The 109,522-nt window shown below is 70.7% G+C and carries 132 protein-coding genes and 2 tRNA genes (1 of these 134 only partly in view); 96 read left to right on the forward strand and 38 right to left on the reverse strand.

What is annotated here, in order from left to right; all coding sequences use genetic code 11:
* The 4 genes from ypfJ (MF672_RS10265) to MF672_RS10280 all read left to right on the forward strand — a co-directional run.
* On the forward strand, positions 1–964 hold the 3' portion of the coding sequence (gene ypfJ / locus MF672_RS10265; RefSeq protein WP_242374541.1) for a KPN_02809 family neutral zinc metallopeptidase. Its footprint begins 26 nt before the window's first position; the window shows 964 of its 990 coding nt (coding positions 27–990); its start codon lies beyond the left edge, outside the window; it ends in the stop codon at positions 962–964.
* Positions 965–1,018: 54 nt separating this feature from the next.
* Positions 1,019–1,873, forward strand: coding sequence for a KPN_02809 family neutral zinc metallopeptidase (ypfJ, locus tag MF672_RS10270; RefSeq protein WP_242374542.1), 855 nt, complete (start codon positions 1,019–1,021; stop codon positions 1,871–1,873).
* 48 nt (positions 1,874–1,921) lie between these two features.
* A complete protein-coding gene (locus MF672_RS10275) occupies positions 1,922–2,218 on the forward strand; it encodes a type II toxin-antitoxin system VapB family antitoxin (protein WP_242374543.1) in 297 nt (98 codons plus the stop codon).
* Between the two features lie 105 nt (positions 2,219–2,323).
* The gene (locus MF672_RS10280) at positions 2,324–3,115 is read left to right on the forward strand and encodes a DUF4352 domain-containing protein (RefSeq protein ID WP_242374544.1); all 792 of its coding nucleotides are present in this window, start codon (positions 2,324–2,326) and stop codon (positions 3,113–3,115) included.
* A gap of 49 nt (positions 3,116–3,164) precedes the next feature.
* Here the strand turns inward: MF672_RS10280 and MF672_RS10285 are convergent.
* The 4 genes from MF672_RS10285 to MF672_RS10300 form a co-directional block, all read right to left on the reverse strand.
* Positions 3,165–3,251 (reverse strand) — tRNA-Ser (locus MF672_RS10285).
* 10 nt (positions 3,252–3,261) lie between these two features.
* Positions 3,262–3,717 (reverse strand): tRNA adenosine(34) deaminase TadA, encoded by a 456-nt coding sequence (gene tadA, locus MF672_RS10290; protein WP_302893185.1) that lies wholly within the window; start codon positions 3,715–3,717, stop codon positions 3,262–3,264.
* Between the two features lie 16 nt (positions 3,718–3,733).
* Positions 3,734–4,180 carry a tRNA adenosine deaminase-associated protein gene (locus tag MF672_RS10295; RefSeq protein ID WP_242374545.1) on the reverse strand — a complete coding sequence of 149 codons (447 nt, stop codon included), beginning with the start codon at positions 4,178–4,180 and terminating at the stop codon, positions 3,734–3,736.
* 48 nt (positions 4,181–4,228) lie between these two features.
* Positions 4,229–4,744, reverse strand: coding sequence for a tRNA adenosine deaminase-associated protein (locus tag MF672_RS10300; protein ID WP_407654717.1), 516 nt, complete (start codon positions 4,742–4,744; stop codon positions 4,229–4,231).
* Between the two features lie 147 nt (positions 4,745–4,891).
* Between MF672_RS10300 and upp the strand changes: the two genes are divergently transcribed.
* The 6 genes from upp (at position 4,892) to MF672_RS10330 (ending at position 8,947) form a co-directional block, all read left to right on the forward strand.
* The gene (gene upp / locus MF672_RS10305) at positions 4,892–5,530 is read left to right on the forward strand and encodes a uracil phosphoribosyltransferase (protein WP_242374547.1); all 639 of its coding nucleotides are present in this window, start codon (positions 4,892–4,894) and stop codon (positions 5,528–5,530) included.
* 181 nt (positions 5,531–5,711) lie between these two features.
* Positions 5,712–5,936 (forward strand): hypothetical protein, encoded by a 225-nt coding sequence (locus MF672_RS10310; protein ID WP_242374548.1) that lies wholly within the window; start codon positions 5,712–5,714, stop codon positions 5,934–5,936.
* Positions 5,937–6,034: 98 nt separating this feature from the next.
* Entirely contained in the window at positions 6,035–6,193 is a 159-nt protein-coding gene (locus tag MF672_RS10315) for a hypothetical protein (protein WP_242374549.1), read from the forward strand.
* On the forward strand, positions 6,190–6,723 hold the full coding sequence (locus MF672_RS10320; RefSeq protein ID WP_242374550.1) for a PH domain-containing protein: 534 nt from the start codon (positions 6,190–6,192) through the stop codon (positions 6,721–6,723). The genes MF672_RS10315 and MF672_RS10320 overlap by 4 nt, the downstream gene beginning before the upstream one ends.
* Positions 6,724–6,819: 96 nt before the next feature.
* Positions 6,820–8,166, forward strand: coding sequence for a helix-turn-helix domain-containing protein (locus tag MF672_RS10325; RefSeq protein WP_302893187.1), 1,347 nt, complete (start codon positions 6,820–6,822; stop codon positions 8,164–8,166).
* Between the two features lie 100 nt (positions 8,167–8,266).
* A complete protein-coding gene (locus MF672_RS10330; protein WP_242374552.1) occupies positions 8,267–8,947 on the forward strand; it encodes a FadR/GntR family transcriptional regulator in 681 nt (226 codons plus the stop codon).
* 31 nt (positions 8,948–8,978) lie between these two features.
* Here the strand turns inward: MF672_RS10330 and MF672_RS10335 are convergent, their stop codons facing one another.
* The gene (locus MF672_RS10335) at positions 8,979–9,263 is read right to left on the reverse strand and encodes an antibiotic biosynthesis monooxygenase (RefSeq protein ID WP_242374553.1); all 285 of its coding nucleotides are present in this window, start codon (positions 9,261–9,263) and stop codon (positions 8,979–8,981) included.
* A gap of 63 nt (positions 9,264–9,326) precedes the next feature.
* Here MF672_RS10335 and MF672_RS10340 point away from each other — a divergent pair, with 63 nt between their 5' ends.
* Positions 9,327–9,773, forward strand: a complete 447-nt coding sequence (locus MF672_RS10340; RefSeq protein WP_242374555.1) for a MarR family winged helix-turn-helix transcriptional regulator — start codon at positions 9,327–9,329, stop codon at positions 9,771–9,773.
* Between the two features lie 10 nt (positions 9,774–9,783).
* Here MF672_RS10340 and dnaN (MF672_RS10345) read toward each other — a convergent pair whose 3' ends face one another.
* The 3 genes from dnaN (MF672_RS10345) to MF672_RS10355 form a co-directional block, all read right to left on the reverse strand.
* On the reverse strand, positions 9,784–10,881 hold the full coding sequence (dnaN, locus tag MF672_RS10345) for a DNA polymerase III subunit beta (protein ID WP_242374556.1): 1,098 nt from the start codon (positions 10,879–10,881) through the stop codon (positions 9,784–9,786).
* Positions 10,882–10,963: 82 nt separating this feature from the next.
* Positions 10,964–11,614 carry a LuxR C-terminal-related transcriptional regulator gene (locus MF672_RS10350; protein WP_242374557.1) on the reverse strand — a complete coding sequence of 217 codons (651 nt, stop codon included), beginning with the start codon at positions 11,612–11,614 and terminating at the stop codon, positions 10,964–10,966.
* Positions 11,611–13,041 (reverse strand): sensor histidine kinase, encoded by a 1,431-nt coding sequence (locus MF672_RS10355; RefSeq protein WP_242374558.1) that lies wholly within the window; start codon positions 13,039–13,041, stop codon positions 11,611–11,613. The genes MF672_RS10350 and MF672_RS10355 overlap by 4 nt, the downstream gene beginning before the upstream one ends.
* A gap of 110 nt (positions 13,042–13,151) precedes the next feature.
* On the opposite strand from MF672_RS10355, the gene MF672_RS10360 reads away from it, so the two are divergent.
* Positions 13,152–14,057, forward strand: coding sequence for an ABC transporter ATP-binding protein (locus tag MF672_RS10360; protein WP_242374559.1), 906 nt, complete (start codon positions 13,152–13,154; stop codon positions 14,055–14,057).
* Complete coding sequence (locus tag MF672_RS10365; RefSeq protein WP_242374561.1) at positions 14,054–14,785, forward strand: ABC transporter permease; 732 nt, start codon at positions 14,054–14,056, stop codon at positions 14,783–14,785. Before MF672_RS10360 ends, MF672_RS10365 begins: the two co-directional genes overlap by 4 nt.
* Before the next feature lie 17 nt (positions 14,786–14,802).
* Here MF672_RS10365 and MF672_RS10370 read toward each other — a convergent pair whose 3' ends face one another.
* The gene (locus MF672_RS10370) at positions 14,803–15,717 is read right to left on the reverse strand and encodes an SMP-30/gluconolactonase/LRE family protein (protein WP_242374562.1); all 915 of its coding nucleotides are present in this window, start codon (positions 15,715–15,717) and stop codon (positions 14,803–14,805) included.
* A 73-nt stretch (positions 15,718–15,790) separates the two neighbouring features.
* On the opposite strand from MF672_RS10370, the gene soxR reads away from it, so the two are divergent.
* Positions 15,791–16,303, forward strand: coding sequence for a redox-sensitive transcriptional activator SoxR (soxR, locus tag MF672_RS10375; RefSeq protein WP_242374563.1), 513 nt, complete (start codon positions 15,791–15,793; stop codon positions 16,301–16,303).
* Positions 16,304–16,336: 33 nt separating this feature from the next.
* Here soxR and MF672_RS10380 read toward each other — a convergent pair whose 3' ends face one another.
* Together MF672_RS10380 and MF672_RS10385 are read right to left on the reverse strand one after the other, a co-directional pair.
* Complete coding sequence (locus MF672_RS10380) at positions 16,337–16,795, reverse strand: universal stress protein (RefSeq protein ID WP_242374564.1); 459 nt, start codon at positions 16,793–16,795, stop codon at positions 16,337–16,339.
* Between the two features lie 102 nt (positions 16,796–16,897).
* On the reverse strand, positions 16,898–19,267 hold the full coding sequence (locus MF672_RS10385) for a replicative DNA helicase (RefSeq protein ID WP_242374566.1): 2,370 nt from the start codon (positions 19,265–19,267) through the stop codon (positions 16,898–16,900).
* Positions 19,268–19,553: 286 nt separating this feature from the next.
* On the opposite strand from MF672_RS10385, the gene MF672_RS10390 reads away from it, so the two are divergent.
* Both MF672_RS10390 and MF672_RS10395 read left to right on the forward strand, forming a co-directional pair.
* Positions 19,554–20,855, forward strand: coding sequence for an MATE family efflux transporter (locus tag MF672_RS10390; protein WP_242374567.1), 1,302 nt, complete (start codon positions 19,554–19,556; stop codon positions 20,853–20,855).
* 67 nt (positions 20,856–20,922) lie between these two features.
* A complete protein-coding gene (locus MF672_RS10395) occupies positions 20,923–22,401 on the forward strand; it encodes an APC family permease (protein ID WP_242374568.1) in 1,479 nt (492 codons plus the stop codon).
* Between the two features lie 36 nt (positions 22,402–22,437).
* Here the strand turns inward: MF672_RS10395 and MF672_RS10400 are convergent, their stop codons facing one another.
* The 7 genes from MF672_RS10400 to rpsF form a co-directional block, all read right to left on the reverse strand.
* Positions 22,438–23,181 carry an amino acid ABC transporter ATP-binding protein gene (locus tag MF672_RS10400; RefSeq protein ID WP_302893188.1) on the reverse strand — a complete coding sequence of 248 codons (744 nt, stop codon included), beginning with the start codon at positions 23,179–23,181 and terminating at the stop codon, positions 22,438–22,440.
* Positions 23,178–24,032: an amino acid ABC transporter permease gene (locus tag MF672_RS10405; protein WP_242374569.1), complete on the reverse strand. Its 855-nt coding sequence runs from the start codon at positions 24,030–24,032 to the stop codon at positions 23,178–23,180. The genes MF672_RS10400 and MF672_RS10405 overlap by 4 nt, the downstream gene beginning before the upstream one ends.
* Complete coding sequence (locus MF672_RS10410; protein WP_242374570.1) at positions 24,029–24,886, reverse strand: ABC transporter substrate-binding protein; 858 nt, start codon at positions 24,884–24,886, stop codon at positions 24,029–24,031. The genes MF672_RS10405 and MF672_RS10410 overlap by 4 nt, the downstream gene beginning before the upstream one ends.
* A 170-nt stretch (positions 24,887–25,056) precedes the next feature.
* Positions 25,057–25,503 carry a 50S ribosomal protein L9 gene (gene rplI / locus MF672_RS10415; protein WP_242374571.1) on the reverse strand — a complete coding sequence of 149 codons (447 nt, stop codon included), beginning with the start codon at positions 25,501–25,503 and terminating at the stop codon, positions 25,057–25,059.
* Positions 25,504–25,518: 15 nt separating this feature from the next.
* Positions 25,519–25,755 (reverse strand): 30S ribosomal protein S18, encoded by a 237-nt coding sequence (gene rpsR / locus MF672_RS10420; RefSeq protein ID WP_020543048.1) that lies wholly within the window; start codon positions 25,753–25,755, stop codon positions 25,519–25,521.
* Between the two features lie 63 nt (positions 25,756–25,818).
* Positions 25,819–26,376 (reverse strand): single-stranded DNA-binding protein, encoded by a 558-nt coding sequence (locus tag MF672_RS10425; RefSeq protein WP_242374573.1) that lies wholly within the window; start codon positions 26,374–26,376, stop codon positions 25,819–25,821.
* A 79-nt stretch (positions 26,377–26,455) separates the two neighbouring features.
* The gene (rpsF, locus tag MF672_RS10430; RefSeq protein WP_055504125.1) at positions 26,456–26,746 is read right to left on the reverse strand and encodes a 30S ribosomal protein S6; all 291 of its coding nucleotides are present in this window, start codon (positions 26,744–26,746) and stop codon (positions 26,456–26,458) included.
* Positions 26,747–26,937: 191 nt separating this feature from the next.
* Here rpsF and MF672_RS10435 point away from each other — a divergent pair, with 191 nt between their 5' ends.
* Positions 26,938–27,252: a hypothetical protein gene (locus MF672_RS10435; RefSeq protein WP_242374574.1), complete on the forward strand. Its 315-nt coding sequence runs from the start codon at positions 26,938–26,940 to the stop codon at positions 27,250–27,252.
* Between the two features lie 54 nt (positions 27,253–27,306).
* On the opposite strand, the gene MF672_RS10440 is transcribed toward MF672_RS10435, so the two are convergent.
* Entirely contained in the window at positions 27,307–27,483 is a 177-nt protein-coding gene (locus MF672_RS10440) for a hypothetical protein (protein WP_242374575.1), read from the reverse strand.
* Positions 27,484–27,556: 73 nt separating this feature from the next.
* Here MF672_RS10440 and MF672_RS10445 point away from each other — a divergent pair, with 73 nt between their 5' ends.
* Positions 27,557–28,300 carry a deoxyribonuclease IV gene (locus MF672_RS10445; RefSeq protein ID WP_242374576.1) on the forward strand — a complete coding sequence of 248 codons (744 nt, stop codon included), beginning with the start codon at positions 27,557–27,559 and terminating at the stop codon, positions 28,298–28,300.
* A 63-nt stretch (positions 28,301–28,363) separates the two neighbouring features.
* Here the strand turns inward: MF672_RS10445 and MF672_RS10450 are convergent, their stop codons facing one another.
* The 4 genes from MF672_RS10450 to MF672_RS10465 form a co-directional block, all read right to left on the reverse strand.
* Positions 28,364–29,428 (reverse strand): mannosyltransferase family protein, encoded by a 1,065-nt coding sequence (locus MF672_RS10450; RefSeq protein WP_242374577.1) that lies wholly within the window; start codon positions 29,426–29,428, stop codon positions 28,364–28,366.
* A complete protein-coding gene (locus MF672_RS10455) occupies positions 29,425–30,747 on the reverse strand; it encodes a glycosyltransferase family 87 protein (protein WP_242374579.1) in 1,323 nt (440 codons plus the stop codon). Before MF672_RS10455 ends, MF672_RS10450 begins: the two co-directional genes overlap by 4 nt.
* The gene (locus MF672_RS10460) at positions 30,744–33,308 is read right to left on the reverse strand and encodes a transglycosylase domain-containing protein (RefSeq protein ID WP_242374580.1); all 2,565 of its coding nucleotides are present in this window, start codon (positions 33,306–33,308) and stop codon (positions 30,744–30,746) included. The genes MF672_RS10455 and MF672_RS10460 overlap by 4 nt, the downstream gene beginning before the upstream one ends.
* Positions 33,309–33,546: 238 nt before the next feature.
* Entirely contained in the window at positions 33,547–33,933 is a 387-nt protein-coding gene (locus MF672_RS10465; protein WP_242374581.1) for a DUF5318 family protein, read from the reverse strand.
* 134 nt (positions 33,934–34,067) lie between these two features.
* Here MF672_RS10465 and MF672_RS10470 point away from each other — a divergent pair, with 134 nt between their 5' ends.
* The gene (locus MF672_RS10470) at positions 34,068–34,652 is read left to right on the forward strand and encodes a PadR family transcriptional regulator (RefSeq protein WP_242374582.1); all 585 of its coding nucleotides are present in this window, start codon (positions 34,068–34,070) and stop codon (positions 34,650–34,652) included.
* A 13-nt stretch (positions 34,653–34,665) separates the two neighbouring features.
* Positions 34,666–35,745 (forward strand): inositol-3-phosphate synthase, encoded by a 1,080-nt coding sequence (locus MF672_RS10475; protein WP_242374584.1) that lies wholly within the window; start codon positions 34,666–34,668, stop codon positions 35,743–35,745.
* Between the two features lie 36 nt (positions 35,746–35,781).
* On the opposite strand, the gene idi is transcribed toward MF672_RS10475, so the two are convergent.
* Positions 35,782–36,366, reverse strand: a complete 585-nt coding sequence (gene idi, locus MF672_RS10480; RefSeq protein WP_242374585.1) for an isopentenyl-diphosphate Delta-isomerase — start codon at positions 36,364–36,366, stop codon at positions 35,782–35,784.
* Positions 36,367–36,473: 107 nt separating this feature from the next.
* Here idi and MF672_RS10485 point away from each other — a divergent pair, with 107 nt between their 5' ends.
* Positions 36,474–37,760 carry an MFS transporter gene (locus tag MF672_RS10485; protein ID WP_242374586.1) on the forward strand — a complete coding sequence of 429 codons (1,287 nt, stop codon included), beginning with the start codon at positions 36,474–36,476 and terminating at the stop codon, positions 37,758–37,760.
* On the opposite strand, the gene MF672_RS10490 is transcribed toward MF672_RS10485, so the two are convergent.
* Positions 37,740–39,140, reverse strand: a complete 1,401-nt coding sequence (locus MF672_RS10490) for a CCA tRNA nucleotidyltransferase (RefSeq protein ID WP_242374629.1) — start codon at positions 39,138–39,140, stop codon at positions 37,740–37,742. The genes MF672_RS10485 and MF672_RS10490 overlap by 21 nt on opposite strands.
* Positions 39,141–39,291: 151 nt before the next feature.
* On the opposite strand from MF672_RS10490, the gene MF672_RS10495 reads away from it, so the two are divergent.
* From MF672_RS10495 to trxA, 8 genes are all read left to right on the forward strand, one after another.
* A complete protein-coding gene (locus tag MF672_RS10495) occupies positions 39,292–39,816 on the forward strand; it encodes a YbaK/EbsC family protein (RefSeq protein WP_242374587.1) in 525 nt (174 codons plus the stop codon).
* Between the two features lie 50 nt (positions 39,817–39,866).
* Positions 39,867–41,984, forward strand: a complete 2,118-nt coding sequence (locus MF672_RS10500; protein WP_242374588.1) for a DUF6049 family protein — start codon at positions 39,867–39,869, stop codon at positions 41,982–41,984.
* Positions 41,981–43,588, forward strand: a complete 1,608-nt coding sequence (gene murJ, locus MF672_RS10505; protein ID WP_242374589.1) for a murein biosynthesis integral membrane protein MurJ — start codon at positions 41,981–41,983, stop codon at positions 43,586–43,588. Before MF672_RS10500 ends, murJ begins: the two co-directional genes overlap by 4 nt.
* A 146-nt stretch (positions 43,589–43,734) precedes the next feature.
* On the forward strand, positions 43,735–45,243 hold the full coding sequence (locus tag MF672_RS10510) for a protein kinase family protein (protein ID WP_242374591.1): 1,509 nt from the start codon (positions 43,735–43,737) through the stop codon (positions 45,241–45,243).
* Positions 45,244–45,258: 15 nt separating this feature from the next.
* A complete protein-coding gene (gene sigM, locus MF672_RS10515) occupies positions 45,259–45,894 on the forward strand; it encodes an RNA polymerase sigma factor SigM (protein WP_242374592.1) in 636 nt (211 codons plus the stop codon).
* Positions 45,884–46,789: an anti-sigma factor family protein gene (locus tag MF672_RS10520; RefSeq protein ID WP_242374593.1), complete on the forward strand. Its 906-nt coding sequence runs from the start codon at positions 45,884–45,886 to the stop codon at positions 46,787–46,789. The genes sigM and MF672_RS10520 overlap by 11 nt, the downstream gene beginning before the upstream one ends.
* A 213-nt stretch (positions 46,790–47,002) precedes the next feature.
* Complete coding sequence (trxB, locus tag MF672_RS10525) at positions 47,003–47,935, forward strand: thioredoxin-disulfide reductase (protein WP_242374594.1); 933 nt, start codon at positions 47,003–47,005, stop codon at positions 47,933–47,935.
* A gap of 10 nt (positions 47,936–47,945) precedes the next feature.
* A complete protein-coding gene (gene trxA / locus MF672_RS10530; RefSeq protein ID WP_242374595.1) occupies positions 47,946–48,260 on the forward strand; it encodes a thioredoxin in 315 nt (104 codons plus the stop codon).
* 145 nt (positions 48,261–48,405) lie between these two features.
* Here the strand turns inward: trxA and MF672_RS10535 are convergent, their stop codons facing one another.
* Positions 48,406–49,023, reverse strand: a complete 618-nt coding sequence (locus MF672_RS10535) for a GNAT family N-acetyltransferase (RefSeq protein WP_242374596.1) — start codon at positions 49,021–49,023, stop codon at positions 48,406–48,408.
* A gap of 155 nt (positions 49,024–49,178) precedes the next feature.
* Here MF672_RS10535 and MF672_RS10540 point away from each other — a divergent pair, with 155 nt between their 5' ends.
* From MF672_RS10540 to MF672_RS10550, 3 genes are all read left to right on the forward strand, one after another.
* On the forward strand, positions 49,179–50,528 hold the full coding sequence (locus MF672_RS10540; RefSeq protein WP_407654718.1) for an aminotransferase-like domain-containing protein: 1,350 nt from the start codon (positions 49,179–49,181) through the stop codon (positions 50,526–50,528).
* Between the two features lie 156 nt (positions 50,529–50,684).
* The gene (locus MF672_RS10545; RefSeq protein WP_242374598.1) at positions 50,685–51,641 is read left to right on the forward strand and encodes a D-alanine--D-alanine ligase family protein; all 957 of its coding nucleotides are present in this window, start codon (positions 50,685–50,687) and stop codon (positions 51,639–51,641) included.
* A gap of 936 nt (positions 51,642–52,577) precedes the next feature.
* On the forward strand, positions 52,578–53,627 hold the full coding sequence (locus tag MF672_RS10550; protein WP_242374600.1) for a threonine aldolase family protein: 1,050 nt from the start codon (positions 52,578–52,580) through the stop codon (positions 53,625–53,627).
* A gap of 424 nt (positions 53,628–54,051) precedes the next feature.
* On the opposite strand, the gene MF672_RS10555 is transcribed toward MF672_RS10550, so the two are convergent.
* From MF672_RS10555 to rpmH, 8 genes are all read right to left on the reverse strand, one after another.
* Complete coding sequence (locus MF672_RS10555; protein WP_242374602.1) at positions 54,052–55,026, reverse strand: ParB/RepB/Spo0J family partition protein; 975 nt, start codon at positions 55,024–55,026, stop codon at positions 54,052–54,054.
* Between the two features lie 649 nt (positions 55,027–55,675).
* Positions 55,676–56,611, reverse strand: coding sequence for a ParA family protein (locus tag MF672_RS10560; protein WP_242374604.1), 936 nt, complete (start codon positions 56,609–56,611; stop codon positions 55,676–55,678).
* Between the two features lie 137 nt (positions 56,612–56,748).
* Positions 56,749–57,420, reverse strand: a complete 672-nt coding sequence (gene rsmG / locus MF672_RS10565) for a 16S rRNA (guanine(527)-N(7))-methyltransferase RsmG (protein ID WP_242374605.1) — start codon at positions 57,418–57,420, stop codon at positions 56,749–56,751.
* Between the two features lie 1,128 nt (positions 57,421–58,548).
* Positions 58,549–59,037 carry a Jag family protein gene (locus tag MF672_RS10570; RefSeq protein WP_242374606.1) on the reverse strand — a complete coding sequence of 163 codons (489 nt, stop codon included), beginning with the start codon at positions 59,035–59,037 and terminating at the stop codon, positions 58,549–58,551.
* A gap of 20 nt (positions 59,038–59,057) precedes the next feature.
* Positions 59,058–59,981, reverse strand: coding sequence for a membrane protein insertase YidC (yidC, locus tag MF672_RS10575; RefSeq protein ID WP_242374607.1), 924 nt, complete (start codon positions 59,979–59,981; stop codon positions 59,058–59,060).
* 4 nt (positions 59,982–59,985) lie between these two features.
* A complete protein-coding gene (gene yidD, locus MF672_RS10580; protein ID WP_407654719.1) occupies positions 59,986–60,264 on the reverse strand; it encodes a membrane protein insertion efficiency factor YidD in 279 nt (92 codons plus the stop codon).
* Positions 60,261–60,602, reverse strand: a complete 342-nt coding sequence (gene rnpA, locus MF672_RS10585) for a ribonuclease P protein component (RefSeq protein ID WP_407654765.1) — start codon at positions 60,600–60,602, stop codon at positions 60,261–60,263. The genes yidD and rnpA overlap by 4 nt, the downstream gene beginning before the upstream one ends.
* A gap of 83 nt (positions 60,603–60,685) precedes the next feature.
* Positions 60,686–60,823 (reverse strand): 50S ribosomal protein L34, encoded by a 138-nt coding sequence (gene rpmH, locus MF672_RS10590; protein WP_020547366.1) that lies wholly within the window; start codon positions 60,821–60,823, stop codon positions 60,686–60,688.
* A gap of 455 nt (positions 60,824–61,278) precedes the next feature.
* Here rpmH and dnaA point away from each other — a divergent pair, with 455 nt between their 5' ends.
* From dnaA to MF672_RS10635, 9 genes are all read left to right on the forward strand, one after another.
* Positions 61,279–62,871 (forward strand): chromosomal replication initiator protein DnaA, encoded by a 1,593-nt coding sequence (dnaA, locus tag MF672_RS10595; RefSeq protein WP_242374609.1) that lies wholly within the window; start codon positions 61,279–61,281, stop codon positions 62,869–62,871.
* A 536-nt stretch (positions 62,872–63,407) separates the two neighbouring features.
* Positions 63,408–64,547 carry a DNA polymerase III subunit beta gene (dnaN, locus tag MF672_RS10600; protein WP_242374610.1) on the forward strand — a complete coding sequence of 380 codons (1,140 nt, stop codon included), beginning with the start codon at positions 63,408–63,410 and terminating at the stop codon, positions 64,545–64,547.
* 49 nt (positions 64,548–64,596) lie between these two features.
* Positions 64,597–65,541 (forward strand): phosphogluconate dehydrogenase (NAD(+)-dependent, decarboxylating), encoded by a 945-nt coding sequence (gnd, locus tag MF672_RS10605; RefSeq protein ID WP_242374611.1) that lies wholly within the window; start codon positions 64,597–64,599, stop codon positions 65,539–65,541.
* A gap of 84 nt (positions 65,542–65,625) precedes the next feature.
* On the forward strand, positions 65,626–66,870 hold the full coding sequence (gene recF / locus MF672_RS10610) for a DNA replication/repair protein RecF (RefSeq protein ID WP_242374612.1): 1,245 nt from the start codon (positions 65,626–65,628) through the stop codon (positions 66,868–66,870).
* A complete protein-coding gene (locus MF672_RS10615; protein WP_308210476.1) occupies positions 66,860–67,369 on the forward strand; it encodes a DciA family protein in 510 nt (169 codons plus the stop codon). The genes recF and MF672_RS10615 overlap by 11 nt, the downstream gene beginning before the upstream one ends.
* 303 nt (positions 67,370–67,672) lie before the next feature.
* Positions 67,673–69,616 (forward strand): DNA topoisomerase (ATP-hydrolyzing) subunit B, encoded by a 1,944-nt coding sequence (gyrB, locus tag MF672_RS10620; protein WP_242374613.1) that lies wholly within the window; start codon positions 67,673–67,675, stop codon positions 69,614–69,616.
* A 12-nt stretch (positions 69,617–69,628) separates the two neighbouring features.
* On the forward strand, positions 69,629–72,127 hold the full coding sequence (gene gyrA, locus MF672_RS10625; protein WP_302893189.1) for a DNA gyrase subunit A: 2,499 nt from the start codon (positions 69,629–69,631) through the stop codon (positions 72,125–72,127).
* 3 nt (positions 72,128–72,130) lie between these two features.
* On the forward strand, positions 72,131–72,838 hold the full coding sequence (locus tag MF672_RS10630; protein WP_242374614.1) for a DUF3566 domain-containing protein: 708 nt from the start codon (positions 72,131–72,133) through the stop codon (positions 72,836–72,838).
* Between the two features lie 147 nt (positions 72,839–72,985).
* Positions 72,986–73,059 (forward strand) — tRNA-Ile (locus tag MF672_RS10635).
* Positions 73,060–73,093: 34 nt separating this feature from the next.
* Here the strand turns inward: MF672_RS10635 and MF672_RS10640 are convergent.
* The 3 genes from MF672_RS10640 to MF672_RS10650 all read right to left on the reverse strand — a co-directional run bounded on the left by MF672_RS10640 (position 73,094) and on the right by MF672_RS10650 (position 75,860).
* Complete coding sequence (locus tag MF672_RS10640) at positions 73,094–74,689, reverse strand: site-specific integrase (protein ID WP_242374615.1); 1,596 nt, start codon at positions 74,687–74,689, stop codon at positions 73,094–73,096.
* Positions 74,689–75,129, reverse strand: coding sequence for a hypothetical protein (locus tag MF672_RS10645; RefSeq protein ID WP_242374616.1), 441 nt, complete (start codon positions 75,127–75,129; stop codon positions 74,689–74,691). The genes MF672_RS10640 and MF672_RS10645 overlap by 1 nt, the downstream gene beginning before the upstream one ends.
* Before the next feature lie 164 nt (positions 75,130–75,293).
* Positions 75,294–75,860, reverse strand: coding sequence for a helix-turn-helix domain-containing protein (locus MF672_RS10650; protein ID WP_242374617.1), 567 nt, complete (start codon positions 75,858–75,860; stop codon positions 75,294–75,296).
* Between the two features lie 84 nt (positions 75,861–75,944).
* Between MF672_RS10650 and MF672_RS10655 the strand changes: the two genes are divergently transcribed.
* From MF672_RS10655 to MF672_RS10800, 30 genes are all read left to right on the forward strand, one after another.
* Positions 75,945–76,232, forward strand: a complete 288-nt coding sequence (locus MF672_RS10655) for a helix-turn-helix domain-containing protein (RefSeq protein WP_242374618.1) — start codon at positions 75,945–75,947, stop codon at positions 76,230–76,232.
* Positions 76,229–76,600 carry a hypothetical protein gene (locus MF672_RS10660; RefSeq protein ID WP_242374619.1) on the forward strand — a complete coding sequence of 124 codons (372 nt, stop codon included), beginning with the start codon at positions 76,229–76,231 and terminating at the stop codon, positions 76,598–76,600. Before MF672_RS10655 ends, MF672_RS10660 begins: the two co-directional genes overlap by 4 nt.
* Positions 76,601–76,617: 17 nt before the next feature.
* Positions 76,618–76,962, forward strand: coding sequence for a hypothetical protein (locus tag MF672_RS10665; RefSeq protein ID WP_242374620.1), 345 nt, complete (start codon positions 76,618–76,620; stop codon positions 76,960–76,962).
* A 7-nt stretch (positions 76,963–76,969) separates the two neighbouring features.
* The gene (locus MF672_RS10670; RefSeq protein ID WP_242374621.1) at positions 76,970–77,209 is read left to right on the forward strand and encodes a hypothetical protein; all 240 of its coding nucleotides are present in this window, start codon (positions 76,970–76,972) and stop codon (positions 77,207–77,209) included.
* Between the two features lie 12 nt (positions 77,210–77,221).
* A complete protein-coding gene (locus tag MF672_RS10675) occupies positions 77,222–77,410 on the forward strand; it encodes a hypothetical protein (RefSeq protein WP_242374622.1) in 189 nt (62 codons plus the stop codon).
* A complete protein-coding gene (locus MF672_RS10680) occupies positions 77,407–78,048 on the forward strand; it encodes a hypothetical protein (RefSeq protein ID WP_242374623.1) in 642 nt (213 codons plus the stop codon). The genes MF672_RS10675 and MF672_RS10680 overlap by 4 nt, the downstream gene beginning before the upstream one ends.
* Complete coding sequence (locus tag MF672_RS10685) at positions 78,045–78,704, forward strand: hypothetical protein (RefSeq protein WP_242374624.1); 660 nt, start codon at positions 78,045–78,047, stop codon at positions 78,702–78,704. The genes MF672_RS10680 and MF672_RS10685 overlap by 4 nt, the downstream gene beginning before the upstream one ends.
* Positions 78,701–79,021: a hypothetical protein gene (locus MF672_RS10690; RefSeq protein WP_242374625.1), complete on the forward strand. Its 321-nt coding sequence runs from the start codon at positions 78,701–78,703 to the stop codon at positions 79,019–79,021. The genes MF672_RS10685 and MF672_RS10690 overlap by 4 nt, the downstream gene beginning before the upstream one ends.
* On the forward strand, positions 79,018–79,446 hold the full coding sequence (locus tag MF672_RS10695) for a hypothetical protein (RefSeq protein ID WP_247815217.1): 429 nt from the start codon (positions 79,018–79,020) through the stop codon (positions 79,444–79,446). The genes MF672_RS10690 and MF672_RS10695 overlap by 4 nt, the downstream gene beginning before the upstream one ends.
* Entirely contained in the window at positions 79,443–79,583 is a 141-nt protein-coding gene (locus tag MF672_RS10700; RefSeq protein WP_247815218.1) for a hypothetical protein, read from the forward strand. Before MF672_RS10695 ends, MF672_RS10700 begins: the two co-directional genes overlap by 4 nt.
* Positions 79,584–79,747: 164 nt before the next feature.
* Positions 79,748–80,242 (forward strand): hypothetical protein, encoded by a 495-nt coding sequence (locus tag MF672_RS10705; RefSeq protein ID WP_242380701.1) that lies wholly within the window; start codon positions 79,748–79,750, stop codon positions 80,240–80,242.
* 1 nt (position 80,243) lies between these two features.
* A complete protein-coding gene (locus MF672_RS10710; RefSeq protein WP_242380702.1) occupies positions 80,244–80,414 on the forward strand; it encodes a hypothetical protein in 171 nt (56 codons plus the stop codon).
* On the forward strand, positions 80,411–80,644 hold the full coding sequence (locus MF672_RS10715) for a hypothetical protein (protein ID WP_242380703.1): 234 nt from the start codon (positions 80,411–80,413) through the stop codon (positions 80,642–80,644). The genes MF672_RS10710 and MF672_RS10715 overlap by 4 nt, the downstream gene beginning before the upstream one ends.
* A 79-nt stretch (positions 80,645–80,723) precedes the next feature.
* Complete coding sequence (locus MF672_RS10720; protein ID WP_242380704.1) at positions 80,724–81,731, forward strand: hypothetical protein; 1,008 nt, start codon at positions 80,724–80,726, stop codon at positions 81,729–81,731.
* Positions 81,728–82,120, forward strand: coding sequence for a hypothetical protein (locus tag MF672_RS10725; RefSeq protein ID WP_242380705.1), 393 nt, complete (start codon positions 81,728–81,730; stop codon positions 82,118–82,120). Before MF672_RS10720 ends, MF672_RS10725 begins: the two co-directional genes overlap by 4 nt.
* Before the next feature lie 18 nt (positions 82,121–82,138).
* Positions 82,139–82,480: a hypothetical protein gene (locus MF672_RS10730; protein WP_242380706.1), complete on the forward strand. Its 342-nt coding sequence runs from the start codon at positions 82,139–82,141 to the stop codon at positions 82,478–82,480.
* A gap of 24 nt (positions 82,481–82,504) precedes the next feature.
* Positions 82,505–82,846: a hypothetical protein gene (locus tag MF672_RS10735; RefSeq protein WP_242380707.1), complete on the forward strand. Its 342-nt coding sequence runs from the start codon at positions 82,505–82,507 to the stop codon at positions 82,844–82,846.
* Positions 82,847–82,920: 74 nt separating this feature from the next.
* Positions 82,921–83,613, forward strand: coding sequence for a hypothetical protein (locus MF672_RS10740; RefSeq protein ID WP_242380708.1), 693 nt, complete (start codon positions 82,921–82,923; stop codon positions 83,611–83,613).
* Positions 83,606–83,815, forward strand: coding sequence for a hypothetical protein (locus tag MF672_RS10745; RefSeq protein ID WP_242380709.1), 210 nt, complete (start codon positions 83,606–83,608; stop codon positions 83,813–83,815). Before MF672_RS10740 ends, MF672_RS10745 begins: the two co-directional genes overlap by 8 nt.
* The gene (locus MF672_RS10750; RefSeq protein WP_242380710.1) at positions 83,812–84,285 is read left to right on the forward strand and encodes a hypothetical protein; all 474 of its coding nucleotides are present in this window, start codon (positions 83,812–83,814) and stop codon (positions 84,283–84,285) included. The genes MF672_RS10745 and MF672_RS10750 overlap by 4 nt, the downstream gene beginning before the upstream one ends.
* A complete protein-coding gene (locus tag MF672_RS10755) occupies positions 84,278–84,715 on the forward strand; it encodes a hypothetical protein (RefSeq protein ID WP_242380711.1) in 438 nt (145 codons plus the stop codon). The genes MF672_RS10750 and MF672_RS10755 overlap by 8 nt, the downstream gene beginning before the upstream one ends.
* Positions 84,708–85,130: a hypothetical protein gene (locus tag MF672_RS10760; RefSeq protein WP_242380712.1), complete on the forward strand. Its 423-nt coding sequence runs from the start codon at positions 84,708–84,710 to the stop codon at positions 85,128–85,130. Before MF672_RS10755 ends, MF672_RS10760 begins: the two co-directional genes overlap by 8 nt.
* Positions 85,127–85,393 (forward strand): hypothetical protein, encoded by a 267-nt coding sequence (locus tag MF672_RS10765; RefSeq protein ID WP_242380713.1) that lies wholly within the window; start codon positions 85,127–85,129, stop codon positions 85,391–85,393. The genes MF672_RS10760 and MF672_RS10765 overlap by 4 nt, the downstream gene beginning before the upstream one ends.
* A gap of 152 nt (positions 85,394–85,545) precedes the next feature.
* Positions 85,546–86,172 (forward strand): hypothetical protein, encoded by a 627-nt coding sequence (locus MF672_RS10770; protein ID WP_242380714.1) that lies wholly within the window; start codon positions 85,546–85,548, stop codon positions 86,170–86,172.
* Positions 86,169–86,408, forward strand: a complete 240-nt coding sequence (locus MF672_RS10775) for a hypothetical protein (RefSeq protein WP_242380715.1) — start codon at positions 86,169–86,171, stop codon at positions 86,406–86,408. The genes MF672_RS10770 and MF672_RS10775 overlap by 4 nt, the downstream gene beginning before the upstream one ends.
* A 212-nt stretch (positions 86,409–86,620) precedes the next feature.
* Complete coding sequence (locus tag MF672_RS10780; RefSeq protein ID WP_242380716.1) at positions 86,621–86,977, forward strand: hypothetical protein; 357 nt, start codon at positions 86,621–86,623, stop codon at positions 86,975–86,977.
* Positions 86,978–86,990: 13 nt separating this feature from the next.
* Complete coding sequence (locus MF672_RS10785) at positions 86,991–87,257, forward strand: hypothetical protein (protein WP_242380717.1); 267 nt, start codon at positions 86,991–86,993, stop codon at positions 87,255–87,257.
* A complete protein-coding gene (locus MF672_RS10790; RefSeq protein ID WP_242380718.1) occupies positions 87,257–87,634 on the forward strand; it encodes a WDGH domain-containing protein in 378 nt (125 codons plus the stop codon). The genes MF672_RS10785 and MF672_RS10790 overlap by 1 nt, the downstream gene beginning before the upstream one ends.
* Positions 87,631–87,819, forward strand: a complete 189-nt coding sequence (locus tag MF672_RS10795) for a hypothetical protein (protein ID WP_242380719.1) — start codon at positions 87,631–87,633, stop codon at positions 87,817–87,819. The genes MF672_RS10790 and MF672_RS10795 overlap by 4 nt, the downstream gene beginning before the upstream one ends.
* Positions 87,820–87,849: 30 nt before the next feature.
* The gene (locus MF672_RS10800) at positions 87,850–88,173 is read left to right on the forward strand and encodes an HNH endonuclease (RefSeq protein ID WP_242380720.1); all 324 of its coding nucleotides are present in this window, start codon (positions 87,850–87,852) and stop codon (positions 88,171–88,173) included.
* A 7-nt stretch (positions 88,174–88,180) separates the two neighbouring features.
* Here the strand turns inward: MF672_RS10800 and MF672_RS10805 are convergent, their stop codons facing one another.
* Positions 88,181–88,441, reverse strand: coding sequence for a hypothetical protein (locus tag MF672_RS10805; RefSeq protein ID WP_242380721.1), 261 nt, complete (start codon positions 88,439–88,441; stop codon positions 88,181–88,183).
* A gap of 34 nt (positions 88,442–88,475) precedes the next feature.
* Here MF672_RS10805 and MF672_RS10810 point away from each other — a divergent pair, with 34 nt between their 5' ends.
* The 25 genes from MF672_RS10810 (at position 88,476) to MF672_RS10930 (ending at position 109,522) form a co-directional block, all read left to right on the forward strand.
* Positions 88,476–88,799: a hypothetical protein gene (locus MF672_RS10810; protein WP_242380722.1), complete on the forward strand. Its 324-nt coding sequence runs from the start codon at positions 88,476–88,478 to the stop codon at positions 88,797–88,799.
* Between the two features lie 182 nt (positions 88,800–88,981).
* The gene (locus tag MF672_RS10815; protein WP_242380723.1) at positions 88,982–89,458 is read left to right on the forward strand and encodes a phage terminase small subunit P27 family; all 477 of its coding nucleotides are present in this window, start codon (positions 88,982–88,984) and stop codon (positions 89,456–89,458) included.
* Between the two features lie 4 nt (positions 89,459–89,462).
* A complete protein-coding gene (locus tag MF672_RS10820; protein WP_242380724.1) occupies positions 89,463–91,247 on the forward strand; it encodes a terminase large subunit in 1,785 nt (594 codons plus the stop codon).
* 10 nt (positions 91,248–91,257) lie between these two features.
* Positions 91,258–91,521: a hypothetical protein gene (locus tag MF672_RS10825; protein ID WP_242380725.1), complete on the forward strand. Its 264-nt coding sequence runs from the start codon at positions 91,258–91,260 to the stop codon at positions 91,519–91,521.
* The gene (locus MF672_RS10830; RefSeq protein WP_242380726.1) at positions 91,521–92,984 is read left to right on the forward strand and encodes a hypothetical protein; all 1,464 of its coding nucleotides are present in this window, start codon (positions 91,521–91,523) and stop codon (positions 92,982–92,984) included. The genes MF672_RS10825 and MF672_RS10830 overlap by 1 nt, the downstream gene beginning before the upstream one ends.
* A complete protein-coding gene (locus MF672_RS10835; protein ID WP_242380727.1) occupies positions 92,981–93,265 on the forward strand; it encodes a hypothetical protein in 285 nt (94 codons plus the stop codon). The genes MF672_RS10830 and MF672_RS10835 overlap by 4 nt, the downstream gene beginning before the upstream one ends.
* 13 nt (positions 93,266–93,278) lie before the next feature.
* Positions 93,279–96,386: a peptidoglycan-binding domain-containing protein gene (locus tag MF672_RS10840; RefSeq protein ID WP_242380728.1), complete on the forward strand. Its 3,108-nt coding sequence runs from the start codon at positions 93,279–93,281 to the stop codon at positions 96,384–96,386.
* Between the two features lie 79 nt (positions 96,387–96,465).
* Positions 96,466–96,873, forward strand: a complete 408-nt coding sequence (locus MF672_RS10845; RefSeq protein ID WP_242380729.1) for a hypothetical protein — start codon at positions 96,466–96,468, stop codon at positions 96,871–96,873.
* Positions 96,873–97,175, forward strand: a complete 303-nt coding sequence (locus MF672_RS10850; RefSeq protein WP_242380730.1) for a hypothetical protein — start codon at positions 96,873–96,875, stop codon at positions 97,173–97,175. Before MF672_RS10845 ends, MF672_RS10850 begins: the two co-directional genes overlap by 1 nt.
* 3 nt (positions 97,176–97,178) lie before the next feature.
* Complete coding sequence (locus MF672_RS10855) at positions 97,179–98,168, forward strand: hypothetical protein (RefSeq protein WP_242380731.1); 990 nt, start codon at positions 97,179–97,181, stop codon at positions 98,166–98,168.
* Positions 98,168–98,614, forward strand: a complete 447-nt coding sequence (locus MF672_RS10860) for a hypothetical protein (RefSeq protein WP_242380732.1) — start codon at positions 98,168–98,170, stop codon at positions 98,612–98,614. Before MF672_RS10855 ends, MF672_RS10860 begins: the two co-directional genes overlap by 1 nt.
* Before the next feature lie 14 nt (positions 98,615–98,628).
* Positions 98,629–99,054: an HK97 gp10 family phage protein gene (locus tag MF672_RS10865; RefSeq protein ID WP_242380733.1), complete on the forward strand. Its 426-nt coding sequence runs from the start codon at positions 98,629–98,631 to the stop codon at positions 99,052–99,054.
* 77 nt (positions 99,055–99,131) lie between these two features.
* The gene (locus MF672_RS10870; protein WP_242380734.1) at positions 99,132–99,644 is read left to right on the forward strand and encodes a hypothetical protein; all 513 of its coding nucleotides are present in this window, start codon (positions 99,132–99,134) and stop codon (positions 99,642–99,644) included.
* A gap of 9 nt (positions 99,645–99,653) precedes the next feature.
* Positions 99,654–99,863, forward strand: coding sequence for a hypothetical protein (locus MF672_RS10875; protein ID WP_242380735.1), 210 nt, complete (start codon positions 99,654–99,656; stop codon positions 99,861–99,863).
* 2 nt (positions 99,864–99,865) lie between these two features.
* Positions 99,866–100,351, forward strand: a complete 486-nt coding sequence (locus MF672_RS10880) for a phage tail tube protein (protein WP_242380736.1) — start codon at positions 99,866–99,868, stop codon at positions 100,349–100,351.
* Positions 100,348–100,830, forward strand: coding sequence for a hypothetical protein (locus MF672_RS10885; protein WP_242380737.1), 483 nt, complete (start codon positions 100,348–100,350; stop codon positions 100,828–100,830). Before MF672_RS10880 ends, MF672_RS10885 begins: the two co-directional genes overlap by 4 nt.
* Before the next feature lie 26 nt (positions 100,831–100,856).
* The gene (locus MF672_RS10890) at positions 100,857–101,180 is read left to right on the forward strand and encodes a hypothetical protein (RefSeq protein WP_242380738.1); all 324 of its coding nucleotides are present in this window, start codon (positions 100,857–100,859) and stop codon (positions 101,178–101,180) included.
* Positions 101,158–104,073, forward strand: coding sequence for a coiled-coil domain-containing protein (locus tag MF672_RS10895; protein ID WP_242380739.1), 2,916 nt, complete (start codon positions 101,158–101,160; stop codon positions 104,071–104,073). The genes MF672_RS10890 and MF672_RS10895 overlap by 23 nt, the downstream gene beginning before the upstream one ends.
* 80 nt (positions 104,074–104,153) lie before the next feature.
* The gene (locus MF672_RS10900) at positions 104,154–104,414 is read left to right on the forward strand and encodes a hypothetical protein (RefSeq protein WP_242380740.1); all 261 of its coding nucleotides are present in this window, start codon (positions 104,154–104,156) and stop codon (positions 104,412–104,414) included.
* A gap of 3 nt (positions 104,415–104,417) precedes the next feature.
* Positions 104,418–104,888 carry a hypothetical protein gene (locus MF672_RS10905; protein ID WP_242380741.1) on the forward strand — a complete coding sequence of 157 codons (471 nt, stop codon included), beginning with the start codon at positions 104,418–104,420 and terminating at the stop codon, positions 104,886–104,888.
* An 81-nt stretch (positions 104,889–104,969) separates the two neighbouring features.
* Positions 104,970–105,464: a hypothetical protein gene (locus MF672_RS10910; protein ID WP_242380742.1), complete on the forward strand. Its 495-nt coding sequence runs from the start codon at positions 104,970–104,972 to the stop codon at positions 105,462–105,464.
* Positions 105,465–105,467: 3 nt separating this feature from the next.
* A complete protein-coding gene (locus tag MF672_RS10915) occupies positions 105,468–106,166 on the forward strand; it encodes a hypothetical protein (RefSeq protein ID WP_242380743.1) in 699 nt (232 codons plus the stop codon).
* A gap of 12 nt (positions 106,167–106,178) precedes the next feature.
* Positions 106,179–107,261 carry a phage tail family protein gene (locus tag MF672_RS10920; RefSeq protein ID WP_242380744.1) on the forward strand — a complete coding sequence of 361 codons (1,083 nt, stop codon included), beginning with the start codon at positions 106,179–106,181 and terminating at the stop codon, positions 107,259–107,261.
* A 19-nt stretch (positions 107,262–107,280) separates the two neighbouring features.
* Positions 107,281–109,110 (forward strand): hypothetical protein, encoded by a 1,830-nt coding sequence (locus MF672_RS10925; protein WP_242380745.1) that lies wholly within the window; start codon positions 107,281–107,283, stop codon positions 109,108–109,110.
* Position 109,111: 1 nt separating this feature from the next.
* Positions 109,112–109,522 carry a hypothetical protein gene (locus MF672_RS10930; RefSeq protein ID WP_242380746.1) on the forward strand — a complete coding sequence of 137 codons (411 nt, stop codon included), beginning with the start codon at positions 109,112–109,114 and terminating at the stop codon, positions 109,520–109,522.

The following is a 109,522-nucleotide window of genomic DNA, read 5'->3' on the forward strand; positions in this document are numbered from 1 at the left end:
CGACCCGTCCCAGGTCGAGGACGTACGGGCGGGCGGCCCGCGACGGGGCGGCGGCATGCTGCCCGGCGGCGGGCTGCCCGGCGGGTGCATGCTGCCCATCGGCGGCCGGGCCGGTGGCTGCGGCGGCTGCCTGCTGCTCGCGGTGGCGGCGATCGGGGCGCTGGTGTTCGGGATCGTGCCGTCCCCCTTCAGCGGGGACGAAAGCGGCCAGCAGGGCGGGCAACAGGGCGGCCAACAGGGCGGGCAGGCGCCGAGCGCCCCCGCGCAGCTCAGCCCGTCGGGCAACCTGGGCGAGCGGTGCCGCACCGGCGCCGACGCCGACCAGTCCGAGGACTGCCGGATCGTCGGCACGGTCAACAGCATCCAGGCGTACTGGCGCCAGCAGTTCGAGCGGAGCGGGCGGCGGGCGTACACGCCGGCCAGGACCGTGCTGTTCTCCCAGGCCGTGAACACCGGCTGCGGCACCGCCGACTCCTCCGTCGGCCCCTTCTACTGTCCCGCCGACCGCAAGGTCTACCTCGACCTCAGCTTCTTCGGCACCCTCCAGCGCGACTTCGGGGCCGAGGGCGGCCCGTTCGCGCAGGCGTACGTCGTCGCCCACGAGTACGGCCACCACGTCCAGAACCTCCTCGGCACCATGAACCGGGTCGGCAGGAACAACCGCCCCGGCGCGCAGAGCCCGTCCGTCCGCCTGGAGCTGCAGGCCGACTGCTACGCCGGCGTCTGGGCGCAGAACGCCGTCAAGACCGGCTTCTACCGCGAGCCGTTCTCGCAGAGCGACATCGACCAGGCGCTCGACGCCGCCGCCGCGGTCGGCGACGACAGCATCCAGCGCCGCGCCCAGGGCCGGGTGACGCCCGACGCGTTCACCCACGGCACCTCGGCCCAGCGCAGGAAATGGTTCAGCACGGGCTACGACAGCGGCGACCCCCGGCGCTGCGACACTTTTTCCGGTGGCATCTAAAGCGTCGTTCTGGGAAGTGTGTCCAGCGGGCACCCCCCGGAAGGAACGTCAGCGATGGACTTCAAAGACCAGGTGGACCTCGACGCCTCACAGGTGGAGGACGCGGGCAGGGGCGGAGGCGGCGGCTTCTCAGGAGGCGGCTTCCCCGGCGGCATGGTCATCGGCGGCGGCGGCATCGTCAGCCTGATCGTGCTCGTGTTGGTGTTCGTGCTGAACAACGTGGGCGGAGGCGGCGGCGACGAGCAGCCCGCCCAGCGCCAGCCCGCCGCGAACCTCGCCGAGCAGTGCAAGACGGGCAAGGACGCCGACCAGAACGAACGCTGCCGCGTCGTGGGCGTCGTGAACAGCATCCAGAACTACTGGAAGGGCGAGCTGTCCGGCGAGTACACGCCGTCCAAGACCGTGCTGTTCACCGACCGCGTCAACACCGGCTGCGGCGCCGCCGAGTCGGCCGTCGGGCCCTTCTACTGCCCGAACGACAAGCGCGTCTATCTCGATCTGGCCTTCTTCGACCAGCTCCACAGCCAGTTCGGGGCCAAGGGCGGGCCGTTCGCGCAGGCGTACGTGATCGCCCACGAGTACGGCCACCACGTCCAGGACCTCACCGGCCAGCTCGACAACGGCGGCAGCTCGGTCCCGGTGGAGCTGCAGGCCGACTGTTACGCCGGCGTCTGGGCGCGCAACGCGGTCAACACCGGTTTCTACGAAAAGCCGTTCACGGACACGGACATCGCGGAAGCGCTCGACGCGGCGGCCGCGGTGGGCGACGACCGAATTCAGCAGCGGACGCAGGGCAGGGTGGATCCGGAATCGTTCACGCACGGCTCGGCGCAGCAGCGGGTCGCGGCCTTCCAGCGCGGCTACAAGAACGGCTCGCGCGGCGACTGCGCCCAGTCCGACCTGGGCTGACGCCGTCCGGCAGCACGAGGATCCCGATTTCCGCCTAAAATCGACAGGGTGATCTTCAAGCTTGTCGGCGACGGACGCCCATATCCCGACCACGGTCTCACACACCGGGAGTGGGCGCAGATCCCTCCGCGGCAGGTCCGGCTCGACTCTCTGATCACCACGAAAGCCATGCTGGACCTGCACTCGCTGCTCGCCGCCGACTCCACCTTCTACGGGGACCTTTTCCCGCACGTGGTCCAGTGGCAGGGCGAGCTCTATCTGGAGGACGGTCTGCACCGCGCGTTGCGTGCGGCCCTGCAGCAACGGTCGATCCTGCACGCCAGAGTCCTGGAACTGCCCAACTGAGGAAGGAAAAAGAGAGTCGCGAATCGCGGCTCTCTTTTGTTATGCCAACCATGAGGGAGTGCCGGACGTCGAAGCAGAGCGTTTCGCCATCATCGGGAGAATGCCGTGACCTATCCGCCGCCACCGCCGCCGTACGGGCCCGGGTACGGCCCGGCGTACGGGTACGGCCCTGGTCCTGGCCACCCTCCTGAGCCGCCCGCCGACCGGGGGAACCTCGGGCTGATCCTGCTGCTCGCGATCGGGCTGCCGCTGCTGCTGCTCAGCGGCGTCGGGTCCGTCTACTTCGTGCTCACCGCGGGCGAGGCGAGCGTGGCCGCCCGGCAGGCGACGGCGGCGGAGGGCGACGACGGCGCGCCGGACGTGCTGTTCGACCAGAGCCACCAGCCGGACCCCCAGGACAGCGCTCCGGCGGAGCCCGGCGCCTCAGGACCAGCCGCTTCCCAGCAGGCCACGCCGGAGCAGCCCGCCCAGGGGCAGCAGACCGCCGCGCTCGGGCAGGCGCTCACGCTCACCGGCGCCGACCCCGCGCTCAGGGTCGCCGTGACCGTCGAACGGCTCATCTCCCCTGCCACCCCGGCCGACGACGTCATGAAGCCCCAGCCGGGCAGCCGGTTCGTCGGGGTCCAGATGACGCTCGCCAACCAGGGACAGGCCGCCTACAACGACTCCCCGTCCAACGGCGCGGAGCTCGTCGACGCCGAGGGCCGGCAGTACCGCTCCTCGCCCGCGCAGGTGCGCGAGGGCCAGGCGTTCGCCGGCACGGCCAGCGTCAGCACGGGCGGCACGAGGACGGGCGTGCTCGTGTTCGAGCTGCCGGAGGCGGCCCGGCCGGTCACGTTCCAGTTCGCGCTGAACAGCGGCTTCGCCCAGCAGAAGGGCGAGTGGCGGCTCGGCTGAGGGGGGAACGCGAAAGGGCCCCCGGGATGCGGAGGCCCTTTCGGCGAGGCGGTGGTGGTGGGATTTGAACCCACGGATGAGTTGCCCCATCACACGCTTTCGAGGCGTGCGCCCTCGGCCACTAGGCGACACCACCGCGAACGAGCTTACCGGATCCGGCGAGTGGCAAAGAACCGCTTTAGGACCTCGGCGCACTCGTCGGCCAGCACACCCATGATCACTTCGGGCCGGTGGTTGAGCCTGCGGTCGCGGACCACGTCCCAGAGCGAGCCCACGGCCCCGCCCTTCTCGTCCACGGCCCCGTACACGACGCGCCCGACCCTGGCCAGCACGGCGGCTCCCGCGCACATCGTGCACGGCTCCAGCGTCACCACGAGCGTGCACCCGCTCAGCCGCCACTGCCCGCGCGCCGCGGCGGCCCGGCGCAGCGCGAGGACCTCGGCGTGGGCGGTGGGGTCGGCGGTGGACTCGCGGTCGTTGCCGGCGGCGGCGAGCGGCTCGCCGCGCTCGTCGAGCACCACCGCGCCCACGGGGATCTCGCCCCTGGCGGCGGCCGCGGCGGCCTCGGCCAGGGCCAGGCGCATGGCCTCCTCGTGCGTCACGAGCGCGAGGCGCGGGTCAGCGCAGCCGGTCGAGCTCGTCGGCGAACGACAGCCGCTCGGCGATCACCGACAGGATGTCGGCCGGCAGCAGGCCCTCCTCCATGGAGAGCTCCAGCAGCTCCTCCGAGCTCACGCCGAGGTCGCTGAGCAGCTCGAGGTCGCCCGCCGGGCGCACGCCGAGCCCGTTGTTCTCCTTGTCGGGCGCCACCCCGGCGAACTCCGCGAACAGCTCGCCGAGCTGGTCGGAGACGATGGCGTGCACGTCGGACAGGAAGACGCGGGGCTCGTCCTCGCCGCGGTAGCGCACCAGGGCGAACCACTCGTCCTCGACCTCGACGCACAGCAGGGCGAGCTCGTCGCCGCTCAGCCCCAGGGCCTCCGTCACGGCGTCGCCGAAGTCGTCGACGATCTCGGCGCCGCTCAGATCGACCTCGGCGCCGCTCCAGCCGTCAGAGGTCCGCACGAAAGCCGCAGAGAAGGTGTTGGCCGCCATGTCCGCGCTCCAGGGGGGTCAGCCGAAGACCGATTCAATGGCACGCTCGAACGGCTCGGAGAAGCCGAGCCGCGCGGCGATGCTGGACAGCACGTCTTCGGGCAACAGGTCGATGTCGCCGGAGAGGATGCCCAGCTCCATCTCGTCCAACCCGAGATCGGCGAAGATCGACAGATCTCCGGCGGGGAGCACGGTCTCCTCGTCCTGGAGGATCTCGTCGAGCTCCTCCTCGTCGGGGATCGGCACGTCGAGGTATTCGAGGACCTGGCGGGCCAGCGGGAAGTCCCAGGAGGCGGCGATGTCGGACAGGAAGACGTCCACCCGGTCGCCGAGGACCCGCAGCGCGACGAAGAACTCGTCGCCCACGGCCACGAGCCCGATCGTGCCGCTCTCGCTCGGCTGCTGCCTGAGCGCCTGGATCAGCCCCTGCAGGTCGGACGTGAGCGCCACGGGCAGCATCTCCGCGTGCCACACGTCGTCCTCGCGATAGATCACGATGGCGAAGTCGAGGGCATCGTCGTCCGTCATCGCCATCCCCACCCGATCTCTGACACGACAGGTCTCACCAGCACCCAATCGTTCCAGAACCGGGCACCCGCCGTGTGCCTCTCCGACCAAATTGTGATCAAAACCAAAACCGCGAGGTGCTGGCAGGTCTCCCAGGAGATACCGTTGTCCCTCATGGAAACCCTCGTCGTCGACCATCCGCTCGTGGCCCACAAGCTCACCGCGCTGCGTGATGCCGGCACCGACTCGCCGACCTTCCGCAGGCTCGCCGACGAGCTCGTGACCCTGCTCGCCTACGAGGCCACGCGCGACGTGCGGGTCACCGACGTCACGGTCCGCACGCCCGTGTCCGAGGCGCACGGGGTGCGCCTGGCCAAGCCGTACCCGCTGGTCGTGCCCATCCTGCGGGCCGGGCTCGGCATGCTCGACGGCATGACGCGGCTGCTGCCCACGGCCGAGGTCGGCTTCCTCGGGATGATCCGCAACGAGTCCACGCTCCAGGCGGAGACGTACGCCACGCGCCTGCCCGACGACCTGTCCGGGCGGCAGTGCTTCGTGGTCGACCCGATGCTCGCCACCGGCGGCACGCTGGCGGCGGCCGTGCAGTTCCTCTTCGACCGGGGAGCCGTCGACGTCACGGCCCTCTGCCTGCTGGCCGCCCCCGAGGGCCTGGCCTACATGGACAAGGTGTTCGCCAACTCCGGCAAGCCCATCCGGGTCGTCACCGCCGCCCTCGACGAGCGGCTCAACGAGAACGGCTACATCGTCCCCGGCCTCGGCGACGCAGGCGACCGCCTCTACGGCGTGGTCTGACCCCTCGCCCCGCGGGTCCTTGGACCGGTCCTGACCGCACGGGAAGATCCGTTTACCGTCACGCCCAGTCGTCGCTTCGTTACATACTGTGGTTGAGTGGGTACGAAGAGAACGGAAGGCAAACTTCCGCATGCGCGTGGGGGAGCACGATGAGCGACATGCCGGCAGCCGAGGTGTCCTCGTGAACGAGCACACCGAGGCCGATCCGACTCCGTACGCGGAGGTCGAGGCGGTGCTGCGCGACGAGTTCGCGGGCGTCCACTCGGCGGCGACGGTGACGCGCTGCGTCGAGGCGGCGCACTACGGCGCGCTGGAGGTCACCGGCTACGCGCATCCCAGCCTCGTCGAGCGCATCGCGCGCAAGCATCTTCACGTGCTGGCTCTCGTGGCCAGCGAGCGGGGCTAAAGCAAGATCGGAACTAACCTGCCAACTCATCTTTACCCGGGCACCCGGGTGGGTAATGTATACGGCGGGTGGAGTGGGTAAGTGGCACGGAGGCGACGGTGCAGGTCAAAAAAGTCCTGACATACGGTGGTATCGCATTTGTCGCGTACTACCTCTTGGCCCGACCAGCAGACGCCGCTGACGCGGTGAAGGGGGCGTTCGACACGGTGTTCAACGCGGCCGACTCGCTGGCCCAATTCGTGAACAGCCTCTCATGAGACTGGTGACCCACGGGGACTCCGCCCCGGCGTCGGTCAACCGCTACCTCCTCCCCCACGAACAACAAGTCCTCATGGTGCGGCGCCATCCTGCCATCCTGCTCCGGCCGGTCGCCGAGGTCTTCGGCGGCCTGATCGTCGCCGGGCTGCTCAGCAAATTCTTCGGCGGCACGGAGGCGGGCGGCACGGCGCTCGTCGTCGTGTGGTGGCTGTGGCTCCTGCTGCTGATCCGGTTCGTCTGGAAAGTCGCGGAGTGGTCGGTCGACTACTTTGTGGTGACGTCAAAGCGAATGTTGCTCACCACAGGTCTGATCACGCGCAAGGTCGCGATGATGCCCTTGGGCAAGGTCACCGACATGAGCTTCCAGAGATCACTGCTCGGGCGCATGCTCGGTTACGGTGAGTTCATCCTGGAGTCCGCAGGTCAGGACCAGGCTCTGTCAACGGTCGAGTACATTCCGTATCCGGAGACGCTCTACCTCGAGGTCTGTCAGATGCTTTTCCCCAGCAAGGACGACAGCGACGATTAATCTCCGCGCGGCAAATTCTTCACACGGGGATACCAGATTCGGCTACTTCATGCAATCATTGCGTGTTGTTGACCCTTCCCCGCCCTGAGAGATGAGATGCCGAGTCAGGGAACCATCGGTGACCGCGTCCGTGGATTGCGGCTGAACAGGCGGATGTCGCAGGCCCAGCTGGCCGGACCCGACCTGTCTGACAGTTATGTCTCGCTCATCGAGTCGGGTAAGCGCACGCCGACTCCCGTCGTCGCCCGGCTGCTGGCCGAGCGGCTCGGATGCACCACCGAGTTCCTCCTTCACGGGATCGAGCCTCGGCAGCGCATCGACACCGAGCTCGGGCTGCGGCACGCCGAGCTAGAGCTCCAGCACGGCGACCCGGTCGTCGCCGCCGACCGCTTCACGGAGATCGTGAAGGCGGCCGACGAGGAGAACGCCATGCTCACGGCGCAGGCCCGCTTCGGCCGGGCCCGGGCGCTGGAGGCGCAGGGCCGTCTCGGCCAGGCGGTGGAGGCGTTCGAGCGGCTGCGCCGGGAGGCCGCGGCGCACCCGGAGCGGCTGGCCGACCTGCCGCTCACCATCGCGCTGAGCCGCTGCTACCAGCGGGCCGGCGACCGGCTGCGCGCCTGCGACCTGGCCGCGTACGCCCTGCGGCAGGCCGAGCGGCTCAACGTCGCCGAGGGCGAGATCGCGATCGACCTGGCCACGGCGCTCGTCGAGGCGCGCGGCGAGAACGACGGCGACTCCCCCGAGCTGGCCTACGTCAAGAAGGTCCTCGACACCGTCGGCGTATCCCCGGTTGTGGACCGTTCCGGAGAGATCCGGTCGCTGTGGGAGGCGAGCACGGCCGCCGCGGCGGGCGAGGACTCCGCGCTGGCGGTCCGGCTGGCCGACGACGCGATCATGGCGGGCCGGGAGTCCCGGCTGGCGCTGCAGCTCGCCCGGGCGGCCACGCACTGGGCGCGCATGGCGACGGCGCCGGTCGAGGAGGCCGAGCGGCTGGTCGCGGCGGCGTCCGCGGTCTTCGCCGCCTTCCCCGCGGCGACCGCCGAGTACGCCGAGAGCCTGGTCGTGCACGCCCGCGTGCGGATGCGCTCGGGCGACTCGGTGCGCGCGGCCGAGCTGGCGAGCCAGGCCCTGGGGCTGGCGGTCGAGGGCTCGGCCGGCACCGCGGCCGCCGAGGCGCGCCTGGTGCTCGCCACGGTGGCGCTGGAGCTGGGCGGCAGCGCCGAGTCCGATCTCGCGGCGGCGCAGCGGCTGCTGTCCTCGCTGGAGCGGCCGGTGTACGGCACCGACCGGCCGGCCGCGCGGTGCTGGCGCGAGCTGGGCGACCTCCATGGCCGGGTGGGGGCCGTGGCACAGCAGACGGCCGCGTATCGTAAAGCCCTCGAAGCCGCGGGGGTCCGCTCGGCGATGGCGGGGGTGACGGCCGACGCCACCGTGTCCCGCTGAACCTCCGGGAGCTCCAGATTTGGCTTTTTCAGTCTGGAATAATTAGGGTCTACCAGTCATTGACTCATAGGATGACTGGTTTCCCCGGAGGAGGCGGACTGTGAGTCTGCGTACGGCGCAGCGGGCTTCGCTCGTCGACCAGGTGATCGATCAGCTCAAGGAGCAGATCACTTCAGGGTCGTGGCCGATGAACGGCAAGATCCCGACCGAGACCGTGCTGGCCGAGCAGCTCGGGGTCGGACGCAACACCGTTCGCGAGGCCGTGCGCGCGCTCACCCACGCCGGGCTGCTGGAGTGCCGCCAGGGCGACGGCACCTACGTCCGGGCCACGAGCGAGCTGTCCGGCGCAATGCTGCGCCGGCTCCGCCAGGCCGAGCAGCTGGAGATCCTGGAGGTGCGGCGCGCGCTAGAGGTCGAGTCCGCGCGCCTGGCCGCCACCCGGCGCACCGACGAGGACATCACCCGCATCGAGGCCGCGCTGGCCGAGCGGGAGCGCGCCTGGGACCTCGACGACCCCGACTACTTCGTCGAGGCCGACCTCGCCTTCCACATGGCGGTCGCGCACGCCACCCACAACCTCGTGCTGATCGACCTGTACGAGGACTTCTCGGCGGCGTTGCGGGCCAGCATCACGGCGGCCGGCACCTCGCTGAACAAGAGCTACATCCCGCACGACGCGATCGCCCGGGCCATCGCGGCCGGCGACGCGACGGCGGCCGAGCGGGCCGGCCACGCCTGCATGGAGCACATCCTCATCGCCCTCACCGACAGCGGCTCCTGACCCGCGCCAGCCCTCAGCGCCGGGCCCGGGATCACATCGTGCCTTCCTCGGCCGACACCAGGCTGTCGATGAGGTCGAAGAAGGCCCGGATGCCGGGCAGGTTGGCGCCCTTGGCGCGGGAGGCCGCGTAGTCCTCCGGCGTGCGCCACTCCACGATGTCGAGCCATTCGTCCTCGGCCATCCGGACCAGCCGGGCGTCCAGGAAGCCGGACCGGTCGGCCCGGAAGTCCGCCAGCATGCCCGGCCGGGCCGCGAGCAGGTCGGCGGCGCGCTCCGGCGCCACCCGGAATCTGGTGAGTTCCACTGTCGTCGTCATGCCTCCGACGATATAGTCAAGATCAGTGACGGTCAAGATTCGTGACTAAATGGAGGGCGTGAGATGCGCAGGAGCGAGCGCAAGCGGGAGCGGCCCGACCTCGGCATCCTGTCCAGCCGCACGCTGTTCGGCCTGCAGCGCGAGCTGTTCGCCAGGCTGAGCGAGCAGGGGCATCCGCGGGTCCGGCCGCGGCACGGGGCGGTGCTGGCGTACCTGGACGAGGAGGGCAGCCGGGCCACCGACCTGGCCGCGCAGTCGGGGCAGCACAAGCAGGTGATCGGCACGCTCGTGGACGAGCTGGTGGAGCTCGGCTACGTGGAGCGGCGCCCGGACCCGGCCGACCGCCGCGCCAAGCTCATCGTGCCGACCGAGAAGGGGCGCGACCACATGGCCCGCTCGGACGCCGTGCTGGCCGAGATGGAGGCCGAGCACGCCCGGGCGGTCGGCGAGCAGGCGTACGCGGAGTTCAAGCGCGTCTTCACGCTGGTCGCCGACCGCCAGGCCGGCTGAGCGCCGGCCCTCAGGTCTGCCGCAGGGACATGACCAGGTAGCGGAAGGACGGCTGCGCGTCGCCCGGGACATCCTGGATCAGGGCGGGGCGGGTGGGCGACTCCATGTTGATGCGGGCCAGCTCGCCCTCCATGCCCACCAGCCCGTCGAGCAGGAACTGGGACTGGAACGCGATCTGGATGTCGTCGCCGCGCAGCTCGCACGGCACCACCTCGGTGCCGCGCCCGATGTCGCCCCCGCCGGCCTGGATGAGCACCTGCCCCTGCGTGAACGACAGCCGCACCGCCGTGTTGCGCTCGGCGACCAGGGCCACGCGCTTGATCGCGTTGACGAACGGGCTCACCGCCACGTCGGCCCGGATCGACCAGTCGCTGGTGAGCCGGGCGCGATAGTCGATGAACTGCTCGTCGAGCAGGCGGACGGTGGTGCTGCGCCCGACGCTCTCGAAGCCCGCCACCCCGTCGCCCATCGCGACCGACACCTCGCCGCCGCGCAGCGACTTGGCCACCTCGACCAGCACCCGCGCCGGCACCATCGCCGAGACGGCGGCGTCGGGGGCGACCGGACGCCAGGTGAACTCGCGGGCCGCGATGCGGTAGCGGTCGGTGGCCGCCATCGCCACGGATTCGCCGTCGATGTCGACCCTGATGCCGGTGAGCATCGGCAGCGTGTCGTCGCGGCTGGCGGCCGGGGCGACCTGCCCGACGGCCGAGGCGAACACTCCCCCGCCGATCGCGCCGATGGCCGGCGGCATCGCCGGCAGCGCCGGGAAGTCCTCGACCGGCATGGTGATCAGCCCGAACTCGGCGCTGCCGCAGGTGAGCACCGCCTCGCCGCCCTCGGTGACGATCTCGACGTCGTCGGCGGGCAGGCTGCGGCTGATCTCGGCCAGCAGCCGGCCGGGGATGAGCACGCTGCCCTCCTCGGCCACGTCGGCGTCGATCGCGGCCCTGGCCGAGACGTCGTAGTCGAAGGCGGACAGGGTCAGGCCCTCGCGCGCCTCCAGCAACAGCCCGGACAGGACGGGCACCACAGGGCGGCTGGGCAGGACTCGGGCAGCCCACGCCACCGCTTCCGCCAGAACATCGCGGTTAACCCGGATTTTCACCTTTTCGCACCCCTTCGTCGCCGTGCCTCTACGAAAATAGCCGAGGCCACCGACAACCACGGGCCCCGCCGGGACGCGGGAGTCAGGTGCGGCTGTTGAGGTAGGCGAGAACGGCCAGCACCCGCCGGTTGTCGTCGTCCGACGGGGCTAGGCCGAGCTTGGCGAAGATGTTCGCGGTGTGCTTGGCGACGGCGCTCTCGCTCAGGTAGAGCCGCTGCGAGATGGCCGCGTTCGAGCGGCCCTCCGCCATGGCCTCCAGCACCTCGCGCTCGCGCGGCGTGAGCGCGGCCAGCGGCTCGTGCCGGGCGTTGCTGGCCAGCAGCTTGGCGATGACCTCCGGATCCATCGCGGTGCCGCCGGCGGCGACCCGGCGCACGGCGTCCACGAACTGCTCGGCGTTGAAGACGCGGTCCTTCAGCAGGTAGCCGATGCCGCCCGAGCCGTCGGCCAGCAGCTCGCGCGCGTAGAGCTGCTCGACGTGCTGCGACAGCACCAGGATCGGCAGGCCGGGCACGGACGTGCGGGCCGCCAGCGCGGCCTGCAGGCCCTCGTCGGTGAACGTGGGCGGCAGCCGCACGTCCACGATCGACACGTCGGGCCGCAGCTCCAGCAGCCCCTTCAGCAGCTCGGGCCCGCTCTCCACCGCCCCCACGACGGTGAAGCCGTGCGCCTGCAGCAGGTGCACCAGGCCGTCCCTGAGCAGGTAGAGGTCCTCGGCGATGAGCACGTTCATGAGCACCAGGGCTTGGTCGGGGTGGCCTCGACCATCCAGCGGTCCCGGTTGTGCACCGCCGGGATGCGGATGGCCATGATGTGCATGGTGAGCCCGAGCGCGATCATCGCGATGATCATCGGCCACTGCCAGGGGCCGGGCAGGTGGAGGGCCAGGAACCAGGTCTTCTCCTGCACCCCGAAGATCTTGAAGATGGCCGCCACGAACCCCTGCGGGAACGTCGGGCACCAGGCGGTCGCCCACAGCGCGCCGACCAGGATCAGCTTGCCGCGCGGCAGCTTCGGCAGGCCGCTCGCCCAGTGCTCGGGCAGCACTCTCGGCAGGTGCATGGTGACCGTGGTGGGGCCGCCGGGCGGGCTGTTCAGCGCGAGCACGCCGTCGAAGGCGGCCAGCCGCCGCTCGATGCCGGCCAGGCCGCTGCCCTTGGCCGGGTCGGCGCCGCCGAGGCCGTCGTCGGTGACCGTGATGCGGAGGTCGGAGTCCCGGGTGCTGATGTCGACGGTGGCGGAGCCGGCGTCGCCGTGCCGCGCCGCGTTGGACAGCAGCTCGCTGACGGCGAAGTAGGCCGCGGCCTCCACCGGCGGCTCGGGGCGGTCCGGCAGGTCCACGGTCACGCTCACCTGCAGGGGGCTGTCCATGGCGAGGGCGCGCACGGCGTCGCCGAGCCCGCGCTCGGCCAGCACCGGCGGGTGGATGCCGCGGATCACCCGGCGCAGCTCGGTCAGCGTCTCCGAGGACGCCTCCCTGGCCTTGGCCAGCAGCGCCTTGGCCGCCGCCGGGTCGTCCTCCACGAGCTGCTCGACCGCGCCGAGCGTCATGCCGATGGCCACCAGCCGCGCCTGCGTGCCGTCGTGCAGGTCGCGCTCGATGCGGCGCATCTCGGCCGCCTGGGAGTCGGTCGCCAGGTTACGGGTGCGCTTGAGGTGGGTGACCTGGTTGGCCAGGCGGCTGTTGGCGGTCGCGCCGAGCAGCAGGTCGCTCCACAGCGCGTACAGGCGCAGGCCCTGGCTCGGGAGCAGCAGGAACACCGGCACCAGGGTCAGCTTCACCATCGGGTCCAGCAGCAGCCACAGGTCGTCGCGCCAGGTGGCGGGGTCGGTGATCAGCCACTTCCAGCGGTCGTTCCAGGCGGGGACGCGCGGGGTCTTGTAGAGGGTGCGGTCGTAGCGGTAGAGGCCGTCCGCCTGGGGCACCGGGGGCGGCGGCTTCGGCAGGTACGGGGCCTCGATGGCGAGCCCCGTCCAGCGCCGCATGAGCTCCCGGTTGAGCTCGGCGAGCCGCCGTACCAGGCGGACCTGCGGCGGGAAGAGGAACACCATCCCGAGCGCCACCGACAACACCAGCATCACCACGGACACGACGACCAGCGGCGTCTCGACGACGACCAGCCCGAGCAACGCCGCGATCCGGCCGAACCTCCTGAGCATGTCCTCCAGTCTGCGCCAACAGCGACCTTCGGGTCACTGCACCTAGATACACCCTTGCCGGGCATCCAGCCGGATTCTCCGGCGAAGGCGGCGTTCCTACCGTCGGAGTCATGAAAATCATCGAGGTCAGGAACCTGCGCAAGCGGTATCCGAACCACGTGGCGGTGGACGACGTGTCGTTCGACGTCGCCGAGGGCGAGATCTTCGGCATCCTCGGCCCCAACGGCGCCGGCAAGACCACCACGGTGGAATGCGTCGCGGGCCTCCGCGCCCCCGACGGCGGCTCGATCCGGGTGACCGGGCTCGACCCCGCCAAGGACCGCGACGAGCTGCGTGAGGTGCTCGGCATGCAGCTCCAGAGCGCCAACCTGCCGGAGAAGATCAAGGTGTGGGAGGCCCTGGACCTCTACGCCTCCTTCTACTCGCAGCCGGCCGACTGGAACGAGCTGCTGGAGCGGGTCGGACTCGGCCACAAGCGGCACACGACGTTCAAGAAGCTCTCCGGCGGCCAGCGCCAGCGGCTGTCGGTGGCGCTGGCGCTGGTCGGCCGGCCCCGGGTGGCCGTGCTCGACGAGCTGACCACCGGCCTCGACCCGCAGGCCCGGCGCGACACCTGGGAGCTGATCGAGCAGGTCCGCGGCTCGGGGGTGACGATCGTGCTGGTCACCCACTTCATGGAGGAGGCCGAGCGGCTCTGCGACCGGCTCGCGCTCATCGACGCCGGCAAGGTCGTCGCCACCGACACGCCCGCCGGGCTGATCGCGCAGGTGAGCGGCGAGCAGCGGGTACGGTTCCGCCCCTCCGCGCCGGTCGCGGACGAGGTGCTGCTGGCCCTGCCCGAGGTGCGCGACGTCACGCGGAGCGGCGGCCAGGTCGTGGTCAGCGGCACCGGCAACCTCGCGCCCGCCGTCACCCTCGCCCTCGCGGGGCACCAGATCGTCCCCGGGGACCTGCGCATCGAGCAGGCCACGCTGGACGACGCGTTCCTCGCGCTCACCGGAAGGAAGCTGTCATGAGGAAGATGCTGCTCGTGGAGTCCAAGCTCTACCTGCGCGACTGGACGTCGCTGGCCTTCTCCGTCGCGCTGCCGGTCGCGCTGCTGATCGTGCTGGGGATGAGCATCCCGTCCATGACCGAGGCCGACGCCACCGGCGAGCGGTACGTGGACGCCCAGTGGCCGAGCCTCATGACCCTGCTCGCGCTGCTCACGCTGGTGTGCAACATCCTTCCCGCGGTGCTGACCACGTACCGCGAGCAGGGGGTGCTGCGGCGGATGTCCACCACGCCGGTGAGCCCGGCGCGGCTGCTGACCGTGCAGCTGCTCATCAACCTGGTCGTCGCGACGGTGGCCACGGCCGTCCTCGTCGTCGGCGCCATGCTGGTCTTCGGCGCCTCGGCGCCGAAGCAGTGGCCGGGCTTCGTGCTGGTGTTCCTGCTGGGGACGGCGGCGCTGATGTCGATCGGGCTGGTCATCGCCGCGCTCGCGCCCAACGGCAAGGCGGCGCCCGGGATCGGGTCGCTGGTCATGTTCCCGCTGATGTTCGTGGCGGGCATGTGGATCCCGCGCCAGGCCATGCCGGACGCCCTCCGCACGGTGAGCGACTACTCCGTGGCCGGGCCGTTCGCCCAGGCGCTCAGGGACACCTGGGCGGGCCACGCGCCGCAGCCGCTGCACCTGATCGTGATGGCCGCCGGGCTGGTGATCTTCGGCGGGCTCGCGGTGCGGTTGTTCCGGTGGGAGTGAACCCGGTGGAGCCGAGGTCACCGGCGCGCCCAGACGGGGGCCGCGCCGGTGACGTTGCACATGAGGGAGTACAGCGAGGAGGCCGCGGCGATGAACATGCGGTTGCGCTTCAGGCCGCCGAAGACCAGGTTGGCGGCGTGCTCGGGCAGCTTGAGCCGGCCGATCAGGGTGCCGTCGGGGTCGTAGCAGTGCACCGCCTTGTCCGCCACGGCCCACACGCGGCCCGTGTCGTCGAGGCGCAGGCCGTCGAAGCCGTCCTTCTCGCCGCCCTCGGCGAACACCTTCCCGCCCGCCAGCGTCCCGTCCTCGCCCACCTCGAACACCCTGAGGTGCCGGCGGCGGGTGTCGGCGACGTAGAGCAGGCTCTCGTCCAGCGAGAACGCCAGGCCGTTGGGCCGCTCGAAGTCGTCGGCCACGATCCGCACCTCGCCGGTCACCGGGTCGGCGCGGTAGACGTGGCAGCCGTCGATCTCCTGCTCGGCGGCCACGCCCTCGTAGTTGCTGGTGATCCCGTACGGGGGGTCGGTGAACCAGACGGAGCCGTCGGAGTGGACCACCGCGTCGTTCGGGCTGTTGAGGCGCCTGCCCTGCCAGCGGTCGGCGATGACGGTGATCGAGCCGTCGGGCTCGGTGCGGGTTACGCGGCGGCCGCCCTGCTCGCAGGAGATCAGCCGGCCCTGGCGGTCGAGGGTGTTGCCGTTGACGTAGCCGGCCGGCTGCCGGAAGGGCCCGACCGCGCCGGTCATCTCGTCCCAGCGCAGCATGCGGTCGTTCGGGATGTCGCTCCACACGAGGAAGCGGCCGGCGGGGAAGTACACGGGGCCCTCGCCCCAGCGGGTGCCGGTGTGAAGGACCTCGGTGCGGTAGTCGCCGCCGATGCCGGCGGCCCGGTCGTCGAGCACCTCGAACTGCGTGGGGATCGTGTCCGTCATGGCGACCACCCTACGAAGGCGGCGGGCCGGGATGAAGACGTCCGGGGCCAGGAACCTCAAGTAAACTTCCGGTATGACCAAGGTCGCCTGGAACACCAAGGAGCTCACGGTCGGGCAGCTCGCCGAGCGCAGCGGCGTCGCCGTCTCGGCCCTGCACTTCTACGAGGCCAAGGGCCTGATCAGGAGCCGGCGCACGGCCGGCAATCAGCGCCGCTACAGCCGTGACAGCCTGCGCAGGGTCGCCTTCATCCGGCTGGCGCAGCGCCTCGGCATCCCGCTCAAGACCATCAAGGACGCCCTGGCCGAGCTGCCGGACGAGCGCACCCCCACCCGCGCCGACTGGGCCCGGCTGTCGGCCGCCTGGCGCGCCGAGCTGGACGACCGCATCCTGCAGCTCCAGCGGCTGCGCGACGACCTGACCGACTGCATCGGCTGCGGCTGCCTGTCGCTGGACCTGTGTCCCGTGGCCAACCCGCACGACCGGCTGGGCGACGAGGGGCCGGGCGCGCGGCGCATCGACACCCGGCTGTGCCCGCCGCCGCAGGACTGCTGCGGGCCCGTCGCGGGCCAGGAGCTCAGCGCGTAACGGCCTGGGGCTCAGCGCGTAGCGGCCGGGAGCTCAGCGCGTAGCTGCCTGGGGCGGTGGCGGCACGATGAGCGTGGGCCGGTGCGCGTGGTGCAGCACGTGGTTGGAGACGCTGCCCAGCAGCACCGACCGCACCCCGGCCAGGCCCCGCGAGCCCGTCACGATCAGCGAGGCGTCCAGCTCGTCGGCGACGTCCACGATCGTCTTCCAGACCGACTCGTTGTCGGCCACGGCCCGGTAGGTGACGTCCGCGAGCCCGGACGCGGCGGCCAGCTCCGCGCCCTCCTTGGCGCTGGCCTCGGCCTGCGCCTGGGCCTCGTTCTCGACGTCGGCCGAGAGCACGCCCGCCGCCAGCGGATACTTGCGGAGCTGCACGAGCAGCGGCTCCCACACGGTGAGGACGACGGTGGGCTCGGCGGCGAGGTGCTTGGCGGCGAACTCGATGGCGGTGCGCGAGTCGGCCGAGCCGTCGTAGGCGACCAGGATGGTCATGGCGTGCTTCCCTTCGCTTCGGTCATTCGCTAGAGCACCGGGATGATCACGTCCATTCCGCCGTCCTTTGTCTCCTTTGTCACACTCGCCTGCGGGCCGGGGTCAGTGCTGGGCCATGTCCACGAACCGGCTGTAGTGACCCTGGAAGGCCACGGTCACCGTCGCCGTGGGGCCGTTACGGTGCTTGGCCACGATCAGGTCGGCCTCGCCCGCCCGCGGCGACTCCCGCTCGTAGGCGTCCTCGCGGTGCAGCAGGATGACCATGTCGGCGTCCTGCTCGATGGAGTTGTGGACGCTGATCCCGTTGGCCACGAAGTTGTGGGTGCCGAGGACGGTGGCGTCGTAGACCGGCTGTTCGCCGAGGCTCTCGACGGAGGCGACCTCGTCCCAGAACACGTCGTTCGTGGCCAGCATCTCCATCTGGGCGTGGTCCAGGATGGCCGCCACCCGCCCCAGCCGTGCCCGGCCGGGCTCGCGCGTCCGGATCGTGCTCCCGCGGAACCGGGTGCCCTGCTCCGTCAACACGCTGCGGACGTCGTCCCAGACCTCACCCGGGACCGTGGCGAGACTGGCGCCGGCCTTGGCGGCCCGGAGCGCCGGCAGGCAGCGCGCGGCCTGCTCGGCCCGTTCGCCGTGCACCCCCACCTCGCTCAGGAACCGGAGCTGATTCTCCGACCCGTGGATGTGGAGGCGGTAGTGACCCTTCCGCGCCACCTCGACGCGCGTCATCACGTTGAACCGAAGCAGCAGCCGCGCCACGTCGTCGACCAGCCGGCGGCTCGTGGCGGAGTAGGAGATCTGCGACCGCTCGGTCTTCTCGTCCCACCACACGCTTCCGCCGGTCGCCCACAGGTGCCGGAGGAACAGGGCCAGCTGCGCCTTCGGCAGGGCGAACACCCCGTCCGGGACGAACCGCTCGTGGCCGCGGACGTCTCCGATCAGGCGCGCCAGCAGGATCACCTCCGCCTCCGGCCACTCCTCGAGATTGCGCGGAGCGGGGACGTGACGGGGGACGGCGAGGCGCGCGCCGGGGGCGAGCTCCCCCAGGGGACGCCAGCCCTCGTAGGTCAGGAAGGGGTGGTTGGCCGTCGCCTTGATCTCCCTGCCGGACCTGAGCCGCAGCAGGAAGACCTCCTTCGTGCCGCTGGGGAACACGTGCGTCATCGTGCGCGGGACGAGCCGCAGCCGCTCGTCCAGCGACCACACCGGGATGTCGCGCGCGCCGGACTGCAGCAGCTCGCCCAGCGACACCTCCGCCCCCGTGTCGGCCCGCAGCACGCGGGTGTCGGCGGTGAGGCAGCCCGACTCGCGCAGGTCGCTGACCTGGGGGCGCTTGTCGGTGCGCTGCTCGGGGCCTCGGTTGAGCTGGGAGATCGCGATGACCGGCACCTCCAGCTCCTTGGCGAGCAGCTTGATGGCACGGGAGATCTCCGACACCTCGTTCTGGCGGCTCTCGGTCTTCTTCGGCGAGCTCATCAGCTGGAGGTAGTCGATGACCACGAACCTGAGGTCGTTGCGCTGCTTCAGGCGGCGGCACTTGGCGCGGATCTCCATCATCGACATGTTGGGCGAGTCGTCGATGAACAGCGGGGCCTCGGCGACCTCGCTCATGCGCCGGGCGAGGCGGGTCCAGTCGTCGTCGCTCATCATGCCGGAGCGCATGGCGTGCAGCGCGACCCGCGCCTCGGCGGACAGCAGACGCATGGTGATCTCGTTGCGCGACATCTCCAGGGAGAAGATGACGGTGGTCATGCCGTTCTTGATCGCCGCGGAACGGGCGAAGTCGAGGCCGAGGGTGCTCTTGCCGATCGCGGGGCGGGCCGCGACGACGATCATCTGGCCCGGGTGCAGGCCGTTGGTGAGCTGGTCGAGGTCGGCGAAGCCGGTGGGGACGCCGACCATCTGGCCGCCGCGGCTGCCGATCGCCTCCAGCTCGTCGAGGGCGCCGGGCATGATGTCGGCCAGCGGCGCGTAGTCCTCGGACGTGCGGCGCTCGGTGACCTTGTAGATCTCGGCCTGGGCGCGGTCGACGAGGTCGTCGACCTCCTCGTTCTGGCCGCCGTAGCCGTAGGAGACGATGCGGGTGCCGGCCTCGATGAGGCGGCGCAGGATGGCCTGCTCGCGGACGATCTTGGCGTAGTAGCCGGCGTTGGCGGCGGTGGGGACGACGGCGGTCAGCGTGTGGAGGTAGGCGGCGCCGCCGACCCGCGCCATCTCGCCGCGTTTCTGCAGCTCGTCGAAGACGGTGACGGCGTCGGCGGGCTCGCCGCGGCCGTAGAGGTCGGTGATGACCTCGTAGACCATCTGGTGGGCCGGGCGGTAGAAGTCGTCGGCGCGGATGATCTCGACGACGTCGGCGATGGCGTCCTTCGACAGCAGCATGCCGCCGAGGACGGACTGCTCCGCCTCGATGTTGTGCGGCGGCGTGCGCTCGAAACCTGGGCCCGCCGGGACCTCTTCGTCAATGCTCACCGCGCCCCCTCGAACAGCCGTGCAGGCGGTCGCACCACCCCCACTTGTAGTCGACCGGTCTGACAGTTTCGCGGACGCGGCGGCCGGACGCCAACGTGGCCTGTGGACAACCCTGTGGTCAACCTGTGCATGACGGCCCCGAACATGTGAAAGGCCTGTGGACGACGCCTGGGGATAACTTCTGGGACGTCCGACAATCATGAAGCTGACCTGCGGAAAGACTGTCCACCGGCTGTGGAGGAAAGAAAGTTGGCGCCGCATGTCGCGTAATGGGCATAATACTGGAATGCCCATTACGTCCAGAGATAGGGAGATCCTGCGGCTCGCGGTCCCCGCGTTCGGCGCGCTGGTGGCCGAGCCGCTCTTCCTGCTCGCCGACTACGCCATCGTCGGCCACGGCCTCGGCACCACGGCGGTCGGCGCGCTGGGCGTGGCGGGCACGGTCCTCGCGACCCTGGTGAACCTGTGCGTCTTCCTCGCGTACGGCACCACGGCGGCGGTGGCCAGGCAGACCGGGGCGGGCCGGCCCGGCCAGGCCATGCGCAGCGGCGTGGACGGCGTCTGGCTCGCCCTCGGCATCGGCGCGGCGCTGATCGCGCTGTTCTGGCCGCTCGCCCCGGCGCTGGTGGAGCTGTTCGGGGCGGAGCCTGGCCAGGCCGCGCAGGCGGTGACGTACCTGCGGATCAGCCTGCTGGGCGCGCCCGGGATGCTGGTCGTGCTGGCCGGCACCGGCGTGCTGCGGGGGCTCCAGGACACCGTGACGCCGCTGGCCGTGGCCGTCGGCTCGTTCGCGCTCAACGCCGCGCTGAACGCCTGGTTCGTGCTGGGCCTCGGCTGGGGCATCGCCGGGTCGGCGTGGGGCACGGTGCTCGCCCAGACGCTCGGCGCGGCCGTCTACCTGGCCGTGGTGGCGCGGGGCGCGCTGCGGCTCGGCACGTCGCTCGTCCCCCGTCCGAAGGGCGTCAGGCAGGCCGGCACGGCCGGGCTCGCGCTGCTCGTCCGCACGGTGTGCCTGCGGATCGTGCTGGTCGTGGCCACGATGATCGCCACCAGGATGGGCCAGGCCGAGCTGGCCGCGTACGCCATCGCCACCCAGGTGTGGACGCTGCTCGCCTTCGCCCTGGACGCCATCGCCATCGCCGGCCAGGCCATCACCGGCCGCTCGCTCGGCGCCGGCGACGTCGCGGCCACCAGGGACGCGACCAGGCGCATGATGCGGTGGGGCCTCTGGTCGGGCGTGGTGCTCGGCCTGCTGGTGCTGGCCGCCCGGCCGGTGCTGCCCGGGCTGTTCGACGCCGACCCGCGGGTCACCGCGCTGCTGCTGGCCCTGCTGTGGCCGGTGGCGCTGTTCCAGCCGGTGTGCGGGGTGGTGTTCGTGCTGGACGGCGTGCTCATCGGCGCGGGCGACCAGCGCTACCTGGCGTGGGCCGGGGTGTGGACGACGCTGGCGTACCTGCCGGCCGCCTTCCTCGCCTCCGGGCTGGGCGTCGTCGCCCTGTGGTGCGCGCTGGGCGTGTGGATGATCGCCCGGCTGGTCACCCTCACCCGCCGCGCGGCCGGAACTGCCTGGCTGGTAACCGGGGCGTAATCGTCCCGTGCTTGCTGTTGTCCAAGTGGTGAGACAGAGTGGGCGAGTTCCCTGAGCGGGGTGTTCCTTGTCCACGATTCTGCGACGATTACCGCCGTCCGCGGCCACCGGCCTGCGCACCGGCGCCCGGCACAGCCTGGCCGAGCTCTACCGCCCGGCCGACCTCGTCGTGCTCGGGCTCGGCGTGATGATCGGCGCCGGCGTCTTCTCCGTCGCCGGCCGCCAGGCCGCGACCGCGGCCGGGCCCGGCGTGATCCTCTCCTTCATGATCGCCGGCATCGCCTGCCTGCTGGCCTGCCTGTGCTACGCCGAGCTGTCGTCCACGATCCCGGCCTCCGGCAGCGCCTACACCTTCACCTACGTCATCTTCGGCGAGGTCTGGGCCTGGGTCATCGGCTGGGCCCTGATCCTGGAGCTGCAGCTCGCCGCGGCCGTCGTGGCCCGGGCGTGGGGCGAGATCGCGGTCGGCGCGCTGGCCCACGCCGGCGTGCGCCTGCCGGCGCCCGGCCTGGCCGCCGACCTGCTCGTGCTGGCGATCCTGGTGCTCCTGACCGGCGTGGTGGCGTTGAGCGCGCGGGTCGGGCTGCGGGCGTTGTGGGTCATGGTGGCGGCCAAGCTGCTGGCGATCGGCGCGGTCATCGTCGTCGGCCTGCCGCACGTCGACGCGCGCAACTTCGGCGAGTTCCACGTGCCGCCGAAGACGTTGTCCAGCGCCCCCGCGACCCTGCTGGAGGTCGTGGTGGGCGAGAGCCACGCGTTCGGCTGGTTCGGGATCTTCTCGGCGGCCTCGGCGATCGCCTTCGCCTACATCGGGTTCGACATCGTGGCGACGGCGGCCGAGGAGACCGTCAACGCGCCGCGCGCGGTGCCGAAGGGCATGATCCGCAGCCTGGTCGTGGCCACCGTGCTCTACGTCGCGGTGGCGCTGGTCATGGTGGGCATGGTGCCGTACACGAAGATCTCGGTGGACGCGCCGCTGGCCAGCGCGTTCCGGGCGGCGGGCGTGGGGTGGATGGCGCACGTCATCGACGTGGGCGCGCTGCTCGGGCTGACGACGGTCATCCTGGTGCTGATCGTGGGGCAGACGCGGGTGTTGTTCTCGATGGCCCGCGACGGGCTCATCCCGCGCGGGCTGGCCTCGGTCAGCCGCCGCTACCACACGCCGTCGCGGGTGACGCTGGTGATCGGCGGGATCGCGATCGTGCTGGCGGAGTTCGTGCCGGTGCTCACGTTGCAGGAGCTCGTGGTGCTGGGGACGTTGTTCGCGTTCGCGTTCGTGGCGGCCGGGGTGATCGTGGGACGGCGGCGCATGCCGCACCTGGAGCGCGGGTTCCGGGTGCCGCTGTCGCCGTTGCTGCCGGCGTTGTCGCTGGTGGCCACGCTCTGGCTCATGGTCAACCTGCGGGTGCTGACCTGGTTGTGGTTCGTCCTGTGGATGGTGTTCGGGCTCGCGGTCTACCTCGCCTACGGCCGCCGGCACAGCCTCCTGGCGCGCCCGGCCGAGCCGGTGGCCGCCGCGCGGAGCGGCGGCCGGCACCGCCGCTGACCGGCGGCCCTCAGGAGCGGCCCCCAAGAAGAGCCCTCAGAAGCGGCCCGAGTGCAGCACGCTCCGCAGGAACTCCTTGGTCCTGGCGTGCTCGGGCGCGCCGAAGAGCTGCTCCGGCGGCCCCTTCTCCAGCAGCACGCCGTCGTCCAGGAAGCACACGGTGTCGGAGATGTCCCGGCAGAAGCTCATCTCGTGGGTGGTCAGGATCATCGTCATGCCGGCGTCCTTCAGCTCCCTGATGATCGCCAGCACCTCCACCACGAGCTGCGGGTCGAGCGCCGAGGTCACCTCGTCCAGCAGCATCAGCCGGGGCTGCATGGCCAGCGCGCGGACGATCGCCACCCGCTGCTGCTGGCCGCCCGAGAGCCGGTCGGGGTAGTCGCGGGCCTTGTTCTCCAGCCCGAAGCGGCGCAGCAGCTCGTGCGCCTGCTCCTCGGCCCGCTCCTTGCCCACCTTGAGGACGCGGCGGGGGGCGAGCGTGATGTTGTCCAGCACGGTCATGTGCGGGAACAGGTTGAACGACTGGAAGACGATGCCGAGGCGCTTGCGCACGTCGTCCACGTTCACGCGGGGGTCGGTGATGTCCTCGCCGTCGAGCAGGATCGCGCCGTCGTCCACCGTCTCCAGCAGGTTGACGCAGCGCAGCAGCGTGGACTTGCCGGAGCCCGAGGCGCCGATGAGGCTCACCACCTCGTGCGGGCGCACCTCCAGGTCGATGCCCTTCAGCACGTCGTGGCCCTGGAAGGTCTTCCACACCCCGTCGATGGTCAGCAGGCTCATGCGCCGCGCCTCCTCCTGGCCCGCGCGGCCAGATGGTCGGTGAACCGCGCCAGCGGCACGGTGAGCAGCAGGAACAGCAGCGCGGCGGCCAGGTAGGGCGTGTAGTTGAACGTGCTCGCCACGTGGATCTGAGCCTGCCTGAGCGCCTCCAGCGGGCCGATCGTGGCCACCAGCGCGCTGTCCTTCTGCAACGAGACGAAGTCGTTGAGCAGCGGCGGCACCACCCGGCGGGTGGCCTGGGGCAGCACCACGTAGCGCATCGTCTTGGCGTGGCTCAGCCCCAGCGAACGCGCCGCCGCGACCTGGCTCGGGTGGATGGAGTCGATGCCCGCGCGGAACACCTCGGCCACGTACGCGCCGTACGACAGCGTCAGCGCGATGATCCCCAGCGTCACGAGGTTCGTGGGGATGCCCTGCAGCCGCAGCGCCGGCAGCCCGAACCCGATCAGGTAGATGACCAGGATCGTCGGCACGCCGCGGAACAGGTCGGTGTAGAGCGTGGCGAGCGCCCTGATCGGGAAGAACGCCGGCGTCCTGATGCCCCGGGCGAGCGCCGTCAGCAGGCCGATGACGAGCACCAGAGCCTCGGCGACGACGAAGATCTGGATGTTGAGCAGGAAGCCGCTCGCCACGTCGGGCAGCGCCGCGACGAAGTGGTCCCAGCTGAAGAACAGCTCCCGCACCCGCGGCCAGCCCGGCGAGCTCGCCACCGCCCACAACACGAGGACGAGGAACACGATCGTCGAGACCGTCGCGATCGAGGCCGAGCGGCGGCCGTGCGCGCGGCGGGCCCGCTCGCGCTCGCGCTGCCGCTCGGAGGGAACCCGTCCGGACGTGACCCGCTCGCTCATGAGAGCTCAGGCGCGCCCACCGCGGAGCCCAGCCACTGCTCCTCGATCTTGGCCAGCTCGCCCTTGGACCTGAGCGCGTCCACGGCCTTGTCCACGCACGGCTTGAGCGGGCTGCCCTTCTCCATGACCAGCCCGAACTCCTCCGGCGCGCCGCCGGTCGAGCTGAACTGGCCCACGATCTTGGCGTCCTCGATCTGCGCGGCCGTCACGTAGAACGCCGTCGGCAGGTCCACCACGAGGGCGTCCACCTGCTTGTTCTTCAGGGCGTTCACGGCGTCGATCTGCTCGTTGTAGACGTTGGGGTCGGCGGACGGCTTGATCACGCTCTTGACCGCCTCGAAGGACGTGGTGCCGACCTGCACGCCGATCTTGGCGTCCTTGAGCTCGGCCAGGCTCCTGGCCGCGGCGTACTTGCCGTCCTTGATCGCCACCACGGCCTGCTTCACCGTGTAGTAGCCCTTGCTGAAGTCGACGGCCTGGGCGCGCTTCTCGGTGATCGAGACCTGGTTGACGTCGAAGTCGAAGGTCTTCTTCCCCGGCGCGAACGCCGAGTCGAACTTGACCGTGGCCCACTGCACCTCGCTGCGGTCGAAGCCCAGCTCGCCGGCCACGGCGAAGGCGACCGCGCTCTCGAAGCCCTGGCCGTTGCTCGGGTCGTCGTCCTTGAACCACGGCTCGTAGGCGGGCTTGTCGGTGCCGATGGTCAGCTTCCCGGCGTTGACCAGGGTGAGCTGCTCCTTGGTGCAGGCCGTGGCGGACGAGGGAGCGGCCGAGGCGGTGCTCGCCGGTTCGTCCACGGGCGCGCAGCCGACGAGCGCCACGGCCAGCGCGAGCAGCATGAGGGGACGGGCCATGGCCAAGCCTCCAGGGGGAACGTGCCGAAAGACGAGCAGCATTCTACGAGGTCACCCGTCGGCCACGGCGGTCGGCCCAGGTCACGCCCTGACGGCGGCCCGCCGGGCGTTACCCGACGAAAAGGCCCCTCTCCGGGAGCGGAGAGGGGCCTTTCGCGAGAAGCGGCGGGTCAGCCCGCCACGACCTCCACGTCGAGGGAGGCCGACACCTCGGGGTGCAGCTTCACGGTGACGCGGTGGGAGCCGACGCTCTTGATCGGGTTGACGATCTCGATGCGGCGGCGGTCGAGCTGCGGGCCGCCGGCGGCCTTGACGGCGTCGGCGACGTCGCCCGTGGTGACCGAGCCGAACAGGCGACCGGAGTCGCCGGCGCGGGTGCTCAGGCGCACGCGCAGGGCGCCGAGCTGGCCGGCGACCTCCTTCGCGGTGCCGAGGTCGCGGATCTCGCGGGCGTCGCGGGCCTTGCGGATCGTGGCGATCTGCTTCTCGGCGCCGCGCGTCCACAGCATGGCGTAGCCGCGGGGGATGAGGTAGTTACGGCCGTAGCCGTCCTTGACCTCGACAACGTCGCCGGGGGCGCCGAGGCCGGAGACCTCGTTGGTGAGGATGAGCTTCATGTCGACAGAACCTCCTTAGCGCGCGGTGCTCGTGTAGGGCAGCAGAGCCACCTCACGGGCGTTCTTGATCGCGGTCGCGACGTCGCGCTGGTGCTGGGTGCAGTTGCCCGTCACCCGGCGCGCACGGATCTTGCCACGGTCGGAGATGAACTTCCGCAGCAGGGCCGTGTCCTTGTAGTCGACATAGGAGATCTTGTCGTGGCAGAACAGGCAAACCTTCTTCTTGGGCTTGCGCAGTGCCGGCTTGGCCATCGTGGTGCTCCTTTCAGAGCCCCGCCTTCCGGGCGGGAATGGTCTCGGACTGATGGACAGGGATTAGAAGGGAGGCTCGTCGCTGAAGTCGTTGCCGCCGCCGAAGCCGCCGCCGCCCTGCTGGCCGCCGCCGAAGCCGCCGCCACCGCCGCCACCGCCGAAGCCGCCACCGCCCTGGGGCGGGGCGGGCGTCGCGGAGGCCCACGGGTCGTCGGCCGGACCGCCGCCGAAGCCGCCACCGCCGCCGCCCTGACGGGAGGTGCGGTTGACCTTGGCGGTGGCGTTACGCAGGGACGGGCCGACCTCGTCGACCTCGACCTCGTAGACCGTGCGCTTCTCGCCTTCCTTGGTCTCGTAGGACCGCTGCTTGAGCCGCCCCTGAACGATGACCCGCATGCCGCGCTGCAGGCTCTCGGCGGCGTTCTCGGCCGCCTGCCGCCACACGTTGCAGGTCAGGAAGAGGCTCTCGCCGTCCTTCCACTCGTTGGTCTGGCGGTCCATGAACCGCGGAGTGGACGCGACGCGGAATCGAGCCACCGCTTGCCCCGTCGGGGTGAAGCGCAGCTCGGGGTCGTCGACGAGGTTGCCGACGATGGTGATAACGGTGTCGCCTGCTGCCATGGCTTGCGCTCGCCTTCCTGCACGCCTCTGCTTGGGTTACGGCTCAGACTACGACTGCCTCCCGACAAAAAGCCGGGAGTCAGTGCACGTCGGGGCGGAGGACCTTGGTGCGCAGAATGCCCTCGTTGAGGTTCATCTGCCGGTCGAGCTCCTTGACCGTCGCGGGCTCCGCGGACAGGTCGATGACGGCGTAGATGCCTTCCGACTTCTTGTTGATGTCGTAGGCGAGGCGGCGACGGCCCCAGACGTCGACCTTCTCCACGGTGCCGCCGTCGTTGCGGACCACGGTGAGGAACTGGTCAAGGGACGGCGCGACAGTGCGCTCGTCGAGTGAAGGGTCCAGGATGACCATTACTTCGTAACGACGCATGCGGACTCCAACCTCCTCTGGACTCTTGCGGTCACGACACTCTGCCGTGACAGGAGGACGCTGACGTATGGACCGGGGCGCCCACTTCGGCGCCGCCGGGGCGATGGATCACCCATCACAACGCAGCGTGCCCCAGGTTACCAGCCGCGAGTACGTGGGAAGGCCCCTAAGCAGAGAAGGGGGTGGTGGCAGTGCCACACGTGCTTCAGCCCTCCCAGAGGGAGAAGTTCAGGCTCACGCTCAACACCGACGGGCGTTCACACCCCGTCGAGAACATCATGTCCGTCGCCACGCTGGTGCTCGGGATCGTGGCCTTCGTCTCGACGTTCTGGCCGGCCGCGCACGCGATCTCGGCCTGGGTCGGCGCGCTCGGCTTCGGCGTCGGCCTGTTCTCCCAGTACATCTCGGCTACCACGCCGCAGCGCTCGCTCAACGTCATCGGGCTGGTGGGCTCGTTCGTGGGGGCCGCTCTCGGCATCGCCCACGGTGGGTTCCTGCCCATGTGACCCCTTCGCGCACAACTACGGCCCCGGAGTTCCGGGGCCGTCGTGCTATGTCGTTCAGCCGATGTGCAGGTTGATCCCGAGCAGGACGAGGAACCACAGGAACACCGCCAGCAACGCCTCGGCGACGTCCTTCAGCAGACCGGGCGTGATGTAGTCGTAGACCCAGGCCACGTATAACCCGATGATCACGTAGACCAGGACGATCAGCGCACGCACGCGCCATCTCGACATATCGCTCTCCTCGCATAGGGGGTCCCTGGCGACTGCCCGGTGGGGCCCGTACCAAACGGATAAGCTCGGTGACATGGTGCGCATCGGAGCTCATGTCGATCAGGACGATCCGGCCGCGCGGGCCGGCGAGATCGGGGCCGAGGTGGTCCAGTTCTTCCTCGGCGACCCGCAGGGCTACGCCAAGCCGGTGCTGCCCGCCAAGCCGGTCGAGGGCGTCGACGTCTACGTCCACGCGCCCTACCTGATCAACGTGGCGACCACCAACAACCGCATCAGGATCCCCAGCCGCAAGCTGCTGGAGCAGCACCTCAAGGCGGCCGCCGGGCTGGGCGCGAAGGGCCTGGTGGTGCACGGCGGCCACGTCAACAAGAGCGACGACCCGCAGACCGGCTTCGACAACTGGCGCAAGGTGTTCGAGCGCATGGAGTGCCCGATCCCCGTGCTGATCGAGAACACCGCGGGCGGCGGCAACGCGATGGCCCGCACGCTGGAGCGCATCGGCCGGCTCTGGGACGCCCTCGACGGCTTCGACGTGGGCTTCTGCCTCGACACCTGCCACGCGCACGCGGGCGGCGAGGAGCTGGTCGACCTGGTGGAGCGGGTCAAGGCCATCACCGGCCGCATCGACCTCGTCCACTGCAACGACTCCCGCGACGCCTTCGGCTCGGGCGCCGACCGCCACGCCAACCTCGGCCAGGGCACCATCGACCCCGAGCTGATCCTCGCCGTGTGCCGCGCGGCCGGCGCGCCGATCGTGGTGGAGACGCCGGGCGACGGCCAGGCCGACGACATCGCGTTCCTGAGGAAGAACCTGTAGCGGTTGCACACAGGCTGTGGATAACTTCCCTGGATTACCGAGACCAGAAAACGGGTAAAGACTTCAGCCCGCCCAGGCGCCACTGAGGAACCGGGTGGTGTTCAGCAACATCAGCGGCCCGCAGATCAGCACATACAGCGCGATCACCCACCGCCGCCCGGTCGCCACCTTCGCCACCAGCACCCACAGCGGGAACCACAGCAGCAGCGAACGCGGGATCGACAGGTAGTACGCCGAGGTCATCAGCGCCGCCGCCTGCGCCCCCGTGTAGACCACCTCGCTCCAGCGGCGCAGCACGAGCAGCCACACCAGCACCGCGATCGCGACCACCGCCCCGGCGATCTCCATGCGGAAGGCCACCGCGAAGTCGTCGCCGCCCATCGCCGAGCGCCAGGTCGTCCGCCAGGCGTCCCACGGCCAGACGAACTCCCGGCCCCAGCCGGCCTCCTGCGCGTGCTTCCACGCCAGCCAGTCGCCCGACCTGGAGTAGTGGTAGAAGGAGTAGGCCACCAGCGGCGCGAAGGGCACCAGCAGCCAGCCCGCCCGGCGCGGCGGCTCCCGCCGCACCCCGAACTCCACGATCAGCGCCACCGCCAGGAACAACCCGGTGATCCGCACGCACGACGCCCCCGCCGCCAGCAGCGCCGCCTGCGCCCAGCGCCCCTGCCGGGCGGCCAGCCACGCGGGGATCGCGAAGGCCAGGAACAACGCCTCGCTGTAGCCCGCCATCAGGAACACCGCCATCGGGAAGGCCAGCAGCGCCGCCACCGCCATCCACCCGTCGGCGCCCTCGTGCTCGGCCAGCCGGGCCAGCGCCACCATCGCCACCGCGCCCGCCACCAGCGAGATCAGCAGCCCGGCGGTCTCCCAGTCGGGCACCGCCAGGTGCACCACCCGCAGCGCGGCGGGCAGGCCCGGGAAGAACGCGGGCAGCCCCTCGTCCGGGGGCTTGCCCGGCTCGCCGTCGTAGCCGTACTGGGCGATGGTGATGAACAGCCCGGCGTCCCACTTGCGCCACTTGCCGGCGTACTCGGCGAAGCTCACGCCGAGCAACGTCGACATCAGCAGCCCGGCCCGGGAGCCGAACCAGAGCAGCAGCGCGTCCCTGCCGACCGCGCGAGTGATCATCTCAGGACGGTGGCCAGGGTGACGCGGTCGGGGGCGCCGTCGAACACGCCGCCGGCCTGGTCGTCGAGCTCCGCCTGGCGGACCACGTCCTTGTCGGGCCGCAGGACGTCCCGTACCACGAAGGCCATCATGATCCCGATGGTAATGATCCGTCCCCACACGGCGGTGAAGTACGTGTCATCACCGATGCCCAGGTCGTCCCGGCTGAGCGGCGGCTGGGAGAGCAGGTAGAGCCAGATCGCGGCGAAGTACCAGACCTCGGCGAGCTGCCACAGCACCAGCGGCTTCCAGTTGGGCCGGGCCAGCACCGCGAAGGGCACCAGCCACAGCACGAACTGCGGCGACCACACCTTGTTCGTCATCATGAACGCGGCCAGCGCGAGGAAGCAGAGCTGCGCGAGACGCGGCCGGCGCGGCGCGGCCAGCGCGAGCACCGCGATGCCGACGCACAGCAGCGCCAGCGAGACCGTGCCGAGCATGCTGACGTCCTTCTCGCCGAGGATCGGCCAGCCCTTGTTCTGGAAGAACAGCCACGGCGAGCCCCAGTCGATCCCGCGCTCGGCGGAGAAGACGTAGAACCTGCGCCAGCCCTCGAAAGCGAAGATCATGAACGGCGCGTTGACCGCGATCCACGCGCCCGCCGCCGAGCCGATCGTCACCAGGAACGGCCGCCACTTGGCGGTGCGCAAGGTGAGCAGGAACAACGCCCCGGCGAACATCAGCGGATAGAACTTCGTGGCGATCGCCAGCCCCAGCAGCACCCCGGCCAGCACCTGCCGCTTGCGCGCCCAGGCCAGCAGCATGCCCATCGACAGCGCGCCCGCCACCAGGTCCCAGTTGATGTACGCCGCCAGCACCACGGCCGGCGAGATCGCGTACCAGAGCGCGTCCCAGCGCCGGGTCGGCCCGGCCACCGCCGCCATCAGCAGCACGCCGGCCACCAGGCAGAGCCCGAGCAGGATGACGGTCAGGTCGTAGAACTTGACCGCCTGCCCCACCACGTCGCGCTCCGCCCAGCGCACGACCCAGCTGATGACCTGCATGACCTCGCCCAGCACCACCGGGTACTCGACCTGCTTGTCGAAGGGCACCTGGGCGAAGTAGGGGTTCTCGGTGGACAGGCTCCGGTCGAAGAACAGCGGGTAGATGTCGGTGTAGCAGAAGTTCGTGTACGTCGAGACCTGGTCGTTCCAGCCGCCGGTGCGGCAGGGCAGGCGCACCACGTACGCGAGGCTCGCCCCCAGGGCCGCGATCAGCCCCAGGGGCAGGAAAGGGACGGCACGCGCCGCCAGGGGGACGCGTGCCACGACGCTGGTCACCAGCCCTCTCGTCCCGAGGGCCGCGGCGCGGGAGCCAGGCCCCCGCCGCCGCCGAACCCGCCGCCGAACCCGCCGTTGTCCCCACCGTTGCCCTGGTCGGCGGCGCCGTCGTCGTTGATGCCGAAGTTGTCGCTGTTGGTGGCGTCGCCGTTGTCACAGGGCTGGACGAGGCAGTCCTGGTTGGCGTTGCCGTTGTCGCCGAACGGGTCCTGGTCGCCGAACGGGTCGTCGGTCTTCGTCGGCGTCGGGGTGGGCGTCGGGCTCGGCACGATGTTCTCGGGCAGGCCGACGTCGGACTTCTGCGGGAACTGCTCGATCGGCTTGCCCTCGTGCGCGGCCAGCATGAACTTCTGCCAGGCGATGGTGGGCGGGCCGGCGCCCTCGAAGCCGAGCGACACCTCGCGCGGCTGCGTGTAGGGGTTGTTGACGCCGTACTTCTTGCTCACCTTGCCGCCGGGCGTGATCGGGCAGTTGGAGTGCAGCGGCGGGACGACCTTGCCGTCCTTCCTGACGCACTGCTCGCGGTAGAACCCGACGGCGGTGGAGAGCTGCGGCGTGTAGCCGACGAACCAGGCGCCGTTCTCGTCGTTGTTGGTGCCGGTCTTGCCGGCCGCCGGGCGGCTGCCGAGGCCCTTGCCGGCCGCGGTGCCGCTGCGCAGCACCTCCTGCATGGCCACGGTGGCGTCGGCGGCCACGCCGGCGTCGATGACCTGCTTGGAGACCCGCTGCTCGCCGTAGACCAGCTTGTTGTTCTGCTTGACCTCGCGCACCACGTGCCAGCGGGTGTACTTGCCGCCGTTGGCGAAGATCGAGTAGCCGGCGGCCTGCTCGACCGGGGTCACCGGGGCGCTGCCGATGGCGAACTGGTAGTGGTGCCTCTTGACGTCGTCCTCCATGTCCTTGCTGTCGAACCCAGCCGCCTCGACGAGGTTCTTCACGTCGTCGAGCTGGTTGGGCAGCTTGTACGCCATGGACACGAACGCGGTGTTCACCGACTGGGCGGTGGCCTTGACGACGTCGACCGCCTGGCCGACGTTGTGGCTGTTCTTGATGCCGCCGGGCTGCTGGCCGGGCAGGACCTTCGGCACGGTCTCGTTGCCCGGCACGTAGCTCTTCAGCGAGTAGCCGGCCTGCAGCCAGGCGGCCAGCACGTACGGCTTGAACGCCGAGGCGGCCTGCTTCTTCGACTGGAAGGGCTCGTTCCACGGGTCGGTGATGTAGTTGGTGCCGCCGTAGAAGGCGATGACGCGGCCGTTCCTCGGGTCGACGGCGGCGAGCCCGGCGTGGAACTCCTTGCTCATGCCGGACATCGTGCTGGTGACGGCCTCCTTGGCGGCCTGCATCAGCTTGCGGTCGAAGGTGGTGTAGATGTGGAAGCCGCCGCTCCTGACCGCGTCCTCGGTGAGGCCGCGCGACTCCAGCTCGTTGAGCACCACCCGGACCATGTAGCCCTTCATGCCGCCCATCTCGTTGCCGGCGTTCTCCTTGACCGTCTTGGGGAACTTCGCCGTCTGCGGCAGGGTGCCGTACTTGTCCGGCCACTGCCTGGCCATGTAGTCGACGACGGTCTTGAAGCGGGCCTGCAGCGCGGCCGCGTCGGAGGACCAGGCGGGCTGCTGGATGCGGGCGGCGAGGTAGGCGCTCTGCTCGGGGGTGAGCTTGGCGGCGGTGACCTTGTTGCCGAAGTACGCCTTGGCGGCGGCCTCGACCCCGTAGGCGCGGCCGAAGGGCACGGTGTTGAGGTAGCGCTGGAGGATCTCGTCCTTGGGCAGCGACTCGCTGAGCTTGACCGCGACGAAGATCTCGCTGACCTTGCGCTTGATCGACACTTCCCGGCTGAGGCCGTCGTAGTAGTTGCGGGCCATCTGCTGGGTGATGGTCGAGGCGCCCTGGAGCTGCTGGCCGGTGGCGGTCATGTAGACCGAGCGGAAGATGCCGGAGATCGAGATGCCGGAGTCCTCGTAGAACGAGGGGTTCTCGATGGCGATCACGGCGTCGCGCATGGAGGGGGCCATCTGCGACAGCTTGACGATCTCGCGCTTCATGCCGAGGCTCGTGATCGGCTTGCCGTCGGAGAAGTAGATCGTGCTCTGCTGGGCGACCGCGTCGGCCTGGGTGCCCGTGGGCACCTCGGTGTTGGCGTAGGCCACCATGACCATGCCGAACAGGCCGGCCGCGATCACCACGAAGCCGGCCACGACGATCTTCCAGCTCGGCACGAACCTGCGCCAGCCGCCCCGGTCCTTCTTGGTGGGCGGCGCGGGCGGGCCGGGGGGCTCGGGCGGGCCGCCGGCGGCGGCTCGCCGGCGCGAGCGGCGCGGGCCCTCGCTGATCACGGTCTCCTGGTTGCTCGCCACGCGGGTGTCCGCCCGCTCCTGGCGGGCCCGCGAGCGGCCGCCGCGCCCGGGAGGAGCGCCCTGCCCAGGGGGAGCGCCCTGCCCAGGAGGAGCGCCCTGGCCCGGCGGGGGCACGGGCTCGCGGCGCGGGGGCGTCGGCTCGCGGCGCGGCGGCATGGGCTCGCGGCGCGGCGGGGGCTGCGCGTCGTACGGCTGCGCGGCCATCGCGCCCGTCTGCTCGTAGGCGGCTTCCGGACGACGCGGCGGCTGTGCCTGACTCCAGGGAGATTCACCGGTTTGAGGTGGAGAACCTTGGGGCACAGAACGGGATGAGCTGGAGCGACGGCGCCTCCCCGGGCGAGCCGTCCCCTCATTCATGCTGTTACTCACACGTCCTCGCACTGTCGTCGGAAACAAAAACGGCGGTTGGGCGTGAGGTTCCTCGGCGCCCTCGGTGGTCCGGTCACGCTTGGCCGGCGGGGTCAGGCGGCCCGTTCCCGAGGACGTACGAAACCGTCAGGTGGTTCCAGGAACAACCTTGACAGACCTCGACGACGTACACCCGGAACTCATCGTAATCATGAGCCATCGCGACGAGTTCCGATGCGGCCTTCGCCTGTCCGGCCTGCCTGCCGAGGGAATCCCCGTAGACATAGGTCACGTGAGTGACGTTCTCCCTCTCGCAGACCGGGCAGAGGCGTTCGGTCGGCTCGCCGAAGTGGCGCGCCGCGCGAAGGAGGTACGGCTGTGCGTCACAGACTTCGCCGCGCGACGTGCGCCCGGAACGCAGGGAGCGGACCACCGCCCTTTTCGCGAGGCCGTAATCCACCACCCTTCGCTGTGACCACATGAGCGCCAGACTACGGCGTTTCAGCGGATCATCCCAACGCCTTGGAAAATCCACAGATTGCAGCGATATAGCGGCTCGACGTATCCTGGGGATGTATCGGCTCGATACATCGACGCGAGAGGAGGGCGGTTCCCATGGCCGGCGGGCAGGGCAGGGTCTTGGAACTGGCCGTGCTCGGGTCGCTGCACGAGACGCCGCTACACGGCTATGAGCTGCGCAAACGCCTCAATGCCCTGCTGGGCATGTTCCGCGCGTTCTCCTACGGCTCCCTGTATCCCTGTCTGCGATCGCTGCTCGCGCGCGGCCTGATCACGGAGGAGCAGCCCGCTCCTGCCACGATCGTCGGCGGCCGTTCGAAGATCGTTTACAAGCTGACCGCCGAGGGCAAAGAACGGCTGCAAGAACTGCTGACACAGGCCGGGCCCTCTGCTTGGGAGGACGAGAGCTTCGGTGTGCATTTCGCATTCTTCCGGCACACCGAGGCCGAGGTGCGCCTGCGCATTCTCGAAGGCCGCCGTAGCCGGCTCGAGGAGCGGCTCGACGCCGTGCGGACGGCGTTGGCCCGCACCAGGGAGCGTCTCGACAGTTACACGCTCGAGTTGCAGCGCCATGGGCTCGAGTCGGTCGAGCGCGAGGTGCGCTGGCTCAACGAGCTGATCGCAACGGAGCGTCGGGCCTCGGAAGGGCCCGAAAGAGATACCACGTCAACTGATGAGTAAGGGAGCGAGTGCGATGGGTTCGGTTCGCGTGGCCATTGTCGGTGTCGGCAACTGCGCGTCGTCGCTGGTCCAGGGCGTTCACTATTACAAGGACGCTGATCCGAACACCCGGGTCCCGGGCCTGATGCACGTGAAGTTCGGCGACTACCACGTCGGTGACGTCGAGTTCGTCGCGGCCTTCGACGTGGACGCCAAGAAGGTCGGCCGCGACCTCTCGGAGGCGATCGTCGCCAGCGAGAACAACACGATCAAGATCTGTGACGTGCCGCCCCTGGGGGTGACGGTCCAGCGCGGGCACACCTTCGACGGTCTCGGCGAGTACTACAGCGAGATCATCGAGGAGTCCGACGAAGCCCCCGTGGACGTGGTCCAGGTGCTTCGCGACAACCAGGTCGACGTCCTGGTGTCCTACCTGCCGGTGGGCTCGGAGGAGGCCGACCGCTTCTACGCGCAGTGCGCGCTCGACGCCAAGGTCGCCTTCGTCAACGCGCTGCCGGTGTTCATCGCCTCCGACCCCGAGTGGGCCGCGAAGTTCACCGAGGCGGGCGTGCCGATCGTCGGCGACGACATCAAGTCGCAGGTCGGCGCCACGATCACGCACCGCGTGCTGGCCAAGCTGTTCGAGGACCGCGGGGTGGAGCTGCTGCGCACGTACCAGCTCAACTTCGGCGGCAACATGGACTTCATGAACATGCTGGAGCGCAAGCGCCTCCAGTCGAAGAAGATCTCCAAGACGCAGTCGGTCACCTCGCAGATCCCGCACGAGATGGGCAAGGCCGACGTGCACATCGGGCCGTCGGACCACGTGCCGTGGCTGGACGACCGCAAGTGGGCGTACGTGCGGCTGGAGGGGCGCTCGTTCGGCGACACCCCGCTCAACCTGGAGTACAAGCTGGAGGTCTGGGACTCGCCGAACTCGGCCGGCATCATCATCGACGCCGTCCGGGCCGCGAAGATCGCCCTCGACCGGGGCATCGGCGGGCCGATCCTGTCGGCGTCCTCGTACTTCATGAAGTCGCCGCCGGAGCAGTTCTCCGACGACGAGGCCCGCGAGTACGTCGAGAAGTTCATCAGGGGCGAGGTCGAGCGCTGACCCGTTCCCCCCGGCCGCCCGCCGGCCGCCCGCCGGTCAGAGGCGGGCGGCCGGGGGCAGCTCGGCGGTCGAGGCCGGCTCCCACGTGAGCGGGTCGGCGCCCAGCTCGGCCAGCAGCGGCACCTGCTGCCGGCACCACGGCGACAGCGCCAGCAGCCCGTTCTGCGCGCCCTCGGCGAACTCCTTCCACGGCATCCACACCGTCTCCCCCACCTCCTCGGGGTTGGCCGCCACCGGCCCGGCGACGACGACCCGGTAGACCGGGCACAGCTCGTGCTCGACGATGCCGTTGGCCATCACGGCCCGGTAGGAGAAGGCGGGCAGCATCAGGTCGGCGGCCTCGGCGCCGAGCCCCAGCTCGTACGACAGCCGCCGCAGCACGGCCCGGTCGACGGGCTCGCCCGGCAGCGGGTGGCCGCAGCAGCTGTTGGTCCACACCCCCGGCCAGGTGACCTTGTGGTCGGCCCGCCTGGTGAGCAGCACGCGGCCCTCACGGTCGAAGACGTAGCTGGAGAACGCCAGGTGAAGGGGGGTCTCCGGGCCGTGCACCGAGGTCTTGGGTGCGGTGCCGAGCGCGCGGCCGTCACGGTCGACCAGCACGACGTGTTCCTCTGTCGTCACGCTTTGAAGCGTACGCAATCGGAGTCACCGCGAGGAACATCGGCAGCGGCCTGCTGCACCAACCTCTCGGGCATCCTAGACGACGGCCGCCCGGCTAGGCTGACGGCGTGTCCTTCGTCGCCGATCTCCGCGTGGTCCTGCAGGGCAGGGACTTCCGGCGTCTGTTCGGCACCCGGCTGGTCTCCCAGTTCTCCGACGGGATCTTCCAGTTCGCGGTGGCCGGGTTCGCCTTCTTCAGCCCCGAGAGCCAGACCACCGCGCTCCAGGTGGCCGCCGGGCTGGCGGTGCTGCTGCTGCCGTACAGCGTCCTGGGGCCGTTCGTCGGCGTCTTCATCGACCGCTGGCCGCGCCGCCAGATCCTGGTGCTCGCGCCGCTGGTGCGCGGCGCGCTGCTGCTGGTGGCCGCCGGGCTGGTCGCCGCCGACGTGCCCGACCCGGCGTTCTACGCGGCGGCGCTCGGCGTGCTCGCGGTCAACCGGTTCTTCCTGGCCGCGCTCGGCGCCTCGCTCCCCCACGTCGTGCCGGCCGAGCGGCTGCTCGCCGCCAACGCGGTCGTGCCGACGGCGGGCACGGTGGTCACGTTCGTGGGCGCGGGGGCGGGCTTCCTGCTGCGCGCGCTCGCCGGCGGCGACGACCTCGGCGTGGCGGTGCTGCTGGTCGTCTCCGGCGTGGTGTTCGGGCTGAGCGCGCTGATCGCCAGGCTGATGGACCGGATGTTGCTGGGCCCCTGGCCCGACCCCGACCGGCCGCAGGCCCGCGAGGCGCTCCGCAACGTCGTCACGGGCCTGGCCGACGGCGCGAGACACCTGGCCGGCCACCGGTTCGCGGCGGCCACGGTCGGCGCGATGGCCGTCCACCGCTTCTTCTACGGCATGGCCACCGCGCTCGGCATCATCCTCTACCGCTACTACTTCACCGACGGCGACGCCGACGCCGCGCTCGCGGGCATCGGCCTGGTCGTGGCCACCTCCGGCGCGGGCTTCTTCGTCGCGGTGCTCATCACGCCGTGGGCGACCGGCCGCTTCACGATCGAGCGCTGGGTGCCGATCGCGCTGACGGCGGCCGGGGTGCTCAGCGCCGCGCTGGTGCTGCCGTTCCAGGAGTGGGGCCTCGCGGCCGCCGGGTTCGTGCTGGGGGTGGCCGGGCAGAGCGTGAAGATCTGCGCCGACACCGCCGTCCAGCGCGACGTCGAGGACATCTACCGGGGCCGCGCGTTCTCCCTCTACGACATGCTCTTCAACGGCATGTACGTGCTGGCCGCCGGCCTGTCGGCGGCCATCCTGCCGGCGAACGGCAAGTCGTACCTCGCCGTGGCGATCATCTCGGTCGGCTACCCGCTCGCCGCGTTCGCCTACCGGACGGTCACCGCGCGCTCACGCGCCCGGCTCGGCTGACCTCGCCCACTCCAGCAGCGCCTCGGTGGCGGCCTCCTTGCCGATCACGCCCTTGTCGAGCCTGAGGTCGAGCAGGAACTTGTAGGCCTTGCCCACCACCGGCCCCGGCCCGACGCCCAGCACCCGCTGGATCTCGTTGCCGTCGAGCTCGGGCCGGATCTTGGCCAGCTCCTCCTCCTCGGCCAGCCGGGCGATGCGCTCCTCGAGGTGGTCGTAGGTGCGCGAGAGGGCGGCGGCCTTGCGCTTGTTGCGCGTGGTGCAGTCGGCCCTGGTCAGCTTGTGCAGCCGGTCGAGCAGGTGGCCGGCGTCGCGGACGTAGCGGCGCACCGCGCTGTCGGTCCACTCGCCGGTGCCGTAGCCGTGGAAGCGCAGGTGCAGCTCGACCAGCCGGGAGACGTCGGCCACGACGTCCTTGGGGAACTTCAGCTCGGTCATGCGCTTCTTGGTGAGCTGGGCGCCGACCACCTCGTGGTGGTGGAAGGACACTCGGCCGCCCGCCTCGTGGCGGCGCGTCTTGGGCTTGCCGACGTCGTGCATGAGCGCCGCCCAGCGCAGGACGCGGTCGGGCTTGCCGTCCTCCTCCTGCGCGATGGCCTGGTCGAGCACGGTGAGCGTGTGGTCGTAGACGTCCTTGTGGCGGTGGTGCTCGTCGATCTCCAGGCGGAGTTTGGGCAGCTCGGGCAGGACGTGGGCGGCCAGGCCGGTCTCGACCAGGAGTCGCAGGCCCTCCCTGGGGTAGGTCCCGCAGATGAGCTTGTCCAGTTCGTCCCGTATGCGCTCCGCGGAGACGATCTCGATGCGGCCGGCCATCTCCGTCATCGCGGCCAGCGCGGCCGGGTCGACGGTGAAGCCGAGCTGCGAGGCGAACCGGGCGGCCCGGAGCATGCGCAGCGGGTCGTCGTCGAAGGAGCGCTCGGGCGGGCCGGGGGTGCGCATCACCTTGGCGGCCAGGTCGTCGAGCCCGCCGTACGGGTCGACGAACTCGTGGCCGGGCAGGCGCACGGCCATCGCGTTGACCGCGAAGTCACGCCGCTCCAGGTCGGCCTCCAGCGTCTCGCCGTACATGACCTCGGGCTTGCGCGACTTCGGGTCGTACGACTCGCTGCGGTACGTGGTGACCTCGATCAGCCAGTTGTCCTTGCGCAGGCCGACCGTGCCGAAGTCGATGCCGATCGTCCACACCGAGTCGGCCCAGCCCCTGACCAGTTCCAGCACCCGCTCCGGGCGGGCGTCGGTGGTGAGGTCGAGGTCCTTGCCGACCCGGCCGAGCAGGAGGTCGCGCACGGGGCCGCCCACCAGGGCCAGCTCGTGCCCGTGCGCGGCGAACAGGCGGCCGAGCTCGTCGGCCACCGGGGCGATCTTGCGGAACAGGTCCGTCATGGCCCGCCGCTGGCTGTCGGTCAAAGTTGAGTCCAGCACTGCCGGGTTGGTCCTTCGTCATCCGGAACATATCCCCCGGGCCACATGAGGTCCGGGTTACCTTCGGTCAAGGGACCGTCGGGGGCCATGGCAACGAGGCTAGGAGGTCTATATGAAGGACGCCCTCGCGATCCACCGCTGGCTCCTCGCTCACCAGGTCCATCATGAGATCGTACGCCTTCCGCGCCCCATGACTTGCGCGGACGAGCTTCCCGAGACGCTCTCCGCGGCGCCGGAGCGGTGCCTGATGGTCACGGTGTTCGAGGTAGCCACCAGGGTCGGCCGCGAGGCCGTCGTCGCGGTCGCCTCCCCGGTGTCCGCTCCTCCGCGTCCCGGGGGCGTGGGCGGCCTGCTCGGCGTGCGCCAGGTGCGCCCCGCCGCGGCCCATGTCGTCAACGCCGCCACCGACTACGCCCACGGGCTGGTCTGCCCGCTGCTGCTGCCGGAGTCGCTGCCGCTGCTCATCGACGACCGGTTACGCGCCGGCACCGAGCCGATCTTCACCGCCACCGGAGAGCGCCACACCGCCCTCAGCATCCGCGCTCTCGACCTGCTGACTCTCCTGCCAGGCAAGATGGTCGACCTGCGCGGCCCGCGGCCGAGAGGATCACGTGAGGCGGTCGCACGGCGGCACTGAGCCCGTACCATTGCGGGCGTGCGTCGTCGTACTCCAGCCCGGGCTGCCGCGTGATCCGTAAGACCGCGCTGCTCGCCGTGCTGTCCGCCGCGTTGCTCGCCCCCACCCTGGCGGCGGCGCCGAGCACGGCTGCCACGAGCGCCCAGACCCGCAGGCAGACGCTCTCCGTCGCCATCACCTCGATCACGCCCGCCGTGCCGCGCGCCCTCACCGACGTGATCAAGATCACCGGCACCGTGCGCAACGACAGCGGCGCCGACATGAGCGGCCTCAAGGTGCGCCTCCGCTACGACCCGCAGCGCGTCACCGACCGCGCCGCCATGACCGCCTACGCGAGCGACCAGACCACCGCGACACTCCCGGTCAACGTCTCCACCCGCAACTCCTTCATGGACCTGGAGCCCCTGGCCGCCGGGGGCACCGCCCGCTGGGAGTTCACCGCCACGCCGGTGCAGCTCGGCCTGCGCGAGTTCGGCGTCTACAAGATCGCCGTGGACGTCGCCCAGTGGGGCGTGCCGATCCAGGCGGAGCGCACCTTCCTCACCTACGCGCCGCCGACCACACAGAAGCTCCCGCAGACCAGGCTCGCGGTCGCGCTGCCCATCATCGACCAGCCCCACCGGGCCACCGACGACCCCGTCCTCGTCGACGACAAGCTGAGCCAGTCCATCACCGGCAAGGGCCGCCTGGCCGACCTGCTGCGCATCGCCCAGTCCGCGCCGAGCAGCGTCACCTGGTTCGTCGACCCCTCGCTGCTCGACGACCTCACCACCATGACCAAGGCGTACAAGGTCAAGACCAAGGACGGCGACCAGGACCGGCCGGCCAGCGCGGAGGCCGGGACGTGGCTCCAGGGGCTGCGCACGGCGCTCGCCGCCGCCCCCGTCGTCGCGGTCCCGTACGCCGACCCCGACGTGACCGCCCTCGCCCACCAGGGCCTGGACGACCAGCCCGACCGGGCGATCACGCTCGGCGGCCAGAAGGCCAAGGCCCTGCTCGGCCGCGACGTCAAGACCACCGTCAACTGGCCGCCCGCGGGCCTGCTCGACGCCGACGCGCTCGACCTGCTGTCGGTCAGCGACGCCAAGGTCGACACGGTCCTGCTCAACTCGACCAACCTGCCGCCGCAGCAGCAGCCGCTCACCTACACGCCCGACGCCGCCGCGACCCTCGACGCCGTCGACGGGCCGGTCACGGCGCTGGTCGCCGACCCCGAGCTGAGCCGCCTGTTCGAGCCGCAGGCCGGCACCTCGCTGCTGCTCAGCACGCAGCGGTTCGTCGCCGAGACCGCGATGATCGCCCTGGAGCCCGGCCAGACCCAGGCGAGGTCGCTGGTCGTCGCCCCCTCCCGGCGCTGGGACCCCAACCCGGCGCTCGTCAGCGGCCTGCTCAAGACCGCGCGCCAGCTCCCCTGGCTGCAGCTCACCCCGCTGGAGTCGATCAAGCCCGGCAAGGCGTCCGTCCCGCGCGCCGGGCTGACCTACACCGACCAGGACCGCCGCGAGGAGCTGAGCGCCAAATACCTGGCGCCGGTCAAGGAGATCACCGCGGAGGCGCAGCTCACCGCGTCCATCACGGCCACGCGCACGCAGTCGTCCTTCGACGCGGCGGTGCTGCGCGCCACCTCCTCGGCCTGGCGCAACAGCACGCGCATGGGCCGCTCGGTCACCAACGCGGTCAGCGGCGCCGTCACCGAACGCCTCCAGCGGGTCCAGATCACCGGCGTCGGCCCCGACCGGCCGCGGACGCTGGCCGGCAGCAACGGCTTCGTGCCCATCAGCGTCAAGAACTCGATGGGCGCCGAGGTCCGGCTCTTCATCGACGCCAGACCCGACGACCAGAAGCTGCTGCAGGTCAGCGTCAAGCAGGACGAGCCGCTGTCGATCGGCCCCGGCCAGAGCGGCACGGTCCAGGTCTGGATGAACGCCACCCCGGGCACCAGCGGCGACGCCACGGTGACCGTCCAGCTCAAGACCGCCGACGGCAAGCCGTACGGCAAGCCGCAGCGCCTGACCATCCGCACGACCGGCTACACCGGCATCGCCTCGGTGATCGTGGGCGCGGCGCTCACCGTCATGCTGGCGGCCGTGGTCACGCGGGTGCTGCGGCGCAGGGCCGAGCGCAGGCGCGCGGCGTCGGCCAAGAACCGGGAGAGTGAGACCGTATGAGCCGCATGTTGCGGGCCAGCGCCGTCATGGCGGCCGGGACGATGGTGTCCCGGGTCACCGGGTTCGTGCGGACCATGGTGCTCGCCTACGCCATCGGCACGGCGGCCCTGGGCGACGCCTACAACGCGGCGTACGCGATCCCGTACAGCATCCTCGACCTGCTGCTGCTGGGCGTGCTGAGCAGCGTCGTGGTGCCGATGATCGTGCGGGCGCAGCAGCACGACCCCGACGGCGGCCGGGGCTACGAGCAGCGCCTGCTGACCGTGGCGACGCTGGCGCTGACCGCCGTGGCGGTGCTCGCGGTGCTCGCCGCGCCGCTGCTCATCGACCTCTACACCGGCTGGGCGCCGGGCAGCAGGAAGTACGAGGTCGGCGTCATGCTGGCCCGGTTCATCCTGCCCCAGCTGGCCTTCTTCGGCATCGGCGCGGTGGCGGGCGCGATCCTCAACACCCGCGACAGGTTCGGCGCGCCGATGTGGGCGCCGGTGATCAACAACCTGGTCGTGATCTGCGTGTTCGTCATGTACGCGCTGGCCAGCCAGGCGCGCGACGACATCGGCGCGGTCACCACCGGCGACCTGGCGCTGCTCGGCCTCGGCACCACGGCCGGCATCGTGGCCCAGGCCGCGGTGCTCATCGTGGCGCTGCGCCGCATCGGCTTCTCCTTCCGGCCGCGCTTCGACCTGCGCAACGCGCGGCTGGGCGAGATGGGCAAGGCCGGCGTCTGGACGATCGGCTACGTCATCGTCACCCAGCTCGGCTTCCTGCTGACCACCAACCTGTCGTCCTCGGCGGGCGACGCGGTGCCCGGCCACGGCATCAGCCCCTACACGCTGGCCTTCCAGCTCTTCCAGCTCCCGTACGGCGTCATCGGCGTCTCGGTGATCACCGCCATGCTGCCCCGGATGAGCAGGGCGGTGAGCGAGGGCCGGCTCGGCGAGGTGCGCGAGGAGTTCGGCTCCAGCGTGCGGCTCATCTGCGCGCTGATGGTGCCGGTGTCGCTGCTGCTCATGGTGCTCGGGCCGGCGATCACCGTGCCGATCTACGGGCACGGGGCCAACTCCGTGGCCGACGCGGTCTACATCGGCAACGTGCTGCAGGTGTACGGGCTCGCCCTGGTGCCGTTCTCGGTGTTCCAGCTCCTGCTGCGGGTGTTCTACAGCTTCGGCGACACGCGGACGCCGGTCTACGTCGGGGCCGGCACGACCGCGGTCAACGCGGGGCTGATGGTGCTGTTCTACGTGCTGCTGCCGGCCCGGTACGCGGTGATGGGGCTGGCGCTGGCGTACGCGATCGCGTACGGGATCGGCGCGGTGCTCGCCTGGTGGCTGGCCGCCCGCCGGGTGCACGGCCTGGACGGCTGGTCGATCGGCATGTCGATGACCCGGATGTACCTCGCCTCGCTGCCCACCGCCGTGCTGGCGCTGGCCGCCGTGTGGGCGGTCACGCAGGCGTTCGGCGGTCTCGGTTTCGTCACCTCGCTCATCGTGCTGGCGGTCGGCGGCGGCCTCGGACTGCTGCTCTACCTCGGTGTGGCGCACAGAATGCGCATACCTGAGGTCAACTCGATCGTTGGGATGGTCGCCCGACGGGTAGGTCGGTAAAGAAACTCGGCACTACGATGGAGTCCGACACGCGCGAATGGAAGCAGGAGGGGCGTGGGCGGATCCACCCGGCATAGCGTGCCTTCGTGGGACACCACCACGCGGGAGTGTCGAGTCATGCCCGATCGGCCAAGCGGAGTGAGCCTGTGAGCACGTCGGCCGTCGAACCCGGCACCCGCCTCGCCGAGCGCTTCCGGCTCGAGGACCGCGTCAGCGAGTCCGACGGCGCGACGCTCTGGAAGGCCATCGACGAGATCCTCGCCCGTCCGGTGGCCGTGCACACCTTCGCCCCCGACTTCCCGCGCGTCCACGAGGTCGTCACGGCCGCCCGCGCGGCCAGCCGCCTCACCGACCCGCGCCTTACCCAGGTGTTCGACGCCGCCGAGGACGACAAGCACGCCTACGTCGTCAGCGAGTGGGTCACCGGCGAGACGCTGGCCGACCTGCTGTCCGGCGGTCCGCTGGAGCCCGAGCGCGCGGCCGGCCTGGTGGCCGAGGCCGCCGAGGCCCTGGCGCACGCCCACGAGTCGCGCCTCTACCACCTGTGCCTGCGCCCGGCCCACCTGGTGTGGACCACCGGCAATACCGTCAAGGTGCTCGGCGTGGCGGTCGACGCCGCCATGTACGGCCTGACCACCGACCAGCCGGCGCTCGACGACGCCGAGGGCCTCGGCCGGCTGCTGTACGCGGGCCTGACCGGCCACTGGCCGGGCGACGAGGAGGAGGGCGGCCTGCCCGCCGCCCCCATGATCGACGGCCACTTCTGCACGCCGCGCCAGGTCACCGCCGGCGTGCCCGGCTACTTCGACGCGGTGACGGTGCGGGCCTGCCTGCCCGAGTCGCGCAAGGGCCAGGGCGCGCTGTCCAGCCCGGCGGAGATCGCCGAGGCGCTGGCCGACGTGGCCCGCCCGATGCCGATCCCCATCGCCTACCCCGCCACCCCGACGGTGCCCGCCGCGTCCCGCTCGGAGGGCCTCGACACCGCCCACCGCCCCACGAGCACGCCTCCCCCGCTGCCGCCGGGCCCGCGGCGCCCGCAGGGCGGCGGCGGCACGCTCAACCGGGTGCTGATGACGATCGTGGTGCTGCTCGTCATCGCCGCGGTGGGCGTGGGCGCCTGGACGATCGGCCGCAGCCTGGGCAGCGGCACCGAGCCCGAGGCCAAGCAGGGCACGCCGAGCGCCACCACCTCCTCCTCCGCGCCGGTCCAGGCGATCGAGCCGGACAAGGCCAAGGGCTTCGACCCGCTCGGCGACGGCGACGAGAAGTCGGAGAAGGCCGGGCTGGCCCTGGACGGCAAGCCGAGCACGTTCTGGGAGACCGAGGGCTACACCAGCGCCGAGCTGGGCAATCTCAAGAAGGGCGTCGGCCTGCTGCTCGACATGGGCAAGTCCGTGCAGATCAGCGACGTGGTCGCTACGCTGTCCGACACCCCGGGCGCGAACGTCGAGCTCAAGGTGGGCGACTCCGCCGACCTCGGCTCGCTGAAGACGGTCGCCTCGGCGAAGGACGCGTCGGGCAAGACGACCTTGAAGCCCGACCAGGCCGCCACCGGACAGTACGTTTTGATCTGGTTTACACGTGTTCCGGCGGATGCAGGCAAGTTTCATGGCACCATCTATGAAGTAGTGGTGCATTCTCCCGGATCGGCATAATCAGGAAACTCTCTTGTGAACTCCCCACCCGAGACACCTTCAGCAGCGGATCGGCCCGCGGTCACGGACGCCGAGCTGCTGACCGCGCACATCAACGGGGATCCTCACGCCTTCAGCGAGATCGTCAAACGGCACCGCGACCGCATGTGGGCGGTCGCCCTGCGCACGCTCGGTGACCCTGACGAGGCCGCCGACGCCGTGCAGGACGCCTTCGTCTCCGCCTACCGCAAGGCCGGCACGTTCCGCGGCGAGGCGGCCGTCACCACCTGGCTGCACCGCATCGTGGTCAACGCCTGTCTCGACCGCATGCGGCGCAAGTCCGTCCGGCCGGTCGCCGACGACGAGCTCATCGAGGCGGCCGAGCGCGAGACGCCGCTGCCCGACCACACCGTGGAGCGAGAGGTCTCCCTGGAGGTTTCGGCCGCGCTGAAACTGCTGCCCGCCGACCAGCGCGCGGCCCTGGTGCTCGTCGACATGATGGGCTATTCGGTCGAAGACGCAGCTCAGGTGCTGGACGTGCCGAGCGGCACCGTGAAGAGCCGGTGCGCCCGCGGGCGCGCGAAACTTGCCCCAATTCTTTCGCATCTGCGGAACCGATCGGACCTCAATCGCGTCTCATCCGCGAAGGGAGCAGAACTTCGTGACGGGTGATACGCACTACGATCTGGAAACCCTCGCCGAGTTGGCCGAGGGTCTCCTGAACGCTGCCGAGGCATGCCAGGTCCGCGAGCATCTCGCGGTCTGCGACCCCTGCGGGGAGCTGCTGGCCGACCTGGCGGCGGTTCGCGAGGTGCTCGCGGCGACCCCCACACCGGCCATGCCGATGGGTGTCGCACTGCGCATCGACAAGGCCCTGGCGGCCGAGGCGGAGACTCGGCGCGCCGGCGTCGGCCTCATGGAGACACCGGACTGGGACGACCTCATGCGGGACGCCCCCTGGGAGCGGCCGGCCGAGCCGGTGGGCCGCCCGGGCGCCCCAGAGGACGCGCCCGAGCCGGTGCGCCTCGGGGTGGTCTCCGACGACGGCACCATCGTCCCCGCGCGCACGCGCTCGGCCCGGCGGCGCCGGTGGGCCCTGCCGGCGGTGGCCGCGGCAGCGGCGGCGGCCGTGGTCGGCACGGCGGTGGTCTCGACCAACCTGCTCGCCTCCGGCGGCTCAGGGCCCTCGTCCGCGCCGATCGCGCTGCCGTCCAGCGGTCCGTCCAAGAGCATGCAGATCGCGCCGGCGTACAAGCTGACCGACAGCGGCTACAACTACAGCGACAACGAGCTGCGCAAGCCCATGGAGCAGTTCTTCGGCTTCGCTCAGGCGCAGCAGCCGATCGGCGGCGACAGCTCGGGCGGCGACCCGGTGGCCAAGTGTGTGGCCAAGGTGGGCGACCGCAGCGGGCTGGAGGCCTTCGCGGTCGACCAGGGGCAGTACAACGGGCAGGAGGCGCTCATCGTCACCTCCTGGAAGAACCGGGCCGCCAAGCGGATCCGCATCGACATCGTCGACCCGTTCAACTGCAAGAACCTGCGCAAGCCGGCTCTCGGCCGCTGGTAGACCGTTCACGTCCGCGACGGCAGGGCCCGCTCCGGCGGGCCCTTTCGTTTTCCTGGGGATTACCCTGTGGAAAAGTACGCACAACGGCCTTGTCCGCAGGTCGGCGAGGCACGGAATCGGCTCGCGGCGGCGTCGCGGGTAGGGCGGGGAATCAGTGCGCCCTAGGATCTGTTGACGCCCGTGCAACAGCCAGACGAGGAAGGCGTGGGAGCGTTGAGCGACGTTCGTAACGTGATCATTATCGGATCCGGGCCTGCCGGCTACACCGCGGCCGTCTACTCCGCGCGCGCCGAGCTCAAGCCCCTGGTCTTCGAGGGCTCCGTCACCGCCGGCGGCGCGCTCATGAACACCACCGACGTGGAGAACTTCCCCGGGTTCCCGGACGGGATCATGGGGCCCGACCTGATGGACAACCTGCGCAAGCAGGCCGAGCGGTTCGGCGCCGAGCTGGTCGCCGACGACGTCGTCGAGGTGGACCTCAAGGCCACCCCCAAGGTCGTCAAGACGCACACCGAGACCTACTACGCCAAGTCCGTCATCCTGGCCATGGGCTCCGGCTACCGCGAGCTCGGCCTGGAGAACGAGAAGCGGCTGTCCGGCCACGGCGTGTCCTGGTGCGCCACCTGTGACGGCTTCTTCTTCCGCAACAAGGACATCGTGGTCGTCGGCGGCGGCGACACGGCGATGGAGGAGGCCACGTTCCTGACCCGGTTCGGGCGCATGGTCACCGTGGTCCACCGGCGTGACGAGCTGCGGGCCAGCAAGATCATGCAGGAGCGGGCGTTCGGCAACGACAAGATCCGCTTCATCTGGGACTCCGAGGTCACGGACGTGCTCGGCGACACCAAGGTCGAGGCCGTCAAGCTGCGCAACGTCAAGACCGGCGAGGAGTGCGAGCTGGCCACCGACGCGCTGTTCCTCGCGATCGGCCACGACCCGCGCACCGATCTGGTCAAGGGCCAGATCGAGCTCGACGAGAACGGGTACGTCAAGGTCGCCTCGCCCAGCACGGCGACCAACATCCCCGGCGTGTTCGCCGCGGGCGACGTCGTCGACCACACCTATCGTCAGGCCATCACCGCGGCCGGCACCGGCTGTGCGGCCTCGCTCGACTCCGAGCGCTGGCTCGCAGACAACGACAAGTAAGGAGCGCACCGTGAAGGCAGTCACCGACAAGACCTTCGACGCAGAGGTTCTCAAGAGCGACAAGCCCGTGCTCGTCGACTTCTGGGCGGAATGGTGCGGCCCGTGCCGTCAGGTCTCGCCCATCCTCGAGGAGATCGCCAAGGAGCACGGCGACAAGCTGGAGATCGTCAAGCTGAACATCGACGAGAACCCCGAGGTTCCGCGTCAGTACGGTGTGCTCCAGATCCCGACGATGAACGTCTACAAGGGTGGCGAGGTCGTCAAGCAGATCATCGGCGCCAAGCCGAAGGCCATGCTGCTGCGCGAGCTCGACGGCATCATCTAGGCCGCGTCCTGCGGCGGTCGTGATGATCGCCTCTCGTGGCTGATCGCCTCTCGCGGCTGATCGCCTCTTGTGGCGCGCTTCGCCTGGCACCGAGCCCCTCGCGGTCCTCCGCGGGGGGCTCGCCCATGAGGGGCCTCAGCACCTCTCAGACGGGACGCAGGGCCCGCTCCGGGCTCATGGAGCCGAGGAGGCGCTCCAGGGCCACCTCGACGTCCTCACGCCACGACACGGCGCTCTTGAGTTCGAGCCGCAGCCGCGGAAATCGCAAATGCGGACGAACAGTCTTAAATCCCACAGAAAGCAAGTATTCGGCCGGAACGACGCAACTAGGCTCTTCCCACTTGAGGTCGCCGAAGGCCTCGATGGCTTTCACCCCGCGCCGCGTCAGGTCCTTGGCGACGCCCTGGATGAGCATGCGCCCGAGGCCGCCGCCCGAGAACTCGGGGATGATGTGCGCCGTCATCAGCAGCACCGCGTCCGCGCTGACGGGCGAGGTGGGGAAGGCCACCGAGCGCGGGCTGTAGAGCGGCGGGCTGTAGAGCACGAACCCGGCCGGCACGCCGTCCACGTACACGATCTTGCCGCAGCTCCCCCACTCCAGCAGCGTCGCGGAGATCCAGGCTTCCTTCTCCAACCCCGGATCGCCCGAGTCCACCGCGCGCTCCCCGCTCATGGGGTCGAGCTCCCAGAACACGCACCGCCGGCAACGCCGCGGCAAATCTTCAAGATTGTCCAGGGTTATGTTGACCAGCCGGCGCGACAACTACGGCCCCTATCGTTGACCCGGAAAAGCGCGCGAAAACCGCGTCCACAGGTGGCATCGTAGCCCAGTGAAGAAGACGCCAGCGGACACCACGTCGGTCGAGCCCGGTCACGTACGACCCGTCCGTCTGGCGTAATCTGGTATTTCGACCCGATATGACACCTAGGAGGTGGGCCGTGACGGAAGAGCAGGATCACGGTCAGACACCCGCGCCGACCCAAGGGTCGCGCATCGACGCCTACGTCGATCGGTACGCCGCGCGAGCTACCGGGATGGTCGCCTCCGAGATCCGAGCTCTTTTCGCCGTCGCGTCGAGGCCCGAGGTGGTCTCGCTCGCGGGCGGCATGCCGTACGTCACGGCCCTTCCCCTCGACATGGTCGGCGAGCTGGTCTCCGAGCTCGTCACCCGGCGCGGCCCGGTCGCGCTGCAGTACGGCTCCGGCCAGGGCGACCCGCATCTGCGCGAGCAGATCTGCGACGTGATGCGCCTTGAGGGGATCCAGGCCACGGCGGACGACGTGGTCGTCACCGTGGGTTCGCAGCAGGCGCTCGACCTGATCACCCGCATCTTCATCGACCCGGGCGACGTGGTGCTCGCCGAGGGTCCCTCGTACGTGGGGGCGCTGGGTACGTTCGCCGCCTACCAGGCCAAAGTGGTGCACATCGCCATGGACGATCAGGGCATCGTGCCCGAGTCCCTGGCGCAGACCATCTACGCTCTGGAGACCGCCGGCGCGCCCATCAAGTTCCTCTACACGATCCCCAACTTCCAGAACCCGGCCGGCGTCACGCTCAACATCGCCCGCCGCCAGCAGGTGATCGACATCTGCCAGCGGGCCGGGGTGCTGGTCATCGAGGACAACCCGTACGGGCTGCTCGGCTTCGACGGCGAGCCCATGCCCGCCCTGCGCGCCGACAACCCCGACGGGGTCGTCTACCTCGGCTCGTTCTCCAAGACCCTCGCCCCCGGCTTCAGGGTCGGCTGGGCGCTCGCCCCGCACGCGATCCGCGACAAGCTCGTGCTCGCCATGGAGTCGGCCGTGTTGTCGCACTCGTCGTTCACGCAGCTCGCCGTGGGGCAGTACCTCGCGACGCAGCCGTGGCGGGAGCAGATCAAGACCTTCCGCGAGCTCTACCGCGAGCGACGTGACGCCCTCCTGGACGCCCTCGACTCCCTGATGCCGCCGGAGGTCACCTGGACCCGGCCCGGCGGCGGCTTCTTCGTCTGGGCCACCCTGCCGGAAGGGCTCGACTCCAAAGCCATCCTGCCGCGCGCGGTGGCCGAGCGGGTCGCGTTCGTCCCCGGCACCGGGTTCTTCTCGGACGGCAGCGGGGCGCGGCACATGCGCCTGTCGTACTGCTACCCGGAGCCCGACCGCATCCGGGAAGGCGTGCGGCGGCTCGCGGGGGTGATCGAGCAGGAGATGCAGCTCCGCGACACGTTCGGCACCGGCTCGGTCCGCGACCACAACGGCGTCGACACCCCGGGCCCCGACCTGGCCTGACCGCTCACCACCGGCCCGGGGCGGGCCACACCGCCCGCCCTGGCCGCTCTCCTCTTGCCGGACCCGGCGCGGAACCGCGGGATGACCACCTCACGTACACCATTCGCCCCCGACGCCGGTACGCTCGGACAGCGTTCTGTCAGCAGAGGAGAAGTGATGAGCGATCTGGGCCACGTGCTGGTGCTGGCCGGCGGCCTCTCCTACGAGCGAGAGGTGTCCCTGCGCTCGGGCCGCCGGGTCAGCGAGGTGCTGCGCGCCGCCGGCGTCGACGTCGAGACCCGCGACACCGACGCCTCCCTCGTGCCCTCGATCCTCGCCGACCCCCCGGACGCGGTGTTCGTGACCCTGCACGGCGGCGCCGGCGAGGACGGCGCCATCCGGTCCGTCCTGGAGCTCCTCGACGTGCCGTACGTGGGCGCCGACCCCGACGCCTGCCGCGTCGCCTTCGACAAGCCCACCGCCAAGGCGGTCGTCCGCTCCGTCGGCCTGAGTACGCCGGAGTCGGTCACGCTGCCCAAGGAGACCTTCCACGACCTGGGCGCCACGGTCGTGCTCGGACGCATCATCGAACGCCTCGGCCTCCCCCTCTTCGTCAAGCCGGCCCGGGGCGGCTCCGCGCTCGGCGCGTCGATCGTCCGCACCGCCGAAGAGCTGCCCGCCGCGATGGTCGGCTGCTTCGCCTACGGCGACACCGCGCTGATCGAACGCTACGTGGACGGCGTCGAGGTCGCCGTCTCCGTCGTCGACCTCGGCCACGGCCCCGTCGCGCTGCCCGCCGTGGAGATCGTCCCGGACGAGGGCGTCTACGACTACGCGGCCCGCTACACCGCCGGGCACACCGAGTTCTTCGCTCCCGCCCGCCTCTCCCCCGCGGCCGCCGCCGCCTGCGCCGAGACCGCCGTCACCGCCCACACCGCCCTCGGCCTCCGCGACATCTCCCGCACCGACCTCATCGTGGACGCCGACGACGTCCCGCACTTCCTGGAGGTCAACGTGGCCCCAGGAATGACGGAGACCTCCCTGCTCCCGATGGCGGCGGAAGCCGCGGGCCAGGACCTCGGCGACCTCTGCCGCACCCTCCTCCAGAACGCCGCCACCCGCTCCCACCCCTAACCCCTCCCCACCCCTACCACCAGCCCCCTTCTCCCCCCACCAACCCTCCCCCACCACCATCCCAGCCCAGTCCTTCCGCACGCCCAGCTCTCCCCACCGTCAGCGCTCCCGCAACTGCCCTCCCACCACTGTCCCTCCCGGGCCCAGCCCTCCCACCTCTGGCCTCTCACGCGCAGCCCTCCCACAGCCGCCTTCCTGGCTGCGCTCCCCCGCTCGACTCTCCTGCCGCCTCCCCTGATCGGCCTCCTGGCGCCTCCCCCTGCCCAGCTCTCCTGGCGCCTCCATGCTCGGCCCTTCTGGCGCCTCCATGCTCGGCCCTTCTGGCGCCTCCATGCTCGGCCCTGCCCACGGCGCTCTGCTCGGCCTTCCCGACGGCGCTCTGCTCGGCCTTCCCGACGGCGCTCTGCTCGGCCTTCCCGACGGCGCTCTGCTCGGCCTTCCCGACGGCGCTCTGCTGCTCGGCCCTGCCGACGGCTCCTCATGCCCGGGCCTCCTTGGCGCCTCCCCAGGAGGGTGGCCACCCGCGCCCAGCCCCCGCAACCCCCTCTCCAGGCGTGGGACTCCCCCCTGCACCGCACCCCTCGGGCCGGAGCCTCCCCGCCCTCCCTGCCATGTCCTCGGATGAGCGTCCCCGCCCTGCCCCTCCTTCCGCCCCCTCAGGCCCGGCGTCCCCGCCCCGCCACTCGGCCACCTCTCCACGGCCGCACAAGAACGCCGACCATCCCACCCTCGGCGCAGCCGACCTACCTCACCACCCGAGCAACACTCACTCCCCACCACACATCGCCCGCCGCGCACGCCAAGGACCAGCCCTTCCCCACCCACCGGGCCGAATAGCGCCCACGCCGCTCCGCATCCCCAACCCAGCCCTGAGCCCGGCACCTCGCCCCACCACCGCCAGGACGGCAACCACACCACGAGTCGTAGCCTTACCGTGTGCTGATCGATCCGCTGTACCCCAAGAGCTTCGCCAGCGACAACCACGCAGGCGTCCACCCGGACATCCTCGAAGCAATAGCCACGGCGAACCATGGCGACGCCCCCGCCTACGGCGACGATACCTGGACCTCCGCCTTCGAGGAGAAGGCCAAGGCGGTGTTCGGCCCGCATGCCCAGGCCTTCCCCGTTCTCAACGGCGCCGGCGCCAACATGGTGGGCCTCGCCCTCACCCTCCCCCGCCGGTACGACGCCATCATCTGCGCCGACAGCGCCCACATCGCCACCCACGAGGCGGGCGCCACGGAACGCCTCCTGGGCGTGAAGCTGGTGACGGCCCCCACCGAGCACGGCAAGCTCCGCCCGTCCGACATCGAGTCACGACTGGGCGGCATCGGCAGTCCCCACGAATCACAGCCGACAGTCGTCTCCGTCTCCCAGGTAACGGAGCTCGGCACCTGCTACTCCCCCGACGAGATCGCCGCCCTCGCCGACACCGCCCACGCCGCCGGCCTCCGCCTCCACGTGGACGGCGCCCGCCTCGCCAACGCCGCCGCCCACCTCGGCTGCGACCTCAGATCCATCACGACGGACGTCGGCGTCGACGTCTTCAGCTTCGGCGGCACCAAGAACGGCGCCCTGGCCGCCGAAGCGGTGATCGTCCTGGACCCTTCCCTCGCCGAAGCCGTCCCGTTCCTACGGCGCCAGTCCCTCCAGCTCGCCTCCAAGATGCGCTTCATCTCCGCGCAACTCACGGCCCTCCTGTCGAACGACCTCTGGCACCGCAACGCCCACCACGCGAACCAGATGGCCGCCCGCCTGGCAGCCGGCCTCACGGACATCCCCGGAACGTCTCTCATTCACCCCGTCGAGTCCAACGCCGTCTTCGCCAAGCTCCCGCACTCCGTCACGGAAGCCCTCCGCCGCCGCTACCTCTTCCACTACTGGAACGAGGAGGCCGGCTCAGTCCGCTGGATGACCGCCTTCGACACCACCCCGGAACAGATCGACGACTTCCTCGACGACCTCCGCAAAGCCGCCAACGCCTAGCCAGCCCACCCGCCGTTTCACGTGAAACATCAGGCCGTGGCCTTCCACCCCTCACCTGACCGCCCACCCGGCCACCCGGCGATTCAACCGTCCGAGCATCGCCCCGCACCCCACCCCGAATCCGCCAGCTCGACCGCCCATCGCTCAGACCCATCACCGCCCGACGACCGACCGCCCACCAACCCCCCGCCAAATGAGCACGACCTCCGGCTGAAGATTCACCCCACGACGACTGCGGGTCTGTTTCACGTGAAACAGGCCCACAGCCCCCTCAGGGCACCCACTCTCCAAAAACGACGCTGGGCCACTGTTCGCCTTATACCTGCGAACAGCGGCCCAGTCCCGCTTCCAGCTCTCCAGCCCCAACCGCCACCATCACCGATGTGTTTCACGTGAAACGACGAAAGGACGAAAGGACGCGACCTTACTCCTCGCTCTCCCGCATCGCCCGGACGGCCTCAGGCGCCATCGTGCCGATGATCCGCTCCAGATCATCGATCGTGGCGAACTCAACCACAATCCGGCCCTTCCTCCGACCGAGATCAACCTTTACCTTCGTCTCGAAGTGGTCGGAGAGCCGATCGGCAAGATGAGTGAGACCAGGCGCGGTCGGCTTGGCCACCCGCCGCTCCCGCGTCGGCCCCTGAGCCGCCTTGGCGCTGCCCATGGCGACGATCTCCTCAACCGCCCGTACCGAGAGCAACTCCGCGACGATGCGCTTGGCGAGCTCGATCTGTTCCTCCGCTGATCCGAGCCCCAGCAGCGCGCGGGCGTGCCCGGCGCTCACCTGTCCCGCGGCGACCTTGCGCTGAACCTCGGGCGGGAGGTTCAGCAGCCGGAGGGTGTTGGTGATGTGTGAGCGCGAGCGACCCACCTTGGCTGCCAGCTGCTCGTGCGTCGCCTGGAAGTCGTCAAGGAGCTGCTGGTAGGCGGCCGCTTCTTCGAGAGCGTTGAGCTGCTCGCGTTGCAGGTTCTCGATAAGGGCGTCACGGAGAAGATCGGTGTCCTGCGTGTTGCGGACGATGGCGGGCACCGGATCGAGGCCGACCTCCTGGCAGGCGCGCCAGCGACGCTCCCCCATGATCAGCTCGTACTGCCCGCCGCCGACAGGCCGGACCACGATCGGCTGGAGCAACCCCACTTCACGGATGGACGCGGCCAGCTCCTCCAACCGTTCCGGGTCGAAGATCTCACGCGGCTGACGCGGGTTCGGGACGATCGCCTTGAGCGCGACCTCCTTGAAGTACGCGCCGGCGATCGGCTTCGGGCCCGCGTCCGCCACCGTCGCCGTTCCGTTGGCCGGCGGCGCGGCAGTCACCGTCCCGGGGCCGTCAACGATGGGACCGGTCGGGATGAGCGCCCCGAGCCCCTTGCCCAATCCCCGCCGCTGCTGACTCACTGCGTCTCCTCATCCACCCAACCGATTTCCGGTCACCTCAGGAGAGGTTACCGTTGCAAGCCCGGCGCGGTGCCTCCTCGCCACACACCGCCGAGTTGGATTTACGCCGACACAGCCACAAACCTGCCCAAGCCCTGACTCCCCCTCCCCGTGCACCGCCCGACACGATCTCCATGCTCATATGGGACGATGCACTCCACTCCTTAAGAGCATGACGGTCAGGCCGCAAGGGCCAGCCGGTCGGCTGCCGCACCGCCCGGGCCTCAGGAGCAGTACCTCGCAACAACCCGCCGCCCGACCGCACCCGTCACCTCACGTGGTGATGAGCACAGACGGCACCACGAGTCCGCATCACTCCCGCTCAAGCATGGGCTTGTCCGGGCACAGTCCATCGCCATGCAGGCAGCAACCGCGCACGGAACCAGAGTGACGCACCGGATCGCCCTTCACAGAAGCACCCGCGCGTGATTCACCCGCATGCGCCAACGGCGCCCACCTATTGCCACCCGCCTATGCCGGCGGACCCGCACGCGCGCATCTCCACGGAAGCGAGGGCAGCACCGTCACGAAACGGCGCCGAGTCGCGGGGCGGCTGCTCCGGCCCACTCCCCCACCCGATGCCGGGAAGGGGGGTACGCGGCGCAGGGTGTCAGGCGACGTTGGCGCGGTGGGCGATCTCGCGGGCCGCGTCCATGTACGCCATCGCCCCGCTGGAGCCCGGGTCGTACGTCATCACCGACTGCCCATAGCTGGGCGCCTCCGACAGCCGGACGCTGCGCGGGATCACCGTGTTCAGCACCGTGTCCCCGAAGTGGGCCCGGACTTCCTCGGCCACCTGCGACGCCAGCCGCGTACGCCCGTCGTACATCGTCAGCACGATCGTCGACAGCCGCAGCGTCGGGTTCAGGTGAACCTTGATCAGGTCCACGTTGCGGAGGAGCTGTCCGAGGCCCTCGAGCGCGTAGTACTCGCACTGGATGGGGATCATGACCTCGTCCGCCGCCACCAGGGCGTTGACGGTCAGCAGGCCGAGCGACGGCGGGCAGTCGATGATGATGTAGTCCAGCTCGACGGCGTCGAACGCGGCCAGCGCCCGCCGCAGCCGCGCCTCCCGCGCCACGAGCGACACCAGCTCGATCTCCGCGCCGGCGAGGTCGATGGTGGCGGGTGCGCAGTAGAGGTTGGGCATCTCGGGCACCTGCTTGACGATGTCGGCCATCGGCAGGTCGTCCACGAGCACCTGGTACACGTCCGGCACGTCCCCGCGGTGCTCGGTGGCGAGGGCGGTGGAGGCGTTGCCCTGCGGGTCCAGGTCCACCACGAGCACGCGCTGGCCGTGCATGGAAAGCGCGGCGGCGATGTTCACCGATGTGGTGGTCTTGCCGACGCCGCCCTTCTGGTTGGCCACGGCGATCACCCGCGTCTTCGCCGGGCGTGGCCAGCCGCCGTCTCCCGCGCCGGGCGTGTCCCCGGGCTGGGCGGCCGTCTGGGTGGCGGATGTTTCACGTGAAACCACTGAGCTGAGCGCCTCTCGTACCAACGGCGAATCACCGGGGTTCAGGGGGGTCTGGGTCACGATGGCCATCCTTTCAACCGATGAGGTGCCGGTGCCGGGAATTGGCTGTCGCGACACGCCCAATTCGGGCCAGCCAACTCCGGTTGGACTCGAAGCTGGACGGCTGCCCGGCCATCCGAGACCGCATGACGCGACTGGCACAACCGTCACCTCCTCCGTCGCCGCCTGGCTCGCTCCGGCGCGCGACCCGCTACCACCCGAACCAGTGTTGCAGGCGGCTCGACCTTACCGCGCCCGACGGTCACAAGCTCGGCCGTTCGGGCTCCGCTGGCCTGCAATTGAGCCTCGGCCTCAGCCAGCTCGCCGGCCGCCCGCTCCCCCTTCATGGCGATGAGCTCGCCGCCCTCGCGCAGCAGCGGCATCGCCCACGTCAGCAGCCGGTCGAGCGGCGCGACGGCGCGGGCACTGGCCACGTCGAACACACGCTTGCCCGCCAGCTCCTCGGCCCGCCCGCGCAACACCTCGACGTTGCCGAGCTTGAGCGTCTCGACGCTCTCCTCCAGGAACACGGTACGGCGCAGCAGCGGCTCCAGCAGCGTGACCCGGATGTCCGGCCGTACGATCGCGAGCACGAGGCCCGGCAGCCCGGCACCCGAGCCGATGTCGACCAGCTCGACGTCCGGCGGCACGGCCTCGGCGACGACCGCGCAGTTGAGCAGATGGCGATCCCAGATCCGCGGGATCTCCCGCGGCCCCAGCAGCCCGCGGACCACGCCGGGCCCCGCCAGCAGCTCGGCGAACGCGTTGGCACGATCCCAAGCCTCCCCGGCGAAGACGTCCCGCGCTATGTCCGGCGGCGCCGGCAGCTCATCGCTCACTGGTTGGAGGCCCTTTCTCGGTGCTGGGTCGTGGCCGGGCGTGAACGTCCTGTCGGGAGATCGGCTTCTGTCGCCGGCTCCACACCAAGGCTATTCAGGCGATCACAAAGGAAGACTAGCGGGCTGGCCGCAAGGTGACCTTCGAGCGCGCCGCCGATCCGGCGGAGGCACCGGCCGGACGGGGATGCGGGTGCCGATCTCGACGGATGGAGTCGTTCGCGGCACGTACCAGGATAAAAGAGAACGGCTGGTTGGTGGGTCTCCGGGGCGTAGAAGGGATGGTGGGTGGGCCAGCGGGCGTGTATGAGACTGCCCGAAGGGCGCGGCGGAAGACGGCGGGCAGAGGGGTCATGGCGCAAAGAGGAGGGGGCGAACCCCTCGGCGAGCGGGCGCCGTCCCGACGAGCGTGCGAGGGCGAGGGCACGGGAGGGAGACGGGTCAGGACGCGAGGTGGTGGGCCACGTGGTCCTGACGGCGCTCGGGTGAGGACGCGAGGGGGGTGCGAGACGGCGAAGGCCGTAGCCCCGGCGGGTGCGTGGGTTCAGGATTCACGGTGGCGAGGAGGCGGAGGCCCGGCGGGCGCACGGCGAGGGTGCGGTAGGCGTTGGGTGGATCGATCGCTGTCCCCTGGGCAGACGCGCACAGCAGAAGCACGCAGGCCCCGGGACCAGAGGTGCAGGGTCTGAAGCGCCGCCGTCCAGAAGGCGGGCGCTGAGAGCGGAGCGACCGCGATCACGCAGAACGCGGGAGCCACAGGGCCGAAGGCGCGGGCATCCAGATGGGTGGTGCCGCGGTTGAAGGCGCGGGCACTGGAATCGGCGCGGCTGAGACTGCCGGGACCCGAAGACCACGAGACCCGAAGACCACAAGACCCGAAGACCACAAGACCCGGAGACCACGGGACCCGGGGCGCAGCGGTCCAGCGGCCCCGGTGGGTGGTTGCCGGACCCGGGGAAAAGGAACGGCCGCCTGCCGAGCCCCACAGGGGCGAGCAGGCGGCCGCATGAATGCAGGCGGTGCAGTGGTTCAGGTGGTCCGGTGGTTCAGGTAGTGCAGGCGGTGCAGTGGTTCAGGTAGTTCGATGGTGCAGGGGTTCAAGCGGTGCAGGGGTCCAAGTGGTGCAGGGGGTCAGGCGGGCAGGACCACCACGTACCGGTTGGGCTCCTCGCCCTCGGACTCGCTGCGGAGCCCGACGGCGGCCACCGCGTCGTGGACGATCTTCCGCTCGAACGGCGTCATCGGCTGCAGCGCCTTCGGCTCGCCGCGGTCCTTGACCTGGTTGGCGATCTCGGTGCCGAGCTTGGACAGCTCGGCCCGCCGCCGCTCCCGGTAGCCGCCGACGTCGAGCATGAGCCGGGAGCGCTCGCCCGTCTGGCGGTGGACGGCGAGCCGGGTCAGCTCCTGCAGCGCCTCCAGCACCTCCCCCGCGGGCCCGACGAGCTCGTTGCCCTTCAGGCCGACGACGGAGACCAGGGCCCGGTCGCCCTCGACGTCCATGTCGATGTCGCCGTCGATGTCGGCGATGTCGAGAAGCCCCTCGACGTAGTCGGCAGCGATCTCGCCCTCCTGCTCCAGGGCGGCGAGATCAGGAGCCTTCTTCTCCTCGGCCTCGGTCATGGCCGGCCTCTCCTTCGTGTTCAAGACTTCTTGCTGCCGGTGCGCTTGCTGCGAGGCTGGCGGCTCGGCTGCTGCCTGATGATCTTAGGCTCCGGCGGGGGCGGAGGGGCCTGCTCCTCCGGAGTGGTCTTGCGGATCTTGGCGATCAGGCCCGGCTTCGACTGCACGGGGATCGCGTTGCCCTTGGCGTCGAACTGCGGCATCGGGTGCCGGCTGTAGAACCAGTGCTGCTGGCCCAGCGTCCACAGGTTGGTGGTGACCCAGTAGAGGATGAGGCCGAGGGGGAAGTTCAGGCTGAAGAAGGCGAACAGCGGCGAGATGTACATCAGGATCTTCTGCTGCTGCGCCATGGGGTTGTCCGGCATCTGCGCCATGGAGCGGGTGACGCTCTGCCGGACGGTCAGGAACGTGGTCAGCGAGCTGATCGCGACGAAGCAGCCGATGACGACCTTCTGCGCGACCGAGGACGCCTCGAAGAACGTCGTGGGCAGCGGGGCGCCGATGATGAGCGCCTGCTTGGCGCTGTCGACCAGCTCCTGCGACATGCCGAACTTCGGCTGGTCCGCCGCGATCGCCCGGAGCACGGTGAACATCGAGATGAAGATCGGGAACTGGGCCACGACGGGCAGGCAGCCGCCGAGCGGGTTGGCCCCGGCTCCCTGGTACAGCGCCATGACCTCCTGGTTCATGCGCTGCTTGTCGTTCTTGTAACGCTTGCGGAGCTCCTGGACCTTCGGCGCCAGCTCCTGCATCTTCCGCGACGACCGCATCTGCTTGAGGAACAGAGGGAAGATCAGGATCCTCATGAAGATCGTCAGCGTGATGATGGTGAGCGCCCACGTCAAGCCGCTGTTCGGGTCGAGGACCGTACTGTACGCCTGGTGGATCCAGGTGATGACTTGGGCGACGGCTGTGTACAGCCAGTTAAGCCAGGACAGCTCCACCGAGCTATCTCCCTTGCGTTTCGTGGGACCGGACCGGGCGTGGGGGCACCGGGTCTATACCTCCGGGATGGAATGGGTGGCACCGCCCGATGCGCCGGACAGTCAGCCATATGCCACGCAACGCTCCGTGCGTGGCAATCGCCTCGAGTCCGTAGGCACTGCACGACGGATAGAAGCGGCAGCGTGGACCGAGCAGCGGGCTGATGAACGCCCGATAGAACCGGATCGGGACGATCAGCACCCGAGCCGCGAGGCTCGGCACCTCGTGCGCCTGCTCCGTCATCTCTGTCCACCCGTCGAGGACTCGCGCCGCCTGAGCAAACGATCCAGCGCGGTGTCGAGCTCGGCGGCCAGGTGCTCGAATCGCGCGGACGCGGCCGGTGGATTGGCGCGTACCACAAGCAGGCTACCTCGCGGCAGCCGGTCCAGACGCTCCCGCATCAGGTGTCGGAGGCGCCGTTTGACCTTGTTCCGGGTGACGGCTCCCCCGACGGCCTTGCTCACCACGAAACCCACAAGAGGTGGCTCTTCCCCGGAAACGCGGAGATGCACCACCAATGTGGGACGTCCCGCGCGTTTGCCACGCCGGACGGCCGCCTCGAATTCCTCCCCGCGCCGCATGCGGGATTGCCGGGACAGCACCGTATATGCCTATCGCCCGCCGGCGTGATGCACCGGCGGGCCGATTTTCTGGCGCGGGACGGTCAGGCCGACAGCTTCTCGCGGCCCTTACGGCGGCGGGAGGCGAGGATGGCGCGACCGGCCCGGGTGCGCATCCGCAGCCGGAAGCCGTGGGTCTTCGCGCGGCGACGGTTGTTCGGCTGGAAAGTACGCTTGCTCACGGGTGGGCTCCAGGTCGATGGTGCGCCCGGCGGGCGCGGTACACACATGGATGGCCTGCCAAGGAAGCGAGGGCACGCGAAATAGCCGTCGCGTGACAAGCCGACCGTCGTACGTTACGGGGCAAGCCGCTCCCAGGTCAAACCGGACGCGTTATCCACTATTCCACAGGCACGTTATCCCCAGGCCGCACACGTCCACAGTATGTGCACTCAGGTGCCACTAGGCTGTGGACAACGTCTTGAACACAGCTGTGCACATGGCTACTGTCGGCCCTTCTGGAGCCGCGGCAACGCAGCAGCAACACTGTGCACAACTTGTGGAGATCCTGTGGAGGAACGGGGCCCGACGCCCGCCTCCCAGGCTGTGGACAAAGGCGTCCGAAGATCAACAGCGGCCGCCGGCATGTGGACAGACTGGCGCGGGGGCCGCGAGAGGGAGGAGGGGGAACCGCACTGTGAGCAGTGTCGACCTCGGCACGGTATGGGCGAGGGCCCTGGGCAACTTCCTCAACGAGAACGTGCCGATCCAGCAGCGCACCTGGCTGTCGATGGTGCGCCCGATAGCGCTGGCCAACGACACGATCGTGCTCGGCGTCCCCAACGACTTCCTGAAGGACCTCATCGAGGGCAAGCTGCGCCCGCTCGTCGCGCACGCGCTGTCGCAGGAGCTCGGCCGGACGATGCGGCTGGCGGTGATGATCGACACGACGGCTCCCGAGCCGCCCGCCGGCGACGTCCATCAACAGCCTGTGGTCACGGGTTTTCCCCAGGGTGTGGAGAACCAGCCGCGTTTTACACAGCCCGCTCCGCCCCAGCACCAGCAGGCTTCGGAGCCGCCACAGTTCTATTCTCCACAGCCCGAGCCCGAGCGTTCGTCCACAGAATATCCACAGCAGAGCCTGAGTTTTGAACAGGCGCTGCCTTATTCTCCGCCCGGCTCACAGCCTGTGGAGAAAGCTCCGGAGCCGCCGCCGAACCGGTGGGAGGCAAAGAGCAACAAACCCAGCGAACCTGCCCGGCTCAATCAGAAGTACACATTCGAGACATTCGTCATCGGAGCCAGCAACCGCTTCGCGCACGCGGCCGCCGTCGCGGTCGCCGAATCGCCGGCGAAGGCGTACAACCCGCTGTTCATCTACGGCGACTCGGGGCTGGGGAAGACCCACCTGCTGCACGCGATCGGACATTACGCGCAAAGCCTCTACGACGGCGCGCGGGTGAGATACGTGAGCTCCGAGGAGTTCACCAACGACTTCATCAACAGCATCCGCGACCACAAGGCCGACGGCTTCCGGGGCCGCTACCGCGCGATCGACATCCTGCTCGTGGACGACATCCAGTTCCTGGAGGGCAAGGAGCAGACGCAGGAGGAGTTCTTCCACACCTTCAACACCCTGCACAACGCCAACAAGCAGATCGTCATCTCCAGCGACCGGGCGCCGAAGCAGCTCATCACGCTGGAGGACCGGCTGCGCAACCGGTTCGAGTGGGGCCTGATCACCGACGTCCAGCCGCCGGAGCTGGAGACGCGCATCGCCATCCTCAGGAAGAAGGCCATCCAGGAGGGCCTGGCCGCGCCGCCCGAGGTGCTGGAGTACATCGCGAGCCGCATCTCCACCAACATCCGGGAGCTGGAGGGCGCGCTGATCCGGGTCACCGCGTTCGCCAGCCTCAACCGGCAGGGGGTCGACCTGCAGCTCGCCGAGGTGGTGCTGAAGGACCTCATCACCTCCGAGTCCGACACCGAGATCACCATCGCGGCGATCATGGCGGAGACCGCCAACTACTTCGGCATCAGCATCGACGACCTGTGCGGCACCTCGCGCAGCCGGGCGCTCGTCAACGCCCGGCAGATCGCCATGTACCTCGCCCGCGAGCTGACCGAGCTGTCGCTGCCGAAGATCGGCCAGCAGTTCGGCGGCCGCGACCACACCACGGTGATGCACGCCGAGCGCAAGATCCGGTCGCTCATCGCCGAGCGCAAGTCGATGTACAACCAGGTCAACGAGCTGACAATACGCATCAAGCAGACACAGCGTGGATCTTGAGCTTTATGCACAGCCTGTGGATAACACTGTGGAGCAGCGGAAACGTCGAAAGAAGGCGTCTCGGCGCCCGGCAATGCACGGAAAAATCCACCCACAAGGGCTGGGGACAAAGGTGGGGACATCTGGGGGAAACCTGGGGACAGCCAGTGGATAACGTGTGGACAGCGTGTGCACAACCGATCTGGTGCTCCAGAACCGCCTCTTCTACCCCGTGGATAACCTGTGGAAACATCGTGGATAACCCCGGGTTCTCGGTGGATGAAGGGACCATGATCTGGGGACGGCCTGTGGGGAAAGTTTCGTCGTCCCCAGGCACCCCGAGTTACCCCCAGGCGTCACACACAGCCCCGGTGGATGAATTCAGCCCTGCTGACCAGGCAGAACGCAGGTTGTCCACAGTTTCCACAGCCCCTAGTGTGATGACCTCTTCTATCTCTAACTAAGAAACTCAAAGACCCATAGTTGGGCTCCTGCCCGAGCGCGAGTGCGGGAGGGTGGATCCTTGAATCAACGACAGACCCAGGAGGCCGATCACCGTGATGTTCCGAATCGAGCGAGACGTCCTCGCTGAGGCGGTGGCATGGACGGCACGCAGCCTCCCGGCGCGGCCGTCGGTGCCCGTCCTCGCCGGCATGCGCCTGGAGGTCACCGAGGACCAGCGGCTGAAGCTGTCCGGCTTCGACTACGAGGTCTCCGCCGAGGTGACGCTGGAGCTGCACACCGGCGAGGCCGGGGTCGTCCTGGTCTCCGGCAAGCTGCTCGCCGAGATCACCCGCGCGCTTCCCGCACAGCCTGTGGACTTCGTGGTGGACGGCGCCAAGGCCGTCGTCACGTGCGGCAGCGCCCGGTTCACCCTCCTCACCATGCCTGTGGAGGACTACCCGTCCCTGCCCGCCATGCCCCCGGCCGCCGGCCGGGTCGGCAGCGACGTGTTCGCCGGGGCCGTCGCCCAGGTCGCCGTCGCCGCCGGGCGTGACGACACCCTGCCGATGCTCACCGGCGTCCGCATGGAGATCGAGGGCGACACCGTCACCCTCGCCGCGACCGACCGCTACCGCCTCGCGGTGCGCGAGCTCAAGTGGCAGCCGGGCCAGCCCGACTTCTCCGCCATCGCGATGATCCCCGGCAAGACGCTCGCCGACACCGCCAAGGCGCTCGGCAGCACCGGCGCCGAGGTCGAGGTCGCGCTCAGCTCGGCGGGCGGCACCGGCGAGGGCATGATCGGCTTCTCCAGCGCGGGCCGGCGCACCACCACGCGGCTGCTCGACCCCGAGTTCCCCAAGTACCGCTCGCTGCTGCCCACCGAGTTCTCGGCGCGCGCCGACCTGTCCACAGGGCCGTTCGTCGAGGCGGTCAAGCGCGTCGCCCTGGTCGCCGAGCGCAACACCCCGGTCCGGCTGGCGTTCCGGAGCGGCGAGGTCGTGCTGGAGGCCGGCAGCGGCGACGAGGCCCAGGCCGTCGAGGCGCTGCCCGTCGACTACGAGGGCGAGGAGATGAACATCGCCTTCAACCACCAGTTCCTGCTGGAAGGTCTCGGCGCCATCGACTCCGACGTCGCGAGGCTCCAGATGACCACGTCCACGAAGCCCGCTATCCTCACCGGTGGCAAGCCTGTGGAGGACGGCGCCGCCACGGACTACCGGTATCTGATCATGCCCATCCGCCTGTCAGGCTGAACCTGTCATCGGGGATGATGAAAGCCTGACAAGGGGGTAGAGGACAGTCATGCAAATCGGCATGGTGGGACTGGGCAAGATGGGCGGCAACATGGCCGAGCGCCTGCGCCGCGGAGGTCACGAGGTCGTCGGCTACGATCGCGATCCTTCGATCAGCGATGTCGAGAGCCTGAAGGACCTCGTCGAACGCCTGGAGGCGCCGCGCGCCGTCTGGGTCATGGTGCCCGCCGGGAAGCCCACCCAATCCACGGTGGACGACCTCGGCGAGCTGCTGTCCGAGGGCGACGTCGTCGTCGACGGCGGCAACTCCCACTATGTGGACGACCAGAAGCACGCCGCCGAGCTGGCCCAGCGCGGCATCGGCTTCGTCGACTGCGGCGTCAGCGGCGGCGTGTGGGGCCTCAAGAACGGCTACGCGCTCATGTGCGGCGGCGACAAGGAGCACGTCGACCGCCTGATGCCGATCTTCGAGACGCTCAAGCCCGAGGGCGAGGACGGCTTCGTCCACGCGGGCGACGTCGGCGCCGGCCACTTCGCGAAGATGGTCCACAACGGCATCGAGTACGGCATGATGCAGGCCTTCGCGGAGGGCTGGGAGCTGCTGGAGGCCTCCGACGTCGTCAAGGACGTCAAGGGCTCCTTCTCGAGCTGGCGCACCGGCACCGTGATCCGTTCCTGGCTGCTCGACCTGCTGGTGCGGGCGCTCGACGACGACGAGCACCTCGACCAGCTCCGCGGCTACGCCCAGGACTCCGGCGAGGGCCGCTGGACCGTCCAGGCCGCCGTCGACCACGCGGTGCCGCTGCCGGTCATCACCGCCGCGCTGTACGCCAGGTTCGCCTCGCGCCAGGACGACTCCCCCGCGATGAAGGTCGTGGCCGCGCTCCGCAACCAGTTCGGCGGCCACGCGATCACCGCGACCGAGGGCAGCACCGGCAAGGGCGCCGACGCGCCGGGCGCGGACGTGACCCCGCCCAAGGAGACCGAGCGCTGAGCCGGGCGGCCGGACCGGGCGGGTTTTCCACAGACCGCACGCCGGTGACCCCAGCGGCGGGCGAGGCCGACTAACCTCTTTGAGGTGCACGTCGCCCACCTCTCGCTGACCGACTTCCGGTCCTACGCGTCCGTGGAGCTCGGCCTGGAGCCGGGCGTCACGGCCCTCGTGGGGCCCAACGGCCAGGGCAAGACCAACCTGGTCGAGGCCCTCGGCTACGTCGCGACGCACTCCAGCCACCGGGTGGCGAGCGACGCGCCCCTCGTCCGCCAGGGGGCCGCGCGGGCCATCGTGCGCTGCGCCGTCCACAGGGACGACCGGCGGGCGCTGGTCGAGCTGGAGATCAACCCCGGCAAGGCCAACCGCGCGCGGCTCAACCGCTCCCCCGTCTCCCGGGCGCGCGACGTCGTGGGCCTGCTGCGCACCGTGCTGTTCGCCCCCGAGGACCTCGCGCTGTCCAAGGGCGACCCGGCCGAGCGCCGCCGCTTCCTCGACGACCTGCTGGTGGCCAGGGCGCCCAGGTTCGCCGGCGTCCGGGCCGACTACGACCGGGTGCTCAAGCAGCGCGGCGCGCTGCTGCGCACGGCCGCGCAGGCCCGCAGGGGCAGCAGGAGCGCCCGCCGGCAGGACAGCGACACCGCCTTCGCCGCGGCGGGCGCCGGCGACGTCCTGAGCACGCTGGAGGTCTGGGACGCCCACCTCGCCCGGCACGGGGCCGAGCTGCTGAAGGCGCGGCTGGAGCTGATCGAGGCGCTGCGCCCGCTGGTGGCGAGCTCGTACGCCGCGCTGGCCCCCTCCAGCGCGCCGGCCACCATGGCGTACCGCACCACGTTGTCCACAGGTGGGGATGACGACGAGGGGGGTCCGGGAGGCGAAGCCCCCGGTGAGCGGGGATCTTTTGATACACAGACGTTATCCACAGACTTGGGGAAAACCCTTGAGGAACGTCTGCGGGAGCGGCTATTGGAGGTCCGCCAGGCGGAGCTGGAGCGGGGCGTCACGCTCGTCGGCCCGCACCGCGACGACCTGATCCTCGGCCTCGGCGAGCTGCCCGCCCGCGGCTACGCCAGTCACGGGGAGTCCTGGTCGTTCGCGCTGGCGCTGCGGCTGGCCGCCTACGACCTGCTGCGGGCCGACGGCGGCGACCCGGTGCTGATCCTCGACGACGTGTTCGCCGAGCTCGACAGCCAGCGCCGGCGGCGGCTGGCCGAGATGGTCGCGCCCGCCGAGCAGGTGCTGATCACCGCGGCCGTCCCCGACGACGTGCCGAAGGAGCTCGCCGGCGCCCGCTTCGACGTGGAGGAAGGGAGCGTGACCCGTGTCCGATGAGGAGAGCCCGGCGGCCAGGACGGCCCGGGGCGCCGCCATGGCCAGGGAGAAGCTGGCCCAGGCCAAGGCCGACGCGGCCAAGCGCGGCCAGCTCCCCCGCCGCGAGCCCCGGCGCCGCGCGGCCGGGCCGCGGCGCGAGGCCGGCGACCCGCAGCTTTTCGGACGGGCGATAGCCGACCTGCTGGCCGACCGCGGCTGGGAGCGCCCGGCGGCCGTCGGCGGCGTGTTCGGCCGCTGGCCCGAGATCGTCGGCCCTGACCTGGCCGCGCACACCAAGCCGGAGTCGTTCGAGGACGGCGAGGTGCTGATCCTGGCCGACTCCACGGCCTGGGCGACGCAGGTGCGGCTGCTCGCGCGCACCCTCGTACGCAGGCTCAACGAGGAGCTCGGCGACGGCACGGTCACGAAGGTCAAGGTCAGAGGGCCGCAGAACGCGCCGCGTCCGTCAGGGGGGTTGCGGGTGACCGGAAGCCGGGGGCCCGGGGACACCTACGGTTAGGCGCCGGGGGCGATCAGAAAGCCGCAGACGCGATAAGCCCCCTTTCCGGAGGGGGGATGCTGGACCGGGGGCAAAACGAGCTAGAGGCGACCACAGGCGCGTTCATTGCCACCTTGGGGCTCCGGAAGCGGTAGAATGAAAAAGGATTCCGGACACGTCCGCTTGCGTGTCACCCCGGCAGCAAGCCGACTCCCCTGGGTGACCGCGCATCGGGGCACTCACGACGGTGACGGGCACGGCAGGGGCAGCTTCGCAACACGATCGCCTCCCCCGCCGCGTGTCCGCGGCAGGAGGATTTCGCAGTTGTCCTACGACGCTAGCTCAATCACCGTACTCGAAGGGCTTGAGGCGGTTCGCAAGCGCCCGGGTATGTATATCGGCTCCACCGGCGAGCGCGGTCTCCACCACCTGGTCTACGAGATCGTCGACAACGCGGTGGACGAGGCCCTGGCCGGCTACGCCGACCGCATCGAGATCACGCTGCTCGCCGACAACGGCGTGCGCGTGGTCGACAACGGCCGTGGCATCCCCACGGGCATCCACCCGGTGGAGAAGCGCTCGGCCGTCGAGGTCGTGCTGACCACACTGCACGCCGGCGGCAAGTTCGACAGCCAGGCCTACGCGGTCTCCGGCGGCCTGCACGGCGTCGGCTCGGCCGTCGTCAACGCCCTGTCGACCGCCATGGACGTCGAGATCAAGCAGAACGGCCACTACTGGCGCCAGCGCTACGAGCACTCCAAGCCCGTCGCGCCGCTCGCCAAGGGCGAGGGCACCGACGAGACCGGCACCACGATCACGTTCTGGCCCGACGGCGAGGTCTTCGAGACCACCACCTGGAACTACGAGACGCTCTCGCGCCGCTTCCAGGAGATGGCCTTCCTCAACAAGGGCCTGACGATCACGCTCTCCGACGAGCGGCCCGACCACGTCAACGGCGAGCCGCACACCGTCACCTACCACTACGAGGGCGGCCTCGCCGACTTCGTCCAGCACCTCAACGCCAAGAAGGAGCCGGCGCACGCGTCGATCATCTCCTTCGAGGAGGAGGGCGACGGCATCGCGGTCGAGATCGCCATGCAGTGGAACAACTCCTACTCGGAGTCGGTCTACACCTTCGCCAACACGATCAACACGGCCGAGGGCGGCACCCACGAGGAGGGCTTCCGCGCGGCGCTGACGTCCATCGTCAACCGCTACGCGCGCGAGCAGAAGTTCCTCAAGGAGGGCAAGGACGACAACCTCTCGGGCGAGGACGTCCGCGAGGGCCTGACCGCGATCATCTCGGTCAAGCTGTCCGACCCGCAGTTCGAGGGCCAGACCAAGACCAAGCTGGGCAACACCGAGGCCAAGTCGTTCGTGCAGAAGGCCTGCAACGACCACCTGCGCGACTGGTTCGAGCGCAACCCCGGCGAGGCCAAGGACATCATCAACAAGTCCCTGCAGGCCTCCCGCGCCCGCATCGCCGCCCGCCAGGCCCGCGACCTCACCCGGCGCAAGTCGCTGCTGGAGTCCGGCAGCGGGCTGCCCGGCAAGCTCGCCGACTGCCAGTGGAACGACCCCGAGAAGTGCGAGCTGTTCATCGTCGAGGGCGACTCGGCCGGCGGCTCGGCCAAGGGCGGCCGCGACTCGCGCTTCCAGGCGATCCTCCCCATCCGCGGCAAGATCCTCAACGTGGAGAAGGCGCGGATCGACAAGGTCCTGAAGAACAACGAGGTCCAGGCGCTGATCACCGCGCTCGGCACCGGCGTCCACGACGAGTTCGACATCGGCAAGCTGCGCTACCACAAGGTCATCCTGATGGCCGACGCCGACGTCGACGGCCAGCACATCAACACGCTGCTGCTGACGCTGCTGTTCCGGTTCATGCGGCCGCTGATCGAGGCGGGCCACGTCTACCTGTCCTGCCCGCCGCTGTACAAGATCAAGTGGGACCGGAAGGGCGAGGACGCCTCCTACGCCTACTCCGACTCCGAGCGCGACGCCGTCATCGCCGAGGGCATGGCCGGCGGCAAGCCCGACCCCCGGCCGCGTGACAACGTCCAGCGCTTCAAGGGCCTCGGCGAGATGAACGCGGGCCAGCTCTGGGAGACCACGATGAACCCGGCGACCCGGCTGCTGCGGCTCGTGACGCTCGACGACGCGGCGCAGGCCGACGACCTGTTCAGCGTGCTCATGGGCGAGGACGTGGAGGCGCGGCGCGACTTCATCATCCGAAACGCCCGTGACGTGCGCTTCCTCGACGTTTAAGGACTTTCACCTGTGACGGACGTGAACACCACTCCCCCGGCTGACCGCATCGAACCGGTGGACATCCAGTCCGAGATGCAGCGCAGCTACATGGACTACGCGATGTCGGTCATCGTGTCCAGGGCGCTGCCGGACGTGCGCGACGGCCTGAAGCCGGTTCACCGGCGGGTGCTCTACGCGATGTACGACGGGGGCTACCGCCCCGACCGCGGCTACTTCAAGTGCGCCCGCGTGGTCGGCGACGTGATGGGCACCTACCACCCCCACGGCGACACCTCGATCTACGACGCGCTGGTCCGCCTGGCGCAGCCGTGGTCGCTGCGCTACCCCCTGGTCGACGGGCAGGGCAACTTCGGCTCGCCGGGCAACGACCCGGCGGCGGCGATGCGCTACACCGAGTGCAAGCTCGCGCCCATCGCCATGGAGATGCTGCGCGACATCGACAAGGAGACCGTCGACTTCCGTCCCAACTACGACGGCAAGTCGCAGGAGCCCGACGTCCTCCCGGCGCGCTTCCCGCAGCTCCTGGTCAACGGCTCGGGCGGCATCGCGGTCGGCATGGCCACCAACATCCCGCCGCACAACCTGCGCGAGGTCGCCGCGGCGGTCAAGTGGGCGCTGGAGAACCCCGAGGCCACCGACGAGGAGCTGCTCGAGGCCTCCATCAGGCTGGTCAAGGGCCCCGACTTTCCCACCAAGGCGCTCATCGTCGGCCGGCGCGGCATCGAGGACGCCTACCGCACCGGCCGCGGCTCGATCACGATGCGGGCCGTGGTCGAGGTCGAGGAGGACAAGGGGCGGCAGGCGCTGGTCGTCACCGAGCTGCCGTACCAGGTCAACCCGGACAACCTGGCCCTCAAGATCGCCGAGCTGGTCCGCGAGGGCAAGCTGACCGGCATCGCCGACGTCCGCGACGAGAGCTCCTCGCGGGTCGGGCAGCGCCTGGTGATCGTCCTCAAGCGGGACGCCGTCGCCAAGGTCGTCCTCAACAACCTGTACAAGCACACCCAGCTCCAGGACACCTTCGGCGCCAACATGCTGGCCCTGGTCGACGGCGTGCCGCGCACGCTGCGCCTCGACCAGTTCATCCGGCACTACGTGGCCCACCAGATCGAGGTCATCGTCCGGCGCACCCGCTACCTGCTGCGCAAGGCCGAGGAGCGCGCCCACATCCTGCGCGGCCTGCTCAAGGCCCTGGAGCGGCTCGACGACGTGATCGCCCTCATCCGGGCCTCGGAGTCCGCGGCGCACGCCCAGCAGGGCCTCATGGGCCTGCTGGAGATCGACGAGGTCCAGGCGCAGGCCATCCTCGACATGCAGCTCCGCAAGCTCGCCGCCCTGGAGCGCCAGGCGATCCAGGACGAGTTCGACGCCCTGATGACGCAGATCGCCGAGTACAACGCGATCCTGGCCAGCGAGGCGCGCCAGCGCGAGATCATCAACGAGGAGCTGGCCGAGGTCGTCGGCCGCTACGGCGACGAGCGGAAGACCGAGATCATCGCCTACGACGGCGACATGTCGATCGAGGACCTCATCGCCGAGGACGAGATCGTCGTCACCATCACCCGCGGCGGCTACGCCAAGCGCACCAAGACCGACTCCTACCGCGCCCAGAAGCGGGGCGGCAAGGGCGTGCGCGGCGCGCAGCTCCGCCAGGACGACATCGTCGACCACTTCTTCGTCACCACCACGCACCACTGGCTGCTGTTCTTCACGAACAAGGGCCGGGTGTACCGGGTCAAGGCGTACGAACTGCCGGAAGCCGCCCGTGACGCCCGAGGCATGCATCTTGCGAACCTTTTGGCCATGCAGCCCGACGAAACAGTCATGGAGGTTCTCGACCTACGCGACTACGACGTCGCGCCCTATCTCGTCCTGGCCACCCGCAGCGGCCTGGTCAAGAAGACCCGCCTGGCGGAGTACGACTCCCCGAGGTCCGGCGGCCTGATCGCGATCAACCTGCGGGAGGACGACGAGGTCATCGGCGCCCGGCTGGTCTCCGAGACCGACGACCTGCTGCTGGTCTCCAAGGGCGCCCAGGCCATCAGGTTCACGGCCTCCGACGACGCGCTCCGTCCCATGGGGCGGGCGACCAGCGGCGTCATCGGGATGCGCTTCCTGGAAGGCGACGAACTTCTCGCCATGAATCGCATCGCCGACGGTCAAGACGTGCTTATCGCCACGAAGGCTGGGTACGCAAAGCGGACGCCAGTGGAGCAGTATCCAGTTCAGGGCCGCGGCGGTAGGGGGGTGCTGACGGCGAAGATCGTGAGTTCCCGTGGGAAGCTGGTGGGAGCAGTCATGGTCAACCCCGAGGACGAGGTCTTCGCGATCACGTCCGCAGGCGGGGTGATCCGGACGAGTGCCGGGGAGATCAAGCAGTCCGGCCGCCAGACCATGGGAGTTCGATTGATGAATCTCGCCGAAGGCGACAGCGTGGTGGCCCTCGCCCGGAACGCTGAGTCCATGGAGACTTCGGTGGACAATGAGGAAGACGGGGGAGGAGAGTAGTCCATGAGCGCCCAGGGTGGCTCCGCCAGGACCAAGGCGGCTTCGGGTAACGGACAGCAGCCGAACAAGCCCGCAGAAACCGAGATTTTCAACCCGGTCGACGACGGACAGGACACCACCTCGCCCGCGCAGGGCAAGCCTCCCGTCCCGGCCCAGGACGACCCGCAGCAGCGGTCCCAGGCGCCCGCCCAGGCGCCCGGAGCACCGTCCGACGGCAACAACGACCCCATGCGCGTCCGCCCGTCGCTGGCCACCGAGGCCCCGCCGAAGGTGGAGCTGCCGGGCGGCAAGAGCAAGAAGAACGCCGCCAACAACTCCGGCGGCGGCCGGCTGCCCCGCAAGGCCCACCTGGTCCTGCGCCGCATCGAGCCGTGGTCGGCCATGAAGTTCAGCTTCGTGGTGTCGCTGGTGTGCTTCGTGGTGCTGTTCGTGGCCGTGGCGGTGCTGTACGGCGTGCTGCAGGCCCTGGGCGTCTTCGACTCCATCGTGGACCTGGTCAACCAGCTCGGCCAGGGTGAGCAGGGCCAGAGCTCGATCCCGATCGACATCGCCTCGTGGTTCGAGCCGGTGCGGATCCTGGGCTACACCGCGCTGATCGGCGCCGTGAACGTGGTCCTGATCACCGCCCTGTCCACGTTGGGAGCGGTCATCTACAACATCTCCTCCGACCTGGTCGGGGGCGTTGAGGTGACCTTCAGCGAGGCCGAATAACGCGCGTGCGCGAGGGCCGCTCGCGCCGTCCTCCCGGGGTTGCCGGGGCCGGGACGGCGCGAGCAGCCTTCCGAAGGCGGTAAGCTTTTCCTCGTCCGAACAACCGGTTCGCCTCCGTCCTGCGGATGCGATACCGTTCGGTGCAGCGGGGCTATAGCTCAGTCGGTTAGAGCGCTTCCCTGATAAGGAAGAGGTCCCAGGTTCAAGTCCTGGTAGCCCCACCCGATTTACCAGCGATGAAGAGCCGCTTTCGAACTAGGAAGCGGCTCTTTTTCTGTCTCTGGGAGAAATCTGGGAGATGACCTTGTCGGCCGTCCCCTTTCGCCATTTCGCGAGCTGCGCGTCCAGGAGCGGGATCGCGCTGTACGGGTAGATCTTGAAGCGCTCGGCCACCGCGTTCTCCCACAGCGCCTGCAGCAGCTCGACGAGCTCGGCGCGCATGGCCGGCGTCGGGTGCCCGTACCGGCCCTGGATCGATGAGTCCTCATGACCCATCCGCTCGACCTTCAGCGCCTTCTTGATGCCGCCGTCGTCCATCCAGGTCTGATGCCCGTGACGCAGGCCGTGCGGGGTGAGGCCGGGCAGCAGCGGTAGCCACGTCACCAGGTGCGGCCGCTCGGACTCCGGCCACGTCGACCAGTCGGGGGTGCCGCGTCCGACCGGCGGCACGAACACCTCGCCGGCGACTGCTCGGGGCCACTTCCACAGCGTCGGCCGACCGGGCCAGTGCTGCTCGCCTTCGAGGACCTGGCGGCGGCCGCGCGCCGGCCGCGGCCCGTATACCGCGGCGTCGGCCAGCACCGGCAGCGCCGGCCGCGCGTACCGCCCCTTCTTCGCCGGGTAGAAGCCGTCGGCGGCCGGCCGAATGACGCTGCCGCCGAAGTTGCCGCGCTGGAAGTGCGATCCGTCCGGGCTCAGGAAGAGGTACGGGCGTGCGCTGCACCACTCGACGGCCTCGTCTCCGTCGACCCGCGGCAGCTCCCGTTCGCCGCGTGGCACGCAGTGGCAGTAGCGCGCCCGCGCGGTCTGGTCGACCAGCATCGACCACAGGAACGGCGGCACGTCGATGATCCGCACCGACCCGTCCTTCGGGTGGTTGAGGTAGAAGCCCTTCAGCTCATACAGCTTCTGGTTGATGTTGAGCAGCTGGTCGGCCGGCAGAAGCTTGTCGGGCTGCAGCGCGGACACCTCCGACCAGCGCAGCCCCGTCCAGGCCTTCGTGACCATCTGCAGGAACACGTCGTCGTGCTGGGCCAGCAGCGCGCACCGCTCGGCGACCAGGAGCGCCTGCAACGGGCTGGGCCAGACCTTCGCGCCCCGCGCGGCCGCCTCGATGCGCCGCAGCCCCTTCATGCCGGTGCCGGCGCGCCGCTCGGCCGGGTTGAAGTGCATGTAGCGCGGGATGCTCGCGTTCAGGACGTTGACGAGCAGGTTGCGCGCCGCCCCCGCGGTACTGCGCTCGTAGCCGACGCGGATCATGTCCATCTCCCAGCCGTCGAACTCCTCGCTGGGCCAGTCATCGATCTGCATGCGCCGCTCACCGAAGCGGTGCAGCAGGTGGTTCTCCAGCAGGCTGCGGTACTTGGCCATCGTGGTCGGCTGCAGCCGCAGGCCCCGGTACCAGGCCCATGCGAACTCCGCGAACGTCGGAGGAAGCTCGGCTTCCTGCGCGGCCTGGCGGATGCCGCGGCGGATGAGGACCTCCTCGTCGCGGCCCCACTCCCGTGCCTCGTCTTCGCTGGCCCAGGGCTCGCCGGTGTCCGGGTTCTCGCTGACACCGCCCGAGTATTTGCCGTTGGCGAGTTTGTACCGCACACGGATCGTGCCGTTGCGGATCTCCGTGTAGGCCACTAGCGCTCCTCCTGCCTGGCCGCTCGCCGCTCGGATTCGATCTTCCGCCATACGGCGGGGTCGGGAGGGTCGAAGTACCGGAGTTGGTCAGTGCCGATTCTTTCGATGCCTCTGCGTAATCTGGCGGTCATCAGGCGAGTCGGTACACGGATCAAGAAACCGGATTCGGTCATCTGCCAATTGATCTCGCTCGGCGAGATGTCGTACTCCTCGAAGCGGATCTCGCCCCAGGGCTCACCCGGTGTTTCACGAGGTAGCGCCGAAAGAATACTGGCCGCATCGCTGCCGACGTCGTTGAGCCGTTGGATCACCTGCGGATCCCGAAGATCGATCTCGCTGGTGCTGATCTGCCAGAAGCTCCCTTCTCCTATGTGCTCGCTCGCCGCGACGTGTCCTGTCGGGAGTAAGCGAGCCGGCTTGGGCGTGAACCGCACGTACATGATGTGCCTTTCGGATGGTGCCTTTCCCGTGCATATGGAGCTAGTTCTGCCGAGACTGCATCATCACGCCCAGTATGTAATCAGTCACAAGCCGATTGTGACTGGACCGAAACAAATATGCGCAATACTCATATTTGACTTGTACGCTTACGCTGACCTGCCGCTTACTTGTCAGCAGGCTTGTCCTGGTGGTCGGCAGCGAGTTGCTGCTGATAGAGGGTCTCGGCCATCTCCTCACCCCAGGCTCGCAGGAGCTCGCGCCGGCTCTCCTCCAGATCTGGCCGCACCTCGAACCAGACCCGGCCGCGTCTCGTCTCGATCTTCAGCACTTCGAGTTGTTCATCGTCGTGAGGGTCTCGGAGCATGCGGGCCAAGGCCTCGGCCGCGTCCGGCCGATCAACCTTCCGCAACTCGTCGGACGTCAGGCCGACTACCCGAGCCGCACGGGCGACCACGTCTGCCTGGGCGACATACGGTGCTGGCGGCTGCCCCCTTCCGACAGGCTTGTGCCCGCGCTCCATGTGTCCCCAGGTCTCGGCGCTGATGCCCGCCTTCTCTGCTGCCTGCGGAATCGTCAGGCGCTCGGGAGTCGACTTGCGAGCGCTGCGGATCAGCGCTCCCTCCCTGGTTGCTGCCGGCACTTCTCGCGCCATGAGCCGGTGCTCCCTCGCGGTCCAGTTAGAAACAGTTAAGTACAGGCACAGGTTGGCGGATATCACGCTGACCAGCAAGTTAAGACACTTACTTACGAGTAGAGACACGTCAATACATCTACTGTCTTGCCTCTAACGGTTTCTAACTGTATTTTCCTGTCCATGTCCACGATCACACCGCGGCGCCGGGCTCTGTACCAGAACCCGGCGGCCGTACGCCGACATCGGATCCTGGCTGGGCTGACACAGATGGCCTTAGCCGCGCGCGCGGAAGTCACCGACGCTCACGTTTCCAAGATCGAGAACGGCAAGAGTTCTGTGAGCCCAGAAGTCCTCGCGCGCATCGCCAACGAGCTCGGATGCAAGGTCACCGATCTCCTCGCCCCAGAGCTGCAACCGCAGCAGTCAGCCGCGTTCAGCGTCGCCGACGAGAAGGTCAGCGCCCGATGACCGCGCTGCCCGACGACGCCTCCGCCGTCCGGCTGTACAGCAGCGCGGAGGCGGCGAAGATCGTCCGGGGCGGCGACGACAGCAACGACCCGGACCGTCTCAGGATCACCAAGGCGACCTTCGACCGTCTCGGCCGCTCGGGCGCGGTCGAGTGCACCATGATCGGCCGCAAGCGCGGCTGGACCCTGGCGCAGATTGCCGCGGTGGTCGCCTACTGCGCTACCTCCGGCGGCGGGGAGGCGAAGGCCCCGGCGCCGACCCCGCGCGAGTCCCGGTCCCACGCGGTTCCTGCCCTCGACCACCGTCGCGGCTCTGTCGCGCCGCTGGCGACGAAGCGCGGCAGCCGCTATGCAGCCTCCACCTGCTGACTCTCATGGAGATCTCCATGCCCCTGCCCAAGCAGGACCCGCCGGCCCGCGTCATCGATGAGCGGATCCGCAACTACCGCATGTCCACGCCGCGCGGGTCGATGATCACCGTCGCCCTGGGCGGTCTCGACGACCCGGTCACGGTGCTGCTGCACCGCCCTCTGGAGGAGGCGCTCGGCGTCGAGCGGCTGAAGGCCGAGTTCTCCGTCGAGGAGAGCTGGGCCGTCGTGGCCTGCCTCATGGACGGGCTCGCGAGCGGCAGCGACCTCCCCGACTGGGTCAACGCGACCATCGGCCCGGTGGACGCCGACGGCCAGCCGCTGCCGCCGCTGCCTGGCGCGCCGCCGGCCGAGCCGTTCTGAGGTCGTCGTGAAGCTCCGCATCATCGGCACCCTGGCGGAGATCCGGCAGGAGATCGAGCGGCTGGACGACCACTACGGACGCGACCGTGTGACGACCTCGAAGCCCTATCCAGCCCGGCGCGAGCCGCCCGGCACCTTCCGGGTCTACGCCGAGGTCGCTCCCGGGCCGGTCACCGTACCGGACCCCACCGACAAGACGAGCGAGGTCTCCCAGGCGCAGACCCAGGAGACCTCCGGCACGACATGAATCGAGACCAACGTGACAAATCCTACCGACCCGCCGCCGCCCGTCGCCGGCGCCACGCTGGCCACGGCCGCGCCGGACTTCGACTGGACCCGCCAGCTCCGCCCGGACGTCCGCGGCCTGGTGACCACGTGGATGGAGATCGGCGAGCGCGCCATCCGCCACGTCAGCATCGTCCCTCAGACGACGGGGGCCGGACGATGATGGACGCCGACTACTTCGGCTACCGCCTGATCCCGCACGCCAAGGGCTGCAAGAGTCCCCGCTGGGAGGTCCTGGACCGCACCGAGCGCCTGGCCGGCGGCGACCGCCGGTGGTTCATCCGCATCGTGTGCCCGCAGCCCAAGGGGTGCGGCGTCTACCACGAGTGGCGGGTCGACCTGTGCACCGAGTCCGACCCGGAGTCCGGCGACCCGCACTCGGGGATCGCCGCTTACACCGGCCCGGTCGAGGACATCGGCTACGGCACCGCGCCGGTCAAGGTCGACGGGGTGTGGCTGCACGCCGGCCGCCCGCTGCTGCTCAAGCGGGGCGAGCCGCCGGAGTACTACCTGGTGACCGCCTCGCCGGAGCGGCCGCGCCGCTGGCAGGACCTGCTCGGCGTGGTGGGCCAGCTCCGCAGCCCGCGCAGCGCGAGCGGGTTCAGCCGGCGCTGGTACGCCGCCACCGGCTACCGCGAGTACGAGTACGGCGGCGGCGCCAGTCCGAGCTGCACCGACGACCAGCGGCCCAGCCGCACCGCGGCGGTGCGCTGGGTCGTCGAGCAGACCGGCGCCTTCACTGCCCGCGAGGACAAGCAGGCCGCCCGGAAGTCCGTCGTCAAGTCGGGGAGGTTCCGGTGAGCGATCAGTTGCTGGAGGACGTGCTGACGGCCGTGCGGGTCGCGCTCGACATCCCGGCCGGTGCTGGCAGCGACGCCGCCCGCACCCGCGCCAAGATCGTGGCCTCCCGGGCCCGCCGGGCGCTGCCCGTGGTCGAGGCATGCCTGACCGGGTCGCCGGACGTGGCCAAGCGGCTGGAGGAGCTGACCAGCTGGCTGGCCGAGCACCCCCCGTACGGCTACGTGACCGTCTTCGACCGGGCGGCCATGATGGCCGGCCAGGGCGAGGGCGAGTGCGCGCTGCCGGTGCAGGACCTGCCACCGAAGATCGGCGTTTACGCCCTGGCCCGCGCCTGGATGCTCAACTGGCGCACCCTGCAGTTCTGGGTCGACGCCGGCATGATCCCGTCCACCCGGGGCCACAGCAACAACCGCGTGATCAGCCGCGCCAGCGCGGTCGAGTTCGCGCGCAACGCGACCAGGATCCGGGTACTGCAGCCGGGCGCCCGGGTGCGGCACCCGCAGTGGCACGAGGCCCAGCCGGTGGAGATCGTGACCGTCACCCCCGACGGGGCGAAGATGGCCGTCGTCTACCGCACGCCCGACGGCGAGGTGCACCACCCGCCGCCGTGCAGCCCCGACCGGATCGTGCTGCGCGCGTCGAGGACGCCGCGGTGACCCGGGCCACCGGCACGCTGCCGGACTCCCTGCACTGGCAGCGGCGCGCCACCCAGACGCTGGCCGCCATTCTGCGGGTGCATGCCGACCTCGACCCCATCGCCTGGCAGATCGAGCCGCACGGCTGCCACCTGACCGGACTGATCATCGGCAGCGACGGTGTCGTGGTCGAGCGTCGCTTCGCCGAGTGGGCCACGGCCCTGCGCCTGCGGGTGGTCGAGCAGGACCCCGACCTGCTGCGCGCGATCAGCAGCCGGTGCGCCGTCGACTGCCGCATCAACCTCATCGCCCTGCCCCCACGAAAGGACCCCACGTGAAGGTGTACGACACCGTCGTCAGCCAGCTGTCCGGCCCTCGCGGCGGCCGTATCGTCGAGCGGCACGGCCGCCTGGTCCCGATGCTGGACTTCGCCGGATCGGCGATCGAGCTCGACAGCCGCGAGGAACTGGTCAAGCTGGGCACCGACATCCGCCAGCTGATCCAGGACTACGACGCCGCCGAGGCGCGGCGCCAGGCCGGGCTGCGGCCCATCCCCGCGCACGGCCTGCCCGCCCGCCCCTACACTCCGGCCGGCGCCGACGCCGCGGCGCCGGCCGGGCAGCAGCCGCGCGGCGCGCACGCCGCCCCACCCCGGCCCCCGCGCCGCGCGGCGTCCGCCTCCGCCCGCTCCGCCCGCCCCGGGGGTGCGGGCGGAGCGGGCGAGGCAGGTGGTGCCGGACCCTCCCACGTGGCGGCGTCGTGATGGCCCGGCGCCGCCGTCCCGCCGAGACCCGGCCCGGCCGCCGCCGCATGCCGGTGCGGGTGTGGCTGGCCCGGGCCCGCGCCCGGGCCCGCACGGCCTGGCACGACGGCTACCGGAGCCTGACCTCCTGGACCTAACCCGCTGATCGTCCCCGCCCCCCACTTCCCCGGGCGGGCGGGGGCACCGGTCGCGGCAATCCCTCTCTGCCGCGCACGGACCTCCTGCGCACTCCCTACGACACCACCCCCACCGGCGCGGCCCCCGCCCCGCCGGACACCCTTCTCTACACCCGGAAAAGAACATGAGTTCGACATATTCGACGACGCCGGCGCCCGCCGTGCCGCCCTCCCGCGGCCCCATCCGGGCCCGTATCCGCCCGCACCTGACCGACATCCCGGCCGGCCCGGCCGAGACGATCGAGTTCTTCTTCGACGACGACCCCGACTACCGCTCCTACCTGGTGCTGCCCCGCGACGCCGCCTACGACGTCGTCTCCCGCATGCAGGACGTCCCGCCCAGCCTCAGCCTCATGACGGCCGAGATCGTCGGCCACGTCCGGTACGTGCTCGACACGGCCTACCGCGACGAGGCCGACGAGCCGCCCGCCCTGATCGCCGACCTGATCCTGTTCATCGCCGCCGCCGACGACGAGCACCGCCGCCGCATCGGCCGCGGCTACCCCGCGCACGTCACCGCGGTAGTGATCGGCACCGCGACCGACGGCCTGGCCGAGCTGCGCCACCTGCACGAGACGCTGCGCGCGCACGGCGGCCGCCGCGTGGACGAGGCCGGCTGACGTGCGGTCCTTCCTCGTGGTGTGCCTGCTCGTCCTGGTGGCCGCCCGGCTCCTGGCGGCCGCCGAGCGGGCCCGCCTGGCACATGATCAGGTCCTGGCGCTGCTGTACGCGGCGCCCGCGCTCGCCATCGTCGCCATGGCGCTGCACTCGGTGTGGTGGCTGAGCCGATGACCTCACCGCCCCCCGCGCCGGCCTCCGTCCGCGACCTGTACGAGCGCGTCGCCGAGCGCCGGCGCGCGCTCGGCCTGGCCTGGTGGGAGATCTCGGTGCAGGCCGACATCGGCACCGACGCCCTGCACAAGTTGCGCGTGGACGTCGCCAGCCTCCCCACCCGCCGCGCGCTGGAGGAGTGGCTGCGCCGACATCCCGCCCCCGCGCCCGCCTCCACCCCCGACACCTGAAAGGCGATACCCCTATGGCGGCGGTCCCGAGCCCGTACGGGCTCTTCCCGCGCACGCCCCGCCGGACGGCGGGCCGCGCATGACCCTGACCGGAACCTGCGTCCTGGCCTACCTCCACGCCGCGGACGCCCTCGACGCACTGGCCACGGCCGTGGGCCTGTCCCCGGCCGCGCTCGGCCTGCTGGTGCGCTACCTGGCCCGGCCGCCCGCGCCGGGCACCGCCCGCGGCGACATCGCGGCGGCCTACGGCATGTCGATCGGCGAGCTGCGCGCCGGTAACCGCGAGCTCGCCGCGGCCGGGCATCTGCTGCAGGTGCGCCGCTGCGTCGGCGCGGGTGCCTGGCAGCACCTCATCGTCGCCACCGACACCCCTGGGACGCTGCCCGCGCCGCACGAGGCGTGGGTGCTCCTGGACGCCGCGCTGGCCGCTGAGCAGGCCGCCCGGCACCCGGTCGACGACGACACCTCGCCGGAGGATGCACATGTGGTGACCTGCGACGACACCGAGACACCGCAGGCCACGACATGTGATCCACAACCGCGCATAGAACCAGTTACCCCCTTCTCCCTGGACCTTGACGCGAGCGAGCCGGGCGCGGCCGCCACGGTGGTGGCCACCGTGGCGGACCTGGCCCGCCTCGCCCAGCTTCCGCCACTACCAGCGCCGAAGGACCAGGCGAATCTGTGGCTGACCCCTGGCCAGGTGCTGACCCTCATCGGCCGCTACCCGCCGCGCTACGGCGAGCTCGCCCTGCGCACGCTGGCCCGCCGCGGCCTGCCCTGGTACCTGGCCCCCAGCGTGGTCGCGCTGCTCATCGCCGGCTACGACATCGGCCAGCTCGGCCGCGCTCTGGCCGGCGTCGAGCTGGCCGACCACCCGGCCGCGGTCGCCCGGTGGCGGCTGGACCAGCTGCTGCTGGCCGACCCGGTCGAGCACGCCGCCTGGCGGTCGCCGTCGACGTACGTGCCCGACCAGGCACCGCCCGCCGACCCGGCCGCGCCGAGCGTGCGCGAGCAGCTCGCCGCCGCCCGCGCCGCGATGGACGCCGCCCGGGCCAAGCACCGATCCCGAGGAGCCGCCGCGTGATCGCACCCGCCTGCCCGCACCGCAGCGCCGACCCGCGCATGTGCCCGGACTGCCGCCAGCAGCGCATCACCGGCCGGCCCGCGCTGACGCTGGTGCCCAGCCCGCTGGCCGACCCCGGCGAGCCGGACTACGCCCAGCTGGTGCGGGCCGAGATGCGCCGTGTCCTGGACCAGATCGGCTGGGCCGGGCTGCCCAAGGACCACCTGCGCGCCCTGCTGCGCGCCGCCCTGGCCGGGGCGCCCCCGCACACCGACGTGATCCTGAGCACCTGCCAGGCGCTGGAGGAGGAGCCCGCGCTGTACCTGACCGGCGCAATTGCCGTACCACTGCCCGATCAGGGAAGCGATCATGGAAATACGCCAACACCGTTGACACAGGACACAGGCTGACGACCAGGGAGGCCAGCCATGATCCCGACCCCCCACGACCTGGACCCCTGCCCGCACGGCTGCGGCGAGCTCGTGCTCTGGACCATCACCGAGCACGGCCGCCGGATGGCGGTCGACGCCGAACCCCACGAGCTCGGCAACCAGGCCGTGTTCCGGACCGGGCCCGGCGGCTGGCGCTCCCGCTCACTCGACGGCGCCGACGCTCCCCGTCTGGCCCCGTGGGAGCACCGGTACAAGCCCCACGTGGCCACCTGCACCGCCCCGCGCCCCGCCCAGCCGGCCATCCCCGGCCTGGGCGGCGGCCGCCCCCGCCCCCGCCGCCGGGCCCCCGCCCGCCGACCCATCTGGAAAGCGCGATGAGATCACCGCGCGAGGAAGGTTCTGATGGCGATCAAGACGATCTACCGTGTGATCCTCAACTGCGACGGCTGCGACGCTTCCTTCGCTGGTCTGTACGAGAACGCCGTCGCAGCCCGAACCGCGGCCGCAGCAGAGGGATGGACCCTCGTCCCCAAGCTCAGGGCCAACGGCAAGTTCGTCATGGTCGGTCGGACCATCGCCGAGACCGCGCCGCAGAACGTCAACGACGTATGCCCGGCGTGCAAGCCCACCTTCGAGCCTCGCCGTATCGCCCCCCGCAAGGGCGGCGGGCAATTCGTCATGGATCTGAAGGAGGACAACCTTCGGATGCGCGAGGAACTCGCCAAGCGAGGCATTTACCTGTGATCAGCCCATCCATCTCACCGCCTTCGTATCCGCCGCCGGGCTCCCGCCCGGCGCTACACCCGATGGACGCCACGATGACCGACACGACCACGACCGCCGCGCTCCCTGACGAGCTCGCCGCGGCCGTCGACGGCCTGACCGCCTACCGCCTGACCGCCGGGCTGCGCCTGGTCGATCGGCGCGCCTTCCTGGAGCTGCGCTGCCCGCACGCGATCGAGCAGCCGGGGCCGGTCACCGTCAGCGCACGCACCTGCGTCACGAACCTGCTCGGCGAGCAGGCCCGCACCCGCCCGGTCGACTTGCTCGCCCTGTTCACGGCCGCGCTGTTCCACCACGACGCGCAGCCCAGCCTCGAGCGCACCGCCCGCTTCGGCGCCCTGGACCGGCGGCTCGGCGAGCTCGCCTCCTACGCCGTCCACGTCGACGTCGACGACGACCCGTTCCTCGTCCTGGGCTGCCCGTACCGGGGCGGCCGCTGCCCCACCTCCGAGGACGGCGAGTGCTGCGTCAACATCATCCCGGCCGAGCAGCAGGCCACCATCGATCTCGGCGCGGTGCTGCAGCTCGCCAAGGCGCACGAGAACGCCCGCTACGGCGTGCCCCGCGACCCGCTGGAGGCCTTCCGCCGCAGCCTGGTGGAGCGGCAGCGGGGTGAGATCTTCATCCGGGAGACCTCCGACGGGTCGAGCGCCGGCCTCGCCAGCGCGTACGCGGACCTGCTCGGCCGGATCATCGGCGACTTCGACCGGGCGGTGAACGGTGCCTAAGACCGAGCGGCCACTGCCGCCGCCGCCCGCCCCCGAGCAGACGCAGTGCGTCTACGGCGGCACGGACCCGGCCCGCGGCTGGCTCTGGCTGCCGGCCCTGGGCCAGTGGGAGCGCGTCTGCGCCGCCCACTGGAGGCCCCGGCAGCTGACGGCCGGCCTGTACGTGCCCGACGTCCTCACGATCCCCAGGCAGGAGCCATGATCATCCCCGTACGCCTCCCCACGGGCTACGAGCCGCTCATCATCCGCGACGACTGCCTGCTGCAGTCCGATCATCCGCTGTACGGCCGGCCCTGCCCCGCCTGCACCCGGCCGCTCGGCGCCGACCAGCTGCCCGTCGCGCTGGTCGCCATCGGTATCGCCCCCGGCGACCGCGCTCGCGGCGGCCGCTACGCCACCGGCGCCGCCGTGGGCGTGCACACCGCCTGCGCCCGCCCGCCCACCGACGTGCAGGCCGTCCGTCGGGAGCCGTTCCTGGTCACGGTGCACGACCAGATCACCGGCGAGGTGGAGCAGAGGCGCGTGCCGCTGCACAACTACCTCATCATCCCGACGGGCGACTGCGAGATGGCCCACCACGGCATCTCCCCGGTGAACGGCGTCCACGTGGTCACCCTCAAGGGCGTACGGGAGCCGTCGCGGGAAGCCGGGGGTGGCCGTGAACATGGATGACGACGCCCTGAAGGCGGCGGTCGATCTCGTCGGCCGGACGGGCGCCACCGGCTTCGAGATCGGATACCTGCGCGACGGCGTGCCGGTCGAGGAGGCCGGCTGGTACGCGCACGCCCAGTACCGCGGCGCGCGCATCACCAGCGAGGAGCACCGCGGCCCGATCGAGGCGGTCGAGGCGCTGGCCCGCAAGCTGCTCACAGGCGCCAAGTGCACCCACTGCAAGAAGCTCGTAGCCCTGTCCGACGACGGCGCGATCGCCTACAACGGGCTGCTGGCGGACGGTACCAGGTGGACCGTCGAGCAGGCGCGGGCGGCCGGTCAGTGCCGGTGGAGGCGCATCGGCCCGCGCTGGGTACGCGGCTGCGAGCGGCCGGCACCGCCGCGCCCGACGGGCAAGCCGCGCCGGGCGAAGCGGAGGCGGCGTGGCTGACGAGCTCGCGACCCTGCAGGACATGATCGCCAACCTGCAGGCGTACATCGACCAGCGCGCCGGCGAGCTGGCCGCCCCGCACATCGCCGAAGCCGGCCGCCTCGCCGGCGAGGAGGTCGCCGCCGCCCGCGCCGCGCAGCAGCGCGCCGAGGACCTCGTCGCCGAGCTGCGCCGCCAGTTCACTGCGCTGGAGCGCCAACTCGACCGCTACCGGCAGGAGAACGAGCAGGACAAGGCGACGATCGGGAGGGTTCGCGCCCTGACCAGGCTCGGGGAGTGCCCCGCCGAGTATGACGACAACGTGACCGAGTGCCAGCGCGTCGTGAGCTGCAGCTGGGAAGAGGCGTACTGGCGCGAAGCGATGGCGCACGTTAACGCGGCCCTTGCCGTCCCCGAATCGGTCCCGCCGGGATGAGCGCGCAGCTGCCGATCTGGGAGCTCCCGGCGCCGCCACGGCGGCGGCACCGGTGGCAGCCGCGCTGTGACGACTGCGGCCGCCGTGTCCGGGCCACGGAGTCCCTGCGCGTCGGCCCCGACGGCAAGCGCCGCGGCGACAAGTGCCGGCGCGCCTACAACCGGGCCCGGCGTCGCCTGGTCGTGCCCATGGTGATCGTCGTGCGCGACCCGGGCCACATCCCGGGCCAGGGCGAGATCGAGCTGCCACGGGCGGGCCCATGATCCACATCCGGTGCCGGTGGGTCACCATCGAGACCATCGGCCGCGTCATCACCCAGCGCTGCAGCGTATGCGGCGCGACTCGCACCCGCGTCACCTAGCACCACCACGGGGGGAACCATGAGAATCACGACGATGCCGGGCGCGGTGGCCGGGTGACGGCGGCCGCGACGGACATGCGCGTCCTGGTCCAGGAGCTGATGCCGCTGCTGGCGATGCTGTGGGCGCTGGTGCCCACCACCGGCGCCGCCGCGCCGGCCGGCGGCGGGCATCACGTCACGGGCTCGCCGGCGCCGTGGCATCCCGAGGCGGGCCCGCTGCTGTACACGATCAGCGAGGAGGCGCGGCGGCTGGAGGCGTCGCTGCGGCGCGAGGTGACCGGCCACACCGGCGAGCGCCGCGGCGGCAGCGACGCCAACACCGTGGCGGCGCTGGACGCGATCGTCGCCCTGTCCTACGGCGTGCCCGAGGCCAGCGCGCGCCGCGCCGGCGCGATCGTGTCGCGCTGGATCCGCTCGGCCCGGCAGGTGACCGCGGTCGGCCTGGAGGCCCGGCCGACACGCATCCCCGTGCCGCCCGGCCAGCCACAGCCGCCGTGCCCGTACTGCAACACCTTCAGCCTGCGTGTCCTGCCGCACGACCGGGCCATCTGGTGCATCAATGGGGACTGCACCGACCTCGCCGGCAGGCGGCCGCGCGGCCGCCTCGGCTATGACCATCTGGGGGATCCCATGATCGTCTGGGACGACGGCCACATCTCACGCCGCCAGGACCTCGCATGATCACCTGGACCATCGCCGACGCCGTCGACCAGCTCGACCCGCCCCTGACCGAGGCCGAGGTGCGCGCCCTGGTGCTGCTGTACCAGGTGCCCGTCCGCGAGCAGCGCCGCACCCGCGGCCGGCCCGCCGACGCCTACGACCAGCCCGCGCTGCTGCGCGCGCACGCCGCAGTGATCGCCTACCGCCGCGGCCTGCTGCACGCCATCCTCGGGCCACGGCCGGCGGCCGGCGGCTGACCTCCTCGGCGGCCGCGGCCGCTGATCTTGACGGGCGACGACCTTTCTGGCTAACTTTGCCGCACCAGACCTATGCCCAGACCCGGCCACCGCGCCGGGTCTTCGCATGTCGGGCCTCGCAGTCGGCGGCTGCGAGCGGTAGGGGGGTCCCGTAGGGCGGCAGAGTGTCCCCGTCTCTGCCGCCCTACTCGCCGCCAGGCGAGGAGGTGGCCATGCCCTACCGCCAGCGCCAGCCCTGCACCACCCCCGGCTGCGACCAGCTCACCACCACCGGCCGCTGCGCCGACTGCACCGCCGACGCCGAGGCCCAACGCGGCACCGCCGCCGAACGCGGCTACGGCGCCGGCCACCGCCACCTCTTCCGGACCGGCGTCCTGCGCAAGCACCCCACCTGCGTGCTCTGCAACGCCGCGCCCGCCACGGAGGCCGACCATTATCCGCTCTCCCGCCGCCAGCTCATCGACCGCGGCATGAACCCCAACGACCCCCGCCACGGCCGCGGCCTATGCGACCCCTGCCACAACCGCGAGACCGCCGCCCGCCAGCCAGGCGGCTGGAACGCCCGATGACGAAGAGGACCCCATGACCCCCATGACCGGCGACATCGTCCGCTACCGCGGCAAGCACGGCATCCACGCCGTCCGAGCTGCCATCGTCACCGCCGACATCCGCACGCTCGACCCGCTCGGCGTCACCTCCGGCAACGTTCCTGCCCTCGACTCTCCACAGCACGTCCACCTCTGGGTCTTCACCCCGAGCGAGGCCGGCGGCTTCCCCGAGTACAACGTGCCCCCGGGCGACGGGCCTGGAGAATGGTCCCCGCAACCGAGCGCAAGGCCCCTGGCCTGATGACCGAGCAGATCAGCATCTACCGCGAGCGCGCCCACCTGGTCGCCCACCTCGCCGCGCTCTACCCGTCCGCCCTCGTGCACGGCGCCGACGCCGAGAACCCCGGCTGGCCCCTGATCTTCATCGACACGCCGCGCGGGCAACTGTCCTGGCACCTGGCCGTCGAGGACCTCGACCTGTTCGCCCACGTGCCCGAGCTCGCCGGCGACCAGGCCCCGACGTGGGACGGACACACCACACCCCAGAAGTACCAGCGCCTCGCCAGCCTGACAGCGGACATGGCCGACCCCGACAAGCCGTCTCTCCACGAGGAACTCCGGTTCGAGCGCAAGGCCCGCAACGGCGGCATCGTGAACGGGCGCCAAGACCGCCCATGAGCCGGGAAGCCGTCCACCTGCAGATCAGCGCCTCACTGAAACGCAACAACGGGCCCGAGGACGCCGAGCACCGTCGCCTCTACGACGACCTCGTCCAGCGCATCACCGCCGTGGTGAACAGCGCGGAGTTCGAACCGATCATCGCGATGGTCATGCAGTCGGGACAGTACTGGCACGAGGAGTAGACGGGCCGCCGCCAGGGAGGACGGCCAGCCATGCCGTACAAGCCGCAAGCCCGCTGCCCCGCCTGCCTCCAGCTGCACGACGGCACCGGCACCTGCGCCGGCTGCAGCACCCGCAGCAAGCGCCGGCGCCGCCCCTACACCGCCGCCGAACGCGAGCGCCGGGCCCAGGCCGTCGCCGAGCACCGCGCCCAGTACGGCGACTGGTGCCCTGGCTGGGGCCGGCCGGACCATACCGCGGAGCCGTGGAACCCGCTGACCGCAGACCACATCGACCCCGTGGCCAGGGGCGGGCCAGAGGACGGGCCGCTGCAGGTGCTGTGCCGCTCCTGCAACTCGGCCAAGGGCTCCGCCTGACCGGGCCCTACGAGCGGACGGCGTCGAGCAGGGCCCGCATGTCGGCCACCACGTGCTGCAGGAACTCGGCCACCGCCGCCTGCTCGGCGGCGTACTCCCTGTCCTCCGGATGGACCTTGTCGCCCTCAGTGTCGAAGTCCGTGGGGACCAGCACCGGGCCCACTCGGTAGAAGTCGCCGTACTTCTCTTCCTCGAACAGCTTGCCGATGTCCGACCAGTCCAACCCCTCGACCGCCTGCAAGCGGCGTGCGATCTCGTCCAGCTCCATCTGTCCAGTGTCGCAGGAAGGGAGGACACGCAGCATGAGCACGCTCGACCTGGCCAGCCCTCGCGTGGTCTATGACGTGCACGCCCAGTCGTGGGAGCGCATCCTCGCCGACCCCGAGCGCTACGCACGCCTGACGACCTGGGTACGTGAGCAGGGGCTCGACCCCGAGAGGATCTACAGGCTTGAGGTCTACCTGATCGACACCCCTCGCGCTCGCGTGTTCGAGTGGAAGCAGGATGAGCAGGGACGTAGGTACTGCGAGGTCGAGCACGATCACAAGGCGAGGTACGAGGCATGCCGCATCGCGCAGCGCGAGCCCTACGCAGTGATCTTGAAGGCTCTGCCACCCGACCTGTGATCCTGCGTTTGTGCAGGTCACAGCCTCGACGTTTCCGCAGGTCAGAGCGCTGACGTTTCCGCAGGTCAGAGGCCTGCACCCCCCGGGGGGTGTTTTCCCAGGTCACAGGGGTGGGCCGTGACCCGCGCCCCCCTCGGAATTTCGCGTCTCAGAATCCAACCTTTTTTCTGGAGGGAGTCGCGATGGCCGCGAACGCAGGCAGGAAGCCGACGCCGGCCGGGCTGAAGCTCGTCGAGGGCCGCGGGAAGGGCACCGACTCCGGCGGGCGGCCGGTCAAGGCGCCGCCGGCGTTCCGGCGGCTGCCGCCGGAGCGTCCGGCCGAGCTGTCGGAGGTCGCTGGCGAGCTGTGGGAGGAGTTCGTCGCCGAGCTGCAGCGGCTGCAGCTACTCGCTCCGGTACACGGGCCGGCGCTGCAGCTGGCGTGCGAGGCGTACGCGCGCTGGTCCGAGGCGCGCGCGCAGCTGGCGGCCGAGGGCCTGACCTACACCTCCCAGGGCGGGCTGGTGAAGCTGAACCCCTTGGTGGGCGTGGTCGAGCGGGCCTCGGCCGAGTTCCGGGCGTGGTGCGCCGAGTTCGGGCTGAGCCCGGCGGCGGAGCACAAGCTGTCGTCGCCCGAGACCGACCCCGGCGAGGAGAACCCGTTCGCCGGCGCGGGGTGACCCGGTGGCTGGCGCGACCCGTACGCCTCGTACGACGCGGCGCAAGGCCGGCTACCTGCCGTCGCCGGCGGAGCTCAAGCGGCTCAAGCTGTCGCCCGAGGTCGCCTGGTACCTGATCGACCGCGGCATCCCGCTGCCGGACTGCCCGCCGAAGTGGAAGACGCCCGAGCCCGGCGAGCTGCTCAAGACCGCCCGCTTCGACGCCGAGCGCGTCGACCGGGTGCTCAAGGCGTTCGGGCTGCTGCGCCACACCAAGGGACAGTGGGTAGGGCGGCCGCTGACGCCGGACCCCTGGCAGGTCGCCTACGTGATCGCGCCCGTGTTCGGGTGGATCCGCAAGAACCGGGCCGGCCGGTGGGTGCGGGTCATCACCGACCTGTACGTCGACGTGCCCCGCAAGAACGGCAAGTCCACACTGTGCGGCGGCCTGGGCATCTACCTGACGGCAGCCGATGGCGAGGGCGGCGCCGAGGTCATCGCCGCGGCGACGACCAGGGATCAGGCGGGCTACGTCTTCGGCCCGATCAAGCAGCTGTGCGACCACAGCCCGGCGCTGAAGCCGCACGTCAAGAGCCTCGCCCAGAAGATCATCCACAAGGCGAGCAAGTCGACGTTCTCCGTGGTGTCCTCGGTCGCCGAGTCCCTGCACGGCGGCAACCTTCACGGCGGCATCATCGACGAGCTGCACATCCACAAGAGCCCGGACCTGGTCGAGGCGATCGAGACCGGCACCGGCTCGCGCGAGCAGCCGTTGATCGCCATCATCACCACCGCCGACGACGGCCGGCCGAACACGATCTACGCGCGCAAGCGCAAGCGCATCGAGGAGCTGGCGCGGCGGGTCATCCGGCACCCCAGCACCTACGGCGTGATCTGGGGCGCCGAGGAGGACGACGACCCGTTCGCGGTGGCCACGATGCGCAAGGCCAACCCGGGGTTCGGGATCAGCCCGACGCAGGAGTACCTGGAGAAGAAGGCGGCCGAGGCCCGCCAGGACCCCGCCGCGCTCGGCTCCTACCTGCGCCTGCACCTGGGCATCCGGACCAAGCAGACCACCCGCTACATCACCCTGGCCGACTGGGACGCCGCGGCGGGCATGGTGCAGGAGACGGCGCTGGCCGGCCGGGAGTGCTTCGGCGGGCTGGACCTGTCGAACGTCGAGGACATCACCGCGCTGGCGTGGCTGTTCCCCTGCCCGGACGGCTCCTACGACGCGCTGTGGCGGTTCTGGCTGCCGGCCGATCAGCTGGAGACGCTGTCGCGGCGCACCGCCGGCGCGGCCGAGGTGTGGGTGCGCGAGGGCTGGCTGCAGCTGACCCCGGGCAACGTGATCGACAACACCGCGATCACGCACCAGATCGACCTCGACGCGGCCACGTTCCGGGTCAAGACGGTCGGCTTCGACCGGTGGGGCGCCACCGACGTGGTGCGCGTGCTCGGCGACGGCGGGCTGACCTGCGTCCCGATCTCGCAGGGCGTGGCCAGTCTCAACGACCCGCTCAAGACGCTGCTGCGGCTGGTGAAGTCGGGCGCCTTCCGCTCCGGCGGCAACCCGATCATGAGGTGGATGGTCGACAACCTGTCGATCACGTCGGACTCCAGCGGCAACGTCAAGCCCGACAAGGCCAACTCCGGCGACAAGATCGACGGCATCTCGGCCACGCTCAACGCGCTGAAGGAAGCGATGGCCGTCCAGGAGGCGGCCGCGCCGCCGCCCGCGACCGCGCCCCAGGCCGCCGCCGGCGGCGCCCAGACGCTCTGGCGCCCGCGTGGCCGCCTGAACCTGTAGGAGGACCCTCGTGGTGATCAGCATCAGGCTGCCGCGGCTCACGCTCGGCACCGTCTCCAACGTGATCGGCCTGGCGGGGCTGGCCGCCGTGGCGGTCGCGATCGGCGGCCTGACCGGCGTGTGGTGGTGGGCGCTGCTGGTGGCCGGGGTCGAGCTGGTGGCGGTGGCGTACCTGACCGGGCAGGCCGACGAGCAGCCCGCCGCGGGCGGGGTACGCCCGGCCGCCGCGGCGGCGTCCGGCGCGCGGCCGCCGGCGGCCAGTAAGGCGGCGTGATGGGGCGGTCGATCTTCGCGCCGCGGCCGCCGCGGCGTGCTCGCGAGGCAACGCCCGAGCAGCTGATCGCGACCGGGGCGCTCGGCGGCCGCGGCTACGACCCGGTCGACGGCGAGTCCGGCTGGACCCGGATGGGCACCTCGCTGCGGGAGGTGCCGCACTGGACGCAGGAGAAGGCCCGCGACGCGTCAGTGGCGGCCTACCGGTCCAACCCGATGGCGCGCGCGGTGATCGAGACCTACGTGTCGTTCTGCGTGGGCGACAAGGGCGTGTCGTTCGAGGCGACCAACGCCGACGTGCGCGAGGTGGTCGAGGAGTTCTGGAACGACCCTCGCAACCGGGTGGGCGATCTGCAGGAGCTGTGGCTGCGCGACCAGATGATCACCGGCGAGACGCTGCTGGAGCTGCTGCAGGGCCGGCACAGCGGGGTGGTGCGCTACAACCCGATCGAGCCGTCGCTGATCAGCGAGGTGAGCCTGCTGCACGGCAACCCGCTGTGGCCGCACGAGGTCAAGGTCCGCCAGGCCGACGGCGGCGATCTGGCCTACACCGTGGTCGCGGTCGACGACGTCACCGGCTTACGCGACGGCGAGGCCATGTTCTGGGCGCCCAACAAGACCCTGCTGTCCGACCGGCGCGGGATGCCGTTCCTGATGCCGATCCTGGACTGGCTGGACTCCTACGACGCGATCTTGTCCAACCTGATCGACCGGACCGCGCTGGCGCGCTACTTCGTGTGGGACGTCACGGTCGAGGGCGACCAGGGCCACGTGGACGCGTTCGTCGCGGCGCGGGGCGGCACGCACGTGCCGCCGTCCGGCTCGATGGAGGTGCACAACCAGTCGGTGAAGTGGGAGGCCAAGCACGCCGAGACCGGCGCCCAGGAAGACTCGATCGCCGGCAAGAGCGTGCTGACCGTCATCGCCGGCGGCGCCGGCCTGGCCAAGACGTGGCTGGCCGACCCTGAGGACAGCAACCGCGCCACGTCGCTGACGATGGCCGAGCCCGTACGGCGGCGGGTCGGCGGCCTGCAGAAGACCTGGTTGGCCTACCAGACCGAGCTGTGCCGCTTCGTCGTCGACCGGGCGGTGGCCGCCAAGCGGCTGCAGCCCGAGGTCGAGGCGACCGACCCCAAGACCGGCGAGAGCTACCGCATCCCGGCGGCCCAGTGCGTGACCGTGGTCGGGCCGGAGATCGCCGCGGCCGACAGCGAGCTGACGGCCAGCGTGCTGCTGAACCTGTCGACGGGGCTGGAGAAGCTCGTGGAGATGGGCGCTCTGTCCCGCGAGGCGGCCTCGGTCGCCGCCCGCAAGGCGTGGGAGGACTACGTCGGCATCCCGTGGTCCGCCGACCTGGCGGCCCCGGACGCCGAGCTCGACGACATCGCCACCGCGGTGGACGACGCCGGCCCCGGCGCCGGACAGCTGATCGCGCTCCCAGGAGCAGGAGGAGGAACCCCATGATGACGCCCGAGCAGGCGGCCGCGCGGCTGGGCATCGCGGCGCACCAGGTGGCCAGCGTCGCCCCGCTCGACGAGGACGGCCACTATCACGTCACGCTCGCCGGCGAGCGGGGCGAGTGGCTGGTGAGCGACCAGGTGGCCCGCCCGTACGTCGTCGACGTCGACGGCGAGCGCGTCGGCGAGGTCGACGCGCGGCCCGCCGGTGAGGCGGGCGACCTCGAGGACGAGGAACGCACGACCGAGCCCGCGCCCAAGCCGACCCGCCGGCGCGCCAAGCAGTGACCTGGGAGATGTGATGCCGTACACCACGCACGGCCACTGGGTCGGCGACGGGCCGCCCACCGAGCCGGGCCCGCAGCTCGTCGCCTGCGGTGGGCCCGGCCTGTGCCCGACGTGCAACCAGGAGGCCGCCAGCGCCGCGTTCTTCGAGGCGGCCGGCCGCCCGCAGGAGGCGCCCGAGGAGCGCGCCACCGAGGCCGTCGAGACGCCCGCGGCCGAGGCGATGATCGACGGCCAGCGCTCGCACGCCGACCTGCAGAACATGGTGCGGCACGCGCTGGAGGAGCGGCTGCGGCAGAGCGGCGGCAGCCGGTATGTGTGGGTGTACATCGCCGACATGAGCGACGCGCAGGTGGTCTACAGCAGCGAGAGCGGCGAGGCCGGCGGCGAGCAGCTGTGGCAGTGCTCCTACGCGGTCGGCGACGGCGACGCGGTGACGCTCGGCGAGCCGGAGAAGGTGGCCCGCTCCTACACCAAGGTCGCCGCGGTGGCCACCGGCAACACCGGCGACGACCTGGGCGGTGACGACGGCCAGGAGGACGAGCTGGGCGCCGCGGCGGAGGCCTTCGCCGAGCAGCTCCATCCCCGCGGCGCCGCGGGCACCGCGGTCGGCGGCCAGTTCGTCGCCGGCAGCGCCGCCAGCGCCGCCAGCTCCAGCGGCTCGGCGAAGAAGGAGCCCGCCAAGAAGCCGGCGGAGATGGGCTTCGACGGCAAGACCGGCACCGGCTACGGCCAGAAGGGCGGCGACGCCACCGTCCGGCGGCTGCAGCAGGCGCTGAACGCCGCCGGGCTGAAGGACGCCGCCGGCAAGCCGCTCGTGGTCGACGGCAAGCTCGGCCCCAAGACCACGCAGGCGATCAAGGCGGCGCAGAAGCGGCTCGGCATGAAGCCCACCGGCAGGGTCACGGCGGACTTCGTCAACAAGGTGAAGGCCTCCAAGGGCGCCGCGGCGACGCCGGCGAAGTCCACCCGAGCTCTGCCGGCCAAGCAGCAGACCACCGCCAAGACCACGCCGAAGACCACGCCGAAGGCCACGACCAAGCCCGGGGCGGTCAAGGGCTCGACGGGCAAGGAGGCAGCGGTGGGCGTGCAGCGCGATCGGATCGTCGGCCGCGTCGTCGAGGCGCTCGACGACGACCCGGGCGGCGGCCGCGTCTTCCGGGTGCGGATCATCGCGCACGGCGACAGCAAGAACATGCGCCGCTACCCCAAGGCGGTGCTGGAGGCGGCGGCCGGCCTCTATCAGGGGGCCAAGGCCTACGACCACCACCGGTCGGACGAGGAGCTGGCGACCTCGACGATCGCCGGGCTGATCGGCCACTACCGCAACGTCGAGGCGGCCGAGGACGGCCTGTACGGCGACCTGCATCTGCTGCCGTCGGCGACGCACGCGGCCGAGACGCTGGATGCCACCCTCGCGGCGCAGGAGGAGGGCCTGCCGCCGCTCATCGGCGTCAGCCACGACGTCTACGCCCGCTACAAGCCGGTCACCGAGTCGGGCAAGCGGCTGCAGGAAGCCATCGAGATCACCCGCGTCAACAGCGCCGACCTGGTGGCCGACCCGGCCGCCGGCGGCAAGGCCGTCCGCATGGTCGCGGCCGGCACCGCAGAGGATGACCCGGGCACGGAGCCCGACGACAACGAGGAGGACGACGTGCCCACGAAGGAAGACATCCTCTCGGCGCTGGCTGAGGCCAGCGAGGAGGAGCTGGCCGCGGTCGGCCTGTCCAAGGCCGGCACCGCCGACGCCGGCGAGGGCGGCAGCGAGGGCGCCGGCGACGGCGCGGGCGATGAGGGCCAGGCGGCCGAGGCCACCCAGCCCAAGGGCGGGTTCATCGGCCAGCTGCTCATCAAGACCAAGGTCGAGGCGGCCGGGCTACCCGCCCGGGTGGCCGAGTCGCTGACCGAGGCGCTGCCGGACTGGATCACCGAGGCCGACGTCGACGCCCAGATCGCGTCCCTGAAGACCATGCTCGGCGTCGCGGAGCGCGCGGGCCTGGCACCGAAGGCCAGCCTCCAGGTGACGCAGGAGAGCCTGGACAAGAAGAAGAAGGCGCTGGACGCCTTCTTCGAGGGCAACTTCTCCGAGGGCTACACCAGCTTCCGGCAGGCCTGGGCCGACTTCACCGGCAACCGGGTCGTGTCGTGGGACGTCGACGTCAACCGGCTGATCATGCGCGAGTCGGCGCCCGCCTACGACAGCTCGTTGCGCGCGATTGAGGCGCTCGACACCACGTCGTGGGCGCAGGTGCTGGGCGACTCCATCACCCGCCGGCTGGTGGCGATGTACCGGCTGCCGGGCCTGCAGTCCTGGCGGCAGGTGGTCAGCTCGATGCCGCCGATCAACGACTTCCGCACCCAGCGGATCGGCCGCGTCGGTGGGTACGGCGTGCTGCCGGACGTGCTGGAGGGCGCGCCCTACCAGCCGCTGACCAGCCCCGGGGACGAAGAGGCCACCTACGCGATCACCAAGCGCGGCGGCACCGAAGAGCTGACGATGGAGATGATCGCCAACGACGACATCCGGGCCATCGCCGGCATCCCAGCCAAGCTGGGCCGCGCCGCGGCGCAGACGCTGTACCGGTTCGTGTGGGACATCCTGCGCACGAACGCCACCTGCACCTACGACAGCGTCGCGCTGTTCCACGCCAGCCACGGCAACCTGGACACCTCCAGCCCGCTGTCGGACAGCACGCTGCTCATCGGGCGGCGCAAGATGCGCGAGCAGGTCGCCTACGGCGACTCGGTCGAGGTCCTCGGCATGCTGCCGCGGCTGCTGGTGGTCCCGCCGGAGCTGGAGGGGCAGGCGTTCAAGCTGACCCGCTCCGCCGTGGCGGTCACCAGCACCGAGGACGCCACCACCCCGAACATCCACTCCGGCCTGGACTACCTGGTCGTCGATTACTTCTCCGACGCCAACGACTGGTTCCTGATCGCCGACCCCAACAGCGTGCCCACCATCGAGGTCGGCTTCTACAGGGGCAGGCAGGACCCCGAACTCTTCAGCCAGACGGATCCCACCCAGGGCGCGGTGTTCGCGGCCGACAAGATCCTCTACAAGATCCGGCACATCTACAGCGGCACGGTGCTCGACCACCGCGGCTTCTACAGCGGCCAGGGCTGACCCGTCCCGATCTGGGCGCCCGGCACCGTCCGGGCCGGGCGCCCCGTCATGCTGCCCCACAACCGCGAAGGGAACCATCGTGCAGCTCAAGGACATGCAGGGAGACCACACTCGGGAAATCCCGGTGGCCGGCCAGGGCACCGCCGCCACCACCGACGAGTGGATGGGCTTCAAGGCGCCGTTCCGGTGCGTGATCACCGGGGTGGTCTGGGTGCCGAACGCGAACGTCACCGCGGATCCGACCAACTATTTCAGCGTGGTAGTGAAGAACCGCGGCGCCGCCGGCGCCGGCAGCACGGCGATCGCCACCCGCGCCTACAGCGCCACCAACGGCGTGGCGTTCACGCCCGAGACGGTGAGCTTGTCGGGCACCGCGGCGGACCTGAACGTCGCCGCCGGCGACTGGATCTCCGTCGCCAAGACCGTCGGCGGCTCCGGCCTGGCCATGCCGGACGGGACGGTGCACGTCACCTTCCGGGCCCGCTGATGAGCGGCTCGCCCTCGCCCGCCCGCACGATCGCGCTGACCGGGTCCGACCAGGCGGTGCGCGCCGCCGGGCCGGTCCTGTACTGCGGGATCGTGGTGGCCGAGACCGGCGGTAGCAACGCCGTGACCGTCCGGGTCTACGACAACGCCAGCGCCGCCTCCGGCACGCTGATCGACGCGTTCAACCTGAACGGCGGCCAGTCGGAGTCGCGCATGTACGACCGGCCGGTCTGGTGCGAGAACGGCATCTACGTCGACATCGGCGGCACCGGCACGGCGGCCGGCAGCGTCCGGATCGGGTAGGCGATGCTGACCCGCATCGCCCGCACCCGGGCCGCGACGCTCCGCCACGTCTTCGAGGTCGACGAGACCCCGACCGACTCGGCCGGGCCCGTCACCGTCGAGGTGACCGACGCCACCGGCACCCAGGTGGCCGCCGGCCCGGCGACGTCGGCCGGGATGGGCGTCTACACGTTCGCGCTGCCCGCCCAGACCGGCCTGGCGCTGCTCACCGTGGCCTGGGCGGCGACGATCGACGGCGCGGACGTGGTCGAGACCGACGAGGTGGAGATTGTGGGCGGCTTCTACTTCAGCCTGCGCCAGGGCCGCGCCTCCGACAGCGCGCTGAGCGATACCACGAAGTACAGCACTGAGGACCTCATCCAGGCGCGCACCGAGGTCGAGGTGGAGTGCGAGCGGATCACGCAGCGCGCGTTCGTGCCCCGCTACCGGCGGGTCCTGCTCGATGGGACCGGGACCCGGGATCTGCTGCTGCCGGACGGCGGCGACGACCTGGTGGCCGGCGTGCAGCTGCGCGGCGTCCGGGTGCTGCGCTCGGCCACCATGTCGCCGCGGGCCGGGCAGCCCTACGTGCCGCTCACCACCGCCCAGCTGGGCGCGCTGGTGGTCACCCGGGACGGGCTGCTGCGCCGCGGCGACGGCAACGTCTGGACCGAGGGCATCGGCAACGTGCTGCTGGAGTACGAGTACGGGTCCGACGCGCCGCCGGAGGACCTGGTGCGCGCCAGCCTGGTGCGGTTCCGGTCCCGGCTCAACATCCACAAGAGCGGCATCCCGGATCGGGCCACGTCCTACACCGCGGCGGACGGCGGCACCTACCGGCTGACGATGCCCGGCGCCGCGGCGACCGGCATCCCGGAGGTGGACGCGGTCTACTCCCGCTACAGCCGGGGCGGCAACGCCGGCGGCGCCGACGGCCGGCCCGTCCCCGCGTCCCGGATCCTGGACTACACCCCGCAGCGCTGGTCGCTGTTCCACCAGGGAAGGACCTCCTGATGCCGGTCACGAACGCCACGGCGGCCAAGCGGGCGCTGCTCGACGCCCTGGCCGTGCTGCCCGTCCTGGCTGGGGTGCAGATCGCCTACGGCTACCCGGCCCGCGACGTCGAGCGGGAGCTGATCTACGGCGGCGCCGGCCGCTACAGCCGGACGCTGGACGGGATGGGCGGCGGCATGGGCGGCCTGGCCTACACCGAGACCGTCACCGTGGATCTGCACATCCAGGTCCGCGTGCCCGGCGGCACCGTCGAGCAGGCCGAGGCCCGCACCGTCGAGCTCGGCGCCGCGGTGGAGGAGTACCTGGCCACGCACGGACGGCTCGACGACCTGCCCGGCCTGCTGTACGCGGCGGTGACCGGCGGCGAGCTCGGCTACGCGCTCGACGACGACGGCGTCACCAGCGCCCTGCAGCTGCAGGTGGAGTTCACCTCCTACCCGACGTAGAGCAGGAGGTCGCGGTGGCGGGCGCGTCGCAGGAGATCCGGCGGCTGGTGCGCGACCTCGGCAAGATCCCGCCCGAGGTACGCAAGGAGCTGCGCCCGGCCATCAAACAGATCGGGAACGTGGTCGTGCAGGACGCCCGTGGCCGCGCCTCCTGGTCCACCCGCATCCCCGGCGCCATCAGGTTGGGCATCCAGTTCTCCACCGGGTCGCGCGCCGGCGTCACCGTGATCGGTTCCGTCGGCCGGGCGCCGCACCTGCGCGTCTATGAGCACTTGGGCTTCCGGGCGCCGTTCCGCCACCCGGTCTACGGCCGCAACGTCTGGGTGTCGGAGATGGCCCGCCCGTTCCTGTTCCCCGCCGTGGCGGCGCACGCCGAGGACGTCGACGCCAAGATCGGCGAGGCCATCGACAAGGTGGCCCGCGCGCACGGCTTCCGCTGACCCCCTGACCCCTTCTTCTCCGCGGCCGCCAGGCTGCGCCACCTCGCATGCCCGCATGTCCGCATGGAAGGAAGCCCATGTCCCTGTCCACGCGCCTGGAGCTCATCCTCCGGGCCAGCCAGACCAGCAGTCTGGACCTCGGCGCGGCCGCGTACACCCCGCAGATCAGCAAGACGCTGAGCCTGACCAGCGGCACCACGGCGGGCAAGGCCGATCGCTTGTTCACCGACCGGCGCACCCTGTCGGCCTCGGCCACCGAGAACCTCGACCTGGCCGCGAGCCTGGCCGACGCGTTCGGCGCCACGATCACCTTCGCCAAGGTCAAGCTGCTCTACGTCGCCGCCTCGGCCTCCAACAGCAACAACGTGGTCATCGGCGGTGCCGGCAGCAACGGCTGGATCACGCCGTTCGGCGACGCCACCGACAAGCTGGTGCTCAGGCCGGGCGCGTTCGTGCTGCTCGGCACCGGCGCGGCAGACGCCACCGGCTACGCCGTGACCGCCTCGACCGGCGACATCCTGCTGGTCGCCAACTCCGGCGCCGGCACCTCGGTCACCTACGACATCGCCATCGTCGGCACCTCGGCCTGAGAGGCGCACATGGAACAGGTCACGATCTACCACCCCGTCCTGGACCGCGAGATCAGCGTGTCCGCGGCGGCGGTGCAGCACTACCAGCTGGCTGGCTGGCAGGAGGGCGGCCGCCCCGCCGCCGACCAGCCCGAGTCCGCCTCCGACCAGCCCGCCGGCGGTCCGGCAGGCACCGAGACCGCGCCGCGGCGCCGCCGCCCGACCGAGAGGAGCCAGTAACCATGGCCGCACCGCTCATCGCCCAGACCACCCGCTACATCAACCCGGCCACGACCAAGCTGCTGCTGGTTCCCTCGATCGCCGACATCACGGCGGTCACCCGCAGCGAGATGGACGCCGGCCTGGACGTTACCCGTGAGGTGGCCGAGGTCGCCGGGTGGATGCTGCAGGGCGAGGCCGTGCCCACCCCGGACCTCGCCACGCTGTTCACCGGCTCGATCACCGGCCGGATCTCGGTCGAGAACAGCTCGATCACCTTCTACATGGACCGGGCCGGTGACGACATCCGGTCTTTGTCCGGGGTCGGCACCAACACCAACGTGCTGTGGCTGGATGGCGGCGACGTCGCCGGCTACCTGATGGACGTCTACCCCGTCCGGGTGCTGTCGGCCGGCAAGTCCCGGTCGGTGGAGGCGCAGCCGGGCCGCATGACCGTCTCCTACTCCGTCACCCGCGAGCCGGCGGTGGACGTGGAGATCCCGGCGTGAGCCGTCGTGACCGACTTCGCGGCCGCGGCCGACCCACTGCCCGCTACCCGCTGCCGGTCGACGACGTCGCCGCCGCCACCCGCGCTCTCCGGCTCGCCGAGCGGGCCTGGCAGCTGGCCCACCTGCGCACCGACGAGGGCGGGCCGGCGGCTGTGGCGGCGGCGCGGGAGGCGCTCGATCAGGCACAGCAAGCGCTCCAGGAGTGCTACGAAACGATCGAGCTGACCGCGCTCGCGCCGGAGGACTACGAGCAGCTGGTGGCCCAGCACCCGCCGCGCGAAGGCTCAGACGATGAGGAGTGGGACACCGAGCAGTTCCCCGTCGCGTGCTTCCTGGCGTGCGCGCCCGGCGACATGGGCGACCAGGAGTGGGCCGAGTTCCTGCGCCGCAACGTGTCCTGGCTGGAGCGGCAGGAGCTGCTGCAGCTGGCGGTAGCCGTCAACGTCAGGGCGGTGGATCCGGCCGTCCCAAAAGGCTAGACGCCAACCCCCAGCTCGCGCTGGAGATGGCCGTCTGCCACCACTACCGCATCCCGCACTCGCAGTTCCTGTCCTGGCCGGCTGATGACCGGGACAAGGCGATCGCGTACTACGTGCGCGAGCGATCGCGCTGCGGCACGTGCGGCACCCGGCCGGAGGAGTGGGACGAGGCCCGCGGCGGCGACCGGCACGCCTACTACGCCGTCGAGCGGTGGTGCGGCGGCTGCGCCCAGATCGAGGCCATGCGGGCGTCCATGCCGGGCGACACCGGCCGCGGCATCAAGATCAGCCTCAAGCCGGTGGCGAGGGCCGAGGAGGTGAGCCGGGATGCCGGGTCAGCTGATCCGTGATGTGCGGGCCACCCTCGACATCGACGTGCAGGCCGCCCAACGCGGCCTGGCCGCCCTGGAGAAGTCCGGAGCGGCGGCCGAGCGGGCGCTGCGAGAGCAGGAGGAGGCCGCCCGCGGCTACCAGCGGCAGCTGGAGAAGACCGGCACCGCCGCCTCGACGATGCGGCGCCGGCTGGAGGCCGCCACCCGCGCCCTGCCGAAGATCACCATCGAGGCCGACAGCAGCGACGCGGACAAGAAGCTGGCGGCCCTGCGCGAGTCCCTCGGGGAGCTGGCCGGCAAGAAGATCGGCATCGACGTCGACGGCGGCACGGCGCTGGAGGAGATGCGCCGGGTCAAGGCCGAGCTGGAGGAGCTGGCCCGCAGCGAGGCTGACCCGATCATCCGCGCGGACGTGCAGATCGCGCTGCGCGAGCTGCGCCGCGTCGAGGACGAGCTGGACAAGCTGGAGCGCGACTCGGCCGAGGTGAAGGTCGACGTCGACGTCGACCACGCGGCGGCCGCCGTCGGCGAGATCGCAGACAAGGCCGGCAGCCTGGGCAGCCTGTTCTCCGAGGGGTTCGGCGTGCTCGGCTCGGTGGGACCGGGCCAGGTCGCGGTGGCCGCCGCCGCGATCGCGGCGCTGCCCACCGTAGCCGGGGTGGCCGCCTCCGGCATCGTGGCCGCCCTGGGCGGCGGCCTGGCCACGGTCGGCCTGACCATGGCGGCCGACGCCGACCGGGTCAAACATGCCTGGTCGGAGACGGTGTCGGCGATCCGCGAGGAGCTGGCGGACGCGGCCGCGCCGCTGGAGGGCAGCGCCATCCGGGCCGCCGACGTCGCGGCGCGCACCTTCGAAGCGCTCAAGCCGCGCCTGGCCCGCATCTGGGAAGGGCTCGTGCCCGACGTCGACCGCTTCGTCGACGCCGTCGGCCGCGGCATCGAAACCCTCGGCCCCAGTTTCGAACACGTGGGCGATTCGTTCGGGAATCTGCTGTCGTCGCTGGCCGACCGGATGCCGTCGATCATGTCGCACCTCAACGACACCTTCGAGACCTTCGCCGACATCATGGACGAGCACCCGACCATGCTGGCCGACCTGATCGAGGACGCCTCCGCGCTGGTCGAGGCCGGCGCCAAGGTGATCAGCTGGGCCGATGAGCTGAAAGTGCTGTTCTCGGCGCCGCTCGGCCCGGCCGGCAGCCAGGCCTCCAGCGACTACTTCTTCCGGCAGCTGTTCGGCGGCACCCCGCAGGAGATCGCCCAGGGCATGGAGGAGCTGCCGACCACGCTGAGCCGCATGCAGGAGGAGGCGGGCAAGGCGGTCGCCGCGATGACCGGCGTCGGCCAGAGCGGCGACAGCGCCGCCGACGGGGTGCGGCACCTGACCCAGGCCCTGGAGGAGCACTTTGATCCGGCGCAGGCGGCCCTGGGCGCGGAGATCCGGCTCAAGCAGGCGCTGGAGGAGGCCGGGCGGGCGGCCAAGACCAAGGGCCTGTCCGATCTGGAACGGCTGCAGGCGGTGCAGAACCTGACCAGCGCAATCTCGGAGGCGGCCAAGGCCGAGTCGGAACGGACCGGCAAGACCGACCAGGCCGGCCGTTCCTTCGCCGAGCAGCTGCCCAAGCTGGTGGCGTGGGCGGGCAAGAACGACGCCGCCAAGGCGGCGGTGGGCGGGCTCGGCGAGAGCCTGGGCATCACCATCAAGCGCACCGACGAGGGCGCCGTGGCGGTCGACAAGTTCGGCCGGGCGGTCATCCAGCTGCCGAACGGCAAGACGGTCAAGGTCGACGCGGACACGGCCAAAGCCTTGGCCGCGATCCAGGACGCGCAGCGCAAGGTCGACGGGATGAAGGACAAGACCATCACCGTGCGGGTGCGGGTCGAGCAGGACGGCTCGGTGCGGCTGCCGGGCGGGCTGAAGGCATCCCCGAACGCGCGCGGCAGCATCTCCCAAGACGGCGTGCGCCTGATGGCGGCGGGTGGCGTGCTGCAGCCGATGATCACCGAGCGGGCGGTGTACTCGCCGCGGAACAACGCGATCTTCGGCGAGGCCGGCAAGGAAGCTTTCATCCCCTACGCCAGCGCGCACCGCGAGCGGGCCAGCGACATCCTCGCGAAGGTCGCCGACGACTTCGGCTACCTGTTGATCAACAAGACGGCGTCCAAGGCGCTGTCCGGCGTCGCCGAGTCGGTGCAGCTGTCGGCGGATCAGTACCAGATCCACATGGGCGCCGTCATCGATGAGCTCGATTCCACCCTCGGCCAGACGGGCAGCCTCACCGCGGCGATCGGCGCGGTCGGCGCGACCGGCGAGCAGCTGGTGGACGGGTGGACGAGCGGGTCGGCCGCGATCGGCGACAGCGTGAGCGACATGGGACAGCTGGTGTCGGTCAGCGTGAGCGGGATGGCCGACACCATGTCCGGCAGCATCGACGGGCTGACCGGCGCCGTCGAGCAGCTGGGCGACGCAGTCTCCGCCTCGATCAGCAAGACGACCGGCACCGCCAGCACGAAGAAGAAGGGCGGCGGCGCCTTCGCCAGCGCGTCGATCAGCTCCTCCACTGGCACCGTCAGCCGTAAGGGCGGGGTGGGCGCGTCGCTGAAGGAGGAGACCGGCGTGATCGACCTGGTGCCTGCCAAGACGGTGCTTCGGCCCGACCAGTACGGGGTGCACGTGGGCGGGGGCGGGGTCGCCTACAACACGGCCGCCTCCAGCGCCAGCGCCGGCAGCATGCTGGCCGCCGCCACGCTCAAGAGCGTGCCGGCCGGCGGCGGCCTGGCCACCACCTCGGCGGGCGCGGGCGGCGGCGCCGGCGGCGGGGTGTCGATCGGCGCGTTCTACGCCAGCCCGGACCAGTCGCCGTACGAGATCGCTCAGGACCTGGACTGGATCGCCCGCCGCGGCGGCTGACCCCCGGCGGCTGGCCCCCGGCGGCTGATCTCGGCGGTATCTCACATCACGTACCTGCAGGAAGGAGGGCGGGCCCTGCCATGCCATTCGATCCCGACCAGCACCAGACCTTCGGCCGCTACATGAGGGGCGGCGCCCCGCTCGGCCAGGGCCGCACGGTGGAGCACATCCGCGGCGGCCAGACCTGGCAGACCCGCGACATGGTCTACGAGGGCAGGACGGCCGACGGCACCCGGTTCAAGGAGACCGTCGACCAGCTCGGCCATCAGACGGTGGTGGAGACCACCCCCGACGGCCAGGAGCGCAAGAGCGTGCGCATCAACCTGCAGCTGGGGGGCTGAGCGATGGCCTTCGATCAGGACGGCTTCTTCAACGACACGTTCGTCAAGCTGTTCCGGCAGACCATCACCATCGACATCGGCTCCACCACCCCGGGCGTCTTCAAGGGCGCGCTGTTCCAGGCGAGCATCACGCCGAACTTCTCCCAGACCAACCCGGCCTACGGCAGTGCGCCGTGGAACAGCGGCGAACCCACCGGCCAGCCCGGCTATACCACCGGCGGCGAGAACCTGACCGTCATCTCCTTCGCCGAGCTCGCCGGCGCCGCCAACATGATCGGCTGGCGGTTCCAGACGGTCACCTGGAGCTCGGCCACCTTCGCCGCGGAAGGGCTGCTCGTCTACGCGCCCAGCCTGTCCAACCGGGCGTTCGTGTTCCGGTGGTTCGGCCAGTCCTACGACGCCTCCAACGGCGACTACGAGATCAACCCGCACACCGACGGCATCACCCGCTACAAGATGCGCAACGCCGCCTGACCACGGCGGTTCGACCTCGACCTGGTCCGCTTCTCCGACCCCGCCCGCGTGCGGGGTTTTCGCATGAAAGGAGGGGCGTCGATGCCTCTCTACATGGCCGCCAACGGCGCCATGGCCACCACGGCGGAACTCTCGCCCGTGACCACCGGCACGGCGATCAAGACGTTGTTGCAGATCGCGACGCCGTCGACGCGCGGCATCCGAGTCGTCGAGTGGGGGATCAGCTTCGACGGGGCGGCGGCCGCGACGCCGATCCGGTGCGAGCTGATCGACACCAACGTGGCCGCCACGGTGACCGCGCACGTCGCCGCCGGCGTGCAGCCCTACAGCGATCCGGGCGCGACGGCGTCGCTGATGACGCTCGGCACCAGCGCCACCGGCTACACCGCCACCGCCGAGGGCTCGATCACCGCCACCCGCACCGGCGACGTGCAGCTGATCGCGCCGACCACCCAGTACATCAAGCAATGGCCCCTGGGCAGGGAGTTCGCCGTCGCCGCCAGCCGGTTCCTCCGGGTCAGGGTCAAGGCCGGCGCGGCCGTCAACGCCTACTGCTACGTCATCTGGGAGGAATGACGGGTGGCGATCGCCCTCCACGCCTCCTCCCCGGCCCTGGTCACCGACGAGGTCGACGGCACCACCCCCACCGCGGCGTTCTCACCGCCGGCGCAGAGCCTGCTGGTGGCGATGGCGGCGGCCGCGGACGAGGACGGCTCGCTGACGATCTCCGGCGGCAGCCTGACCTGGACGCGGCGGGCGCAGCGCGACATCGGCGGCACCTTCGCGCTCGAGATCTGGACCGCGCCGTGCGCGGCCGGCGCCACCGGCATCACCACCACCTTGACCAACAACGGATTCCTGGGCTCGTTCGCCGCCGCGCTGAAGGTCGACGTCTTCACCGGCGCCGACCTCACCACGCCGACCGGCGCGACCGGGCAGAACCTGACGTCCACCAACGCCAGCAACGTCAACGCCTACACCGCCACCGCGATCGGTTCGCGCGGCGTGGCGGTCGCCGTCGAGCTGAACAGCCTCGGCCTGCCCTCCAGCACCGACGACGAGAGCGCGTTCGACCTGGCCCAACTCGACGGCATGATGATCCGCAAGGCCGCCAACAGCGCGTCCTTGGCGACGGTCACCTTCAACCTGGACGCCGCCGGCAGCAGCACCGCCAGCTGGGAGTGGCTCGCGGTGGAGATCATGCCCGGCGCGGAGGCGCTGGTGGCCGGTCGCGGCCGCATGCTCGGCCAAGCCGTCAACCGCGCCGCCTTCTACTAGCAGGGAGGGCGCGTGGCTCGTCTCGGCCGGTCCCAGCCGATCCCCGTCAAGAGTCTCGGTAAGCTGCGCTACTCGCGCGCCACCATCGACCTGCCGGCGTTCGAGGTCTCGGCCGAATGGCCGGACCTGTCCATCGTCACCCCGAACGTCAACCTCAACCTGCCCGTCTTCGAGATCACCGCCGAGTGGCCGGCGCTGTCGCTGACCCGGGACCAGATCCTCACCCTGCCCGTCTTCGAGGTCACCGCCGAATGGCCCGCGCTCACGATCTCCATCCCACCCAGCCCCGGCGACGCGATGACCGGCGCCGACGGCGAGATCGAGTGGAACGGGCCGCTCGCGCGGCTGGTGGCCGGCGGCGGACAGGACCTGTACCGGATCACCGAGCTGGAGGGCTGGGAGGACCTGCCCGGGGTGGAGTCCGGCAACACCTCCCGCCCGTCACGGCACGGCTCCTACGCCGGCCGCAAGTACGGCGAGGAGCGGGTCGTCACCGCCACCATCCAGATCGACGACAACAGCCCGACGTTCGCCGAGAGCCTGGCGTTCCTGCGCCAAGCCACCGCGATCGGTGACAGCGACGACGAATACCCGCTGGTGATCCGGCTGCGTGGCGAGACGCTGCTGGCCTTCGGCGCGATCACCGGCCGGATCATGCCGACCGGGCTGGTCGGCGCCGGCATCGTCCAGGCGTCCATCCGGTGGACGTGCTCCGACCCGCGCCGCTACAGCCTGGGCCTGCAGGGCACCAACATCAGCCTCAACACTCCGACCGCCCTGGCCAACACCGGCAACTGCGAGACGCACCCGCTGATCCGGCTGCCCGGCCCCGTCACCGACCCGGTCCTGGTCAACGCCGAGCTCGGGCAGTCACTGGGGTTCGACCTGGAGGTGCCGGACGGGTCGACGCTGGAGATCGACACCGACGGCGCGACCGTCACCATGGGCGGCGTCTCCCAGGCGCTGCAGCTGACCACCGCCAGCGTGCAGCTGGGCGACTTCGTGCTCGCCGCCGCCACCAACACCATCACCTACAGCGCCGGCGCCGGCGGCAGCGCGGGCGCCGACTTCCTGTGGCGCCACGCCCACCTGTGACACAAGAGAGGGGGCAGGGGTGGGCGCGTTCATCCGCTCCGTCAAGGCGACGACCCACCACGGCGGCAGCTACGCGGCCGCGCGCGGCGACGCCCGCGCCGGCGACGTGCTGATCGCCTGGCAGGCCGCCGACTCCGGCGGCCACGCCGCCATGGACCTGGCCGGCGACTGGAACGCCGTCGACTTCTATCCCGGCGGCAGCTGGCCCGGAGAGGCGTCCGGGTTCTGGTCCGGGGTCAAGGTGTGGGCGCGGCAGGCGGTGACCTCCGAGCCGTCCAGCTACACCGCCGGCCAGGGCGTCTCCGCCGACGGCGTCACGCTGATCGCCGCGGTGGCCGGCGCCGACTTCGCCAGCCTGCGCTCCGACAACAACCCCGGCCTCACCTCGCCGTCGCTGACGCCCGGCAGCGCGTCCGGGATCGAGTTCCGCTTCGCCGCCGGCGTGCCCGCGCCGCCCGGCACCAGCGTCTCCTTCTCCCACCCGCCCGGCACCGTCGAGCTGGCCGACGAGCAGTCGGACGTGTGGGTCGCCGCCGGGCTGGCCTGGGCGCCCATCATCTCCACCAGCCCGGTCGGCCCCGCCTTCTGGACCGGCAGCAACCTCGTCGCGAGCTGCGCGTTCACGCTGCTGCTCGCGGCCGCCGAGGACCCCTCGGCGCCGCCGCCCGTCGTCGCGCCGGGCGCACCCGGCCGCGGCCGCGCCACCTGGCGCTACCGGTTCATGCGCATGCTGACCCGCGAATACCTCGGCGACCTCGACCTGGTCGGCGTCGACCTCGACAAGCGCATCCTGTCGCCGGGCGTGATCAACGCCACCGTGCCGATCCCGTCGCCGCGCATCGCCGACAAGGTCGCCGAGATCATCCCCCGCGAGGCCGCCGGCGACCCCGACTCCTACCCCCTCGACCGCGGCCCGGGCGCGATCAGCGTGGAGGTGCTGCGGCTGGGCGAGCCGCAGGGCGAGTACTGGATCCACCGCACCCGGCTGACCCGCTCCCGCAAGGGCACCATGGCGATCGCGCTGCAGGGCTCCACCCTGGAGGGCTACCTGGGCGCGGTCGAGATCGAGGACGACCTGTCCTACAGCGCCGACCAGGCCGACATCCTGCGCAACCTGGTCAACCACCTGATGGCCCAGGACAACGCCAACATCTCGCTGGAACTGGCAGAAGGCACCACGGGTGTCACCCGGGAGGTCACCTACCCGGCCGACGGCTCCACCTACCTGCGCCGCCTGGTCGAGCTCGCCCAGCAAGACGGCGGCTTCGAGTGGATGATCAACCTGGAGAACATCGGCGGCCAGCTGGTGCGGCGCCTGGTGTGGGGGTACCCGACGCTCGGCCAGGCCGGCGGCCCGCACCACCAGTGGGGCGACGGCCTGTACTCCGGCGACATCCTGGAGCTGTCGGAGGAGGCCGACGCGCTGCGCGGCTTCACCCGGGTGCGGGCCCGCGGCAACAGCATCAGCGCCGACGCCTCCACCCCGTCCGTGCCGCTGATCTCCTCCGCGCATGAAGCGTCCGCGCACCTGGCCGCGGGCTGGCCGCGCACCAGCAAGACGCTGTCCTACAACAACCAGACCGACCTGGACACGCTGGAGGCCTACGCGGCGTTCTGGGCCGAGCGGGCCGCCGGCGCGATCCGCGTCGACATGGCCACCGTCGCCTACGGCCGCGACGTCACCTTCACCCCCAACCATCTCGGCGACCTGGCCCGCATCTACCTGCGCAACCAGTGGCATCAGGGCGTGTGGCGCACCCGCCGCGTGATCGGGATCGGCATCACCCCCGTCACCAAGACCGGCGCCGAGGAAGCCAAGCTCGTGTTCGAAGGAACGGAGGCACCCTAGGATGCCCGACGTCTACGCCAGCAACCTGGCCTCCCGGGTGGAGCAGCTGGAACGCGAGGTCGACCAGCTCAAGGCGCTGCTCGGCACCCGGCCCGCGCTCACCGCGGCCTCCCAGGGCTGGCTGCTGACCAACCAGGCCGTGCCCGACGTCGACGTCGGCCAGGTCCACATCGGCGCCAACTCCGGCGAGTTCTTCGCGGTCGGCTCCTCCGGCGTCGTGCGGCGCCTCTACCCGCAGGCGGCGACCGTGGCCGCGTTCACCACCCTGCCCTCGGGCACCCCCGACAACGTGATCGCCACGCTCGGCGGCACCTACGACGGCTCAGCGATCAACGGCAATTTCCTCGACGTCGCCACCAAGATCAACGCCATCCTGACGTCGCTGAAGAACGCCGACCACATGAACTCCTGA

This window comes from Actinomadura luzonensis (assembly GCF_022664455.2).
Taxonomy (GTDB): Bacteria; Actinomycetota; Actinomycetes; order Streptosporangiales; family Streptosporangiaceae; genus Nonomuraea; species Nonomuraea luzonensis.

Bases quoted from the DNA above. Each gene is read 5' to 3' on its own strand.
- ypfJ (WP_242374542.1), top strand. From the start codon at position 1,019: ATGGACTTCAAAGACCAGGTGGACCTCGACGCCTCACAGGTGGAGGAC.
- MF672_RS10300 (WP_407654717.1), bottom strand. From the start codon at position 4,744: ATGGCGATGACGGACGACGATGCCCTCGACTTCGCCATCGTGATCTAT.
- upp (WP_242374547.1), top strand. From the start codon at position 4,892: ATGGAAACCCTCGTCGTCGACCATCCGCTCGTGGCCCACAAGCTCACC.
- MF672_RS10320 (WP_242374550.1), top strand. From the start codon at position 6,190: ATGAGACTGGTGACCCACGGGGACTCCGCCCCGGCGTCGGTCAACCGC.
- MF672_RS10325 (WP_302893187.1), top strand. From the start codon at position 6,820: ATGCCGAGTCAGGGAACCATCGGTGACCGCGTCCGTGGATTGCGGCTG.
- MF672_RS10335 (WP_242374553.1), bottom strand. From the start codon at position 9,263: ATGACGACGACAGTGGAACTCACCAGATTCCGGGTGGCGCCGGAGCGC.
- MF672_RS10340 (WP_242374555.1), top strand. From the start codon at position 9,327: ATGCGCAGGAGCGAGCGCAAGCGGGAGCGGCCCGACCTCGGCATCCTG.
- MF672_RS10350 (WP_242374557.1), bottom strand. From the start codon at position 11,614: ATGAACGTGCTCATCGCCGAGGACCTCTACCTGCTCAGGGACGGCCTG.
- MF672_RS10355 (WP_242374558.1), bottom strand. From the start codon at position 13,041: ATGCTCAGGAGGTTCGGCCGGATCGCGGCGTTGCTCGGGCTGGTCGTC.
- MF672_RS10360 (WP_242374559.1), top strand. From the start codon at position 13,152: ATGAAAATCATCGAGGTCAGGAACCTGCGCAAGCGGTATCCGAACCAC.
- MF672_RS10365 (WP_242374561.1), top strand. From the start codon at position 14,054: ATGAGGAAGATGCTGCTCGTGGAGTCCAAGCTCTACCTGCGCGACTGG.
- MF672_RS10370 (WP_242374562.1), bottom strand. From the start codon at position 15,717: ATGACGGACACGATCCCCACGCAGTTCGAGGTGCTCGACGACCGGGCC.
- soxR (WP_242374563.1), top strand. From the start codon at position 15,791: ATGACCAAGGTCGCCTGGAACACCAAGGAGCTCACGGTCGGGCAGCTC.
- MF672_RS10380 (WP_242374564.1), bottom strand. From the start codon at position 16,795: ATGACCATCCTGGTCGCCTACGACGGCTCGGCCGACTCGCGCACCGCC.
- MF672_RS10390 (WP_242374567.1), top strand. From the start codon at position 19,554: ATGCCCATTACGTCCAGAGATAGGGAGATCCTGCGGCTCGCGGTCCCC.
- MF672_RS10400 (WP_302893188.1), bottom strand. From the start codon at position 23,181: ATGAGCCTGCTGACCATCGACGGGGTGTGGAAGACCTTCCAGGGCCAC.
- MF672_RS10405 (WP_242374569.1), bottom strand. From the start codon at position 24,032: ATGAGCGAGCGGGTCACGTCCGGACGGGTTCCCTCCGAGCGGCAGCGC.
- MF672_RS10410 (WP_242374570.1), bottom strand. From the start codon at position 24,886: ATGGCCCGTCCCCTCATGCTGCTCGCGCTGGCCGTGGCGCTCGTCGGC.
- rplI (WP_242374571.1), bottom strand. From the start codon at position 25,503: ATGAAGCTCATCCTCACCAACGAGGTCTCCGGCCTCGGCGCCCCCGGC.
- rpsR (WP_020543048.1), bottom strand. From the start codon at position 25,755: ATGGCCAAGCCGGCACTGCGCAAGCCCAAGAAGAAGGTTTGCCTGTTC.
- MF672_RS10425 (WP_242374573.1), bottom strand. From the start codon at position 26,376: ATGGCAGCAGGCGACACCGTTATCACCATCGTCGGCAACCTCGTCGAC.
- rpsF (WP_055504125.1), bottom strand. From the start codon at position 26,746: ATGCGTCGTTACGAAGTAATGGTCATCCTGGACCCTTCACTCGACGAG.
- MF672_RS10440 (WP_242374575.1), bottom strand. From the start codon at position 27,483: ATGTCGAGATGGCGCGTGCGTGCGCTGATCGTCCTGGTCTACGTGATC.
- MF672_RS10445 (WP_242374576.1), top strand. From the start codon at position 27,557: ATGGTGCGCATCGGAGCTCATGTCGATCAGGACGATCCGGCCGCGCGG.
- MF672_RS10450 (WP_242374577.1), bottom strand. From the start codon at position 29,428: ATGATCACTCGCGCGGTCGGCAGGGACGCGCTGCTGCTCTGGTTCGGC.
- MF672_RS10460 (WP_242374580.1), bottom strand. From the start codon at position 33,308: ATGGCCGCGCAGCCGTACGACGCGCAGCCCCCGCCGCGCCGCGAGCCC.
- MF672_RS10465 (WP_242374581.1), bottom strand. From the start codon at position 33,933: ATGTGGTCACAGCGAAGGGTGGTGGATTACGGCCTCGCGAAAAGGGCG.
- MF672_RS10470 (WP_242374582.1), top strand. From the start codon at position 34,068: ATGGCCGGCGGGCAGGGCAGGGTCTTGGAACTGGCCGTGCTCGGGTCG.
- MF672_RS10475 (WP_242374584.1), top strand. From the start codon at position 34,666: ATGGGTTCGGTTCGCGTGGCCATTGTCGGTGTCGGCAACTGCGCGTCG.
- MF672_RS10490 (WP_242374629.1), bottom strand. From the start codon at position 39,140: ATGACGGACCTGTTCCGCAAGATCGCCCCGGTGGCCGACGAGCTCGGC.
- MF672_RS10495 (WP_242374587.1), top strand. From the start codon at position 39,292: ATGAAGGACGCCCTCGCGATCCACCGCTGGCTCCTCGCTCACCAGGTC.
- murJ (WP_242374589.1), top strand. From the start codon at position 41,981: ATGAGCCGCATGTTGCGGGCCAGCGCCGTCATGGCGGCCGGGACGATG.
- MF672_RS10540 (WP_407654718.1), top strand. From the start codon at position 49,179: ATGACACCTAGGAGGTGGGCCGTGACGGAAGAGCAGGATCACGGTCAG.
- MF672_RS10545 (WP_242374598.1), top strand. From the start codon at position 50,685: ATGAGCGATCTGGGCCACGTGCTGGTGCTGGCCGGCGGCCTCTCCTAC.
- MF672_RS10560 (WP_242374604.1), bottom strand. From the start codon at position 56,611: ATGGCCATCGTGACCCAGACCCCCCTGAACCCCGGTGATTCGCCGTTG.
- MF672_RS10570 (WP_242374606.1), bottom strand. From the start codon at position 59,037: ATGACCGAGGCCGAGGAGAAGAAGGCTCCTGATCTCGCCGCCCTGGAG.
- yidD (WP_407654719.1), bottom strand. From the start codon at position 60,264: ATGACGGAGCAGGCGCACGAGGTGCCGAGCCTCGCGGCTCGGGTGCTG.
- rnpA (WP_407654765.1), bottom strand. From the start codon at position 60,602: ATGCGGCGCGGGGAGGAATTCGAGGCGGCCGTCCGGCGTGGCAAACGC.
- gnd (WP_242374611.1), top strand. From the start codon at position 64,597: ATGCAAATCGGCATGGTGGGACTGGGCAAGATGGGCGGCAACATGGCC.
- MF672_RS10630 (WP_242374614.1), top strand. From the start codon at position 72,131: ATGAGCGCCCAGGGTGGCTCCGCCAGGACCAAGGCGGCTTCGGGTAAC.
- MF672_RS10645 (WP_242374616.1), bottom strand. From the start codon at position 75,129: ATGTACGTGCGGTTCACGCCCAAGCCGGCTCGCTTACTCCCGACAGGA.
- MF672_RS10655 (WP_242374618.1), top strand. From the start codon at position 75,945: ATGTCCACGATCACACCGCGGCGCCGGGCTCTGTACCAGAACCCGGCG.
- MF672_RS10660 (WP_242374619.1), top strand. From the start codon at position 76,229: ATGACCGCGCTGCCCGACGACGCCTCCGCCGTCCGGCTGTACAGCAGC.
- MF672_RS10665 (WP_242374620.1), top strand. From the start codon at position 76,618: ATGCCCCTGCCCAAGCAGGACCCGCCGGCCCGCGTCATCGATGAGCGG.
- MF672_RS10680 (WP_242374623.1), top strand. From the start codon at position 77,407: ATGATGGACGCCGACTACTTCGGCTACCGCCTGATCCCGCACGCCAAG.
- MF672_RS10705 (WP_242380701.1), top strand. From the start codon at position 79,748: ATGAGTTCGACATATTCGACGACGCCGGCGCCCGCCGTGCCGCCCTCC.
- MF672_RS10715 (WP_242380703.1), top strand. From the start codon at position 80,411: ATGACCTCACCGCCCCCCGCGCCGGCCTCCGTCCGCGACCTGTACGAG.
- MF672_RS10720 (WP_242380704.1), top strand. From the start codon at position 80,724: ATGACCCTGACCGGAACCTGCGTCCTGGCCTACCTCCACGCCGCGGAC.
- MF672_RS10730 (WP_242380706.1), top strand. From the start codon at position 82,139: ATGATCCCGACCCCCCACGACCTGGACCCCTGCCCGCACGGCTGCGGC.
- MF672_RS10735 (WP_242380707.1), top strand. From the start codon at position 82,505: ATGGCGATCAAGACGATCTACCGTGTGATCCTCAACTGCGACGGCTGC.
- MF672_RS10740 (WP_242380708.1), top strand. From the start codon at position 82,921: ATGACCGACACGACCACGACCGCCGCGCTCCCTGACGAGCTCGCCGCG.
- MF672_RS10750 (WP_242380710.1), top strand. From the start codon at position 83,812: ATGATCATCCCCGTACGCCTCCCCACGGGCTACGAGCCGCTCATCATC.
- MF672_RS10755 (WP_242380711.1), top strand. From the start codon at position 84,278: ATGGATGACGACGCCCTGAAGGCGGCGGTCGATCTCGTCGGCCGGACG.
- MF672_RS10765 (WP_242380713.1), top strand. From the start codon at position 85,127: ATGAGCGCGCAGCTGCCGATCTGGGAGCTCCCGGCGCCGCCACGGCGG.
- MF672_RS10775 (WP_242380715.1), top strand. From the start codon at position 86,169: ATGATCACCTGGACCATCGCCGACGCCGTCGACCAGCTCGACCCGCCC.
- MF672_RS10780 (WP_242380716.1), top strand. From the start codon at position 86,621: ATGCCCTACCGCCAGCGCCAGCCCTGCACCACCCCCGGCTGCGACCAG.
- MF672_RS10785 (WP_242380717.1), top strand. From the start codon at position 86,991: ATGACCCCCATGACCGGCGACATCGTCCGCTACCGCGGCAAGCACGGC.
- MF672_RS10790 (WP_242380718.1), top strand. From the start codon at position 87,257: ATGACCGAGCAGATCAGCATCTACCGCGAGCGCGCCCACCTGGTCGCC.
- MF672_RS10795 (WP_242380719.1), top strand. From the start codon at position 87,631: ATGAGCCGGGAAGCCGTCCACCTGCAGATCAGCGCCTCACTGAAACGC.
- MF672_RS10800 (WP_242380720.1), top strand. From the start codon at position 87,850: ATGCCGTACAAGCCGCAAGCCCGCTGCCCCGCCTGCCTCCAGCTGCAC.
- MF672_RS10805 (WP_242380721.1), bottom strand. From the start codon at position 88,441: ATGGAGCTGGACGAGATCGCACGCCGCTTGCAGGCGGTCGAGGGGTTG.
- MF672_RS10810 (WP_242380722.1), top strand. From the start codon at position 88,476: ATGAGCACGCTCGACCTGGCCAGCCCTCGCGTGGTCTATGACGTGCAC.
- MF672_RS10815 (WP_242380723.1), top strand. From the start codon at position 88,982: ATGGCCGCGAACGCAGGCAGGAAGCCGACGCCGGCCGGGCTGAAGCTC.
- MF672_RS10830 (WP_242380726.1), top strand. From the start codon at position 91,521: ATGGGGCGGTCGATCTTCGCGCCGCGGCCGCCGCGGCGTGCTCGCGAG.
- MF672_RS10835 (WP_242380727.1), top strand. From the start codon at position 92,981: ATGATGACGCCCGAGCAGGCGGCCGCGCGGCTGGGCATCGCGGCGCAC.
- MF672_RS10840 (WP_242380728.1), top strand. From the start codon at position 93,279: ATGCCGTACACCACGCACGGCCACTGGGTCGGCGACGGGCCGCCCACC.
- MF672_RS10850 (WP_242380730.1), top strand. From the start codon at position 96,873: ATGAGCGGCTCGCCCTCGCCCGCCCGCACGATCGCGCTGACCGGGTCC.
- MF672_RS10855 (WP_242380731.1), top strand. From the start codon at position 97,179: ATGCTGACCCGCATCGCCCGCACCCGGGCCGCGACGCTCCGCCACGTC.
- MF672_RS10860 (WP_242380732.1), top strand. From the start codon at position 98,168: ATGCCGGTCACGAACGCCACGGCGGCCAAGCGGGCGCTGCTCGACGCC.
- MF672_RS10870 (WP_242380734.1), top strand. From the start codon at position 99,132: ATGTCCCTGTCCACGCGCCTGGAGCTCATCCTCCGGGCCAGCCAGACC.
- MF672_RS10875 (WP_242380735.1), top strand. From the start codon at position 99,654: ATGGAACAGGTCACGATCTACCACCCCGTCCTGGACCGCGAGATCAGC.
- MF672_RS10880 (WP_242380736.1), top strand. From the start codon at position 99,866: ATGGCCGCACCGCTCATCGCCCAGACCACCCGCTACATCAACCCGGCC.
- MF672_RS10890 (WP_242380738.1), top strand. From the start codon at position 100,857: ATGGCCGTCTGCCACCACTACCGCATCCCGCACTCGCAGTTCCTGTCC.
- MF672_RS10895 (WP_242380739.1), top strand. From the start codon at position 101,158: ATGCCGGGTCAGCTGATCCGTGATGTGCGGGCCACCCTCGACATCGAC.
- MF672_RS10900 (WP_242380740.1), top strand. From the start codon at position 104,154: ATGCCATTCGATCCCGACCAGCACCAGACCTTCGGCCGCTACATGAGG.
- MF672_RS10905 (WP_242380741.1), top strand. From the start codon at position 104,418: ATGGCCTTCGATCAGGACGGCTTCTTCAACGACACGTTCGTCAAGCTG.
- MF672_RS10910 (WP_242380742.1), top strand. From the start codon at position 104,970: ATGCCTCTCTACATGGCCGCCAACGGCGCCATGGCCACCACGGCGGAA.
- MF672_RS10930 (WP_242380746.1), top strand. From the start codon at position 109,112: ATGCCCGACGTCTACGCCAGCAACCTGGCCTCCCGGGTGGAGCAGCTG.